Origin of the sequence: Akkermansia sp., assembly GCF_020860705.1 — a bacterium.
Lineage (GTDB): Bacteria > Verrucomicrobiota > Verrucomicrobiia > Verrucomicrobiales > Akkermansiaceae > Akkermansia.
On record NZ_JAJBTT010000054.1, the window covers coordinates 56,571 to 168,579 of the forward strand.

General features: G+C 57.0%; 94 protein-coding genes and 2 tRNA genes (1 of these 96 running past the window's edge). 32 read left to right on the top strand and 64 right to left on the bottom strand.

Annotated features, from left to right (window positions below; all coding sequences use genetic code 11):
* Window positions 1–503: the 3' portion of an ATP-binding cassette domain-containing protein gene (locus LIO64_RS12540; RefSeq protein WP_290549790.1), read on the top strand. 1,492 nt of this gene lie to the left of the window's left edge; only the last 503 of its 1,995 coding nucleotides appear in the window; the start codon falls outside the window, past its left edge; its stop codon occupies window positions 501–503.
* 82 nt (window positions 504–585) lie between these two features.
* On the opposite strand, the gene LIO64_RS12545 is transcribed toward LIO64_RS12540, so the two are convergent.
* From LIO64_RS12545 to lepA, 9 genes are all read right to left on the bottom strand, one after another.
* Window positions 586–1,239, bottom strand: coding sequence for a PEP-CTERM sorting domain-containing protein (locus LIO64_RS12545; protein ID WP_290549791.1), 654 nt, complete (start codon window positions 1,237–1,239; stop codon window positions 586–588).
* Window positions 1,240–1,244: 5 nt separating this feature from the next.
* On the bottom strand, window positions 1,245–1,613 hold the full coding sequence (locus LIO64_RS12550; protein ID WP_290549792.1) for a hypothetical protein: 369 nt from the start codon (window positions 1,611–1,613) through the stop codon (window positions 1,245–1,247).
* 45 nt (window positions 1,614–1,658) lie between these two features.
* Window positions 1,659–2,564: a DMT family transporter gene (locus tag LIO64_RS12555; RefSeq protein ID WP_290549793.1), complete on the bottom strand. Its 906-nt coding sequence runs from the start codon at window positions 2,562–2,564 to the stop codon at window positions 1,659–1,661.
* On the bottom strand, window positions 2,561–2,905 hold the full coding sequence (locus LIO64_RS12560; protein WP_290549794.1) for a cupin domain-containing protein: 345 nt from the start codon (window positions 2,903–2,905) through the stop codon (window positions 2,561–2,563). The genes LIO64_RS12555 and LIO64_RS12560 overlap by 4 nt, the downstream gene beginning before the upstream one ends.
* Before the next feature lie 5 nt (window positions 2,906–2,910).
* Window positions 2,911–4,326, bottom strand: a complete 1,416-nt coding sequence (gene cysS, locus LIO64_RS12565; protein WP_290549795.1) for a cysteine--tRNA ligase — start codon at window positions 4,324–4,326, stop codon at window positions 2,911–2,913.
* A gap of 121 nt (window positions 4,327–4,447) precedes the next feature.
* Window positions 4,448–6,004, bottom strand: coding sequence for a beta-N-acetylhexosaminidase (locus LIO64_RS12570; RefSeq protein WP_290549796.1), 1,557 nt, complete (start codon window positions 6,002–6,004; stop codon window positions 4,448–4,450).
* Between the two features lie 114 nt (window positions 6,005–6,118).
* Window positions 6,119–7,825 (bottom strand): sulfatase, encoded by a 1,707-nt coding sequence (locus LIO64_RS12575; protein WP_290549797.1) that lies wholly within the window; start codon window positions 7,823–7,825, stop codon window positions 6,119–6,121.
* Window positions 7,826–8,202: 377 nt separating this feature from the next.
* Window positions 8,203–9,186: a thioredoxin family protein gene (locus tag LIO64_RS12580; RefSeq protein WP_290549798.1), complete on the bottom strand. Its 984-nt coding sequence runs from the start codon at window positions 9,184–9,186 to the stop codon at window positions 8,203–8,205.
* 162 nt (window positions 9,187–9,348) lie between these two features.
* Window positions 9,349–11,148 carry a translation elongation factor 4 gene (lepA, locus tag LIO64_RS12585; protein ID WP_290549799.1) on the bottom strand — a complete coding sequence of 600 codons (1,800 nt, stop codon included), beginning with the start codon at window positions 11,146–11,148 and terminating at the stop codon, window positions 9,349–9,351.
* A gap of 258 nt (window positions 11,149–11,406) precedes the next feature.
* Between lepA and LIO64_RS12590 the strand changes: the two genes are divergently transcribed.
* Complete coding sequence (locus LIO64_RS12590) at window positions 11,407–11,610, top strand: hypothetical protein (RefSeq protein WP_290549800.1); 204 nt, start codon at window positions 11,407–11,409, stop codon at window positions 11,608–11,610.
* 24 nt (window positions 11,611–11,634) lie between these two features.
* Here the strand turns inward: LIO64_RS12590 and LIO64_RS12595 are convergent, their stop codons facing one another.
* The 17 genes from LIO64_RS12595 to tig all read right to left on the bottom strand — a co-directional run bounded on the left by LIO64_RS12595 (window position 11,635) and on the right by tig (window position 31,899).
* A complete protein-coding gene (locus LIO64_RS12595) occupies window positions 11,635–12,270 on the bottom strand; it encodes a GyrI-like domain-containing protein (RefSeq protein WP_290549801.1) in 636 nt (211 codons plus the stop codon).
* 94 nt (window positions 12,271–12,364) lie between these two features.
* A complete protein-coding gene (locus LIO64_RS12600) occupies window positions 12,365–13,072 on the bottom strand; it encodes a PEP-CTERM sorting domain-containing protein (RefSeq protein ID WP_290549802.1) in 708 nt (235 codons plus the stop codon).
* 979 nt (window positions 13,073–14,051) lie between these two features.
* Window positions 14,052–18,248: a DNA-directed RNA polymerase subunit beta' gene (rpoC, locus tag LIO64_RS12605; RefSeq protein ID WP_290528944.1), complete on the bottom strand. Its 4,197-nt coding sequence runs from the start codon at window positions 18,246–18,248 to the stop codon at window positions 14,052–14,054.
* Window positions 18,249–18,321: 73 nt separating this feature from the next.
* Window positions 18,322–22,260 (bottom strand): DNA-directed RNA polymerase subunit beta, encoded by a 3,939-nt coding sequence (gene rpoB, locus LIO64_RS12610; protein WP_290549803.1) that lies wholly within the window; start codon window positions 22,258–22,260, stop codon window positions 18,322–18,324.
* 202 nt (window positions 22,261–22,462) lie between these two features.
* Window positions 22,463–22,837 carry a 50S ribosomal protein L7/L12 gene (gene rplL, locus LIO64_RS12615; RefSeq protein WP_290549804.1) on the bottom strand — a complete coding sequence of 125 codons (375 nt, stop codon included), beginning with the start codon at window positions 22,835–22,837 and terminating at the stop codon, window positions 22,463–22,465.
* 158 nt (window positions 22,838–22,995) lie between these two features.
* Complete coding sequence (gene rplJ, locus LIO64_RS12620) at window positions 22,996–23,499, bottom strand: 50S ribosomal protein L10 (protein ID WP_290549805.1); 504 nt, start codon at window positions 23,497–23,499, stop codon at window positions 22,996–22,998.
* 21 nt (window positions 23,500–23,520) lie between these two features.
* Entirely contained in the window at window positions 23,521–24,222 is a 702-nt protein-coding gene (gene rplA / locus LIO64_RS12625; RefSeq protein WP_290549806.1) for a 50S ribosomal protein L1, read from the bottom strand.
* A gap of 50 nt (window positions 24,223–24,272) precedes the next feature.
* Window positions 24,273–24,701, bottom strand: coding sequence for a 50S ribosomal protein L11 (gene rplK, locus LIO64_RS12630; protein ID WP_290549807.1), 429 nt, complete (start codon window positions 24,699–24,701; stop codon window positions 24,273–24,275).
* Between the two features lie 63 nt (window positions 24,702–24,764).
* Window positions 24,765–25,334 carry a transcription termination/antitermination protein NusG gene (gene nusG, locus LIO64_RS12635; protein WP_290549808.1) on the bottom strand — a complete coding sequence of 190 codons (570 nt, stop codon included), beginning with the start codon at window positions 25,332–25,334 and terminating at the stop codon, window positions 24,765–24,767.
* A gap of 27 nt (window positions 25,335–25,361) precedes the next feature.
* On the bottom strand, window positions 25,362–25,589 hold the full coding sequence (locus tag LIO64_RS12640) for a preprotein translocase subunit SecE (RefSeq protein WP_290549809.1): 228 nt from the start codon (window positions 25,587–25,589) through the stop codon (window positions 25,362–25,364).
* A gap of 33 nt (window positions 25,590–25,622) precedes the next feature.
* Window positions 25,623–25,698: transfer RNA gene (locus tag LIO64_RS12645), tRNA-Trp, on the bottom strand.
* Window positions 25,699–25,792: 94 nt separating this feature from the next.
* Complete coding sequence (gene tuf, locus LIO64_RS12650; RefSeq protein ID WP_290549810.1) at window positions 25,793–26,977, bottom strand: elongation factor Tu; 1,185 nt, start codon at window positions 26,975–26,977, stop codon at window positions 25,793–25,795.
* A 44-nt stretch (window positions 26,978–27,021) separates the two neighbouring features.
* Window positions 27,022–27,096, bottom strand: a tRNA-Thr gene (locus tag LIO64_RS12655).
* A gap of 202 nt (window positions 27,097–27,298) precedes the next feature.
* Entirely contained in the window at window positions 27,299–28,384 is a 1,086-nt protein-coding gene (tsaD, locus tag LIO64_RS12660; RefSeq protein ID WP_290549811.1) for a tRNA (adenosine(37)-N6)-threonylcarbamoyltransferase complex transferase subunit TsaD, read from the bottom strand.
* Between the two features lie 23 nt (window positions 28,385–28,407).
* Entirely contained in the window at window positions 28,408–29,778 is a 1,371-nt protein-coding gene (gene clpX / locus LIO64_RS12665; protein WP_290549812.1) for an ATP-dependent Clp protease ATP-binding subunit ClpX, read from the bottom strand.
* A 32-nt stretch (window positions 29,779–29,810) separates the two neighbouring features.
* On the bottom strand, window positions 29,811–30,467 hold the full coding sequence (locus tag LIO64_RS12670; protein ID WP_290549813.1) for an ATP-dependent Clp protease proteolytic subunit: 657 nt from the start codon (window positions 30,465–30,467) through the stop codon (window positions 29,811–29,813).
* 121 nt (window positions 30,468–30,588) lie between these two features.
* Window positions 30,589–31,899 carry a trigger factor gene (gene tig / locus LIO64_RS12675; protein ID WP_290549814.1) on the bottom strand — a complete coding sequence of 437 codons (1,311 nt, stop codon included), beginning with the start codon at window positions 31,897–31,899 and terminating at the stop codon, window positions 30,589–30,591.
* A gap of 367 nt (window positions 31,900–32,266) precedes the next feature.
* On the opposite strand from tig, the gene bamA reads away from it, so the two are divergent.
* From bamA to LIO64_RS12700, 5 genes are all read left to right on the top strand, one after another.
* On the top strand, window positions 32,267–34,585 hold the full coding sequence (gene bamA, locus LIO64_RS12680) for an outer membrane protein assembly factor BamA (RefSeq protein ID WP_290549815.1): 2,319 nt from the start codon (window positions 32,267–32,269) through the stop codon (window positions 34,583–34,585).
* A gap of 20 nt (window positions 34,586–34,605) precedes the next feature.
* Window positions 34,606–35,361 carry a hypothetical protein gene (locus tag LIO64_RS12685; RefSeq protein WP_290549816.1) on the top strand — a complete coding sequence of 252 codons (756 nt, stop codon included), beginning with the start codon at window positions 34,606–34,608 and terminating at the stop codon, window positions 35,359–35,361.
* 36 nt (window positions 35,362–35,397) lie between these two features.
* Entirely contained in the window at window positions 35,398–36,333 is a 936-nt protein-coding gene (gene metF, locus LIO64_RS12690; protein ID WP_290549817.1) for a methylenetetrahydrofolate reductase [NAD(P)H], read from the top strand.
* Between the two features lie 52 nt (window positions 36,334–36,385).
* On the top strand, window positions 36,386–37,123 hold the full coding sequence (locus tag LIO64_RS12695; RefSeq protein ID WP_290549818.1) for a tetratricopeptide repeat protein: 738 nt from the start codon (window positions 36,386–36,388) through the stop codon (window positions 37,121–37,123).
* A gap of 261 nt (window positions 37,124–37,384) precedes the next feature.
* A complete protein-coding gene (locus LIO64_RS12700; RefSeq protein ID WP_290549819.1) occupies window positions 37,385–37,657 on the top strand; it encodes a hypothetical protein in 273 nt (90 codons plus the stop codon).
* 83 nt (window positions 37,658–37,740) lie between these two features.
* Here the strand turns inward: LIO64_RS12700 and LIO64_RS12705 are convergent, their stop codons facing one another.
* From LIO64_RS12705 to LIO64_RS12725, 5 genes are all read right to left on the bottom strand, one after another.
* Window positions 37,741–38,367, bottom strand: coding sequence for a TetR/AcrR family transcriptional regulator (locus LIO64_RS12705; protein ID WP_290549820.1), 627 nt, complete (start codon window positions 38,365–38,367; stop codon window positions 37,741–37,743).
* A 132-nt stretch (window positions 38,368–38,499) separates the two neighbouring features.
* The gene (locus LIO64_RS12710; protein WP_290549821.1) at window positions 38,500–41,658 is read right to left on the bottom strand and encodes an efflux RND transporter permease subunit; all 3,159 of its coding nucleotides are present in this window, start codon (window positions 41,656–41,658) and stop codon (window positions 38,500–38,502) included.
* A gap of 103 nt (window positions 41,659–41,761) precedes the next feature.
* Entirely contained in the window at window positions 41,762–43,186 is a 1,425-nt protein-coding gene (locus LIO64_RS12715) for a hypothetical protein (RefSeq protein ID WP_290549822.1), read from the bottom strand.
* A gap of 22 nt (window positions 43,187–43,208) precedes the next feature.
* On the bottom strand, window positions 43,209–44,498 hold the full coding sequence (locus tag LIO64_RS12720) for a TolC family protein (RefSeq protein WP_290549823.1): 1,290 nt from the start codon (window positions 44,496–44,498) through the stop codon (window positions 43,209–43,211).
* A 146-nt stretch (window positions 44,499–44,644) separates the two neighbouring features.
* Window positions 44,645–45,073, bottom strand: a complete 429-nt coding sequence (locus tag LIO64_RS12725; RefSeq protein WP_290549824.1) for a hypothetical protein — start codon at window positions 45,071–45,073, stop codon at window positions 44,645–44,647.
* Window positions 45,074–45,571: 498 nt separating this feature from the next.
* Between LIO64_RS12725 and LIO64_RS12730 the strand changes: the two genes are divergently transcribed.
* Window positions 45,572–45,751, top strand: a complete 180-nt coding sequence (locus LIO64_RS12730; RefSeq protein ID WP_290549825.1) for a hypothetical protein — start codon at window positions 45,572–45,574, stop codon at window positions 45,749–45,751.
* 42 nt (window positions 45,752–45,793) lie between these two features.
* Here the strand turns inward: LIO64_RS12730 and LIO64_RS12735 are convergent, their stop codons facing one another.
* From LIO64_RS12735 to LIO64_RS12745, 3 genes are all read right to left on the bottom strand, one after another.
* Window positions 45,794–46,819: an ankyrin repeat domain-containing protein gene (locus LIO64_RS12735; RefSeq protein WP_290549826.1), complete on the bottom strand. Its 1,026-nt coding sequence runs from the start codon at window positions 46,817–46,819 to the stop codon at window positions 45,794–45,796.
* Window positions 46,820–46,831: 12 nt separating this feature from the next.
* The gene (locus LIO64_RS12740) at window positions 46,832–48,313 is read right to left on the bottom strand and encodes an MFS transporter (RefSeq protein WP_290549827.1); all 1,482 of its coding nucleotides are present in this window, start codon (window positions 48,311–48,313) and stop codon (window positions 46,832–46,834) included.
* A 132-nt stretch (window positions 48,314–48,445) separates the two neighbouring features.
* Window positions 48,446–49,090 carry a hypothetical protein gene (locus tag LIO64_RS12745; RefSeq protein ID WP_290549828.1) on the bottom strand — a complete coding sequence of 215 codons (645 nt, stop codon included), beginning with the start codon at window positions 49,088–49,090 and terminating at the stop codon, window positions 48,446–48,448.
* A 108-nt stretch (window positions 49,091–49,198) separates the two neighbouring features.
* On the opposite strand from LIO64_RS12745, the gene LIO64_RS12750 reads away from it, so the two are divergent.
* Together LIO64_RS12750 and LIO64_RS12755 are read left to right on the top strand one after the other, a co-directional pair.
* Window positions 49,199–51,370: a sulfatase-like hydrolase/transferase gene (locus LIO64_RS12750; protein WP_290549829.1), complete on the top strand. Its 2,172-nt coding sequence runs from the start codon at window positions 49,199–49,201 to the stop codon at window positions 51,368–51,370.
* Window positions 51,371–51,530: 160 nt separating this feature from the next.
* A complete protein-coding gene (locus tag LIO64_RS12755) occupies window positions 51,531–52,142 on the top strand; it encodes a hypothetical protein (RefSeq protein ID WP_290549830.1) in 612 nt (203 codons plus the stop codon).
* 14 nt (window positions 52,143–52,156) lie between these two features.
* On the opposite strand, the gene LIO64_RS12760 is transcribed toward LIO64_RS12755, so the two are convergent.
* The 3 genes from LIO64_RS12760 to LIO64_RS12770 all read right to left on the bottom strand — a co-directional run bounded on the left by LIO64_RS12760 (window position 52,157) and on the right by LIO64_RS12770 (window position 54,798).
* Complete coding sequence (locus LIO64_RS12760; RefSeq protein WP_290549831.1) at window positions 52,157–52,831, bottom strand: hypothetical protein; 675 nt, start codon at window positions 52,829–52,831, stop codon at window positions 52,157–52,159.
* 161 nt (window positions 52,832–52,992) lie between these two features.
* The gene (locus LIO64_RS12765; protein WP_290549832.1) at window positions 52,993–53,817 is read right to left on the bottom strand and encodes a hypothetical protein; all 825 of its coding nucleotides are present in this window, start codon (window positions 53,815–53,817) and stop codon (window positions 52,993–52,995) included.
* Window positions 53,818–53,880: 63 nt separating this feature from the next.
* On the bottom strand, window positions 53,881–54,798 hold the full coding sequence (locus tag LIO64_RS12770; protein ID WP_290549833.1) for a metalloregulator ArsR/SmtB family transcription factor: 918 nt from the start codon (window positions 54,796–54,798) through the stop codon (window positions 53,881–53,883).
* A 37-nt stretch (window positions 54,799–54,835) separates the two neighbouring features.
* Here LIO64_RS12770 and metK point away from each other — a divergent pair, with 37 nt between their 5' ends.
* Together metK and ahcY are read left to right on the top strand one after the other, a co-directional pair.
* On the top strand, window positions 54,836–56,020 hold the full coding sequence (metK, locus tag LIO64_RS12775) for a methionine adenosyltransferase (RefSeq protein WP_290549834.1): 1,185 nt from the start codon (window positions 54,836–54,838) through the stop codon (window positions 56,018–56,020).
* A 22-nt stretch (window positions 56,021–56,042) separates the two neighbouring features.
* Window positions 56,043–57,458 carry an adenosylhomocysteinase gene (gene ahcY, locus LIO64_RS12780; RefSeq protein ID WP_290549835.1) on the top strand — a complete coding sequence of 472 codons (1,416 nt, stop codon included), beginning with the start codon at window positions 56,043–56,045 and terminating at the stop codon, window positions 57,456–57,458.
* A 338-nt stretch (window positions 57,459–57,796) separates the two neighbouring features.
* Here the strand turns inward: ahcY and LIO64_RS12785 are convergent, their stop codons facing one another.
* Complete coding sequence (locus LIO64_RS12785; protein WP_290549836.1) at window positions 57,797–59,455, bottom strand: sulfatase; 1,659 nt, start codon at window positions 59,453–59,455, stop codon at window positions 57,797–57,799.
* 87 nt (window positions 59,456–59,542) lie between these two features.
* Here LIO64_RS12785 and LIO64_RS12790 point away from each other — a divergent pair, with 87 nt between their 5' ends.
* Window positions 59,543–61,441 (top strand): RecQ family ATP-dependent DNA helicase, encoded by a 1,899-nt coding sequence (locus tag LIO64_RS12790; protein WP_290549837.1) that lies wholly within the window; start codon window positions 59,543–59,545, stop codon window positions 61,439–61,441.
* On the opposite strand, the gene LIO64_RS12795 is transcribed toward LIO64_RS12790, so the two are convergent.
* The gene (locus tag LIO64_RS12795; protein WP_290549838.1) at window positions 61,436–62,629 is read right to left on the bottom strand and encodes a glycosyltransferase family 4 protein; all 1,194 of its coding nucleotides are present in this window, start codon (window positions 62,627–62,629) and stop codon (window positions 61,436–61,438) included. The two genes, LIO64_RS12790 and LIO64_RS12795, sit on opposite strands and share 6 nt — an antisense overlap.
* 374 nt (window positions 62,630–63,003) lie before the next feature.
* A complete protein-coding gene (locus LIO64_RS12800; protein ID WP_290549839.1) occupies window positions 63,004–63,255 on the bottom strand; it encodes a hypothetical protein in 252 nt (83 codons plus the stop codon).
* A 190-nt stretch (window positions 63,256–63,445) separates the two neighbouring features.
* On the opposite strand from LIO64_RS12800, the gene LIO64_RS12805 reads away from it, so the two are divergent.
* Complete coding sequence (locus tag LIO64_RS12805) at window positions 63,446–64,027, top strand: glycosyltransferase family 4 protein (protein ID WP_290549840.1); 582 nt, start codon at window positions 63,446–63,448, stop codon at window positions 64,025–64,027.
* A gap of 13 nt (window positions 64,028–64,040) precedes the next feature.
* Here LIO64_RS12805 and LIO64_RS12810 read toward each other — a convergent pair whose 3' ends face one another.
* On the bottom strand, window positions 64,041–65,075 hold the full coding sequence (locus tag LIO64_RS12810; RefSeq protein WP_290549841.1) for a hypothetical protein: 1,035 nt from the start codon (window positions 65,073–65,075) through the stop codon (window positions 64,041–64,043).
* Complete coding sequence (gene nadB / locus LIO64_RS12815; protein WP_290549842.1) at window positions 65,069–66,673, bottom strand: L-aspartate oxidase; 1,605 nt, start codon at window positions 66,671–66,673, stop codon at window positions 65,069–65,071. Before nadB ends, LIO64_RS12810 begins: the two co-directional genes overlap by 7 nt.
* 102 nt (window positions 66,674–66,775) lie before the next feature.
* Here nadB and rlmB point away from each other — a divergent pair, with 102 nt between their 5' ends.
* The 5 genes from rlmB to LIO64_RS12840 all read left to right on the top strand — a co-directional run bounded on the left by rlmB (window position 66,776) and on the right by LIO64_RS12840 (window position 71,161).
* Window positions 66,776–67,357, top strand: coding sequence for a 23S rRNA (guanosine(2251)-2'-O)-methyltransferase RlmB (rlmB, locus tag LIO64_RS12820; RefSeq protein WP_345779592.1), 582 nt, complete (start codon window positions 66,776–66,778; stop codon window positions 67,355–67,357).
* A gap of 30 nt (window positions 67,358–67,387) precedes the next feature.
* Window positions 67,388–68,209, top strand: coding sequence for a metallophosphoesterase (locus LIO64_RS12825; protein WP_290549844.1), 822 nt, complete (start codon window positions 67,388–67,390; stop codon window positions 68,207–68,209).
* Between the two features lie 433 nt (window positions 68,210–68,642).
* Window positions 68,643–69,050: a metal-dependent transcriptional regulator gene (locus tag LIO64_RS12830; RefSeq protein ID WP_290549845.1), complete on the top strand. Its 408-nt coding sequence runs from the start codon at window positions 68,643–68,645 to the stop codon at window positions 69,048–69,050.
* 542 nt (window positions 69,051–69,592) lie between these two features.
* Window positions 69,593–69,799 (top strand): hypothetical protein, encoded by a 207-nt coding sequence (locus tag LIO64_RS12835; RefSeq protein WP_290549846.1) that lies wholly within the window; start codon window positions 69,593–69,595, stop codon window positions 69,797–69,799.
* 42 nt (window positions 69,800–69,841) lie between these two features.
* Window positions 69,842–71,161, top strand: coding sequence for a carbohydrate porin (locus tag LIO64_RS12840; protein ID WP_290549847.1), 1,320 nt, complete (start codon window positions 69,842–69,844; stop codon window positions 71,159–71,161).
* Between the two features lie 170 nt (window positions 71,162–71,331).
* On the opposite strand, the gene LIO64_RS12845 is transcribed toward LIO64_RS12840, so the two are convergent.
* Window positions 71,332–71,532, bottom strand: a complete 201-nt coding sequence (locus LIO64_RS12845) for a hypothetical protein (RefSeq protein ID WP_290549848.1) — start codon at window positions 71,530–71,532, stop codon at window positions 71,332–71,334.
* Between the two features lie 231 nt (window positions 71,533–71,763).
* Between LIO64_RS12845 and LIO64_RS12850 the strand changes: the two genes are divergently transcribed.
* Window positions 71,764–72,171, top strand: a complete 408-nt coding sequence (locus tag LIO64_RS12850) for a hypothetical protein (protein WP_290549849.1) — start codon at window positions 71,764–71,766, stop codon at window positions 72,169–72,171.
* Window positions 72,172–72,261: 90 nt separating this feature from the next.
* Here the strand turns inward: LIO64_RS12850 and LIO64_RS12855 are convergent, their stop codons facing one another.
* The 7 genes from LIO64_RS12855 to tadA all read right to left on the bottom strand — a co-directional run bounded on the left by LIO64_RS12855 (window position 72,262) and on the right by tadA (window position 78,517).
* On the bottom strand, window positions 72,262–72,420 hold the full coding sequence (locus tag LIO64_RS12855) for a FeoB-associated Cys-rich membrane protein (protein WP_290549850.1): 159 nt from the start codon (window positions 72,418–72,420) through the stop codon (window positions 72,262–72,264).
* 31 nt (window positions 72,421–72,451) lie between these two features.
* Window positions 72,452–74,707, bottom strand: coding sequence for a ferrous iron transport protein B (gene feoB, locus LIO64_RS12860; RefSeq protein WP_290549851.1), 2,256 nt, complete (start codon window positions 74,705–74,707; stop codon window positions 72,452–72,454).
* 77 nt (window positions 74,708–74,784) lie between these two features.
* Window positions 74,785–75,015, bottom strand: coding sequence for a ferrous iron transport protein A (locus LIO64_RS12865; protein WP_290549852.1), 231 nt, complete (start codon window positions 75,013–75,015; stop codon window positions 74,785–74,787).
* 31 nt (window positions 75,016–75,046) lie between these two features.
* Window positions 75,047–75,259, bottom strand: a complete 213-nt coding sequence (locus LIO64_RS12870) for a FeoA family protein (protein WP_290549853.1) — start codon at window positions 75,257–75,259, stop codon at window positions 75,047–75,049.
* Between the two features lie 265 nt (window positions 75,260–75,524).
* The gene (locus tag LIO64_RS12875) at window positions 75,525–76,904 is read right to left on the bottom strand and encodes a cytochrome c peroxidase (protein WP_290549854.1); all 1,380 of its coding nucleotides are present in this window, start codon (window positions 76,902–76,904) and stop codon (window positions 75,525–75,527) included.
* Window positions 76,905–76,970: 66 nt separating this feature from the next.
* A complete protein-coding gene (lipA, locus tag LIO64_RS12880; RefSeq protein WP_290549855.1) occupies window positions 76,971–77,909 on the bottom strand; it encodes a lipoyl synthase in 939 nt (312 codons plus the stop codon).
* A gap of 50 nt (window positions 77,910–77,959) precedes the next feature.
* Window positions 77,960–78,517 (bottom strand): tRNA adenosine(34) deaminase TadA, encoded by a 558-nt coding sequence (gene tadA / locus LIO64_RS12885; protein WP_290549856.1) that lies wholly within the window; start codon window positions 78,515–78,517, stop codon window positions 77,960–77,962.
* A gap of 144 nt (window positions 78,518–78,661) precedes the next feature.
* On the opposite strand from tadA, the gene LIO64_RS12890 reads away from it, so the two are divergent.
* Window positions 78,662–79,660, top strand: a complete 999-nt coding sequence (locus LIO64_RS12890; RefSeq protein ID WP_290549857.1) for an ROK family protein — start codon at window positions 78,662–78,664, stop codon at window positions 79,658–79,660.
* 58 nt (window positions 79,661–79,718) lie between these two features.
* On the top strand, window positions 79,719–81,644 hold the full coding sequence (locus tag LIO64_RS12895; protein WP_290549858.1) for a heavy metal translocating P-type ATPase: 1,926 nt from the start codon (window positions 79,719–79,721) through the stop codon (window positions 81,642–81,644).
* Window positions 81,645–81,831: 187 nt separating this feature from the next.
* Here LIO64_RS12895 and rho read toward each other — a convergent pair whose 3' ends face one another.
* The 7 genes from rho to LIO64_RS12930 all read right to left on the bottom strand — a co-directional run bounded on the left by rho (window position 81,832) and on the right by LIO64_RS12930 (window position 91,409).
* A complete protein-coding gene (gene rho, locus LIO64_RS12900; protein ID WP_290549859.1) occupies window positions 81,832–83,277 on the bottom strand; it encodes a transcription termination factor Rho in 1,446 nt (481 codons plus the stop codon).
* A complete protein-coding gene (gene coaE, locus LIO64_RS12905) occupies window positions 83,270–83,875 on the bottom strand; it encodes a dephospho-CoA kinase (RefSeq protein ID WP_290549860.1) in 606 nt (201 codons plus the stop codon). The genes rho and coaE overlap by 8 nt, the downstream gene beginning before the upstream one ends.
* Before the next feature lie 94 nt (window positions 83,876–83,969).
* Complete coding sequence (locus LIO64_RS12910) at window positions 83,970–86,699, bottom strand: Amuc_1098 family type IV pilus outer membrane protein (protein ID WP_290549861.1); 2,730 nt, start codon at window positions 86,697–86,699, stop codon at window positions 83,970–83,972.
* A gap of 71 nt (window positions 86,700–86,770) precedes the next feature.
* Window positions 86,771–87,784 carry an Amuc_1099 family pilus-like system protein gene (locus LIO64_RS12915; protein WP_290549862.1) on the bottom strand — a complete coding sequence of 338 codons (1,014 nt, stop codon included), beginning with the start codon at window positions 87,782–87,784 and terminating at the stop codon, window positions 86,771–86,773.
* A gap of 33 nt (window positions 87,785–87,817) precedes the next feature.
* Window positions 87,818–88,774, bottom strand: a complete 957-nt coding sequence (locus LIO64_RS12920; RefSeq protein ID WP_290549863.1) for an Amuc_1100 family pilus-like protein — start codon at window positions 88,772–88,774, stop codon at window positions 87,818–87,820.
* Window positions 88,775–88,803: 29 nt separating this feature from the next.
* Window positions 88,804–90,642, bottom strand: a complete 1,839-nt coding sequence (locus tag LIO64_RS12925) for an Amuc_1101 family PilM-like pilus complex protein (RefSeq protein WP_290549864.1) — start codon at window positions 90,640–90,642, stop codon at window positions 88,804–88,806.
* A 47-nt stretch (window positions 90,643–90,689) separates the two neighbouring features.
* Window positions 90,690–91,409, bottom strand: a complete 720-nt coding sequence (locus LIO64_RS12930) for an Amuc_1102 family pilus-like protein (protein WP_290549865.1) — start codon at window positions 91,407–91,409, stop codon at window positions 90,690–90,692.
* Window positions 91,410–91,603: 194 nt separating this feature from the next.
* Here LIO64_RS12930 and LIO64_RS12935 point away from each other — a divergent pair, with 194 nt between their 5' ends.
* Both LIO64_RS12935 and lgt read left to right on the top strand, forming a co-directional pair.
* On the top strand, window positions 91,604–92,683 hold the full coding sequence (locus tag LIO64_RS12935) for a M42 family metallopeptidase (RefSeq protein WP_290549866.1): 1,080 nt from the start codon (window positions 91,604–91,606) through the stop codon (window positions 92,681–92,683).
* Between the two features lie 11 nt (window positions 92,684–92,694).
* The gene (lgt, locus tag LIO64_RS12940; RefSeq protein WP_290549867.1) at window positions 92,695–93,759 is read left to right on the top strand and encodes a prolipoprotein diacylglyceryl transferase; all 1,065 of its coding nucleotides are present in this window, start codon (window positions 92,695–92,697) and stop codon (window positions 93,757–93,759) included.
* On the opposite strand, the gene LIO64_RS12945 is transcribed toward lgt, so the two are convergent.
* Both LIO64_RS12945 and LIO64_RS12950 read right to left on the bottom strand, forming a co-directional pair.
* The gene (locus LIO64_RS12945; RefSeq protein WP_290549868.1) at window positions 93,756–94,490 is read right to left on the bottom strand and encodes a hypothetical protein; all 735 of its coding nucleotides are present in this window, start codon (window positions 94,488–94,490) and stop codon (window positions 93,756–93,758) included. The genes lgt and LIO64_RS12945 overlap by 4 nt on opposite strands.
* Before the next feature lie 36 nt (window positions 94,491–94,526).
* Window positions 94,527–94,814, bottom strand: coding sequence for a hypothetical protein (locus tag LIO64_RS12950; protein ID WP_290549869.1), 288 nt, complete (start codon window positions 94,812–94,814; stop codon window positions 94,527–94,529).
* A 214-nt stretch (window positions 94,815–95,028) separates the two neighbouring features.
* Here LIO64_RS12950 and LIO64_RS12955 point away from each other — a divergent pair, with 214 nt between their 5' ends.
* The 6 genes from LIO64_RS12955 (at window position 95,029) to LIO64_RS12975 (ending at window position 100,750) form a co-directional block, all read left to right on the top strand.
* The gene (locus tag LIO64_RS12955; RefSeq protein ID WP_290549870.1) at window positions 95,029–96,312 is read left to right on the top strand and encodes an aminopeptidase P N-terminal domain-containing protein; all 1,284 of its coding nucleotides are present in this window, start codon (window positions 95,029–95,031) and stop codon (window positions 96,310–96,312) included.
* A gap of 65 nt (window positions 96,313–96,377) precedes the next feature.
* Window positions 96,378–97,253: an ATP phosphoribosyltransferase gene (gene hisG / locus LIO64_RS12960; protein WP_290549871.1), complete on the top strand. Its 876-nt coding sequence runs from the start codon at window positions 96,378–96,380 to the stop codon at window positions 97,251–97,253.
* Between the two features lie 39 nt (window positions 97,254–97,292).
* A complete protein-coding gene (locus tag LIO64_RS13050; RefSeq protein WP_012420149.1) occupies window positions 97,293–97,397 on the top strand; it encodes a hypothetical protein in 105 nt (34 codons plus the stop codon).
* Between the two features lie 239 nt (window positions 97,398–97,636).
* Window positions 97,637–98,062 (top strand): hypothetical protein, encoded by a 426-nt coding sequence (locus LIO64_RS12965; protein ID WP_290549872.1) that lies wholly within the window; start codon window positions 97,637–97,639, stop codon window positions 98,060–98,062.
* 9 nt (window positions 98,063–98,071) lie between these two features.
* The gene (locus LIO64_RS12970) at window positions 98,072–98,779 is read left to right on the top strand and encodes a hypothetical protein (protein WP_290549873.1); all 708 of its coding nucleotides are present in this window, start codon (window positions 98,072–98,074) and stop codon (window positions 98,777–98,779) included.
* A 222-nt stretch (window positions 98,780–99,001) separates the two neighbouring features.
* On the top strand, window positions 99,002–100,750 hold the full coding sequence (locus tag LIO64_RS12975; RefSeq protein ID WP_290549874.1) for a hypothetical protein: 1,749 nt from the start codon (window positions 99,002–99,004) through the stop codon (window positions 100,748–100,750).
* Window positions 100,751–101,101: 351 nt separating this feature from the next.
* Here the strand turns inward: LIO64_RS12975 and LIO64_RS12980 are convergent, their stop codons facing one another.
* Window positions 101,102–102,331, bottom strand: coding sequence for an ATP-binding protein (locus LIO64_RS12980; protein WP_290549875.1), 1,230 nt, complete (start codon window positions 102,329–102,331; stop codon window positions 101,102–101,104).
* 12 nt (window positions 102,332–102,343) lie between these two features.
* Window positions 102,344–103,048, bottom strand: coding sequence for a response regulator transcription factor (locus LIO64_RS12985; RefSeq protein WP_290549876.1), 705 nt, complete (start codon window positions 103,046–103,048; stop codon window positions 102,344–102,346).
* A gap of 216 nt (window positions 103,049–103,264) precedes the next feature.
* Here LIO64_RS12985 and ilvD point away from each other — a divergent pair, with 216 nt between their 5' ends.
* A complete protein-coding gene (gene ilvD / locus LIO64_RS12990) occupies window positions 103,265–104,941 on the top strand; it encodes a dihydroxy-acid dehydratase (protein WP_290549877.1) in 1,677 nt (558 codons plus the stop codon).
* 159 nt (window positions 104,942–105,100) lie between these two features.
* Here the strand turns inward: ilvD and LIO64_RS12995 are convergent, their stop codons facing one another.
* Both LIO64_RS12995 and LIO64_RS13000 read right to left on the bottom strand, forming a co-directional pair.
* Window positions 105,101–105,523 (bottom strand): hypothetical protein, encoded by a 423-nt coding sequence (locus tag LIO64_RS12995; protein ID WP_290549878.1) that lies wholly within the window; start codon window positions 105,521–105,523, stop codon window positions 105,101–105,103.
* Window positions 105,524–105,597: 74 nt separating this feature from the next.
* Window positions 105,598–109,677 carry an autotransporter outer membrane beta-barrel domain-containing protein gene (locus tag LIO64_RS13000; protein ID WP_290549879.1) on the bottom strand — a complete coding sequence of 1,360 codons (4,080 nt, stop codon included), beginning with the start codon at window positions 109,675–109,677 and terminating at the stop codon, window positions 105,598–105,600.
* Between the two features lie 315 nt (window positions 109,678–109,992).
* On the opposite strand from LIO64_RS13000, the gene LIO64_RS13005 reads away from it, so the two are divergent.
* The gene (locus LIO64_RS13005) at window positions 109,993–111,054 is read left to right on the top strand and encodes a site-specific integrase (protein ID WP_290549880.1); all 1,062 of its coding nucleotides are present in this window, start codon (window positions 109,993–109,995) and stop codon (window positions 111,052–111,054) included.
* 213 nt (window positions 111,055–111,267) lie between these two features.
* Here the strand turns inward: LIO64_RS13005 and LIO64_RS13010 are convergent.
* Window positions 111,268–112,009: uracil-DNA glycosylase (locus LIO64_RS13010; protein ID WP_290549881.1), on the bottom strand; the 742-nt coding region annotated here is incomplete at its 5' end.

Below are 112,009 nucleotides of genomic sequence, written 5' to 3' on the forward strand. Positions count from 1 at the left end.
CCCACAACCGGAGCTTTCTGGACCCCATTGTGACGAAGGTGCTGGAATTCGTGCCGGGGGGCAAGCCCCGCCTTTATATAGGCAACGTTTCCGATTATCTGGAAAAGGTGGAGCGTGACCAGGCCCTGGCTTCTTCTTCCACTTCTTCCGCCTCCGGGGCGGTTGATTCGGGAAGCAATGCGGACCGCAAGGCGCGCAGGCGCATGGAGGCGGAAATCCGCCAGAAAAAGACCCGCGTGCTGCGTCCCCTCCAGGAGCAGCTGGAACGGCTGGAAGCGGAGATAGCGCAGCTGGAGATGGAAAAGACGGAGATTACCTCCCGGCTGGAATGTCCGGAGGTGGCGGCGGACACGGATGCCGTTATGGAACTTACCACCCGCTTCCAGCAGGCGGACCGCCAGCTGGAAACCTGTTTTACGCAGTGGGCGGATCTTTCCGAAAAGATTGAGGAGACGGAAGCCCGTATTGAAGCGGAAGCCGCAAAAAGCCTTTCCGGCAGCTGACCGGATTGTTCAACAAAGAAACAGGGCTCTCTTCCGGAATCGGAAGAGAGCCCTGTTTTCGTAAAGAAGGAAAGAGTTCCTGTTATGCCCTGCGGCGGCGCATCAGGAGTGCCGCCAGGCCGAGGAGTCCCAGGGATGCGGTTGCCGGTTCCGGCACGGCGTCTCCGCGAAGCTCCAGTTGGGAAATCCCCAGGAAGGTGCCTCCGGTGCCGGGGGCTTTGGCATTAACCGTCAGGGTGAACGTTTCTCCGGCTTTGACCGTGAGGGGAGTATTGAAGGAGGCTTCCTGCACGTCCGGTGTTGGCGTGCCGTCCTTGTCAGCCTGGACGCGCTCGAAACTCAGATTAGCTGTGGAGGATGAGTCACCGGAGGCCAGGGTAACGGTGGCGGTTCCCGCCTTGGCGTCCGAATTGTCATGGCGTGTACCGGTACCGGTGACGAACTGGAAGCCCAGGTCAAGGGAGGAAATGGTGATATCCTGAACAGCCGTGAAGGAAAAAGTAACGGTCCAGCCGGTATTGTTGTCCTTCATTTGGAGGCTGGGAACCAGAAGGTCCGCAGCCAGGTTGGTGGCAAGGGACGTGGAGGGATTGGTGAGCGTGACGGAAGCGTTTTCCAGAAAATCGCTGCCCGTATTAATGGCCGTCTGGTGAAACTGGGTTTCATACAGGGTGGTTGCCGCCTGTACCCCGGAAATGCACAGTAAAAAAGCTGAAATGGAGAGAAGTGCCCTCATGTGCGTCATACTAGCGGAGTGTTAATCCGCAGGGTGGTTTTTATCTTTCTTAAAGAGAGAATCAACGGTAAATAAAGGGATAAGAAAGGAAAATGAATCAAGGCCCTTTCTTTTTTTTGCAATGAATTTTTAATCAACATGTTTTTAACGTATTTTTTACGTTGACTGCGGATTAACACTCCGCTACGCCTTAAAAAAGAAATGGTTCCGGAGGCCCTTGCAGGGGCGGTTAATCCTGGGAAATTCCTGTTTTCAGGAAGTACTCCTTCCGCGATGAAAGACCCTGTTTCCTGCAAGTTTTTTCCTTTGAAGCAGGACTTCTTAAACCAATGCGAGGGTGCGTTGGCGATCCCTTTTTCATTTCCGGGGAGCATAGGATGGCCCAGAGTTTGACTGGATCACATATTGCTCAACCCGGTTTACCTTGTTCCGTTTTTCCGCGTTTTGTTCCTGTATTCGGAAATCATGACGCCGCAGAGGGTCAGCAGAATCCCCGTCAGGGATATCCAGGTCAGGCGTTCCCCCAGGATGATGGCGGAGGCTACCACGGCCACGACCGGAACCATGTAAATGTAAACGCTGGATTTGACGGCGCCCAGGATTTCCACCACACGGTTCCAGGACAGGAAGCACAGGGCGGAGGCGAACAGGCCCAGATACAGCAGGTTGAGGGCATTGACGGGCTTGACCATCAGGTGCCAGTCCAGATTGACCGGAAGCACGAAAAGGGCCGGAATCATCAGTACAATGCCGTAAAAGAAGATGCGGCGCGTGCAGATGACCATGTTGGAGGTGTTGACGCCGATTTTTTTCATCAGGATGGAATACACCGCCCAGACGAAGGCCGCCCCCAGGGCCAGCACGTCCCCGACCGGGTTTAATTCCAGCACGAAGGCTCCGTTCGCCATGATCAGGAAGATGCCCGTGAAGGCGGCGGCGAAGCCCAGGAAGAAGCGGCGGGAAAAGCCTTCCCCTTTCAGCAGGAAGTGGGCCAGCAGGGCCGTGAAAAAGGGAACCACGGCTACGATGATGCCCACATTGGAAGCGAATGTGTACGTCAGGGCGATGTTTTCCAGCAGGAAGTACAGGGTGACTCCGGTGAGGCCCGCTCCGGCGAACAGGAGTTCTTTTTTCCATCCCGCGGGGGGAAGCAGGCGCGGCCTCAGGCACCAGAGGAAGGCGTACCCGATCACGAACCGGGTGAAGAGCACCGTGACGGGGGTGAAGTCCCGGAGAAGCACCTTGGTGGAGACGAAGGTGGTGCCCCAGATCAGGATGGTCATCAGGGCGGCGGCGTGCCCCAGCGTGCGTTGGCGTGAACTCATGGGTTGAACGGTGTTTGAGGCGCGCAGGAGGCTTCCACCGTCAGGCCTATGATTTCCGCCGGTTCCGCGCTTCTGTTCCAGACGGCGTGGAGGACGCCTCCGGGGACGAGCAGGGATTCATGTTCATGGACCGTCCTTTCCTCTTCATCAAGAAGGACGGTGGCTGTTCCGCGGGTGACGATGAACAAATGGGCGTGCGCGTGGCGATGGGGGGTAAGAGGGCCGCCTCCGCCGGGTTCCATTTTGGCGAAGGCTCCATCCTTCAGGATTCCCTGCACGCCTGAGAACAGATTCCTGGCGGTAAAGCCCGTATGACCGGGGATAGCGGAAAAAGCGTTCATGCCGGTCAGTTGCGCGCCAGGTCGTATCCGTCCTTGCGGTCCTTGATGGTCCAGCCCAGGGCTGCCGCTTCCGCACGCAAGCGGTCGGCTTCCGCCCAGTCCCGGTTCTGTTTGGCCTGCCAGCGCTGTTCCGCCAGGGCGCGCACTTCCTCCGGAGCTTCCTCCCGTTCCTCTTCCGGCAGAAGGATGCCGAAGGCAGCAAGGATGAAGTGGAAGGCATTACGCATGCGGCGCGCTTCTTCCGGAGACAGGGAGGGAACATCCGCCTTTTTGATGGCGCTGAAGACGTGGCCCAGGGCCTCCGGGGTATTCAGGTCATCATTCAGGCTGTCCCACGCCGGCTGGAAGATTCCCGGTTCCGGGGGAGCCGCGCAGAATTCCTCATAGGACGGGACGGCGTCCGTTCCGGCGGCGTTCCGGAGCTGCGCGTCAAATTTGGACAGGCGGGCCAGGGCTCCCTTGGCGTCATCCAGGGAGGAAAGGGTGAAGTTCAGCGGACGGCGGTAATAGCCCCCCGCCAGCACGTACCTGACGGCTGAAGCCTTGTGCCCCAGCTTGTCCAGGTCCGCCAGCGTGTACATGTTGCCCAGGGATTTGGACATCTTGCCGCCGTTTACCAGCAGGTGCGTGATGTGGAACCACAGGCGGGCAAAGCCGCCGCCGCAGGCACAGCGGGACTGGGCTATCTCATTTTCATGGTGCGGGAACACCAGGTCCACGCCGCCGGAATGGAGGTCAAAGTCATTGCCGAAGTATTTGTGGATCATGGCGGAGCATTCCAGGTGCCAGCCGGGGCGGCCTTCTCCCCACGGGGAAGGCCAGAAGTTCTCCCCGTCTTCCGGACGGCGGCTTTTCCACAGGACAAAGTCCGCGACGGAGTCCTTTTCATACTCGTCCGCGTTGGACCGGGTATTGGCGGTTTTGCCGAGGTCCAGTTCCCGTTCATCCAGATGGGAGAGTTTCCCGTATTCCGGGAAGGAGGAAATCTTGAAGTACACGGAGCCGTCTTCCGAAACATAGGCGTGGCCTTTTTCCACCAGCGCCTGCACCATCCGGATCTGTTCCGGAATGTGGCCTACGGCGGAGGGTTCCACGTGGGGGGGAAGGCAGTTGAGGGCGGTGCAGTCCCGGTGGAACAGGTCCGCCCAGCCGGCGGTGAATTCCACGAGGGTAACTCCGGCTTTTTGGGAGTCCCGGATGGTCTTGTCATCCACGTCCGTCAGGTTGCGGACATGCATGGTGGGCGTGCCGCCCAGTTCCACGACGCGGCGGAAAATGTCCTGCATCACGAAGGTGCGGAAGTTGCCGATGTGGGCCGGCCCGTACACCGTGGGGCCGCAGCAGTAGAAACGCAGCGTTTTTCCATCCATGGGGGAAATGTCCTGTGCCGTTCTGGTGCGGGTATCGTAAAGGTGTAACATGGCGGAACGATTAGAAGGGAAGAGGGCCGTCCGGTCAAGCGGGAAAAGAAGGCCGGGGACTGGCGGCTGTCCGCGTCCCCGGCCTTGAACAGGTCAGATAGTGACGAGAAGGTGGAAAGGATTATTTGTCAGCGTTCTGCTGGCCTTTCTTGTAGTTCGCGTTGATGCGGTCGATTTCTTCCTTGGTGATGGAGGCTTCCCGGTAGGGCTTGTTTTCCACCGTGCGTTCCAGCGTGTAGCCGAAGCGTTTCTGGAAGTGCTTCTTATGGGTCTCCATCTTCTTTTCAAAGTCTTCCAGGCTGGGGCGGTTCTTGTGGTCGCCCCAGGCGGTTTCAGAAACCGCCATGGCCCGGGGATAGGTCATGTACATGAGCAGTTCTCCAGAGGGGATCCATTCCGCCCACATGCAGAGGTTGATTCCCTTGATGTGTTTGACGTCTTTCTTGTCACGCCCGTTGCGGGGGTCGAAGTTGTAGCAGTCCTTCAGCAGGATGGGGCCGCCGCCCGGCCTGGCGCGTACGTCGTCCTGCGGGAACTTCATCTGGGTACGGGCCAGATAATACTTGTACTGGGGGGTGACGATCAGGTCAATGCCCTGTTCCTTCGTCTTGTCAATGCAGCGGGGGAATTCGCCAGGCAGCCAGGACATGACGGTTTCTCCCTTGTGGTAGTAGCCCTTGTTGATGTCGTACCACAGGATGGGCTTTTTCTTGTTCTTGGCGAGCATGGCGCCCAGGCTCTTCGTGAAATCGCTCATTTGCGCTTCCACGTCGTCCCCCTGGCCCTTCTTGGCGCGGGCGGCCTGGCAGTCAGGGCATTTTTTCCAGTCTCCCATGGGGCATTCGTCGCCGCCGATGTGCACGTAGCCGAAGGGGAAAATCTGCTGGACCGTATCAAAAGTATCCTTGATGAACTTCTTGGTGCCGGGCTTTTGCGGGCAGATGAGCTTGGAGGAAACGCCGCCGTGCGTCCATACCTGGGCGCGCTTGGTGTTGCAGCAGAATTCAGGATAGGAAGCGGCCAGGGCCATGTTGTGGCCCGGCATTTCCACTTCCGGAAGCACCTGGATGCCGCGGACGTTGCAGTAGGCCACCAGGTCCTGGAGTTCCTTCTTGGTGTACATGCCTTCGTTGGCCAGCAGGGCGTTGTTCTGGCCTTCCGGGGCAGAGGGGCGTACGGCGCCGATGGTGCGGAGCTTGTCGTAGCCCGGCACGGGGAGGCGCCAGCCCTGGTCTTCCGTCAGGTGGAGGTGCAGGACATTGTACTTGTAGTAGTGCATGGCGTCCACGAAGTTGTAAAGTTCCTTCATGGGATAGTGATAGCGGCCCACGTCCACCATCATGCCGCGCCAGCCGAAGTCCGGAGCGTCCTGGATGCTGCCGCAGGGAAGGCCTTCCGGCGTGTCCGAGAGCTGGTCCTGAAGCTGGAACAGGGTAGCCATGGCCATGGCTTTTCCGTTGGGCGTGGTATAGCGAAGCTCCACGCCGCCGGGCGTGAGCTTCATGGTGTATCCTTCATTGCCCAGTCCGGCAACTTTCTGCTCGTTCAGGATCTTGAGATTCTTGGTGGTGCCGGATGCCGTCGTTACCTTGACGGGTTCCGGAATGATGTTGTAGGGATTGGTCCCGGCCCAGCAAAGGGAGCCGAGGAACGCAGCCGCTAGCAGGAGTGCTTTCATGGGATGATGTTTGGCGATGGTTGATGTTTGGGGGATGTTCCTGCGTTGTTCCGCCGCCGTCCGGATGATGTGCCGGAACGTGTTTCCCGGAAGCAGAACAGGTACGGAGAATATTCAGTTTTTGGAAGGGGCGCAATCCCACCGGGGTTTGACGGAGAGCTTGCCCGTGGCTCCCGGGAAGCCTTCCGGCACCTGGTAGTCCTTGCGGAGCTGCTGGTACAGTTTTTTGAGTTCCTTGACGGTTTCCGCATATTCCGGTTTGTTCACCACGTTATGCATCTGGGCGGGATCCTTGTGGTTGTCGAAAAGCATCCATTCGTCACTGGTCCAGAGATAGGAGAGGGTATATCTCTCCGTGCGGAGGCCGTCATGCCGGGGAGCGTTATGTTCGCCCGGATTTTCATAAAAAGCGTAGTAGAGGGGGCGGTTCTTGAAGTCCTGGTGCTCTCCTGTATTGAACAGCGGGACAAGGCTGCGGCCCTGGAAGGTGTTCATGTTTTCCGGCGTGGCCGCTCCGGCCACTTCACAGAAGGTGGGGGCGTAGTCCAGTTCCTGCACCATCGCGTTGGAACGCACGCCGGGCTTGATATGGCCGGGCCATTTCATGATGAGGGGCATGCGGAAGGATTCCTCAAAAATCCAGCGCTTGTCGTACAGCCCGTGTTCACCCATGTAGAAGCCCTGGTCGCCGCAATAGAGGACCAGCGTATTCTTGTCCAGGCCGTTCTGCTTCAGGTAATCCATGATCTGGCCGATGCTTTCATCCACGGAGAGCACGGTGCCCAGGTAGTCTTCCATGTAATGGCGCCAGCGGCGCAGCAGGATGTCGCGCTGGGTCTTGATCTTTCCGCTTTGAATATCTTTCACGAGCTGGACGGTGCGGGCCTTGTGGTAGTTGTACCAGGCTTCCTTCTGCTGCGGGTCCATGCGCACCCATTCCGGCATGTCCCAGTCGTACTTGGTATGCAGGGTCTTGGATTCCGGGCAGGAAATCATTTTCTGGATGTCTTCCGGCACCACGTCCTTGATCAGGTGTTCGTCAGACCAGACGTTGAAGTGGTTGAGCAGCGTCTGTTCCGTCATTTTCAGGAATTCCGGGCGGTCTGCAAAATCGTCTTCCAGATTGGCGGGCGGGTCAATGGCGTCTGCATATTGCTTGGCGCGCCCCAGATTCTGAATAGAGGGGCACCAGCAGCGGTGCGGCGCCTTGTGGCCCACGACGAGCATGAAGGGTTTGTTCTTGTCGCGCTGTTCCAGCCATTTGAGACTCTTTTGCGTGACCAGCTCCGTGGCATAGCCGGGTTCCCTCTTCACCACGCGCTTGCCGTCCTTGCCGGGAGTAATGAAATCCGGGTTAAAGTAATTCCCCTGGCCGGGGAAAATTTCCCATGCATCAAATCCGGTAGGGTCTGATTCCAAGTGCCATTTGCCCACCATGGCGGTCTGATAGCCGGCCTTCTGAAGCATTTTCGGGAAAGTGGGCTGGGAGCCGTCAAAGGGGGCTGCATGTTCATTGAAGAGATAGCCGTTCATGTGGGAATGGCGTCCCGTATAAATGCAGGCGCGCGACGGACCGCACAGGGAATTGGCGCAGTAACTGCGGTCAAAGACCATGCCTTCCTCAGCCAGTTTGCGGAAGTTCGGATAGGGCATGGGAGAATCCTTCTCACAGGTGCCAAGGGTCTGGAAGGAATGGTCGTCAGTAACAATAACCACGATGTTGGGACGCTGGTCCGGCGCCTGTGTCTGCGGCTTGTCCGCAGATGCTGACAGGGAACAGGCTGCAAGCGCTAGTGCTGTAACGGTATGGCGGTTCATCATAGGAATCATGAATTAAACAGGTGAATGATTGAACAGGGGCGACAGGATGTGTCCGGAAGGACATTGTTTCCCGTGTAAAAAGACCACATCCCCGAAATGAAAAACTTACGGGAGAGAGTTTTAGGAAAAATAAAACATCAGTTTCATATTTCAACATAAAAATAAAATGAACACGTAAGTTCATGAACATGCCGCCTTCCGGTCGAACCGGCAGGGGAAGCCGTTTTCCCATCCGGATGAAAGACATAACGGCGAATTCCGGCAGGATGGGGCACCCAGGCGGGAAGCCTGTTATTTTACGAAGGAAACGACGGAATTTCTTCCATTACAGTAGCTCCCTGCCGGGTGCGGCAGGGAGTAAATCAAAGAGCGCCGGATCAGGAGCCCCGGGGGGAGGGCCGCTCATTCCGGCTATTGTTTTCATGAGCCTTTTTCTGTTCCAAAAGCCACTTCCTGTCCTGAAGGCTGAGTTTTTCCAGGGACGTTTTGCTCTGGTGCCCGTCCAGTTCCTGGAGCCAGAGGGTCCTGTTTTTCTCCGAGTAACGGGAAAGCTTGGCGAAAACGGTGTTTCCATTAACACCTGTCCAGACACGGTATCCTTTGGGTATCAGCGTTTTCTTAAATTCTTCATATTGTTTTCCGGCCAGTTTGACGCTGTTTTTAATCTGGTCAAAGTAAAGGGCCTTTTGCCCGGTATAATAGCCGCGCAGCGTGTCCACCTTCGTGCCGTCCGGAGACATGACCAGAAGCACGGGAGTGCCCCTGACGCCAAACAGGGAAGGCGCCTTCTGCACGTAATCCAGCATTTTCTTGCGCTTCTTGAAAACAGGTTCGCTTTCAAATTTTTCCGCCTGGTCGTAACAGACACGGACGACGTTGTTTTTTGCCCAGTCTTCAAACTCCTTGGTCTGGAGAAGCTCCGCCGCCAGTTTTCTGCTGGGAGGGCTGCCCGCAGAATGGTGGAACCAGATCAGGATGGGTTTTCCGGTGCTCTGGGCCTCCCGGAGGGCGGAGGAATAACTTTGGATCCAGCGCTCATTTTCCTTGCGCTGGGCAAAGGCTTCTTCCAGGCCGGGAATGGGGGCGTCCGGATCATGCGCGTCCGTGTAGTAGACGGCTCCGCTGTCGGCCTTGGTCATTTCCTCCTGCGTGGTGGCGGTGATCTGGTGGGCCTGTTGCTGGCCCGGCGTTGTGCCCATCAGCCCGGTCGGAACATTGGCAATGGAATTGGACATATTGTCCTGCATGTATTCCGAAAGGCTCTTTTTCACTTTCGGTTTTCCCGATTCCGGAGAGGTTCCCACACAGGAGCACAGGGCGGCGGAGGCAAACAGAAGCATGGATAGCCTGAGCAGACTCATGCCCGATCTGATAGCATAACCGGCGATGGTTCGCAACCGGGAATTTGCAGTCATCGGCGGCAGGTTTTCAGGAGCTTTTTCCCGGTTTGCCATTCCCGTGTGCTGCATCCGGCTTTCCAGCGGCTCTTTCCTGGACGGGGGCCACACGGGGCGGAGCGGGGATCAGTCCCCCGTTTTCAGCACCTTGATGAAAGCTTCCTGAGGAATGTTGATTTTCCCGATGGCCTTCATGCGCTTTTTGCCTTCCTTCTGCTTTTCCAGCAGTTTGCGCTTGCGGGTGACGTCGCCGCCGTAGCATTTGGCCGTCACGTCCTTGCGCATGGGGGAGATGCTTTCCCTGGCGATGATCTTGCCGCCGATGCAGGCCTGGATGGCCACGGTAAAGAGCTGGCGGGGGATGACGTTTTTCAGCCGTTCCGCCAGTTCGCGGCCGCGGGAGGCGGCTTTATCCTGGTGGACGATCATGGAGAAGGCGTCCACCGGTTCCCCGGCGATGAGCATATCCATCTTGATAAGCTTGGCGGCCTGGTATCCGGCGTATTCATAGTCCATGGAGCCGTAGCCGCGAGTCATGGATTTGAGCTTGTCGTTGAAGTCCACCAGAATTTCCGCCAGCGGAACGGTGCAGGTGAGCATCACGCGTGTGTCGTCAATCGTTTCCGTGTTGGTCACGCTGCCGCGTTTTTCCAGAACGAGCTGCATGATGTCTCCGATGTATTCCCCCGGCAGCATGATGAACACCTTGACGATGGGTTCCCGGATCTCCTGAATTTCCTGCGGTTCCGGGAGCAGGCTGGGATTGTCCACGTTTGTTTCCTCCCCGTTAGTCTTGGTGACTTCATAAATCACGGAGGGATAGGTGGAAATGATGTCCATGTTGAATTCACGGCGCAGGCGCTCCTGGATGATTTCCATATGGAGCAGGCCCAGGAAGCCGCAGCGGAACCCGAAGCCCAGGGCCACGGATGATTCCGCCTGGAAGGAGAAGGCGGCATCATTGATCTGAAGCTTGGCCATGGCGGCCTTCAGGGCTTCAAAATCGGAGGAGTCCACCGGATAAATGCCGGAAAAGACCATCGGGCGGATTTCCTTGAAGCCCGGCAGGGGGGACGGGCACGGGCGCATGTAGTCCGTGTAGGTATCGCCGATCTTGACGTCCGCCGCGGATTTCATGTTGGCGATAATGTAGCCCACATCGCCCGCTTCCAGAGAGTCCGTCCGGGTCATCTTGGGAGTGAAAATGCCTACTTCCTTCACCTCATACACTTCATCCGTAGCGAAAAGCTTGACCTTCATGCCGCGCTGCACGCTGCCGGAGATGACGCGCACATAAGAGACCACGCCGCGGTAGGCGTCATAAACGGAATCAAACACCAGGGCTCGCAGGAGCCCGTCTTTTTCCGTTACAGGAGGGGGAATGCGCTGAACGACGGCTTCCAGGATATCGTCAATACCGATGCCCATTTTGGCGGAGGCGTGGATGGCTTCCTCATGGGGAATGCAGACGATGTCTTCCAGCTGGCGGTACACGTTGGGAAGGTTGGCGCTGGGAAGGTCGATCTTGTTGATGACAGGGATGATCGCCAGATTCAAGTCCATCGCCAGGTGCATGTTCGCGAGCGTCTGGGCTTCCACGCCCTGGGCCGCGTCTACGATGAGGAGGGCGCCTTCACAGGCAGCCAGGGAGCGGGACACTTCATAGGAAAAGTCCACGTGTCCGGGCGTATCCAGCAGGTTGAGCTTGTAGGTTTTGCCATCCTTGGCCTTGTAAAAGATGGTGACGGGGTGGGACTTGATGGTGATGCCCTTTTCCCGTTCCAGGTCCATGGCATCCAGAAGCTGATCCTGCTTTTCCCGTTCGGAAATGGTATTCGTCTTTTCCAGCAACCGGTCGGAAAGAGTGGTTTTTCCGTGGTCGATGTGAGCGATGATGGAGAAATTGCGAGTCAGTTCAATGGACATGGTGGTCTCTACCCTTCTAACGTGAGTGCCCTGTGCGCGGGGAGGGTAACACAGCGCCTGCGGCGGTCAAGACCGGAGCATGACTGCCGCCTGTTCCGGCCAGCGGCCGGCACCGCGGCAGCTTCATATGTTCCGGAAAATCCGTCATTCATGACAGGACCGGAACCGGGAAATTGAACGTGGAGGGAAGGGGGAGGCTCTCAACTGGTGCAGGCACGGGAAACCTTCTCCGTGCGGCCATTTTTACTTCTTCAGCATATGAAATCCTTTTTAGCCGCTATTCTGAGTTTATTCATCCCCGGCCTGGGGCAGTTGTACAAGGGACATTTCGTCCAAGCCATCATCTGGTTCCTGGTGATTGGAGCGGCCTATGGCCTGTTATACTGGTTCGTCTTCGCCCTCGTTCCCATTGTCCTGCATATCATCTGCATTCTGCAGGCGTATTTCATGGATAACGAATGAGGCCATTCGGAAGGTAGGGAGGTTTTAACGCCGCCTTGCCGGAAGGCGGAGGACGGTTTTCAACCTTTCCGGAGACGTTTTCCGGGGGTCGGACAGGTAAATCTCGTGGTGGGCGCGTGAACCATCCATGTCGGGAAGGAGACCCTCCCTCTCCATGAAGGAGTGCATTTGCGCCAGGGTGGCCGGTTCCTCATCATAGGGGCCTGTGTGGAGGCATTGCACGCAGAGTCCCTCCCGGAAGGAGGCCAGGCGCGCGGCGGCCACATTCAGGTGAGGTTTTTTCTTCCCGACCTGCTCCTGTGCATAAGACAGGGTTTCCGGCGTGACGAATCCGGGCTGGCGGATCATGGAGATCCAGCGGAAATCCTTTTTTTGAGAGGGAGAAGGGTTGTTGCAGTTCCACCAAAGGCCTTCCAGAGGCGGAACGACGTACTCCCGGTAATCCGGAACGGGAAAAGCTCCCTTTTTACCCCCCATGCGGACGGCATAGGACAGGGCGTACAGCAGTTCTATAGCGTGCTGGTACGCTCCTGCCGGATCATTAGGGTTTCCCTCTCCGTCCACCATGAAAAAAATCATTTCCGGAACGTCCACCAGCACGGGATGTGCCGGGGGCTGGTAAAGGTGTTTGTCTTCTTTTTTGAAATCCAGAGGCGGCATTGGGACAGAATAGCAGGAGAAAGGGAAACGTGCACGAATAAAAGGCTGTTCCTCCCGTGGGAGAAACAGCCTTTTGAGAAGAAAAAAGAATGCGTCAGGCTACTCTGCGACGGCGCAGCATCAGCGCAGCCAATCCTAGCAGGCCCAGGGATGCGGTAGCCGGTTCCGGAACGGCCAGCGTACCTTCCAGAGAAATGTCCGTGATCACGGCGTTATTTCCGTTGTTGCCCCCGGCACTTCCCAGAACAGCATAGACCTTGCCGTTTCCATTCGCTTTCATGTCGGCCATCTGTTCACCAGTCAGGTCATACGAAACGTTCCAGACGGAACCGTTGTTGCCTCTGGAACCCTTGCAAAGTTCCACAATATCGCCGTCCGTGGTTTCATACCAGAGGGAATAGGTGAACGTGGGGCCGGTACCGGGAGGCGTGAGCGTAAAGCTGAAGGCCAGTCCTTCATAAGTCTGGATGTTCTCAATGGTCATTTTCAGCCCGGCGCAGACGCCTGCCGTCCCGTTCATGTTGGGCAGCGTGATGGACTGGTTTCCCGTATTGACGGAAGCTTGTCCCCAGTTCATGTCACCATTGCCGGTGGTAGTGTACCACCCGTCAGCCCGGGAAGAACTACCCAGCCAACTCTTGACGTCGGTGGCAGTAATGCCGTTTCCTGCAAGGCGGCCGGAGGAGTTGTATCCCTGACGCGCAATGCTTTCGATGTCCGGCATCAATTCAACGGTTGCCGCTGAGGCGGCAGCCGCCAACCCCGCTAGCCCGATGCAAATGCTCCATAATGTTTTCTTCATATTTTTAGGTATGTTATGCGGCACTTACAATTGCGGATTAGCAATCCGCGGAGTTCCAGAGACGTTTCAATCGGGAGTTTTAGAAAGAACAAATTATTGTTTAACAAATACTTGCACGGTTTTTGCGACCGCCTGTCGCCTGGGGATTAATGGGAGTTAGGGCCTCCCGGCCCTAATAGATACTCTGGCGGGGCGGAGTGAAGACTATTAACCGAGAGCTTCCGCTGCGCTCAAGAAAAGCTTTCAACTACGAAAGGCAGGAGCCTTCCGTTCCCAGTCGCCGGAGGCGCAAATCTGCTGTGAGCAAACATTTCCGCCGTTTTTTTGCAAGTTTCTCTCCTGGGAATTAGGGCCTCCCGGCCCTAATGGATACTCTGGCGGAGCGGAGTGAAGGCTATTAACCGAGAGCTTCCACTACGTTCCAGAAAAGCTTTTAACCACGAAAAGCGGGAGCCTTCCGCTCCCAGGCGCCGGAGGCGCACATCTGCTGCCGGAGCAGAAGTGGACGGATCATGGAGGATGGCAAGGGAAATTTTTCGGAAACGTTTTTCTTACAAATATTCTGGCTTGACTCCGGATTGCTAATCCGTTGAAGCTCTATTTTTTATTTGAATAGAAATGTAAATCTTTCTCTATAAAAATATTGTATGTTTGCCTGTTTGGCGGAATCCGATTTTTCAGAGTTGGCGGCTGCCCATGTCCGGGATATTCCCGCCTCTCAACCCTGGGAAGGGAATTTTGAATTTCCTGTTTTTTCAAGGGAAGGAGAGGGACGGTGAAGCAGTGATTTCCCATGCCCTGCCGGGGCTGGAGACAGCGTGAAACAGGACGTTTCATTTGATGGGGAATAAAGCCTTCCCTGGAAAAGCCGGAAGGAGAGGTCCGGTGAACACCAGGTCCGGATTGTTTTCATCCGGGCATAAAAAATGCGGGACCTTCACTTGGAAGGCCCCGCATGCTGAGGTGTTTTCGGAACGGTTTAGCGTTCGTTGTCGAAGTTGATGGTATCGTTCAATACGTCTTCGGCAAGTTCAGCCGCTTCCTCTTCTTCGCTGGCCAGCGCGATTTCTTCAGCGCCCTCGGCGGGTTCCACTTCAATCTTGCTGTACCGGGAGAACCCGGTGCCGGCGGGAATGAGGTGGCCCATGATGACGTTTTCCTTGAAGCCTTCCAGCGTATCGGTCTTGCCGAGGGTGGAGGCTTCCGTCAGAACGCGCGTGGTATCCTGGAAGGAGGCCGCGGAGATGAAGGATTCCGTTTCCAGGGAGGCCTTCGTGATGCCGAGCAGAACGGGCTTGGCTGCGGCCGGCTGGCCGCCCTGGGCTACGGTCTGTTCGTTGATGCGGTCGAAGGTGGTCTTGTCCACCTGGTCGCCCCACAGGAATTCGGTGTTGCCGGGTTCCGTGATGACTACCTTGCGGAGCATCTGGCGCACGATGATTTCCACGTGCTTGTCGTTGATTTCCACCCCTTGGAGGCGATACACTTCCTGTACTTCGTTGACAAGGTGTTCCTGGAGGCTTTCCTTGCCGCAGACGTCCAGGATTTCTTCCGGAGAGACGGGGCCTTCCGTAAGCTGGTCGCCCAGATGCACATGGTCGTCTTCATGCACGATGACGTGCTTGTTCATCGGCACCAGGTGGTCCACCAGTTCGCCCGTGGGCGTTTCAATGGTGATGACCTTCTTGCCGCGAGAGGTGTTCTTGCTGCTGAGGCGCACAATGCCTTCCACGCGTGCAATGGTGCAGGCGTCCTTGGGCTTGCGGGCTTCAAACAGTTCCGCCACGCGAGGCAGACCGCCGGTGATGTCCTTCGTCTTGGCCACCTTGCGGGGCGTCTTGGCCACCATCGTGCCGGCGGAGATGGTTTCTCCATCCTTCACGGTGAGGTTGGCGCCCGCGGGAATGGCGTGGTGGGCCAGGACTTCGCGGGTCTTGGCGTCACGGATGACCACCTGCGGGTGAAGTTCCTGCTTGTGTTCCATCACGACGAGGGAGGAGGTGCCGGTTTCACGGTCCGTTTCCTTGGAAACGGTGATGCCGACGATCATGTCCTTGAATTCGACCACGCCGCCCTTTTCAGCAATGACGGGCACGTTGTACGGGTCCCAGGTGGCGAGGGTTTCATCCTTCTTGATGGAACCGCCGTTGGGAACGTACAGGATGGTGCCGATGACGGGCTGGTAGGATTCCAGTTCGCGGCCCTGTTCGTTTTCAATGCGGACGGAGCAGTTCTTGTTCAGCACCACGAAGTTGCCGTCTGCGTTTTCCACTGTGCGGAGGTCTTCCGTGTAGATGACGCGGCCGTCGTTCTTCGCTTTTACGATGGGCTGCTTGAACGCCGTGGTGGCCGTGCCGCCCACGTGGAACGTACGCATGGTGAGCTGCGTGCCGGGTTCGCCGATGGACTGGGCGGCAATGATGCCGACCGCTTCCCCGATCTTCACTTCCTGGCCGGTGGCCAGGTTCAGACCGTAGCACTTGGCGCAGCAGCCCTTTTTGAGTTCGCAGGTGAGCACGGAACGGATCTTCAGTTGTTCGATGCCGATCTTTTCCAGTTGTTCCGCCTGCTTTTCATTGATGAGATCGTTGATGTCCACGATGACTTCACCACTGACGGGGTCCACGATGCGTTCGCAGGAGGTGCGGCCATAGATGCGGGAGGAGAGGGACGCCACTTCTTCATCGCCGTCATAGATGGCATGAACGGTGATGCCGTTGCTGGTGCCGCAGTCTTCCGCATGGACGATGACGTCCTGGGCCACGTCCACCAGCTTGCGGGTCATGTAGCCGGAGTCAGCCGTCTTCAAGGCGGTGTCAGCCAGACCCTTGCGGGCGCCGTGGGTGGAGATGAAGTATTCCAGCACGGAGAGGCCTTCACGGAAGTTGGCAGTGATGGGGCGTTCGATAATTTCACCGCTGGGCTTGGCCATCAAACCGCGCATGCCGGAGAGCTGCTTGATCTGGGCCTTGTTGCCTCGGGCGCCGGAGTCCACCATCATGAAGAGCGGGCTGGCCATCTTGGAGCCTTCGTTATGTTCCAGCTTGCGGTACAGGGCCGCCTGGATCACGTCCGTGGTCTGGGTCCAGATGTCCACCACCTTCTGGTAGCGTTCACCGTCCGTGATGATGCCGTTCTTGTACTGGCGGGTCACCTTGTCCAGTTCCGCGTAGGCCTTGTCGATTTCCGTCTTCTTCTGGGAGGGCACGACCATGTCCACGATGCCGATGGAGCAGCCCGAACGGGTAGCTTCCTTGAAGCCCAGGTTTTTCAGGGAGTCCAGGGTCTGCACGGTGCGTTCCTTGCCCACGGTCTGGTAGCAGCGCCAGATGATGTCACCCATCTGCTTCTTGCCCACGTTGCGGTTGATGTAACCGAGTTCCCGGGGCCAGATTTCATTGAAACGCACGCGGCCGGCGGTGGTGACGATGACTTTCTTGGTCACATCCCCGTACACTACTTCGGAAGGCTTCTTGCCGTAGTCCGGGTTGTGCAGGCGGATCCAGTCATGGTAGCCGATCTTGCGGGCGGCAATGGCGTATTCCACTTCGTCAATGGATTCGAAGAGGGGCAGGTGCTGGTGGTTGTCCTGGTAGTTCTGCACTTCCGCGGCACGGGTGTGCGTGAGGAAGTACGCGCCCAAAATAATATCCTGCGTAGGCGTGGCAATGGGCTTGCCGGATGCCGGGGAGAAGATGTTGTTGGGCGCCAGCATGAGCTGACGGGCTTCCATCTGGGCTTCCACAGACAGCGGCACGTGCACGGCCATCTGGTCGCCGTCGAAGTCCGCGTTGTACGCGTTACAGACGAGCGGGTGCAGGCGGATGGCGGAGCCTTCAATCAAGACCGGTTCAAAGGCCTGGATGGAAAGGCGGTGCAGGGTGGGAGCGCGGTTGAGCATCACCGGGTGGCCCTTGGTCACTTCTTCCAGGATGTCCCACACTTCCGGCGTCTTGCGGTCAATGAGCTTCTTGGCGGAGCGCACGGTATGCACGTAGCCCAGCTCTTTCAGGCGATGGATGATGAAGGGTTCAAACAGGATGAGGGCCATCTTCTTGGGAAGGCCGCACTGGTTGAGCTTCAGTTCCGGACCGATCACGATGACGGAACGGCCGGAGTAGTCCACGCGCTTGCCGAGCAGGTTCTGGCGGAAGCGGCCTCCCTTGCCCTTAAGCATGTCGGAGAGGGACTTGAGGGGGCGGTTGCCCGCGCCCGTGACGGCGCGGCCATGGCGGCCGTTGTCAAACAGGGCGTCCACGGCTTCCTGGAGCATGCGCTTTTCATTGCGGATGATGACTTCCGGAGTTTTCAGGCTCAGGAGGGTCTTCAAGCGGTTGTTGCGGTTGATGACGCGGCGGTACAGGTCATTCAGGTCAGACGTGGCAAAGCGGCCGCCTTCCAGGGGAACCAGCGGGCGCAGGTCCGGAGGAATCACGGGCAGCACGTTCAGGATCATCCATTCCGGGCGCGTGTTGGACTGAAGGAAGCCCTGGGCCAGCTTCAGGCGCTTGGCGATCTTGCGCTTGTTCTGCTTGGAGTTGGTGTTGTCCAGCTGTTCCTGAAGGTCTGTGACGAGGGAGGCCAGGTCAATGGAAGCCAGCATTTTCTGGATGGCTTCCGCGCCCATGCCCGCTTCAAAGCTGTCATAGCCGTATTCGTCTTCCGCATTGCGGAATTCTTCTTCCGTCAGGATGGCTCCCTTTTCCAGGGGAGTATTGCCGGGGTCTACGACGATGTAGTCTTCATAGTAGATCACGCGTTCCAGGTGGCGGGCCGTCATGTCAAGCATGAGGCCGATGCGGCTGGGCATGCACTTGTAAAACCAGATATGGGAGACCGGAACGGCCAGTTCAATGTGGCCCATGCGTTCGCGGCGCACGCGTGCGTTGGTTACTTCCACGCCGCAGCGGTCGCAGGTGATGCCCTTGTGCTTGATGCGCTTGTACTTGCCGCAGGCGCATTCCATGTCACGGGTGGGCCCGAAGATGCGTTCGCAGAACAGGCCGCCTTTTTCCGGCTTGAACGTGCGGTAGTTGATGGTTTCCGGGTTGACGACTTCACCGAAGGACCAGCTGCGGATGGTATCCGGGTCCGCCACGGTGATGGCAACCTGGTCAAAGGTCCGGGGTTTGTCGCTCAGACCGTGCATTTCCCTGATGGTGGGGGTATCAGACATATATTAAAAGTTTTGAAGAATGTTTGATGCCCACTCCCGCGTCTTGCGGCACGGGAGTGGAATACGGTGGATGTTAGAATTTAAGGTCGGAGAAATCGACGTCCGCCAGGCCGGCCATGTCATCGCTGTCAAAGCCTTCCGTCATGCCGTCCACAGGAGTGAGGTCCGTATCGCCAAGCTGCAGGGAGGGTTGTTCATCCTTGCTGCCGGGGCGCACGTTCAGGCCCAGGGACTGCATTTCCTTCATCAGAACGTTGAAGGATTCCGGAGTTCCGGCTTCCAGGGTATTGTCACCCTTCACGATGGATTCGTAAATGCGGGTGCGGCCCTGCACGTCGTCAGACTTGACGGTGAGCAGTTCCTGGAGGGTGTAGGCGGCGCCATAAGCTTCCAGTGCCCACACTTCCATTTCCCCGAAGCGCTGGCCGCCGTACTGGGCCTTGCCGCCCAGGGGCTGCTGCGTGACCAGGCTGTACGGACCCACGGCGCGGGCGTGAATCTTGTCCGCCACCAGGTGGTTCAGCTTGAGCATGTAGGTCTGGCCTACCACCACCGGGTTGTGGAAGGGTTCGCCGGTCAGGCCGTCATAGAGGGTGCTCTTGCCGCCCACGGTGCCGTCCTTGCCGTCGCCGATCCAGGTGAATCCGTCCACCTTCTTGGCTTCCGTCATGTAGTTCCAGATGGTTTCTTCACTGATGCCGTCGAACACCGGGGTGGCTACCTTGAAACCGAGGGCCCTGGCGGCGATGCCAAGGTGGGCTTCAAGCACCTGTCCCACGTTCATTCGGGAAGGCACGCCCAGGGGGTTCAGCACGATGTCCACCGGAGTGCCGTCCGAGAGGAAGGGCATGTCCTGTTCGGGAACGATCTTGGCTACCACGCCCTTGTTGCCGTGGCGGCCGGCCATCTTGTCACCCACGCCGAGCTTGCGCTTGGCGGCAATGTACACCTTGACTTCCTTCAGTCCGCCGGGTTCGGATTCGTCCCCGGATTCCATCTGGTCCAGCCTGTGTTCCCGTTCGTCGTCCAGTTCCGTGAAGCGGCCTTCAAAGGAGGTGATGATTTCCAGGATCTTGTTGCGGATCGGGCTGGGTTCGATTTCGATGTGGTCGTGGACCAGGGCCAGCTTGCGCAGCAGGGTCTTGGTGATCTTGCGGTTGGCCGGGATGATGATTTCACCGGTCTGTTCGTTGACCACGTCCAGCGGGATCTTTTCACCCAGAAGAATGTCAGAGAGCTTCTTGGTCAGCTGGTCAATGAGCTGTTCCTTCTTCTTCTTGTGCTCGTCATTGATCTTCTTGAACTGCTTCTTCTTTTCCGCGCTGTCCACCACGAGGTCGCCGCGGTGATGGCCGGAGCCCGTGGAAGAGATGCGCACGTCCATCACGATGCCGGTGCAGCCGGAGGGAACACGCAGGGAGGTGTCCTTCACTTCCGCAGCCTTTTCACCAAAGATGGCGCGCAGGAGGCGTTCTTCCGGAGCCAGTTCCGTTTCCGACTTGGGCGTAATCTTGCCGACGAGGATGTCGCCGGGCTTCACTTCCGCGCCGATGCGGATGACGCCGTCATGGTCCAGGTTCTTCAGGGCTTCGTCACCGGCGTTCGGAATGTCGCGGGTGATTTCTTCCGGCCCCAGCTTGGTGTCGCGGGCCTGCACTTCAAACTCGGAGATGTGGATGGAGGTGAAGGTGTCTTCCTTCACCGTCTTTTCGGAGATGACGATGGCGTCTTCGAAGTTGTAACCGTTCCACGGCATATATGCCACCAGCACGTTGCGGCCGAGGGCCAGCTCGCCCTGGTCCGTGTTCGGGCCGTCGGCCAGCACGTCACCGGTCTTGATCTTGTCGCCGCGGCGCACAATCGGACGCTGGTTGATGCAGGTTCCGGCGTTGGAACGCATGAATTTGCGCAGGGGGTAGACGTAGATGCCGTTGTCGCGGTCCGTGCGCACGCTGTCCGGATCGGACAGGAACACTTCCGGACGCACGGGCAGTTCCCCGTCCTTCGTCGTGATGATGACTTCAGCCGTGGCGGAGGCCACGATGCCGTCCGCTTCCGCCAGAACGACGGAACGGGAGTCCCTGGCGCACTTGCCTTCAATGCCGGTTCCCACGTACGGAGATTCCGCCACCATGAGAGGCACGCCCTGGCGCTGCATGTTGGAGCCCATGAGGGCGCGGTTGGCGTCATCGTGTTCCAGGAAGGGAATGAGGCCTGCGGCAATGGAGACGAGCTGCTTGGGAGACACGTCCATGTAATGCACGTCCGCCGGGTCCACTTCAATGAACTCGCCCTTTTCACGGGCGGTCACGCGGGAGGTGGTGAAGTTGCCCTGTTCGTCCAGAGGGTTATTCGCCTGGGCGATGAGGTAGCCTTCCTCCTGGTCGGCGGTGACGTATTCAATGGTGTTGGTGACGCGGCCGTTTTCCACCTTGCGGTAGGGCGTTTCAATGAATCCGAATTCATTGATGCGGGCGTAGGTGCACATGGAGTTGATCAGACCGATGTTGGGACCTTCAGGGGTTTCAATCGGGCAGATGCGGCCGTAGTGGGAGGGATGCACGTCTCGCACTTCAAAGCCGGCGCGGTCACGGTTCAGGCCGCCGGGCCCCAGGGCGGAGAGGCGGCGCTTGTGCGTCAGTTCCGCAAGGGGGTTGATCTGGTCCATGAACTGGGAGAGCTGGGAGCGGCCGAAGAAGTCGCGCACGACGGCGCTGAGCGCCTTCGGGTTGATGAGCTTGCTGGGCGTGACGCCTTCAATGTTCTGGTCAATGAGGGTCATGCGTTCCTTCACCAGGCGTTCCGTGCGGGCCAGGCCCACGCGGCACTGGTTGGCCATGAGTTCACCCACGGCGCGCACGCGGCGGCTGCCCAGGTGGTCGATGTCGTCCACCATGCCTTCGCCCTTCTTGAGGCGCAGGAGGTACTTGAGGGCGGCCAGGAAGTCTTCCGCCGTCATCAGGCGCTGGTCCAGGCTGGTGTCCAGCCCGAGCTTCTGGTTGATCTTGTAGCGGCCCACGCGGGTGAGGTCGTACTTCTTGGGATCGTCAAAGAGCCTCTTGAGCAGGGTGCGGGCCTGGGCGGCCGTGGCGGGATCGCCGGGGCGCAGGCGCTTGTAGATTTCCTTGAGGGCGGATTCCTCATCATGGGCGGGATCCTTCTTCAGGGTCTTGATCAGCACGTCGTCTTCGCTCTGGTCAATGACGTCGATTTCCTTGATGCCGAACTGGAGGAGCTGGCGCACCACGCCCATGTTGAGCTGTTCGAACGCCTTGGCAAGAACCAGGTCCTTGTCCTTGATCGTGTCCACGGCGACGAGGTTGTGCAGGTCTTCCTCCGTCATGTCTTCGCTCAGGGGAAGCGTGCGGATGTCATAGAACTGGCTGACGATGTCGCGGTCCGTCTTGAAGCCCAGGTAGCGCATGAACGTCGTCGCAAGGAACTTGCGGCGGCGGCGGCGGCGGTCGAGGTAGACGTAGAGAAGGTCGTTGGTGTCAAACTGGACTTCCAGCCAGGAACCGCGGTCCGGAATGATGCGGAAGGAGTGGAGAAGCTTGCCGTTCAGGTGCTGGGCGCTTTCAAAGCAGATGCCCGGGGAACGGTGCAGCTGGGATACGATGACGCGTTCGGCGCCATTGATCACAAAGGTGCCGCGGTTGGTCATCATGGGGAGTTCTCCCATGTAGACCGTTTCTTCCTTGGATTCGTTGTCGGACTTGAGCTTGAAGGTGACCTGGAGGGCGGCGCTGTAGGTTTCCCCGGCGCGGATAGCCTCGTAATCGCTCATCTTCGGCGGTTCGATGTCGTAGGAGACGAAGTCGAGCTCGATGTTTTCGTCATAGCTCTTGATAGGAAAGATTTCCTTCAGAACGCCGTGTAACCCGATGTTTTTCCTGGCCGCGGCCGGTGTGTCCTGTTGTAGAAAATCGAAGTATGATTGAAGTTGAATCTCAATAAGGTTCGGAGGTTCGATGACTTCCTTGATATTCCCGAAGTAGAGTCGCTTTGACATGGGCTGCTGTGGCGGAGATGTTATGGGTTTGCATCCTGAAAAACCCGGATGCTGGGCTGGTTGGTTCCTTCCTTGGGAGACGGAACCGACTGGAAGCGATTTGAAGGGTAAAAAGCCTCTAGTCGGTCACGCGGGATGTGAAGACGAGGAAGCGCAACAGGAGAAAAACGGGTCTTCTCCTGTTGCGCGGGAAGTAAAAAGCTTACTTGACTTCCACCTTGGCGCCGGCTTCTTCCAGCTTGGCCTTGGCGGCGTTAGCTTCGTCCTTGGAGACGGCTTCCAGGATGACGGCGGGGGTGCCTTCAACCAGTTTCTTGGCGTCCACCAGGCCGAGGCCGGCCTTCACTTCGCGGACGGCCTTAATCACGGCGATCTTGTTGGCGCCGGCTTCCGTCAGGACGACGTTGAATTCGGTCTTTTCTTCTTCAGCTTCGGCAGGAGCGGCGGCAGCGCCGGCGGCGGCTACGGGAGCGGCGGCGGAAACGCCCCACTTTTCTTCCAGGAGCTTGACGAGGTCAGCGGCTTCCAGAATGGTGAGGGTACCGAGTTCTTCAGCGATTTTGTTAATATCAGCCATTGTATTGTTTTCTAGTTTGGTTTCGAGTCGCGCCAAGAGCCAACTTGGCATTTCAGTTCTCCGGCTGGAGTTCCGACAAGGAACCTGTAGGAGAGTCGGGCCCGGTTTTCACACATTTGGCTAGAGTGCAACCGGGCCGTCCGGTCAAGGGGTTAGTATTAGGCGGCGGGTTCTTCGCTTCCACCGTTTTCTTTGTCCACATATGCCTGAATAACTCGGGCAAGAGCGGAACCGGCTGCATTGATGGTGCCAAGGAGCTTGGCCAGCAGCTGATCGCGGGGAGGCAGTTCACCGATGGCGCGGATTTCGTCCGCGGAGAGGATGGCTCCGTCCAGGATCGCCACCTTGTACTCAGCCTTCTTGGAGGCCTTGGCGAAGGTGTTGATGGCCTTGGCGGCAGCGGCTACGTCGGAGGCGCCGGTCACGAAGGCGGTCTGGCCGACGAGGTGCTCCCCGATGTCGGGAAGGCCTGCGTCCGTCAGGGCCGTACGCATGAAGTTGTTCTTGGCTACGTGGCACTGGGCGCCGCAGGCGGCCAGGGCGGAACGCAGGTTGGTGAACTCAGGCACGGTGACCGAGGTGTAGTCCACGACGATCAGGAACGGGGAGGCGTTGACGCGGGCGGTCAGCTCGTCGATGATGATACGCTTGTCAGGATTCATGGTGTGCTAAATCGGTTCGGGTTACAGTTTGGCGATGGAAGCGGTGTCAACCGGAAGACCGGGGCACATGGCGCATGAAACGGTGATGGATTCAATGTAGGCGCCCTTGGCGGAAGCCGGGCGGGCCTTGACGACGGAATCAATCAGAGCAGCGATGTTTTCAGTGATGCTTTCATTGGAGAAGGACAGCTTGCCTACAGCGGCGGAGATGTTGGCGTTCTTGTCAACCTTGTAGTCAACGCGGCCGGCCTTCACTTCCTTCACGGCCTTGGCCGTGTCATCCGTAACGGTGCCGGTTTTCGGGTTGGGCATCAGGCCGCGCGGACCCAGCACACGGGCAACCTTGCGGACCTCCGTCATGGCGTCGGGGGTGGCAATGGCCGTGTCAAAGTCAACGAACCCTTCCTGGACCTTCTTGATGAGGTCTTCAAAGCCCACGAATTCGGCTCCGGCTTCCTGGGCGGCCTTGGCGGCATCACCCTGGGCGAAGACGAGGACGCGGACGTTTTTACCCGTGCCGTTGGGCAGGGAGACGCTGCCGCGGACCATCTGGTCGGATTTGCGGGGGTCCACGGTCAGGTGGAAGGAAACGGTGACGGTCGGGTCAAATTTCGGGGCCGGGAAAGACTTCATGGTTTCCACGGCTTCCGTAATGCTGTAGTTCTTGTTAGGGGTAACAAGCTTGGCTGCTTCTTGATATCGCTTGCTGCGTTTGGTAGACATGTGTGTATTTGGCAGTGCGTTCGGATTGGTTAATCCTCCTGCGGTGAGTGTTACATACCTTCAACTTCAATGCCCATCTGGCGGGCCTGGCCGGCAAGAATGCGGGCGGCGCGTTCGGGATCTTTCGTGTTGAGGTCCGGGAGTTTGGTGTTGACGACTTCCATCAGCTTGGCCTTGGAAAGAGTGGCGACCTTCTTTTTGTTCGGTTCGCCGGAGCCGGCGGGGATGCCGGCGGCCTTCTTGAGAAGAACGCTGCCCGGGGGCTGCTTGGTGATGAAAGAGAATGACTTGTCCTTGTAAACCGTGATGACGGTCGGCAGGAGGTCACCAGCCTGCTTTTGCGTGGCGGCGTTGAACTCCTTGCAGAATGCCATGATGTTTACACCGGCCTGACCAAGTGCCGGACCCACGGGCGGGGAGGGGTTAGCGGCTCCGGCATTGATCTGGAGCTTGATGATTTTGGTTATTTCTTTTGCCATGGTTTTGCTTTGTTAGCGGAGAAAATGAACGGGAGAAGCTTGTTGCTCTCTGGAGGACGGGGCTCAGGCTTTTTCCACCTGCCAGTATTCCAGGTCCACCGGAGTGGCGCGGCCAAAGATGGAGACGCTGACGCGCAGCTTGCCTTTTTCGGGGTCGATTTCTTCGATGGTGCCTTCCTGGCTCTGGAACGGGCCTTCGCAGACGCGCACGGGATCGCCGACGGCGAATTCCACCTTGGGGCGTGCGGCCACGGCTTCCGCGTCCAGCAGGGGAAGAAGGTCTTCCACCTCACGCTTGCGCATGGGCAGGGGGGCGTTGCGGGAGCCGGCGATGCTGATGACGCCGTCAATCTGCTGGATGAAGTACCAGAGGTCCTTGTTCAGGGTGCCGTCCGCTTCCAGCAGGTACATGTTGGCGTAAACATATCCGGGGAAGAGCTTGCTGTGGCGTTCCGTCTTTTTGCCGTTACGCACTTCGGAAATGAGTTCCGTGGGGACTTCCACCCGGTAGATGGAGTCGGAAAGTTCGGCGTCCTTCGCCTTGCGGATGATGCGGTCACGAACGCTGTTTTCCTGTCCGGAGAGGACGTGGAGAACATACCATTGTTCATGAGGCTCTGGGGTACTGGGCATGATCGGAGAAAGAAGGTGGGGGTAAAACTAGACGGCCAGCTTGATGAGGTAGCTGACCACACTGTGAAGAAAGATGTCGAACGATGCGACAAACGCGCCAAGGAAGACCATGGCAATCAGTACGACGAGAGTGGAACCCCAGAGTTCGCGGAATTTTTTAAAACCTTTCACCTTGGGATCGCTTTCCCAGGGCCAGGTGGTTTTTTTAAGTTCGCCCTTAACTTCGGCGATGAATTGAGAAATCTTGCGAAACATGCTTCAAGGTGGGGTGATGTATTTGGAAAGAAGTGGCAGGTCAGGAGGGACTCGAACCCCCAACTTTTGGTTTTGGAGACCAACGCTCTACCAATTGAACTACTGACCTGTTGGTATCTCTTCTTTCGTGGGAAATGAGGGGGCCTGCGGGGAGGCCCCCTCATTAAACCTGATGTAGATTCCTCTACAAGTTCCTAAGGAACTTAGTCAAGGATTTCGCTGATACGACCGGCACCCACGGTGCGGCCGCCTTCGCGGATAGCGAATCGCATGGATTTTTCCATGGCGATCGGAGTGATGAGCTGAACTTCCAGGTTGACGTTGTCGCCGGGCATCACCATTTCCACGCCTTCGGGAAGGGTGCAGCAACCGGTCACGTCCGTCGTGCGGAAGTAGAACTGCGGGCGATAGTTGTTGAAGAACGGGGTGTGACGTCCGCCTTCTTCCTTGGTCAGCACGTAAACTTCAGCCTTGAAGTTCTTGTGGGGTTTCACGGTGCCGGGCTTGATGATCACCTGGCCGCGTTCGATGTCTTCCTTCTTCAGACCGCGGAGAAGCAGACCAACGTTGTCACCGGCCTGACCTTCGTCAAGCAGTTTGCGGAACATTTCGATGTCCGTAACGGCGGTCTTCTGGGTGTCCTTGATGCCGATGATTTCGACTTCTTCCATCTTCTTGACGATACCGCGTTCGATACGGCCGGTAGCCACGGTGCCGCGGCCGGAGATGGAGAATACGTCTTCCACAGGCATGAGGAAGGGCTGATCCACGGGGCGTTCGGGCTGCGGGATGTAGGAGTCAACGGCGGCCATGAGTTCCATGATGGAGTCTTCGGCAGCGGCGTCGCCTTCCAGAGCCTTGACGGCGGAACCCTTGATGATGGGGGTGTCGTCGCCCGGGAATTCGTATTCGTTGAGGAGTTCGCGGATTTCCATTTCCACGAGTTCGATCAGGTCGGGATCGTCAACCAGGTCGCACTTGTTCATGTAAACGACGATGGCGGGGACGCCCACCTGACGGGCAAGAAGGATGTGTTCACGGGTCTGCGGCATCGGGCCGTCGGAAGCGGCAACCACGAGGATGGCGCCGTCCATCTGGGCAGCACCGGTGATCATGTTCTTCACATAGTCGGCGTGGCCGGGGCAGTCAACGTGGGCATAGTGACGGTTTTCCGTTTCATATTCAACGTGAGCCGTGGAGATGGTGATGCCGCGTTCGCGTTCTTCGGGGGCGGCGTCGATCTGGTCATAGCCGCGTGCTTCGGCGAAACCCTTCTTAGCGAGCACTGAAGTAATGGCGGCGGTAAGGGAGGTTTTGCCGTGGTCAACGTGACCGATGGTGCCCACGTTCACGTGGGGCTTGTTGCGCTGGAATTGCTCTTTAGCCATAATGTTATGTTTAGGTTTGGGCTGCTATGGGTCTAGCTTGAAGATGGAGCTTCTGGCGGGAATTGAACCCGCGACCTCATCCTTACCAAGGATGCGCTCTACCCCTGAGCTACAGAAGCATAGACTTCTTCCGCCTTTCGTTGCTCTAAGAGAGTTGTAAATCCGCCCAAACCTGCGGTTCTAGCGGATAAATAGCATCCTCCCGTGTTGCCTGACGAAAAGCGGACGCTATGTTACGTTTTTGAACACAGGATGTCAATGAAAACATGAACATTTTTTTATCTTTATGCCGCAAACACGGGGAGTTCATGTATAATATCTTTATCGGGAATGCGTTGAATATTTAGATCTGTTCAGATCCTTCGTCAATTTAAGATTGGGGTCAACGTCTTCATCCAGAGAGTGAAACAGTCCCCTGCGGGCCTTGAGGCAGGTGACATAGGCGATCATGGCAGCATTGTCCGTCGTGAGATCGAAATCCGGCAGAACCAGCTCCACTTTTTCCCGGGCGCAGGCGTCTTTCAGGCGGGAACGCAGTTCCGCATTGCAGGAAACGCCGCCGGATACGGAAAGGGTATGGTGGCCGGAAACGCGCAGGGCATGCAGCGCCTTGTGAATCAGGACGTCCGTGACGGCGCGCTGGAAAGAGGCGCAGAGGTCCCGCAGGGTCTGTTCCGGCAGGTCGTGCGGATCACCGCTTGCCGTCAGTTTGGGCAGTGTGTAGAGAACAGCCGTTTTCAGGCCGGAGAAGGAAACGTTGGAGGTATGTTCCTTCATCAGGGCGCGGGGGAAGGAGAATGCCTCCGGATTCCCTTCCGCCGCCATGCGGTCGATTTCCGGACCGCCGGGATAGGGGAGGCCGAGCATTTTCCCCACCTTGTCGAAGGCTTCTCCCGCGGCATCGTCCAGGGAACGGCCCAGAAGACGGTAGTTCCCCACGCCGCGCACGTCCACAAAGAGGGTGTGGCCGCCGGAGACGACCATGCCCAGATGGGGTATGGGGCCGCCGGGACGCTTGACGAAGGGGGAGAGCAGGTGGCCTTCCAGATGGTTGACGGAGACGAAGGGCTTGCCCGTCGCCAGCGCCAGCGCCTTGGCCGTGCTGTTGCCCACCAGCAGGGCGGCTACCAGGCCGGGGCCGCCCGTGGCTCCAAAGACGTCAATGTCCGCAGGGGTCACGCCGGCTTCACGGCATGCGGCCCGGATGACTCCGGGAAGATCCGCCGAATGGTTGCGGGAAGCCAGCTCCGGCACCACGCCGCCGTGCTGGCGGTGGATGGCGATCTGGGATGAAATGATGGAGGAGAGTATTTCCGGCGCTTCCTCCTTCCCGGCGGAACGCAGGATGGCGACCGCCGTTTCATCACAGGAGGATTCTATTCCCAGGACGGTGAGGGATTCCGGCATGGCGGAGAAGAGAGGGAGGGGAGTTAGGATGCCTGGCGGATTTGCGCCGGTTTTTTGTCGGTAACCGTTTCTTTGGTGATGGTGACGGAGTCCGCATTGCCCATGCTGGGCACCTTGTACATGACGTCCAGCATGAGGTTTTCAAAGATGGCGCGCAGGGCGCGGGCTCCGGTGCCCCGTTCCATGGCTTCCGCGGCCATGGCTTTCAAGGCGTCCGGCTGAACGTCCAGTTTGGCGCCGTACATGGCGAGCAGCTTGGAGTACTGCTTGACCAGGGCGTTCCTGGGTTCCGTAAGCAGGCGCACGAGCTGGCTTTCATCCAGCTTGGAAAGCGGGCAGAAGATGGGCAGGCGACCCACGAGTTCCGGGATCATGCCGAAGGAGAAGAGGTCTTCCGGCATCGTCTGGGCCAGGATTTCCTCTTCCGAGTATTCCTTCCGGTCGCGCTGTTCCGTGATGGCCCCGAAACCCATCTGGGTGGCGCCGAGGCGTTTGCGGATGATATCTTCCAGACCGACGAAGGCGCCACCTACGATGAAGAGGATTTTTTCCGTGTTGACGCGGATGTATTCCTGCTGCGGGTGTTTGCGGCCTCCGGTGGGCGGAACGTTGCAGATGGTGCCTTCAATGATTTTCAGCAGGGCCTGCTGCACGCCTTCCCCGGAGACGTCACGCGTGACGGAGACGTTCTGGGTCTTGCGGCCGATTTTGTCGATTTCATCCACGTAGATAATGCCCTGTTCCGCCTTGGCCACGTCAAAATTGGCGGCCTGGAGAAGACGCAGGATGATGTTTTCCACGTCTTCCCCCACGTAACCGGCTTCCGTCAGCGTGGTAGCGTCCACAATGCAGAAGGGGACGTTGAGCATTTTCGCCAGGGTTTTTGCCAGCAGGGTTTTCCCGGAACCGGTGGGGCCGGCCAGCAGGATGTTGGATTTTTCAATCTCCACGTCATCCAGGGATTTGTCTTCCAGCGTCACGGTGCTCTGGCGCAGGCGCATGTAATGGTTGTACACGGCTACGGAGAGCACTTTTTTGGCATAATCCTGGCCGATGACGTACTGGTTGAGCGTGGCGCACATTTCCTCAGGCGTGGGCAGCGGCCCTTCGTAAGAGGCCGGGCCGGCCGCCGTTTCCTTGAGCATGTCTGCGGCAGCGGCCTTGCGGGCCTCCGCCTGGCACATGGCATAGGCGGAGGGCTCCATGCTCAGGATGCCGCGGATGAAGCGGGTCGCCAGCGGAAGGCCGGTATCCTTCACAATCATGTTGACGCAAATTTCAACGCAATTGTTGCAGATATAGAAGTCTTCCGCGATCTGGATGAGCTTGTCCACCTTGTTCCCGGGCTTGCCGCAGCAGGAACAGGCAGGAAGATGAGGGTTGGAACCGGACATGGTCTTGAAGGTAGAGAGAAACGCCGGGGGGATCAGGCCTTGGCCTTCTTCTTGTCGTCCTGGCCGTCGGAGTGGTGCGTCAGCACCTTGTCCACGAGGCCGTACGCTACGGCTTCCTCGGCAGTCATGTAGTTGTCGCGGTCGGCATCCTTTTCAATCTGCTTTTCCGTCTTGCCGGTGTGCCTGGCCAGGATGCCGTTGAGGCGCTTCTTGAGGTTGAACATGAATCCGATGGTGCGTTCCACGTCGGAAGCGGTGCCCTGGGCGCCGCCGGAAACCTGGTGGATCATCACATGGGAGTTCGGCAGGCAGAACCGCTTGCCCGGCGTGCCCGCGGCCAGCAGGACAGAGCCCATGGAGGCGGCAATGCCCAGGCAGTAGGTGTTCACGTCGCAGGAGACGAACTGCATCGTGTCGTAAATGGCCAGACCTGCGGTGACGGAGCCGCCGGGGGAGTTGATATACACGTGGATATCCTTTTTCGGGTCAGCCATCTGGAGGAACAGGAGCTGGGCGATGACGGAGTTCGCCACGTCGTCGTCAATGGCGGAGCCGATGAAGATGACGCGGTCCTTCAGGAGGCGGGAGTAGATGTCAAAGGCGCGTTCGCCGCGGCCGTCCTGCTCCACTACCATGGGAACGTAATAGGAGTTCACGGGAGTTGATTTGGAAGATTGGTCTTGAAACATAAGAATGGAAGAATTGATGTTGTGTTGTTCAATATTTTTCCCCGTCTGCCGGATACAAAACGGGGGAGTCGGGCATGTGCGCGCCAACTCCCCCTGGTAAGGTGTCTTGTGCAGAGGAGGGTTATTGCTCGTCTACCGTTACTTTGGCTTCTTTTGTCAGGAAGTCCAGAACCTTGGCTGTCAGCAGGCTCATTCTGATGCCATGCACGCGGCCTTCACGCTGAAGTTCGCGGATGTAGGCTTTGAGGTTCTTTTTCTGCTGGCGCGCCTGGCGTGCCACTTCATTGTAAAGCTCCATTTCCGTGACGGAGATTTTTTCCGCCTGGGCCACTTCCTGAAGCATGAAGAAGACCTTGAGGTTGCGCCTGGCTTCCTTTCTGGCTTCTTCGCGCGCTTCTTCCACAAACTTGTCCATGTCCGCCGGGGCGTTTCCGCTGTACATGGCCTGCTGCATTTTCTGCTGAAGGATGCCGTACACTTCACGTTCCACGACGGCTTCCGGCAGGTTGAAATCAAGCATGTCCGCCAGTTTTTCCGTGATCTGGTCAGCCTTGGCTTCGTCAATCTGCATGGTCTTGCGCTGGGCCAGGTTTTCCTTCAGGGCGGTCTTCAGTTCTTCCAGGTTTTTGCCGGGGAGCACTTTTTCCGCGAAGGCGTCGTCCATGGCCGGGAGTTCCTTTTCACGCACTTCCTTGACGGTGGTGTGGAATACAAGTTCCTTGCCGCGCAGTTCCGCAATCGGGAAGGTATCCGGAATGGTGACGGTGATGTCCTTGCTGTCGCCGGCCTTCAGGCCTTCCAGGGCGGAGGCGAAACCGGGCAGGAACTGGTCTTCCTCCACTTTCATCCACTGGCCGTCGCGGCCTTCCAGGAAGCCCACGGGCTTGCCGACGGCTTCCGCTACGGGCTTGCCTTCCAGCGTGGTGTTAAAATCAATGATCGCCACGTCATCCTTCTTGGCGGCGCGGTCCACGGGGGTGAATTCCGCGATTTGTTCAGCCAGGGATTTCAGGGCTTCCTCCACGTCCGCTTCCGTCACTTCGGAGGAGGGTACCTTGACTTCAATGCCCTTGTATTCCGGCAGTTCGAACTCGGGAACCACGGTCATCGTGCTGGTGGCGGTGTAGTTGCCCTGGTCGTCAAGGGACTGTTCCGGCTTGCCGAAGTTGAGCACTTTCAATTTGGGGTTTTCTTCCAGGGCTGCGGAGCAGGCCGTTTCAAAAAGATTGTCCAGCAGTTCCTCTTCAATTTCCTTCTTGAAACGTTTTTCAATGATGGACTTGGGCGTTTTGCCGGGACGGAAGCCGGGCAGCTTGGCTTTGCCGGCGTAGGAGTCCACAATGGAGGCGCGGCGTGCGGCCGTGGTTTCTGCGGGGATGGAAGCTTTCAGCGTGGCTGTGCAGTCCGGTTGAATATCAACGTTGATTTCCATAAATAATACGGTCAGTGTTAATTGAAAGTGGTTCTGTCTCGGCTCCGGGATGACGGCGGCGGTCAAAACACGAGCGGCGACAAATGTAATGAGAGGGTATCTGGAGTGCAAGCTATTGCACAGGAATGACACAATTGCCCTTCTTGGGCGCACGTGCGCGCGCAACGTAAAAAATGCAGGGCAACTGCGTTCTACGCAGAATCACGTCTTGACTATGCAGGCGGAAAAGTCCTTTATATGCCAAGCATTAAGTTCAGCGCTCATGATTCGTCCCGTTTTTTTGTGTATTTCCTTCCCCCTGATGGCGTGTTCGGCTGCTTTGGCCCAGGATAAAACTTCTCTTAACAGAGGCGGTTATGGTTCTGTAATGACGCCGGAGCAAGTGGTTCGGGAGCTGGGGCCGGAAACGGGGCTTCTGCCCGGTGACCAGGCATATGAAGGCCGTCCCGTGAAAAGCGTTTCCGTGCGTTACAGAAGCACCGGCAAGACCGTGTCAGAGGACCGCCTGAAAAACCTGCTGGCTACGCAGCCGGGCACCAAATATTCCCCGGAAGTGGTGAACAAGGATTTGGAACGGCTGCTGGAAAGCGGCCTGGTGGGCGGCAATACGACGGTAGCCGTGGAACCTTCCGGCGACGGCGTTACTGTGGTGTTTGAAATGGCGGCCCAGAATCTGCTGGGCGGCGTGGGCTTCCGCGGAAACACCGCCTTCGACAACCGGGATCTTTCCGAGGAATGCGGCCTGAAGGGGGGCGAAGCCCTCAGTGACAAGGCCCTTAGCAGCGCCATTACCAAACTGCGCACCTACTATCAGGAAGCCCGCTACCCGGATGTGCGCGTTTCCTATTTTTACCAGAAGACGGAGCGCCCCGGTTTTGTGGACGTGGTCTTTGACATTAATGAAGGCAAGAAGGCCAACATCATCAACATTGACTTTGTCGGCAACGAGCACGTCAGCGCGAAGGACCTCCGCCAGGTGATGAAGACCAAGGAGAAGGGATGGCTTACCTGGATTACCAAGTCCGGCCGCATTGACCGCGAACAGCTGGAGGACGATCTGGCGGAACTGGTGACTTATTACCGCAACAAGGGCTATCTGCGTGTCAAGTTGGACAAGGTGGAATACTTTGACGCCGGCAAGGGCAACGAGCAGAAGCTGACGATGAGGATCACGATTACCGAAGGGCGGCGCTACAAAGTCAACCAGGTCGCGTTCGGCCCCACCAAAGTGTTTACGGCGAAGGAACTGATTCCCGGCCTGAGCATGTACAACGGGGATACCTATTCCGCCCAAAAGGTGGCTGACGACGTGACGATGATCCGTCGCTATTACGGTTCCCGCGGTTATGCGGACGCCTCCGTACGCCCGGACATCCAGGAAGTGGGCATTGACCCCAAGACCGGCTACGGGCAGATCAACATCGTGTACCATGTGACGGAAGGCAGTCCCTACCGCGTGGGCAACATCCGCCTGATCGGGAACAACCGCACGAAGGATTACGTCATTCGCCAGGAACTTCCTCTCCAGTCCAACGATCCCATGAATTCCGTGGACCTGGACACTGCCCAGAAGCGACTCCAGAACCTGAATTATTTTGACATGGTGGACGTAGCCCAGGTGGGCTCCACGCGGCCAGGCTACCGGGACATCAACATTGAAGTGGCGGAAAAACGCACCGGTTCCCTGAACATCGGCGTGGCGTTCTCCTCCATTGAAAGCGTGTACCTGTTCGCGGGCATCACCCAGTCCAACTTTGACATGTATGACTGGTCCTCCTTCGTAGGGGGCGGCCAGCGCTTCGCCATCAACACCCGCGTGGGTTTTGAAACGCAGGATGCCAGCATTTCCTGGGTGGACCCGTGGTTCCTGCACCGCAAGCTGGCCTTCGGCACGGAAATTTTCTACAGCAATTCCACCTATTTCTCCGACTATTACGACCAGCAGAATTACGGCTTTGCCGTTTCCCTGCGCAAGCCGATCGGTGAACTGGATTACGTGAAGCTGGAATACCGCCTGGAACAGTACCGGATTGACGCCAAGGGGAACGCTCCCATTTTCTTCCGGCTTCAGGACGGGGATTACCTGCGCAGCCACGTGGAGCTTTCCTACACCATTGATACCCGTGACGCTCAAATCTTCCCCCGCAAGGGCGGCAAGTTTGAAGTGCTGGCCGGGTATTCCGGCCTGGGCGGCGACGTTCACACCTACAACTTCGGCGTCAACGGCTCCTATTACTGGAACCTCCGCGGAGACACCATTTTCAGCATCAATGCCGGCGCGGCCACCGTGGATTCCTACGGCAACCATGACGTGCCCATTTTTGAACGCCTCTACCTGGGCGGCCCGTACAACATGCGCGGCTTCCGCTTCCGGGACGTGGCTCCGTACAATTCCCTCCTAAGCGGTGACGAAACGATGGGCGGCCGTTCCTCCTTCTTCTGCCAGTTTGAATATTCCATTCCGGTGATTGAAGAAGTGCGCATCGCCGTGTTCTACGACATCGGCTTTGTCAACGGGGACGCCTTTGACTTCAGCACGTCCAAAATCGTTTCCGACTACGGGATCGGCCTGCGCCTGAACCTTCCCATCGGCCCCCTGGCGGTGGACTATGCCATTCCGGTCCAGAAGAACAATGCCATTGACCGCGGAGGACAATTCCAGTTCTATCTTAACTATTCCTATTAAATTCTCCACCATTTGACGACATGAGCAACTTCCGCATCCTTATTCTGGTATTCCTGGTAGTGGTGCTGGCCGTTCTGGGAATGATTTATGTGAACATTTCCTCCCGGATGGACGTAATCCAGCAACAGCAGCAGATAGCCCCCGCGCCTGTTCCCGCAGCCGTCACTCCTTCCTCTTATATACCGGTGCCCACCCAGGCTCCCGGCAACGCCGTTCAGCCTGTGGTGGTGGCGGACCCCGTGGTGAGCGAGGAACTGGCCCACGCCACGGCTGAGCTGGAACGGATGAAGAAGGAAAATGAAGAATTGAAGAAGCGCCGCGCCATGGCGGAGGAGGAACGCGCCCTGCTGGAACGCAAGAGCCTTGAAAAAGGCGATCCGCGCCTGCAATGGCTTAATGAAATCAAGGATGCGGAGCAAGTGGGCCGTGTGACGGAATACTACCGTGACGCCAATCTGGTCTTGTTCCAGTCCATCGGCCAGCCGAATTTGAAAGTAGGGCAGGAACTGGGCATCCGGAGGCGCGGGAGCATTTTTGTCTCCCTCATCATTGACGGAGTTGATCCGGACGGGAAAGTGTTCCAGTCCTATGTGAAGCGCAATACGCTTTTTGACAATAATGACAAGGAGACCATCAAGCCGGGGGATGAAGTGATTATCCCGCCCGCCAGCTGGCAGGAAAACATGCCTGTAGGAGGCGAGTCCGGCGCAGACCCGGCCGCCGTCCCTTCTCCCGCGGCTCCTCCCCAGCCGGTGATGATCCCCATGGAGCCGTAATGCGGAGCCGGATAGAGCCAAGCCCAGTAAAAAGAAGTGCACCTGAGAGAAAGATTGCAGTCGGGCGCAGGTCCCAGTCTGTCCTTTGAATTTTTCCCGCCCAAGAATGAGCAGGCGGCGGCGGCCCTGTACCGGACCATCCGTGAACTGGAACCCTACCATCCCAGTTTTGTCAGTGTGACGTATGGAGCGGGCGGCTCCACCCGGGAACTTACCCGTGAGGTGGTTCTGCGCATCCAGCAGGAATCACGCATTCCCACGGTGCCGCACCTTACTTGCGTGGGGCACACCCGGGAGGAAGTTTGGAATATCCTGGACCAATATGCCCAGGCAGGGGTCCGGGCCGTGCTGGCCCTGCGGGGGGATCCTCCGCGCGGCGTGGAAAATTATGACCGTGATGCGGACGCCTTCCGTCATGCGGCGGATCTGGTGGCCTTCATCCGTGAGTATAATGAATCCGGCCGCCATCCGGACCCGGATGGTTTTGCCATAGGAGTGGCGGGTTTCCCGGAAGGGCATCCAGCTACCCCGAACCGCCTGCGCGAGATGGATTTCCTGAAAGCGAAGGTGGAGGCCGGCGCGGATTACATCTGCACCCAGCTGTTTTTTGACAACCACTCTTTTCTGGACTACCGGGAGCGCTGCCTGCTGGCGGGCATCAGGGTGCCCATCCTGGCCGGCATCATGCCCGTAACCAGCCTGTCCGGCATGAACCGCATGGCGGAACTTTCCGGGGGCACCTGCTTTCCGGCCCGGCTGCTCAAGGCGCTGAAGCGCGCCGGCTCCAATCCGGACGCCATTCAGGAAGTAGGCATCCAGTACGCCTCCAGCCAATGCGCCGAACTGCTGGATTCCGGCGTGGACGGCATTCATTTTTATACGCTCAACCAGAGCCGCGCTACCCGGGAAATCTACAGGAACCTGGGCCTGAAGGATTCCCTCCAGCTTCTGGAACATGGCGAAGATAAGTAAAAAGCTGATTGATTTGACCAGGACAACACGGTAGAAACCTCTTCAACATATTATGGATATCAAGGATATTAAACGGGCCATGGACAACATGCCTATGGGCGATGGAAGCGCGTTTGCGGAAATTTCCGTCGGGCCGGCCAAGCATGAACAGTTTCTGGATGAACACTACGGCAAGGTTGCCCTCGTCGTGCTGCTTTGCGTCCTTGGAGCCGCCGGCTGGATCATTTACAATGGCATGCAGGACTCCATGGAAAAGAAGGCGGGAGCCGCCCTGGTAGCTGCCATGCCGGTATCTCCCGCGACCGGAGAGCTTTCCCTGAATGAACCGGGGCTCCAGCAGGTGGTGTCCGACTTTGGCGATTCCCGCGCCGCCGTCACCGCCACCTACCTGCAGGCGGTTGCCCTGTGGAACGCCGGCAAGGAAGATGAAGGCGTAGCCAGAATGAAAGCCTTTATCGATTCCGCTCCCACGGAGGAATGGAAAGCCCAGGCTTCCGTTACTCTGGCATGCCGCCTGATGAACCGCGGGAAGGCGGATGAGGCGGAAGGCCTGTTCCGTTCCGTGGTGGAGGCGGGGGACCCCACTTTTTCCGGTTTTGCCGCCATGTGCCTCGGGGACATCGCCCGGGCCAAGAAAGACAATGCTGCCGCGGGCGCTTTTTACCGTGAACTTGAAGAGAAATTCTCGTCCAGCGCGTTTGTCCTCCGGCGCGAAGGCTATTTGCTGCGCAAGAGCCTGTTTGATATTCAAAGCCCCGTTCGCATTGAACCCGTTACGGAAAAGAAATAATCCGTGAGAGCGTTCCCGGTGTTTTCCGGAAGATGAACGTTTTTCCTATCCGCATGTCTGTTTTCTTACAGAGCATGCGGATTTTTATATTCAGGCATGCCGGAGCAGGAGGCCCCGGCATTTCTGCCGTGAATGGCGGGGAATGTCATGATACCAGGAATTTCCTTCCGGGTTCTGACATGCTTAAACAAAAAATGCGAGAATCATGCGCTTAATGAATGTAAGCCGGGCAGCCGGCATCCAGAAATATTTTTTCAGACCATGAATAAACAGATTAAATCCCTCTGGCTTCTTCCCCTGGCCGGGCTGGCCTTTTCCCTGATGCCGTCCTGCACGACGGATAGTTACGGAAACAACGCCGTAACGCCGGGAGGCGCCGCCGCCATAGGAGTGGGAGCGCTGGCCGCCGGAGCCGCCATCGGCGCGGCCGTTCAGCATGACCGTGACAAGGACAGGTACCGTAATGACTGGCATCATCACGGTCCTCCTCCCCCGCCGCCCCGTCCTCGTCACCGTCCCTACCGTGGAAGGTAGGACGGGCGGCTCCATGGCCGTGAACTTTGCGGCGCTTCCGCTCTGAAAAGAGTGGTGCGGTCTTCCCGGAGAACGGCAGCCGTTCAAGGCTGCCGGATGCCGCGGAGCGCCCAGGTCATGCGCTGCCTGGCGCTTTCCGGGTCGTTGAGAATGGAGCCCAGCAGGTCCAGTACGGGTCGTGCGGCTTTCGGGTCGTGCACCTGGAGCTGGCCGGAAAGGATGAAGGGAGCTCCTCCGCAGCAAACGAGGTAAATGAGAATGTTCATGGGGTCTCCCTTGAGCACGGAACCTTCCTCCTGGGCCTTGCGTATGGTTTCCAGCAGTACCAGGGGATGGCGCGTATGGATGCCGGAAATGAAGCGGATGGCCGCCCGTTCCCCTGCCAGGGCGTCCAGCACCAGCTGGGCGATGAACTGTCCATGGCGGAGCAGGAACTCCATGACGTCCCCCAGGATGGCTTCCAGTTTTTCAAAGGCCGGAAGATGAATGTTGGCGTGGGTTCTGACGCCGGTGAACAGCGGTTCATACCAGCGTTCCAGCAATTCGTTCAGAAAAGCCTCACGGTTGCCGAAGTGGTAGACGAAGCTTCCGGTATTGGTCCCGGCGCGCAGGGAAAGGCCCCGGATGGTGAGTGCGCGGAGCCCTGATTCTCCCACGATCATGGCTCCCGTGTTGAGCAGATGCTCTCTGGTGGATTTCCGTTTGGGCATGAGGGTGAAGCTTAAGATCCATGTGTGCTCCTTATCAGGCCGGAAGGCAAGGACTTGTTACGTCTGTTATTGTAAAAGGCGGAACCAGGGCCTCGTCTTTTTCCCGGTTCCGCCGCTGGAATCCTGAATGAATCAGGATGTTGCTTCCAGTTCTTTCCGCCGGGAAGAAATCCAGCGAGAGAAGAGTTTGGCCGTGGCCGGAATGATGAGCAGATTCAGGATGGTGGCTGAAACCAGACCGCCGAATTGGACGATAGCCAGCGGGCCGAGCAGCTCGCCGCCGGGCTTGTCAATGGCCCAGATCAGCGGGAGCAGCCCCAGCACCGTGGTCAGGGAGGTCATGATGATGGGGACCACGCGTTCCAGGGAACCTTCCCGGATGGCGTCCGCCGGGTCCAGGCCCTTGTGTTCCAGGGCCCGGTACCTGTTGAGCAGGATCAGCCCGCTGCGGATGGCAAAGCCAATGACCGTGACGAACCCCACGATGGAAGCCACGGAAAGGATGGGCGGAATATAGGTGGAGTGGAACAGGGAAGAGAGGGTGCCGGGAGAGGCCAGGAAGACGGCCACGATGCCGCCCACCAGGCACAGCGGAATGTTTACCAGCGTCAGCATGGCGCGGCGGACGCTCCCCAGCGCGGAGGAGAGCAGCAGTACGATAAGCACCATCATGATGGCGCCCAGCACGTAGAGCCGTTCGGAGGCGGATTCACGCGCCTTGATGGTGCCGTCATAGTCCACCGTGCAGCCCATGGCGTTCATCACGGGGTCCAGCTGTTCGCGGCAGGCCTTCGCCAGGTCCCCCAGATTGGAGTTGGGGGAGGGGTTGCAGGAGATCATGGCCTTTCGCATGGTGTTGTCCCTCAGGATGAGGTTGGAAACCTCCTCCCGGTACACGTGTGCTACGTCGTCCAGGCGCACGGTCTTTTTATTGGGGGAAAGCAGTTCCAGGTTCTTGATGTCTTCAATGGACGTCTTCAGTTTGGGATCAATGCGCAGGACAATGTTCCAGTGGTCCTGGTTCTTGATCACTTCCCCCAGTTTCTGGCCGTTCATGGCCGTGGAGACCTGCTCCGCGGCATTCGCCATGGTCAGGCCGCGGGAAGCCAGTGCTTCCTGGTTGTACTGCACGCGGATGGTATCCACCATGATCTCCCGGTTGGCGCGCGCGTCCGCCACTTCCGGCATTTTCGCCAGAATCTCCTTGGCCTTTTGGGCGGCCAGGCGGAGCTGAGGCAGTTCCGTTCCGTAAATGTTGATGGCGATTTCCGAGTTGGAGCCGGACAGGGCGGAACTGATGCGGTGCGCCAGAGGATAGCCGATCATGGAGCTGGTGCCGGGGATGTCGTCAATGCACTTTTTGATGGCGGCGCGCAGTTCCTTCTGGTCCTTCTTCAAATCCACGCGCACAAGCAGCTCGGAGGCGCTGACGGGTTCCGCGTGTTCATCATTTTCCGCACGTCCCGTGCGCTGGGTGACGCTGAGGACGCCCGGAATGCGTTCAATGTCCTTCATGACCGTCCGGGAAATGCGTTCCGTTTCGTCCAGGGAGGTTCCCGGCACGGTGCTGACGAAGACCGTGTAGCAGTCCTCGTTGAACGGCGGCAGGAAGCTGGTTCCGAAGGTGGAGCCCAGCCACAGGGCCAGTAGCGTGACGGCCGCCATGATGGCGCAGACCGTCTTGGAAAAGCGGAGGCAGAATTCAAGGATAGGCGCATAAATGCGCTTGATAAGGCGGGAGCTGAATGAGTCCCCGCTTTCCAGCGTGGCGGCGTTTTTGCTCTTCTTGAACCACATGTAGCAAAGCACCGGAGTGATGGTGACGGCTACGATCAGGGAGGAGAGCAGGGCCAGCATGTAGGAAATGCCCAGAGGACGGAAGAATTGCCCTTCCAGGCCGGATAGGAAGAGCACCGGCGTGAATACCAGCAGGATGATGATGGAGGAGAAGGAGATGGATCCTACGATTTCCCCCTTGGCCTTCATCAGCACTTCATACTTGCTCTTGCGCTTGTCTTCCGGCAGGGCGGCGTTCCGGTTCAGGTGCCGCCATGCTATTTCCACGAAAATAATGGCATTGTCCACCACATCCCCCACGGCCACGGCCAGGCCGCCCAGGGTCATGATGTTGATCGCCAGCCCGAAAACGGGGAACATCATCATCCCGAACAGGACGGACAGAGGCATGGAAATCAGCGTGATGATGGCCGTACGCAGGTTCAACAGGGTCAGAAAGATGACGATCATGACCACCGCACCTGCAATGAGCAGGGTCTCCGTGCCGTTGTCCAGCGACATTTCAATAAAGTCCGCCTGGCGGTAGGCGCTGGTATGCAGTTTCATGCCCTTGGGAAGCTGGCTCTGGGTGAATTCCCGGATGGCGGCGTCCACGGCCTGCGTCAGGGCCAGCGTATTGGCCCCCGGGACCTTCTGCACGGAGAGCACTACGGCGTCTTCCCCCATGAACCCGGCGTCTCCGCGGCGCGGCGCGCCGTCTATCTTGACTTCCGCCACGTCCTGCAGCCGCAGGATGCCGGAGGGATGGTCCGGAACCAGGGCGCGGTTGAGCTGTTCGATGTTGGCGGTGCGGGTATCCTGCTGGATGGGCAATTCCTGCCCGGCCACATCTTCCAGATACCCTGCAGGAACGGAAGACTGGGATTCCTCAACGGCCGTTTTCAGGTTGGAAAGGTCCACCCCTGCCAGCTTGAGCTTGTTGGGGTCGTAAATCACCTGGTATTCCGGCAGGCGGCCGCCCAGCACCGTGACTTGTCCCACGCCGGGAATGGCCAGCAGGCGCGTGCGCAGCTTGTATTCCGCCAACTGCCGCATGTCCAGCGTGCTGGTGTCCTTGTCCCCCGTCAGGGCGATCAGCATGATTTCTCCCGTTACGGAGACGATGGGGGCCAGCTCCGGGGATGTGCCCTCCGGCAGGGAGTCCCGCACGGCTCCCAGGCGTTCCGCTACAATCTGGCGGGCCTGGTAGATGTCCTTGTCCCAGTCAAAATCCACCCACACGAAGGAAAGGCCGCTGCCGGAGGAAGAGCGCACGCCCTTGACTCCTGCGGTTCCGTTCATGGCAGACTCAATGGGAATGGTGATATACTGCTCCACTTCCTCTGCGGTGAGGCCGGGGGCTTCCGTCTGGATGGTGACGCGCGGCACCTTCAGTTCCGGGAATACGTCCACGGGAATATTTTTCACCACGAAAATGCTGATGACCGCCAGGGCGAGCGTCAGCAGAATCACGGTGATCCTGTTATTCAGGCAGAATGAAATTAGAAAGTTCATAAACTTTTAGTTATTAAATACTAATGATGAAAGATTAAAGGGATTGTTTCAAGAGCTCTGTTCCTGGTTGTTTGTTCTTTAATCTTTTGTCTTTGCTCATGGGTTAGTGTTCCCCTTCATGGAACTGGCCGTCCGCATGAAAGTGGCCGGCCGCTTTCTTGCTTCCGGCATTTCCCGTGGGCAGGATGTATTTCAATTCATAGCCGCCCTTGGTCACGATGGTCTGTCCCGGCGTCAACCCCTTGACGGGCGTTTTTCCCTGCCGGGCGGGCAGCGTTTCCACCTTCTTCATGACGAAGGTATCGTCTCCCGCCTTGATGAAAACTACGTCGTTCACCCCCACTTTGACGACGGCGCTGTTGGGAACGGGAATAAAACCGTCCTTGGCGGCGTCATGGGAATAAAGGTCCAGCCGGGCAATCTGCCCCGCATGCGTTCCTTCCGGCATGTTCTCCGGCACAAAATACAGGGCGCGGGACTGTGTGGCGGGGTCCACCTGTTCGGCTACTCTCAGGCTGCCGTTCAGGACTTCCGTATGTTTACCGCTGGTCAGGGCCAGCTGGGCTTTCGCATAATGGACGGGGTCCGCTCCGTAAATGGTGGTGGAGAATTCCAGTTCCCCCTTGTTGGTCATGACGAGGGCGGGCGCACCCTGTTCCCCCCAGGAACCCTGCGTCATGTTCACGGATTGAACGGAACCGTCCGCCGCGGCGTATACGTAGAGGAGGTTGTTTTTCAATGCCCCGGAATCCGTGACCAGCTTTAATTTATTACTGCTGGCGGCCAGGGCGGCCCGGAGGCTGTGGATTTCCGCCTCCTTGAATTGAATGGAGGTGTTCAGTTCACTGTTCCTGGTGCCGATCTTTTCCAGCTGGGCCTGGCGCTGCCTGAGGGTATTGAGTTCCGCCACGGCGCGGTCCAGGGCTGCCTGTGCCTGGGAGGCGTTCCCTTCCATCTCCACGATGTCCGGGGAGGCCAGCGTGTACAGCAGTTCCCCCTTGCGCACCTGCTGGGCGGATTTCACATTGAAGGTCACGCGCCCTGCGGCGGGAAGGGCGTATGTGGTCACTGCATGCGGAGGAATGACCATCTGGCCGTGAAGGGTCTTCTCCGCGCCATGGGGAACTTCCGTCACCTTTTCAAAACGCATGTCCAGGGAATGGCGCGCCTTTTCATCCACATGCACGGGAATCATGTCCGCCAGCTGGCCGGCGCCTTTTTCCGCGGCTTCGTCATGGTCATGGTCGTGGTCGCCTGTGCAGGCTTCCCCTTCCGCATGCTGGTGGCCTTCATGCTCATGGTCGCCCGTGCAGACGGAACCGTCCGCATGTTGGTGTTCCTCATGGGCGTGGCCTTCAGTGCAGGTTTCCCCTTCCTGGTGCTGGTGTTCCTCATGGCCGTGGTCCGCCGTGCAGGCGGTGCCGTCCTCATGTTGATGTTCCGCGGGGGCCTGCTGGTCTCCGCGTGCGGGATTGAGGCCGAAAACGGGAGCGAGGCCCAGGATGATGGAAAAATAGAGACGTTTCATGTTCGTTAAGATGGTGAGGAATTTATTTGGATTGAAGATTGGCGTGGGTGAGGTAGCGCAGCTGGGCCTGAATGGCGAGCAGCTTGTCCAGATTGTCCAGGAAAGCCAGGCGGCTTTCATAAAGCTGATGGCGGTTTTCCGCCAGTTCCAGCAGGGAAGCCTCCCCGATTCCGTGTAATTTTTCCATGGTCCGGACGGAGGCGGCGAAGGACTCCACGCGCTGAAGCTCCGTCCGGCAGTGGCGGAGCACCATCTGCTGGCTGGCGTCAAGCTGGCGGGCGTTGAATAATTCCGTTTTCCAAAGCTGGATGGTTTCCTGCCTGGACAGGTCCCGTGTGCCGCGGGCTTCTGCAATGGCCTTGCGGTTGCGGTTCCAGAGGGGAAGATTGAAGCCTATTTCTCCTCCCACTTCCTTTTCGCCGTCGTCCCGGGTGAAAGAAGGCCCAAGTTCCAGTTCCGGATACTGCCGGCGGATTTCCGTCTTGAACAGCGTTTCCGTGGTGGCGTAAGCAGCCAGCTGGGCCTTGATTTTAGGAGCTGCCGTCAGGGCGGCGGGGCCGGGGGCCGGAACGGCGGCAGGCAGCTGGAAGCCCTGTCCCGTCAGGAAGCCGAGCTTTTGGGCCGCGGAGGGATGCAGGCCCATCAGCTTCACCAGCTCCATTTTCTGTTCCAGTTCCGCTTCCGTAACGGCCTGGAGTTCCCGGATGGCGTCATTCATGCGCTGGGAAGCCACCTGGCGGGAGGAAAATTCCACTTCCCCCGCGCCAATGAGTTTTTCAATCATGCCGTTTTCATGCCGCACCACCTCCAGGCGTTCCCGGATGACCGCCTTGCGGCGCCGGGTAACGGCCAGCTTGCTCCAGGCCTGGTCCAGGGAACTGAGGAAATCCAGCTCCGCCTGGCGGAGGGTCCAGAAGTCCGCCTCCTTATACTGTTCCGCCACTTTTTTTTCCAGCGCGGGGAGGCCGGTCACGGGAATGGTGAAGCCCAGGCTGCCGGACATGTTAAGCGTATTCTCCTGGAGGACTTGTTCAATGTCCCAGGAAAAGGATGGATCATTCCACCAGCCCGACTGTTTGGCGACTTCATTGCTGGAAGCCAGCTTCAGGCGGGCCTTGTTCAGATCCGGATTCATGACCAGGCCGATCTGGCGTGCCTGGTTCTGGGTGACGGAGGCATGGGCATCCATGCGGGACGCCTCTTTCCAGGAGGCTTCCTCCGCATTCAGGTCGATGGGTGCGCTGTGATAAACGCTGCAGGAACTGAGAAAGGCGGTCATGCCGAGCCCTGCGAAAAATGGTATGGATTTCATGGTGGGAAAAGGAATGGAAACAATTCGGCCCAATCAGGTTTGGACAGTGCGGAAAACGATTCCGCGTAAAAAACGGGGAAGGCCGCCATCAAAAAAATACGGGAGCGGCCGGAAACGCCTTCAAGGGCGTTTCTGAAAGAATGCCGTTAAATCAGCAAGGGAAGTTGGAATCCTTCATGTGCCGGGCCGTCGTCCCTGAAGGGGTCAGGGGGGGGCGGTGTTGCGGAATCCGGTGTCCGGCTTGTTAAAAGAAAGAGCTGGGCCAGATGGTGGAAGTCAGGCAGTGTTTGCCAGATGACGCATGGCTGGGGAAGTGGCGCCTGGATGACGGGCATCGTCAGATCGTCAATCTCCAGCCGCTGGTGTTCGCAGAGGTGCCCGGCCAGGGGATTGGAAGTGCCGTTGCCGGGATCCTGGTTCCCGCTGCATCCGCAAGGGGAGGCCTCTTCATGGCAGGAGCAGGAAAAGAGGAAAACTTCCTCATGGCAGGGGCATACGGAAACCATGCCCGTTCCGCCTACGATGACCAGCAGAAGGGTAAGCAGCATGATGCCGTTGCGCAATGCTCTAACCATGGTATGGGCCGGATCGTAGAAAGGAGCCGGAAAAGCGTCAAGAGCAAAGTGACGGATGTCGGAACCTTGGACGGGAAGAAATAGTGAGGATTCTACGGAAGAAAGGCAATCTTTCTCTGACTGTCCTTTTAATAGAGATTTATAATGAGCGTTGATCCTCTAGGTTATTTTCTAAGTAGAGCAACAATAAGGACCAAAAACAGGTCTGAAAACATCACTTACTCTACAAGCATGAAAGGCAAAGTATTTTCTTGTACCCAATATGCTGATTCTTGACGTTTTGTACCGTCTACTGCGGTTTGCTGTGAAAACAGACGGAATCTTTAGGGATAAAGATCAGGGCGGCGGATAGGTGTGGGGCAGTAAATCCTGCACGGGGCCTGAAAAGGTGGTGGCGTTAAAGGCGTTCCCCGACGGAATGGATGATTTCCTGGAATGGATGAAAAAATGGATTGACGAAGCAATGCAATGAATAAAGGGGAGAGGTTCCGTTGCTTCATGGAACATCCCGCCGGGAATTTAATGCAAATTATTGATGAACAAAAGGACAGTTCGTACAACCATTATTTATATCGCATCTTTAAGCGTGTTTATCTGTGCGTTTGCGCAGGCAAACACCCTTTTGGAAAACTGGAGAGCGGCCCTGCTTTTTCAGCTTCTTATGTTTTTCATCATTAATGAAGTTTGGTATGGGCTGTGCGCATGGCCGGGCATTTTCCATTATTTCGCCGCCGCGTTGCGGAGCAGGTCCACGGTGCGTTCAAAAGCCACGCCGCGGACGTCGATATCCTGGGAATGCTCCGTTACGGCTCCCATGATTTCTTCCTTGAACTTTCCGGCGCTCTTCTCTGTGAGCAATTCTTTGGAAATCAGGCTGCGCGTGATGACTTGCAGGACATAGTCGGTTTCTACATAAGCCTGACGGCCGACTGCGGTTTTCATGGCTTCCATGAAATCGGAAGCGTGTTCAGGGGATGTGGTGGAGACGACCTTTTCATAGGCTTCCGTGAAGGTATCAAGCGGAGCTTTGGAGACTTTCGTTTTGGTCAGGTCAAAGCTGGCCTGGTAGGCTGCTGCCCCCTCTTCTGCAAGTTGAAGCGCGGTTTTTCCGAATTTGTTGACGGCGTTCATGTCCGCTCCTTTTTCCAGCAGGAGGGCCGCTACCTGGATATTGCCGCGCATGGCCGCCAGCATCAGGGGTGTAAAGCCGTTGCCCTCCTTGTTGTTGATGTCCGCCGCCTTCTCAATCAGCATCTCGGACAGTCGGTCCAGGCCGCTCCATGAGGCCCAGTGCAAGGCGGTCCATCCATCCTTGTCCTTCTGGTCGATTTTCAAACGGGGGTCCTGCAAAAGCCTTCCCAGGTAGGGAGCCCGCTTGGCTTCCAGCTTGAGCGTCGTTTCAATATTATTGTAATTGGCGTAGCACACCCACATGACAGGCGTTCTGCCGTGCGGGTCCGTCATGTTGACAAAGGCTTTTCCTTGTTTTCCAGCCAGTTCTTCCCCCTTTTCCAGGTTCTGTTCAAATTCCTGCATGCCCTTTTCCCGGGCTTCCCTCTCCTCCTTTTCCGTAGAGGCGTTTACTTCCTTGGCCTCCGCCTTTTTCATGACGGTGATGAGGTCCAGGGCCGGATTGTCTTCCCCGGAGAAGGATTTGGAAACCACCAGGCTGAGTCCGCCGAGAATGGAACTGAAAGCTACCAGGATGAGGGAATCTACAAGGATGTTGCGCGTGTGCTGGTTCATCGTTTCGTTCTGTCAGGAGTTGGCTTCCGTAAGTTCTTCCGTCGTCACGGCCGGATCCGTTTCCGTTGCAATGGCTTCAATGGGCGGTGAGTCCGCATCCTCTTCCGGGTGGTCGGAAGTGATGGTCTTGCGGGTCATGATGATGGCAATGGGACTGATGACGGCCAGGGCAAGGTAAATGGTCCACATGAATTCCGGGGAGGACCAGAAGCCGATGTGCCCGGTGTCCATCTTGGCGCAGATGCCGTCATAGCAGAGGTAGGCGACAAGCAGGCCGCCGATGATCCCGTTGATGGGCTTGGCGATGAACATGGGCAGGGCGGCCAGGGACATGTAGGAGGCCACCTTGTCTTTGGGAGCTACGCGTGCCACATATTCGGAAAAACGGGGGGAGAAGAGTAGTTCTCCGAATGCAAAGACCAGGATCTGGGCCACGATGGCTACCAGGTACGCCTGGGAGCGTGTTTCAATTCCGGGAACCACATAGTACCATTCGATGGGAATGGCCATGAAAACAAGGGAAAACGCGGAGATGGACATGCCCACGATCATCAGGCTGACGGTGGAGAAGCGCCCCAGGAGGGGAATGAGAAGGATGAGGCCGGAGACGATGATGGCCGGGTTGATGGCGTTGATGGTGCCGATGGCGAAGTCATCGTAAAGCGTGCGCACGTAATACTTGGGCATGACCAGGAATTGCAGCGTGAAGACGATGCGTACACCCATGGTGAGGACGAGGAACAGGATCAGCTTGCGGAAGGCGGATTCCTTCCAGACCTCCCTGAAAAGCTGGAGGGGGCGGCGTTGCGGGGCTTTGAGGTTCGCTTCCTTTTCGCTTGGTTCCGCGAAGTTGTTTTCATCAATGAACCGGGTGGTGATGCAGCCCAGCAGCACCATCAGCGTACCGAAGTTGATGATCCAGAAACCGCTGTCCACGGCTCCGAAATGTTCCCGGAAAAATTCGATCAGGAATACGTTCGCGACGACGGCGGAAATGTTCATCAGCAGGTAATAGATATTGAACCCCGTGGAACGCGCATTCAATGGAGAAAAGCGCCGGATGGAAGTCTGAATGACGGGAGACATGAACGCCGTGCCGAACGACATGATCAGGATGCCTGTCATGACGGTCAGGCGTCCGCTTTCCACCGTGGGACAGATGTCCGGGCCCAGCCCCATGATGAGGCGCCCGGTGATGAGGATGATGAAGCCGATCAGGTAGGCGCGCCGGATGCCTATGATGTCGCAAATGGAGCCTACCGCAAAGACGAAGGCGGAGATGAAAAGGGTGTACAGGCCCACCCACAGGGCCGCGTCCGCATCATTGAAGCTGCAATAGTCCGTCAGGTAGAGGACGAACACCGTAATCATGGAGAAATAGGCCATGCCGTCGAAGAATTGGACGACGTTGGTAAGCCAGAAATCCTTGGATACGGTTTTTAGGATTTTGAACTCGGAAAAGTACTTGATGATGGGGTTGGCAGACTCGTTCATGCAGAAATGGAGGCGGTAGAGGAAATTTTGACGACGGTGAAAGAGTGGGTTACACACACGCCCGTTTCAAGGTTTTTTTCTCCCAAAATCCGCATTAACCGGAAAAATGCGCCTCCCTGCCAGGGAGCCTCCCTATCTGGGCAGAATGCGCCGGAATCCTGCCACACTGCACCATGACAGCGCCTTCAGGCATTGTTCCACGGCCATGGCGTCCGAAGGTAGCAGAGGCCATAATCCGGCTTCTTTCAGACCTGATTTGGCTATTTCCGCCGCTTTCCATTCACGGAACTGGGTGGGAAGGGCGGAAAAGGTGAAGAAGGCCCAGCAGGCCAGGCCAATAGCCAGCGCAATCTGGAATTTCATCAATCCGGCTGCCAGCATCCCAAGCAGGACCAGCGCCGTGAAGAAGGGGATCATGGTGGCGCGGGCGGAAGCGGTTTTACGGGTTTTGGCTGCCGCAGGGTCTTCCCTGACCAGGCGGCTCATGGCCCAGGTGTGGGCTACGCAGGCAAGGCGTCCCGCAGTCACCTTGTTCTCCCAGGCGGGGGGAAGGCTGATCAGTCCGTCTTCATCCACAGCGGGAAAGCGGCCTTCCGCCAGTTTCCGCTGGCGTTTTTCCGCTCCGTCCAGGCGGTGAATCAGTCCTGCCGGACCTGGAAATCCCGGCAATTCCAGCGATTCGTACGTACGCAGCGGAATGACTCCCTTGGTGAAGCGCAGCGCGGCAATGACGCCGAGTACGACTACGGAAAGGAAAATCACTACTGCGAATAGCATAGACGGCTTTTTCGCATACGGCCGTGTATCCGTCAATCTCCCCGGATGGCATGAAGACGGCCTTTTGTGCTTGCTGTGCCTGGAAGGGATGGCGTACAACGAACCGTCATGCTTTCTCCCCTGTTCCGCTTTTTGGGCTGCCTTATATTGTTTTCCTTTTGTTCCGGCTGGGCCGTTGCCGCTCCGGCTCCCCCGCGGCCCAATATCCTGTTCATTCTGGTGGATGATTTGGGCTGGGGGGACCTGGGCGTTTTCCACCAGAATCGCCGCGCCCGTGAAGGAAAGCCCGCCATTCAGACTCCTGCCCTTGACCGGATGGCGGCGGAGGGGATTCAGCTGTGCAGGCATTATGCGGGGTCTCCGGTTTGCGCCCCTTCCCGCGCCTCCCTGTTTTCAGGCGTTCACCAGGGACATGCCCGCGTGGTGAGGGATAATACGTTTGACATGCCTCTGGAGGATTGCCTGACGCTCCCGGCCATGTTGAAAGAGTCCGGGTACGCGACGGCGCTGATCGGCAAATGGGGGATTGGCGGCGGAACGGAAAGCGGAGGCAATCCGGGGGAATCTACGGCTTTTCCGGATAAGCGGGGTTTTGATTACTTCTTCGGACATCTGGACCACATAGGAGCGCACCGGCATTATGCGGCGGATGACCCCGCAGACCGCCGCTCCCAGACAGGCACCAATGTGATTTGGGACCTGCATGATAATATCACCAAGTCCTGCACAAACTCCTATTCCACGGATTTGTTTACGGCCCGGGCCAAGAAGTGGATTGTGGACCACAGAAAGACCTCAAAAAATAAGCCGTTTTTCCTGGCTCTGACATTTACAGCTCCCCATTCCGCGCTGGAAGTCCCTACACAGGCCTACCCGGCCGGGGGCGGCTTGAAGGGCGGCCTGCAGTGGCTGGGTAAGAAAGGAGAATTGATCAATACGGCCAATGGCGTGCGCAATTCATACGTTTATCCCCAGTACGCTTCCAGAAACTGGCCGAATGGGGCAAAGAAGCACGCTTCCATGATTGCCCGGATTGACGAGGCCGTGGGGGATTTGCTCAAATTGCTTTCGGACCTGAACATAGATAAAAATACGATTGTGGTTTTTACCTCGGATAACGGACCCCATAATGAGGGCAGTTTCATTGGGCCTACGCAGGACCCCAATTTTTTTGAGTCTTATGGGCCGTTTGACGGAATCAAGAGGGACACCTGGGAAGCCGGCATCAGAGTCCCGGCGATTGTGCGCTGGCCCGCTGCCATTCCCGCAGGGCGCGTTTCCCATGTTCCCAGCCAGTTTCATGACTGGATGGCGACTTTTGCCGAAGCCGGGAGAATGCCGGTTCCCGCGAAAACGGATGGAGTTTCCATGCTGCCCTCCCTTACGGGAAAGGGAAAGCAGAAGCCTGGCGTGCTGTATGTGGAATATAACGTGAAAGGGCAAACGCCCAATTACAAGAACTTCCTTCCGGAGCATCGGAACGCTCCCCGCTTTCAGCAGCAGATCATTTATTCGGGCAAGTATAAAGGAGTCAGGCAGAATATCCGGTCCCATGATGATCCTTTCCAGATTTATGATATTGAGAAGGATCACAAAGAGTCCCGCAATCTTGCGGATACGGCGGAAGGGCGGAGATACGGGGAGTACTTCAAGAACAGGGTCTTGCAGCTCAGGAGAATTTATGATTACCACAATTCCGTCCGCGGTTGTCTGGCGGGCAGACCTTATGATTCCGTACCCGTTCCTCCTTCGGTAGTGAATGAAGGGGCCTCCGGAAAGTTGGAATTCAGGCTTCTTTCAGAAAAGGCATGCCCCTGGGTTCCCAAACCGGAAGCGGTCAGAGGTTATGAATCCTTTGCCGTGGAAGAGACGTCCGGATGTCTTGTCCCCGGCACGGTTTCCAAACCGTCTTTCTGCGGGGAATGGAAAGGATTTTTACGTATCCCGGAAACGGGAGTGTATACATTTTTCCTTGAAACGGATGCCAATGCGGGTTCAAAGGCCTTTGTACGACTGCACGACATGCAGCTGGTGGATGCGGATTTCCATTACAAGCCGGGAAGCAGGGCCTCTTCTTCTTCTGCCGCGGGTACGACGGAATGTACTCCGGAAACGGGGAAAAAAGGAGTGCCTCTGGCAGCCGGCCTGCATCCCGTCAGCATTGGATATGTGCACGGAGCGGGCGCTTCAAAGGCGGGAGTCAAACTGCTGTGGTCCCGGAATGGCGGCACTCCGGAAGAAATTCCTGCGTCCTCATTCTCGGTGTCCGGAAAAAAGTAACGTCTAATGGTTCCGGGACTGCCCGCCATTGCATACTGCCGGGGCCGGGAGGGCAGGAGAACGATTCTCATGGGGCCGCCTGTCACGCTTCTGGTTTTGGATTGCTTTTCAGCCGTTTTTCATGTAATTGCTGACCGCAATGGTCCAGATCCGGGAATGCATGAGGAAGTGGCTGCCGTTTGTCATGATGGCGGCTGCTCTTGGAGTGTCTCCGGCCCAGGATGTGGCGAGCCCCGATGCCGCAGAGCTGGACTTGGACCTGGTCAAATTGAAAAAAGGACCCAAGGGTAAACAGAGGGAAGCCATGCGGAAGGTTCTCCTGCTGGTGTATCTGAAGCAGAAGGAGACGTGGCTGGCGGAATCCACAGGGGAAAAAGCCGTTCATCTGGAGGCGGAAATTTCCTTGCGCCGGTATCTGGCTACGGTAGAGATTGCCGGCTGCCCGGAGGAATTCAAACGCGCTTTCTCCCGTTATGCAAAGCTTCTGAATTCCTTTGAAGAGGAAAAATTGAAAAGCGTGAAGGATTTTCCACCGGTACCCTTGCAGGACGCGGGCCGGGAGCTGTTCCGGGTATTGCTCACTTACCGCCTGGAGCCGGAGCATCTGCTGGAAGAGATGAAAGCCCTGGTGGATGAGGAGATTGAGGGGAAGGAGGATCTGTCAACGGAACAGATGATAGGCATTGTCCGTGATTTGAGACAGGCATTGGAGACTGGCCGGCGACCATTCCCGAAGGAACGCGCTGCGGAGGATATGGAGTCCGCAGGCTGAAATTTGGCGTCATCTTACGAATTTTGATGCCCGTCGTGCCTTGTCCGGGACATTTCTTCATGAAGTTTTTGGATGATGGATTCAATCTTCTCCTCGCCTTTCATATATTCCTGAAGAAAATTGGAGATGCGCCTGCATTGATCCGGGGTCAGTTCCTGTATGTCGTTGAAAGATGGATATGGGGTCCCGCCCTCTTTCTTGGCTGCTTCAAGATAACGCTGATAAATGTCTTCTGTTTTTCCCGGCTCCGCTAAAGGAAAGATATTTAACCGGTCCAGGAGGTACAGGAGATAAAGAGCTTCCGGCATATTGGCGTCTGCTGCCTGTCGGAAGAGTTTCAGCGCTTTTTGTTCATCCCGTACAATATGGTAATCCTCGTCTCCGGATGCATAAATGCGGCCTAGTACCCAAAGAGCGGGACCATAGGATTGCCCGGCGGCCTTCAGCAGATAGTTGAAGTTCTCTTCAATTGGCAAATCCAGAGCGTTAAAGGCTTCAAGCTGTCCTTGCGGGTCTCCCAGGTCTGCCGCTTTTTTGATCCAGAAGTCATATTCACGGGACTGGAGGTCCTTTTTGTTAATGAAATTATCATTTGCCATTTGGAGGATGGCAGGGGTGTATCCCTTCTCAGCTGCTTTTTTCAGAAGGATATCACGGTTGTTGAACTGTTCAAAAGGGGAAAGCTCCATGTACTGGCGGTATAATTCCTCCGCGGAAGGTTCACGGGAGGGAAGCGCCCAGTAAAGGCCCAGAGCCGCAACAAGAACGATGCCTGAAATAATCAATCCGGATTTAACTTTCATACTTGATCAGCGTTTGCCTGGTAGTTTTTTGCCTTACAACAGATGCATTAATTGTCATTTTCTCCAAATGGGTCGGCCATGTGTGAAGTCGGTTCCGGGAGGGCTTTGACTTTTTCATTAGCCGGCAGATAGGTTGTTAGGAGCTCATAGGCATGAGCGCTTTTTTCCAGGTCTTCCGGATAGTCGAAAGAGGGGGAAATTCTTTCTTCCGCTTGTTTTGCCTCTTCCCTGTAGCGTTGATTCAGCTGAGCCGTTTCCGCTTCCGGAAGAATCTGGAGCCGGGCCAGAAGATACATCAGGCAACGGGCTTCCGGGTTGTTGGCTTTGGCGGCGCGCCGGTAACATTCAATCGCTTTTCTTTCATTTCTGGCGATGTAATATGTTTCGTGTCCCACAGCGTAGAGGCAACCGAGGGAAAGGAGGGCCGGGGCATAGTTTTGTTCAGCCGCCTTGGACAGGTAGGCAAGGCTTTCTGCGTCGCTCATCTCGCATTCGAGGAAGGCTTCATGTTGTGCTTCCGGGTCTCCCATATCTGCCGCTTTCCTGATCCAGAAATAATATTCATTTCCTGTCACATCTTCCGGAATGTCGTTTTCCCTTGCTTCTTTCGCCATTTGACGGACTGCCGGAAGATAGCCTCCATGGGCCGCCTTGGACAACAGCGTATTTTTCTCCCTGATTCTTTCTACCGGGGAAAGTTCCATATATTGGTTGTACAGTTCTTCAGGAGAAAGCGCCATGCACCGGTCATCCGTTTTGTCGTGGAAGATCCGGCAGGGTGAGGGCAAGAACCAGATGATGGCCACGGCCGCTAGAATGAAGGCGAGGATAAAGGCCAGGGTGAAGGAAATGAAGGATTTAATAAAGCTCATGACGGTATAGTTGGGGTTGTATTTGTTGATATTGCGGGTAAACGCAAGAGGGGAAGTTTTTAGTTACGGTTTCCAGGCGGCGGCCATCAGGGTCTGGAAATGGGGCGGTTCCGGTTCCCTGTCCACAATGTCCGTATGGATGTTCCGGAATCCCGCTTCCTTGAGCATGCTTTCCAGGGCGGCGGGAGTGAAGCCCAGCCAGCGGTCCGCGTAAAGTTCCCGGGCTTCCTCCTGTCCGTGCTGGAGCAGGTCCAGTACCACCAGGCAGCCGCCGGGCTTGAGAATGTCCCATGCGGCTTCCAGGGCCTTGACCGGCTTCTGTGCATGGTGCAGGGCCTGGCTGAGCAGGGCCAGGTCCACGGTGCCGGACTCAATGGGCGGCGCTTCAATGTCTCCCAGGCGGTATTCCAGATTGTCCAGTCCGTGTTTGCGCGCCAGCTCCTGTCCCAGTTCCACCATGCTGGGGGAGTTGTCCACGGCGATCACCTGCTTGGCGCTGGGGGAAATGAGCTGGGAGACGAAGCCTTCCCCGGCTCCCAGGTCCGCCACCACGTCATAGTTCAGGATGCGGAGAAGAGCCCCGGCCAGCGCCTTCCAGGAACGTCCCGGCGCGTAATTCTTGCCCAGTCGGCACACGACTTCGTCAAAGTAGGCCTGCGTGCGGTTTTTACGTTTGTCCAGAATGACCTGCAGGGCTTTTTTGTCCGTTTCCGCTTCCGGCAGTTCCTCACAGGCTTTCAGGGCCACGTTGTGAAGATCGTTCGCCAGGGAGAGGGTGTAAAAGACGTTTTTCCCGGAGCGCGTGTCCTCCACCACTCCTTCCTGGCGGAGCTGGGCCAGCTGAGTGGAGATGCGGCTCTGTCCCATGCCGAGGATTTCCTGAAGTTCCGCAACGCTCAGAGATTCTTCATTCAGAACGTTGATGATGCGCAGGCGGGTGGGGTCTGTCAGGAGTTTAAGCGTTTTTAGGATTGACTTCATGGCGGAATAATATATCAACGCATCGAGATTTATCGATATGAGTAAGAACAACCCTCACATCTTCACGTCGGAATCCGTTGGAGAAGGCCATCCGGACAAGGTGGCCGACTACATTTCCGACTCTATTTTAGACGCCTGCCTGGCTCAAGACAAAACTAGCCGCGTCGCGTGCGAAACTTTGGTAAAGAGCAATATGGTCATCATTGCCGGAGAGCTGACGACCAAGGCGGTGATCAATCCGGAAAAGATCGCCCGCCAGGCCATCCGGGAGATCGGGTACTGCAACCGGCAGGATGACGACGTGTTTCATGCGGATACCGTCTTTTTCACAAATCTGCTCACAGAACAGTCTCCGGACATTGCCCAGGGGGTGGATGCCCGGGAAGCGGAGGGCAAGGGCCACGCGGAACAGGGCGCCGGGGACCAGGGGATCATGTTCGGCTTCGCGACAAATGAGACTCCGGAATTGCTGCCGGCCCCTATCGTGTTCGCCCACAAGCTGCTCATGGAGCTGGCCAAGCGCCGCAGGCGCGGGCATGTGGACTGGCTGCGTCCGGACTGCAAGTCCCAGGTGGCGGTGGCTTATGACGAGGCGGGACGCCCCGTCCACATTGAAAACGTGGTCATTTCCACCCAGCACACGGAGGAAGTGGACCATGATACGATTTACGCCTATTGCGTCAAACTCATTAAAACCGTTCTTCCTGCGGAACTGCTGGACGACAAGACGGAATACTTCATCAATCCCACGGGGAAATTCGTCGTAGGCGGCCCTCACGGGGATTCCGGCCTGACGGGCCGCAAGATCATTGTGGATACGTACGGCGGCATGGGGCGCCACGGCGGCGGCGCCTTTTCCGGGAAGGATCCGTCCAAGGTGGACCGGTCCGCCGCGTACATGTGCCGCTGGGTTGCCAAGCACATCGTGGCCGCGGGGCTGGCGGACAAGTGTGAATTGCAGGTGGCCTATGCCATCGGCTACCCCACCCCCGTTTCCATCCGGGTGGATACCTTCGGCACCGGCAAGGTGGAGGGAAAAGCCATTGAAAATGCACTGGAAGGAATTTTCTCCTTCAAGCCCGCGGACATGGTGGAACAGCTGGACCTACTGCGGCCCATCTACCGCCAGACGACGCATTACGGGCATTTCACCAATCAGGCGCTTCCCTGGGAACAGCTGGATGAAAAGCGGCTCGCCTCCCTCAAACAACTTCTTCATTAATTCAACGACTACGTTTACAGACATGTTTTCAGAAACGGAACACTACAAGGTCCGCGATATCAGCCTGGCGGATTTCGGCCGCAAGGAACTGGACATCGCCGAGCATGAAATGCCCGGCCTGATGGCCGTGCGTGAAAAGTACGCCGCCGCCAGGCCGCTGGAGGGCGTGCGCATCATGGGCTCCCTGCACATGACGGTGCAGACGGCCGTGCTGATTGAAACGCTGACGGCTTTGGGCGCCTCCGTCCGCTGGGCCAGCTGCAACATTTTCTCCACCCAGGACCACGCCGCCGCCGCGATTGCCCAATCCGGCACGCCCGTATTCGCCTGGAAGGGGGAAACGCTCCGGGAGTACTGGGATTGCACTTGGAAGGCCATGAGCTTTCCGGACGGTCTCGGCCCGCAGCTGATTGTGGATGACGGCGGAGATGCCACCCTGCTCATTCACCGCGGGTATGAGATGGAAGAAGGCTCCGACTGGGTAAATACTCCGTCCGAATCAGAAGAGGAGGAAGTGATCAAGGACCTGCTGAAGAAGATTGCCGCGGAAACGCCGGGCGTTTTTCACCGCTGGCTGCCTGAGCTGAAGGGCGTTTCCGAGGAAACAACCACGGGCGTGCACCGCCTGTACCAGATGCAGGCTGCGGGCCGACTGTTGATTCCGGCTATCAATGTGAACGATTCCGTGACCAAGTCTAAATTTGACAACCTTTACGGCTGCCGCGAATCCCTGGTGGACGGCATCAAGCGCGCCACGGACGTCATGATTGCCGGGAAGGTGGCCGTTGTCTGCGGCTACGGGGATGTAGGCAAGGGCTGTGCACAGTCCCTCCGCGGCATGGGAGCCCAGGTGGTCGTGACGGAAATAGACCCCATCTGCGCACTCCAGGCCGCCATGGAAGGCTACCGCGTGCTGACGGTGGAGGATACCCTGGGCTGGGCGGACATTTACGTGACCACCACGGGGAATTGCAACATCATCCGCATTGAACACATGGAAAAGATGAAGGACCAGGCTATTGTGTGCAACATCGGCCACTTCGACAATGAAATCCAGGTGCACAAGCTCCAGACCTATCCCGGCATCAAACACCTCAATATCAAGCCTCAGGTGGACCGTTACACCTTCCCGTCCGGCAACAGCCTGTACCTGCTGGCGGAAGGGCGCCTGGTCAATCTGGGCTGCGCCACCGGGCACCCCAGCTTCGTGATGTCCAACAGCTTCGCGAACCAGGTGCTGGCCCAGCTGGAACTGTGGAATACCCGTGAAAACCGTCCCGTGGGCGTGGAAGTACTGCCCAAGGTGCTGGATGAAGAAGTGGCTCGCCTGCACCTCGGCAAGATCGGTTGCAAGCTCACTGTCCTCCGTCCGGAACAGGCGGACTACATCGGCGTTCCGGTGGAAGGGCCGTACAAGCCTGATTTTTACAGGTATTGAGCTGGAGGTTTCTTTCCTTTTCAGGCCGTTTCATCGGGAGGTGTTCCCGGTGGAACGGTTTTTCATTGGCCCGGTGATGGATGGGAATAACATTGTCTGCAAGCTTGAATCCGGCTGCTTCCCATGTGCTGGTTTGTTCTTTTGTGAAGTTGCCTTTCTGGAATCCTGGGCGCTGTTGCATGGAGACATGAGGGATGCCGTGCCGCAGGAAGAGATTCGGAAAACGGAGGGGGAAGCATGTTGGGCCACGGGAAACCGTTCCAGCATGCCGCATGGGAAAAATGAAAAAGCGCCGGAAAGATTCCGGCGCTTGAAGAAAGTTTTTTTGAAACGGCTCCTTACCAGGAAGCGTCAAATCTGGGGATGGTCGTTCCCTTTCCTCCGGGGCAGTTTTCCGGAACTTTGTACGCCTTGCGAAGTTCGTTGTAGCGTTTCTTGAGCTGTTCCACGGTGGACTTGTAGGCGGGATCGTCAATGACGTTCTTCATCTGCATGGGGTCCTTCTTCATGTCAAAGAGCATCCATTCCCCGCTGGTCCAGATGTAGGACAGCGTGTAACGGTCCGTCCGGATGCCGTCATGGCGCGGGGCGTTGTGTTCGCCGGGATTCTCGTAGAAACAGTAGTAGACGGCGTCCCGCCAGTTATTGGGCGTTTTGCCCGTGAAGGCGGTGGGAAGCAGGGAAACGCCCTGGAAGGTGCCCATGTTTTCCGGAGTGTCCGCTCCGGCAGCCGCTACGATGGTAGGGGCGTAGTCGATGTTCTGCACCATCGTCTTGTTGCGCACGCCTGCGGGGATTTTGCCAGGCCATTTCATGATAAGGGGCATGCGGAGGGATTCTTCAAAAATCCAGCGTTTGTCGTACATGCCGTGTTCGCCCATGTAGAAACCCTGGTCGCCGCAATAGATGACCAGCGTGTCTTTGGAAAGGCCTTCCTTATCCAGGTAATTCATGAGGCGGCCAATGCTGTCGTCCACGGAAAGCAGGCAGCCCAGGTAGTCTTCCATGTAAGCGTGCCATTTCCATTCCGCAAAGGCCTTCGGGTCCTTCAATTTTCCTGATTTCATGCCGTCTACCAGGGATTTGGTGCGCTTGGCGTAGTAATCCGTCCAGGTCTTCTTTTCTTCCGGCGTCATGCGGTTAAGTTCGCCGAGGTCCCAGCCATAGCCGGGGGAGACGATGTCCTTGCGCATGTCTTCCGGCACCTGGTCCTTGAGCACCTTGAGGTCGGAATAGATCGCCATGTGCCTGGCGACGGTCTGCTGGTTTTTCTTCAGGAATTCCGGCCGGTTGGCATAGTCGTCATGAAAATTGGCGGGCGGAGTCAGCCTGGACGTGTTAACCTTGCCCAGATGACGGAGGGCGGGGCACCAGGCGCGGTGGGGGGCCTTGTGGCCCACCACGAGCAGGAAGGGCTTATCCTTGTCCCGGTTTTCCAGCCACTGGATGGATTTGTCCGTGACGACATCCGTAGCGTAGCCGGGAAAACGCTTCGTCTGGCGTTTGCCGTTCGGCTTGAGGCTGATGAAATCCGGATTGTAATAACTGCCCTGTCCGGGGAAGATTTCCCATGTGTCAAATCCCGTGGGGTCTGATTCCAGGTGCCATTTTCCGAAAAGTCCTGTCTGGTAGCCGGCTTTTTGCAGCATTTTCGGGTAGGTTGGCTGGGAGCCGTCAAGCGGGTGCTGGCCGTTGAAGACAAAACCGTTCATATGGGAATGCCTGCCGGTCAGGATGCAGGCGCGCGACGGTCCGCAAAGGGAGTTGGCGCAGTAGCTGCGGTCAAAAACCATGCCCTGCCGTCCCAGTTTGTTGAAGTTGGGCAGGGCGACGGGGGAGTCATTTTTACTGGTGCCCAGCGTCTGGTAGGCGTGGTCGTCCGTAATGATAAAGAGAATGTTCGGTTTTTTATTCTCTGGGGCCCTTGTCTGGGCCGCCAGCGGAGATGCCGCCAGCAGGGCCAGAGTTCCGGTAATGATGGTTTTTAAGGGTCTCATATTGCGGGAGAATATAGAAAGGGGCACGGGTGTCAATGTCATAGGATTCCTTTTGCCGCGATTCTGCGTTATGGTATTCTTTCCGTCATGCATTCCTCCCGGTTGGAAGATACGCTGCATTTGTTCGGCAAGGAACGGTTCCGCCCCATGCAGAGGGAGCTGATGGAGTGTGCGCTGGCGGGCAGATCCTGCATCGGCATTTTGCCTACGGGCTCAGGCAAGAGTCTTTGCTACCAGATTCCGGCGGTTTTAAGTGACGGGGTGACAGTGGTGGTTTCCCCGTTGATCGCCCTCATGCGCGACCAAGTCGCCGGGTTGGAAAAGTTGGGCGTAGCAGCGGCCAGATATGATTCTTCCCTGGCGGAAGAGGAGAAGGCCGCTTTGCTGGAGACCCTGGAATCCGGAGCGGTCCGGCTGCTGTTTGCTGCTCCGGAGTCTTTGGAATCCCCATGGATGGAGCATGCCATGGAGGTTGTTTCTCCCGGCCTGTTTGTGGTGGATGAAGCTCATTGCCTTTCAGAGTGGGGGCACAGCTTCCGGCCCGATTATCTGGGGCTGCCCGGCTTTTTCAGAAAGTACAGGTTCCGCAGCATCATGGCGCTGACTGCCACGGCTACGGAGAAGGTGTGCCGCGATTTGGCTTCTCTATTTGACGTTCCGGATGAATGCATTTTCCGGGCTTCGCCGTACCGGGCGAATATTTTCCGCCACGTGGAAACATTGAGGGAGCAGGACAAAACCGCCCGGCTGGTGGAGTTTTTGAAGGAGGAAGGCCACCGTCCCGCCGTGGTATACGCGCGCACCCGCAAGGATGCGGAGAATGTGTCTTATGAACTGGGAAAGGCCGGTCTTTCTGTCAAATCCTACCATGCAGGCATGCCTCCGGAAATCCGGGGGCTGGTGCAGGACGAATTCCTGACGGGGGCCGTGGAGGTGCTGGTGGCGACGATCGCCTTCGGCATGGGGATTGACAAACCGGACGTTCGCTCCGTGGTGCATTACCATCCTCCCTCAAGCCTTGAGGCTTATGTGCAGGAATCCGGCCGTGCGGGCCGCGACGGGCTGCCCTCCTTCAGCTTGGTGATGTTGTCCGCACGTGACGGTGTGGCCGTCGTCAACCGGCTTCATGCAGCGGAACCGGATCTCCATGGCTTGAAAGGGCTGGTGTCACTCCTGGGTGGACACGGGGAGCACATTGTTTCCCTCTATGAAGCCTCCACCCATTATGATTTGCCGGATGTGGTGGTGGACAGGATTCTGTTTGATCTGAAACGCCGGGGTCTTCTGACGGAGCGGGGAGCCGGGTATAAATACTACAAGGTTCGGCCCTTGTTCCCCATGGAGGAAATATTGTGCGGACGCGACGAAGAAGAAAGGGCCTTTCTGCAATGGCTGGATGGGCATCGCGAGGGAGAAGTGCTGGATTTAGCCCTTGAATGCGGGATTTCATGGAAAGAAGCGGCAGCCCGGCTTGAGGATATGGCCCTTTCCGGCGAATGGAAGGTGGACCTGCGCCAGGTAGCCCTTCATTTGCATTCCGAAGGGTTTGACGCGGAAGAGGCCGCCGGGGAATTCAACCGGTATTTTTCACGCGCGCGGCAGAACGGCCTGGAACGGTGGGAAACGTGTGTTTCTGCCCTCGCGGCGGCTTCCTGCCTCAACAGGGAGCTGGACGCCTACTTTGGGTTTGGGGATTCGTCCACACCATGCGGTCATTGCCCGGCGTGCCGCGGGGCGGTTCCGGAGAAGCCGGAGGTGCTGGAAAGTGCTCCCCTGACCGGGGAATTGCGCGCCGCCATCATGGATTTGGCTGCCTTGAGGAAGCCCGCACTGTCCCGTTCCTCCCAGTTGACACGTTTTCTGCTGGGACTGGCTTCCCCTGCGGCGATGCGCGCCCGGTTGTGGGGGCACCCTCTTTACGGAGCGCTTTCAGACAGGAAGTGGGAGGACGTGCTGGCTGAGGCGCGTGCCCTCACCAACTCATGAGTCCTGCCTGTTTTGACGGACGGCCTCTTCCGCCATCTCCATGAACAGCTTGAGCCACGCTTCGGGGGAACGCTGTTCCCTGACGAATTCGCGGGACTGCATGCCCATCCGGCAGAGGGTTTCCCCGGGCGTGTCCAGAACGGCTTGAATCGTTTTGAGGATGGCATCCGGACGGTCAGGGTCCATCAGCCATCCATGGGCCGGGTCCGCAAGGTGGTCGCATGCGGCCCCTTTAGCGAAGGCGATTACGGGACGTCCCCTGCCCATGGCTTCCAGGATGGTCGTGGCGCCCGGCTCGTGCCAGATGGACGGGGCAATGAAGGCAGCGGCCGACTCCCATAAGGGAGCCTGTTCTTCAAGAGGGACGAACCCTTTGAAAATGACATTGTCCAGGCGGTGTTCCCGCACCCATGTTTCCAGCTCTTTTCTTTGCGGACCGTCCCCGGCGATGACAAGGCGGCGTTGCGTCGTGATTCCGGACCATGCCCGGAGAACGGTCATAAGCCCTTTTTCCGGAGTCAGGCGTCCTACGAAGAGAATGTCCCCGTTTTCCGGAGGGGGCGTGAAGGGCTGGAGGTAGGTTTCCACAAACAGGGGGAGAATGGCGGTTTTTGATTCCGGAATACCTATGGATTTGAGAAGTTCCGCCTGCTTGCCGGAAAGGGCGATGAACCGGGCTGCATGTTCCAGGATACCGGATTTCCTGGCGGCTGTCTGGAAAAAGGCGGAAAACAGGCTGGACGCCAGACCTTGGTTCCAGCACCGGTTTTTCATGCCTGGCAGGAAATTGCCGCTGATGCATTCCCGGCATTCCCTGCCGTCACGGAACAACAGCCCGTTCAGACAGCCGAACCGGTAGTTGTGAAGCATGTGGATGACGGGGACGTTCAACCGGCGCGCTTCCCGGTAGACGGCAGGGGACATGGCGGGAAAGACGTTGTGGATCAGCCAAAGGTCAAATTGATGTTCCTGCTGCAACAGGCGCAGGCGGCGGAGAACGCTCCTGTTATGCAGTCCCCGGAACGGCGCTGTTAGTTTGCCTTCCTCCAGCCATTCGGCCGTTGAATAATGGTATTCCTCCACCATGGCCTGTCGTGAAAGAGTCCCGGAAATTTTGACAGCCATGGTTTCTTCACCCCCATATTGCAGGTAGCGGTTGAAGATGGAAAGGATGCGGAGCGGAGGCATAATTTTTGTGTAACGGATTTATAATCCGTGGTCAATGTTAATTTTTGCAAGGTAGTCCATTAAATTTTTTTGAACAAAATAAAACACGGAAACAAAGAATGGAACGCAGAGGCCCCGAGTGGCGTGGGAAGGATTCCGCTTCAACGACTTTCCGGGAGCGGCACACGGGGATTTTGGTATCCGGATATAAATCCGTTAGATTCTCTTCACGAATTCCCATGCATCGGTTATTGCATATCTTTAGCCAATATTATTTTTTTGGCGGGGAAGAAGTCTTTTTCCATATGATGACGCGGGCGTTGTCATCCTTTGCAGAGGTGGACGAATTCGTCTATTCTTCCCGCGAATTTCTGGAAGAACATTCCGGAGCGGTCTCACGGGTGAAGAATATGCTGTTTCACCGGGCCATGAATGAACATTTGTTGAAGCAGGCGGCCCAGGGGTATGACGCGTGGATTATCCATAATGTCTTCCCCGCCATGTCGCCCTGCATTTATGAACAGGCTGTCCGGCAAAGCGTCCCGGTCATCCATTATATGCATAATTACCGGCAGGGCTGCCTGAACGGACTGGGTTTCAGGAATGGAAGGGAATGCGCTGCATGTTCCTCCGGCAATTATCTGCATGGAATCCTCCGCCGGTGCTGGCACGGCCGTTTTTTGGATTCCATGGCGGCGGCATGTATTCTTGAAAAAACTCGTCGTCTGGGTACATGGAGGAATTTGAGCGCCTATATAGCTATTAGCCACAGGCAAAGAGAATTGTTGGAATCAAACGGCGTAAATTCTGCCAGGATCCAGGTGATTCCCCATTTTTATGAATCAGGGCGGCGGGTTGCGGACCCGGGAGACAGGCCGCGCAGGGATGTTTTTATTTGCAGGCAGACTTACTGAAGAAAAAGGCGTTTTCCGGTTGCTTCAAGCATGGGAAAGGCTGAAGCCTGAAAGGCGTTCTCTGATCATCATGGGGGAAGGGCCGTTATATGGGAAGCTAAAAGGCTACACAGATTCCCGTGGACTTGATTCGGTAAAAATGACGGGGTTTGTTAACAGGGAAGACCAGGAGGCTTTTAGAAGCCGTTGCGGCATAACGATTGTTCCCTCCCTTTGGGAGGAGCCTTTCGGCCTGGCAGTGTTGGAATCCTGGGAATATGGCGCTCCGGTGTTGGTTACCCCTGCGGGAGGATTGCCGGAATTGGTAAGCCATGGGCGTGATGGCTGGGTGGCGGAAAGCTCTTCCTTGGAGGGTTTGGCTCAAATGCTTTGTGAAGCATTGCACATTGAGGATCAATGGACGGCCATGGGAAAGAAAGGGAAGGAAAAATTGAATGAACGCTTTACCGTGGATGTCTGGAAAAAACGGATGCGCCGCCTTTTCGTGGAAATGGGTATTGAATGAAAGGGATGCCTTCCTATCCCTGGAACAGTTCCCTCCTGAGTTTTGCGGGGTCTTTCAGCAACTCCCTCTGGATGGCTTCCTGCTGCTGGCGCAGGCGGTCTTCCTGGGACTTGAGCGCTTTTCTCTGAGGGCCCAAATCAGAATTGACGAAGGGGTTGTTCTCCCCCCATTTGGACCAGGGCCCGCGGGGAATGCGGTAGAATTCCACAAAACGCCAGTGGACGATGGCCGTCCCTCCGGTAATGCCCAGGTAATCGCGCACGGCGGGGGAAATATCTATGCCCGCGCCCTTGTTCTGGGTATTGACGGGCGGCTTGTCTCCAAAAACGTAGGGCCAGTCTTCCGTGGTAAAGGGGCCGCAGTCCTCCCACTGGGCAAAGCAGCTGCGCTTGTTGTACACGATCTGCACCCATCTGCCTTTGCAGACGGACTGGCCTTTTCCCGTGTATTCCCGGCGGAACCAGGGAATGACCCGGGATGCCTCCGCCTTGTGTTCCCCTTTGGAGACGTCATTGTAAGGCAGCGCCACATAGAAGGGATTTTGCCGGGGGACGAACATCTTAGGGCGGAAATCCATGGTGCGGCGCAGGGGGTCGGGGTCGTCAAAGCCGCCGAAATTTTCCCTCCAGGCGGAGTCCCATGAGCTTTTGTGGTTGGCTACCGGATTGCGTGCCGTGGAATCCTCCCCCACCCAGAATACCGTGGCGGTGATATTGAGCCGCCAAGGGTAGGTGCCGGGGCTTTGCGGTCCCGTCCGGGGAAGAATACGGGGCTGCGGAGCGGGGCGTTTGCCGCCCGTTGCCGTGGTAGGTGATTTGACGATAACCCTGGGGAGGGGATCCCTCTGCGTGGGAGTGATGATAACGGGGCCTTTGGGCCGACCGGAACTGTCCGTCAGAGCGCGGGAGGCGCTCCGGCTTGTCTGGATGTCCGCCCGGGTAATTCCGGCGGGAAGCAGAACCAGCAGCGCAAGCAGGCATGCGGAAAGGAAGGAGTTCCCAGAGGAACCCTTCCGGAATGCCTGTTGACGTTGCCAGTGGTTTACCATCGGTGCAGTTGAGTGACAAAGCGGTGATCCAGCTTGCCGGGATAATCCGTGTTGAAGTGGAGCCCGCGGCTTTCATTGCGGCGCATGGCGCAGTCCACAATCAGGGAGGCCACCGCCACCAGGTTGCGCAGTTCCAGAATGTCCGGCGTGATGCGGTAGCCCCAGTAGAAGTCCTTTACCTCGCGGTGCAGCATCCGGAGGCGCGTGGCCGCGCGGTCCAGCCTCTTGTTGGTCCGCACGATGGAGACATAATCCCACATCAGCCGGCGGATTTCATCCCAATTGTGATAGATGACGGAAAGTTCATCCGGTAGCGCGGTATCTCCATGGTGCCAGGCGGGGATGTCGTAATGGGTGGGGGAATCCTTTCTCAGGGGCTGTTGGGCCAGCATGGAGTCCAGCGCCCTCTTGGCTACCACCACGCATTCCAGCAGGGAGTTGGAAGCCAGCCGGTTGGCGCCGTGGAGGCCGGTGCAGCCCGTTTCCCCGGCGGCGTAAAGGCCGTCCAGGCTGGTCTGGCCGTTGACGTCCGTCAGCACGCCTCCGCACTGGAAATGCGCCGCGGGGACGACCGGAATGGGTTCAGCGGCGGGATTGATGCCGTAGCGGTTGCAGGTTTCGTAAATCAGGGGGAAACGTTCCTGGACAAAGCCTTCCGGCTTGTGGGAAATGTCCAGATAGACGCACATGCTGCCCGTCCTCTTCATTTCCGAGTCCACCGCGCGGGCGGTAATGTCGCGCGGAGCCAGGGATTTGCGGGGGTCATACTTGTGCATGAATTCCTTTCCGTCCGCTCCGATCAATACGCCGCCTTCGCCGCGCACAGCTTCGGAAATGAGGAAGGAACGTGCTTCCGCACCCTCCGCACGGGTGTTAAAGAAACAGGTGGGATGGAACTGTACGAATTCCATGTTGGCGATGGTGGCACCTGCGCGCCAGGCCATGGCTACGCCGTCCCCCGTGGCGGAATCATTGTTGGTGGTATACAGGTACACGCGGCCGCAGCCTCCGGTGGCGAGCAACACACGGTCGGAACGGAAAATTTCCACTTCTCCGGAGGCGCGGTCCAGAACATAGGCTCCCAGCACGCGGTCTTCCGTGACCAGCCCCAGCTTGGTCGTCGTAATCAGGTCGATGGCGAAGTGGTCTTCCAGCAGTTCAATGTTGGGATGGAGCTTCGCCGCTTCCAGCAGCTTGGAGGTGATTTCCAGGCCAGTGGCATCCTTGGCGTGGAGGATGCGCCGCTTGGTATGGCCGCCCTCCCGGGCCAGTTCGTAATCCTCCCCCTGGTTGCCTGGGTCAAAATTGACTCCCCATTCCAGCAGTTCCCGGATAGCGCCGGGCCCTTCCTCCACAATCGTGCGCACGGCCTGTTCATTGCAGAGGCCCGCGCCGGCGTCCAGCGTGTCCGCCACGTGATCTTCAAAGGAATCATTGCGGTCCCATACGGCGGCTATGCCGCCCTGTGCCTTGGCGGAACTGCAATCCAGAAATTTGCCTTTTGTAATGACTGCAACCTTGCCGTGTTCCGCCGCTCTCAAGGCGAAACTTAACCCGGCAACACCTGCCCCAATGACTAAAAAGTCGCTCGTCTTCATCTTGAATGGTACGAAACTGTAACACGGCAGGGGGCCTCAAGTCACGCCCAATGATGGGGAGGGCATATTTGTCTGGAAAAGAAGCGTGAAACACGCTAATTCATGGGCATGAGACCCCTAGGGAACGAACAGGAGGCCCGGCGGAACAAGCATGTGCGCAGCACCCCGGCCAAAATTGCCGTCAAGGCGCTGGGAGAGGATGTGCTGGAGGAGATTCTGGACAAGACACCTAATCCCCTGCTGCTGATTCTTGACTGCGTGCAGGACCCCCACAATCTGGGGGCCATTTTGCGGACGGCGGACGGTGCGGGCGTGGATGCCGTGATTGCTCCCAGGGACAAGTCCGTGGGCATTACGGAGACCGTGTTGCGCGTCTCCGTGGGAGCGGCGGAAAAAGTGCCTTTCATCCAGGTGACCAATCTGGCGCGCACCATGAAGCAGCTCCAGAGCCGCGGTATCTGGATGTTCGGCACCTCGGACAAGGGGGACCGTGACCTGTATGAGACGGATTTCACGGGGCCTGCCGCCCTGGTAATGGGAGCGGAAGGGGAAGGCATGCGTCGGTTGACGGAAGAGAATTGCGACTTCCTGCTGCGGATTCCCATGAGGGGCAGCGTTCCTTGCCTGAACGTGTCCGTAGCTACGGGCGTGTGCTTGTATGAAATGGTGCGGCAGCGTTCATGAGGCCGTGATTGTTTTTCTGCCTGCTCCCTTATGATTCAGGAACTTGCCCTTGCTCCGGGAGAACGCGCCCGGTTCATTTCAGACATTCACTTCGGTCATGCCAAGGCCCTTGTCCGGGAGCCGGAGGAACTGGCCTTCCTGCTGGAAGGGTGTACCCACCTGGTGGTGTGCGGGGATCTCAGCGAGACCCGTGAAAGCCCCTATCAGTCGGAAGGGCTGGAGAAACGCGGCCGTTTTTTACAAATGTGCCGGGATGCCGGAGTGCAGCCCGTTCTGCTGGCGGGCAATCATGATCCGGATGAAAAAGCCGCGCTGCTGAAGTTGCAGGGCGGCCGCATCTGCGCCCTGCACGGCCATGCCCTGTTCAGGGAGGTGGCTCCGTGGGGATGGGAATATTTGAAGAACAAGCAGGCTTCCCGTGAGCTGATTGCCGCTTTTCCGGAGGCGGATACGGATTTGCTGAGGCGTTTGGAACTGGCGCGCGCCATGAGCCTGCTGGTGCCTCCCATTTACATGCGTTCCAGAGTGTACAGGAACAAGCTGGTGCGTTTTCTGACCCATTCCGCCTGGCCGCCGGAGCGGCCCGCCCAAATTCTTCTGGCGTGGCTGACGATGATGCGGCGCATGCGGAAATTTGCGGACTGCTTTTTCCCGGAATCGGAAGTCGTCATCTTCGGCCATTTGCACCGCCGTGCGGTTACCGGGAGAGGGAAAGGGCGCCTGTACGTCAACCTGGGAGCCTGTTTCCACCATGCCAAGTGTTACGTGGCGGATGTGACGGCGGAAGGAGGCGTATCCATCCGCAGCTATACGCCGGACGGATATGACGGCCCGGCGCGGGTTCTCCGCTGACGGTACGCCGCGGGCAACGGGAAAAGGGGAGGGGGAACGCGCCCATGTTTAGGCGATAATGTGTTAGAGCACCGGATGACTAGTCCATACAGTTTGTGGACGCGTTCCCCAGGGAGTCTGGCCATGCCTGTTTTCCCTTATTGCCGGAGGGACAGTTTTTCCCGGAACATTTCCGAGGGCATCCCCGGCAGGAGCAGGGGCGTGCAGTAGGAAAAAACCTGGAGAAGAAGGATTTCCTTCTGGCGGGAACTCCGCCGGAGCATGTTCTTCCGTGGTTTCTTTCCTGGTTTGGGCTGGCCATGGAATAGAGTTAGCTATATCTAACTTGATTTGCAAGAAAAAAGTTTGATGAGCCTAATATTTTTCAAGAAGAGGTTGACTTGATTGATTTCTGGACTATTGTTTTGTTAGTTATAACTAATAAGCATCGGTCATGATACGCAAAAACTTTCCTGATCTGGAGCTGAGCAACAGCCTGGAGGATTACATTGAGGCAGTCCGCAACATTGAACTGGAAAAAGGGCGCGCCGCCGTAGGAGAGATCGCCGAGGCCCTGAACGTGAAAAAACCTTCCGTCTCCCTGGCCATGAGGCAGCTGAAGGAACGCGGACTGGTGGAATATACGCAGTATTCTCCCATTGTACTGACCAGGGAGGGCCGTTATTATGCGGACCGCGTCATTTCCTGCCACACCATGGTGAAGGAGTTCCTTATCACGGTATTGAAAATGGAGGAAAAGCGTGCGGACGAGGTGGCTTGCGGGATTGAACACATCATGACGCTGGAGGAAATTTCCAGATTTCAGTTCCTGACGGACTATTGCCGGAAGAGTGGAAAGTAGGGGAACCCGGACGTTTTAAAGGGATGGTTCATGCAGGAATGAATCATCCCATTGCCTTGATGATGGACGGCCTTTTTTGGTGGCAGGCAGAGACGTGTAGTGCGCGCTGACGGTTCACCGTGGAAGCATGATGGAGGAATGTGGGGCTGGCCGGACAATCAGCCCGCCTATGGACATCAGAATCAGGGAGGAGTTCCACCGGGGATGAATCCCCAAGGGTCCTTGTTGTTGATGCACCCCCAAGGTCATTTTTGATGGGATGGTTGGTGGCTTTGGCGGCATGCAGACGCTTCTTTCCCGGACAGGGTAGGTGCATGTTCAAACGGCGCGCTTTTTACAGTGTTCCTAAGATTTTAAATCATGATTAATTAGTTTGAACTAATTTTTTCTTTGCGTGAGAAAAATATTCTACGGATTTTTTAATAAACTGGTAATAAAATATTTATGCATGTCGTTTCATCGCTGTGACTAGGAAATGAGAAGGGGGGAGGAAGGAAAAGTATTGACTCAATAGTTAGTTCTATCTAACTTTGGCGCGTTGCATGAACTTGACCCATACAGGACTTCACCGCTTCTTCCACCGGGTTTGCCGGTACCGGAAACTGGCCGGGCTTCTGGTCCGCCGTCCCAGATACCGTCTGCTCTGCGGAGAGTGTGAGTTCTGTGTGGGCGCATGCGGCAAAGCCGTGAATGTGCAGCCCGCCGCGGACCGGGAGCAGGAATGCTCCTCCGCCGCCATGAAGGGCTGAATATCCGCGATTGACGAGGAAGATTCAAGATACAGCATTACTATGAAGAAACGTTACATGATACCCGCCCTGCTGGCCTGCTCCGGCTTCTGCATGGCCGGTACGGCATCCGTAGCCACTCCCGCCGCCGTTCCGGCTGCGGAGAAGGCTGAAGGCAAAGGTTCCATTCTGGACGACATCGACTTGTTCGGGGACGAGTACGGCGACGAAAGCACGCCCATTCCGAACGACCTGCTGACCAGGGCTCTGGCGGATCTGCATCAGGCCGCTTATGAGAAGGCCGGGTTCCAGTTCCTGGTGGAGCAGGCGTTCCTTTATACCAAGGGCCACCATGCGGCCGCGAACGATGAGACCGCCGGTTCCAGCCAGAGCTGGTACAAGCTCCATGCGCAGGCCGGGTTGCAGCTGTTCAAATCCAGCCGCAACCAGGGTACCTGGATCAAGAGTGAACTCTCCGGCTCCGTGGCCCTGAACAGGCACTCCCACCGCACCACGCTGGATGATTCCTGGGGCGCGAGCGGTCCCGCCAACTGCGATGTTTTTGAAGACGGTTATTTCTACCTGCCGGAACTGCTCCTTTCCCAGGGATTCATGGACGGCCAACTGGTCATCATGGGCGGTATGATCAACCAGACGAATTATTTTGACGCCAATACGTACGCCAACACCACCTTCGGGCAATTCGGCGGCGCGCCCTTCGTCAACAACCAGGTACTTCCCCTCGGGGATTCCAACTTCGGTTTTGTAGGGCAGTACCAGTTCAATGAAAACTGGTTCATCCAGCTGGGGGGTAACATGATGGACAATGAACCCCGCCGCAACCCGTTCCACAACACAACCGGGAAATCCTTCAACCTGCTCGGTGAAATCGGCTGGACGCATGAAAAGGCCTTCGGCATCGGTACGGGTACATATCGCCTGCAACCGTTCATGTTCCATGCGGATGGCAAAAACCACGGCGGCGTGGCGTTCAACCTGGAACAGGACCTGGGCAGCAGTCCGTTCGCCCTGTTCGCCCGCGCCGGCTGGAGCAGCGCCGAATCAGGCAACATCTGCGGAGCGGAAGCCCAGGCGTCCGCCGGGGTGATTTTCAAGAAGCCCATGGAAGTCATGACCGGCTTGAAAGAGGCGGATGGCAACTTCTTCGGTGTGGGCTTCTCCGTGAGCAAGCCGGATGCCGATACGCTGGCGGAAACGCGGCCGGGGCATGACCGGGAAATGATTCTGGAATGCACGTACAGCTTTTCCATCACGCCGTACTGCCTGATCCAGCCTTCCTACCAGTATGTGAAGAATCCTTCCGGGCGGGATGACGTCAACTCCGCCAATATCTTCTCCGTACAGTGCGTTGTCACGTTCTAGGCAGGAAAAATCCTGCGCCTGTGAAAAAACGCAATCATCATCAAGTCTTCCTTGTCCGTCTGCCTGCAGAGAGCGGAATCCTGCATGCGAGGGCATTGAAGGGGTCTGTATGACCTGGCGGCAACGTCGCATTCTCAATCAGGTAGGGGGTGCGGCGTTGCTTATTTTTGTTATTTCAAAGGAAGAGAGAGGCGCTTGAAACGCCTGTGTTCCTGAACCCCGTCATTCCGGTGTCCGGACTGGGGCGCTGCGGAAGGGGCCTGTACGGAGGAAGCCGGGGCCATATTCCGCATGCGGGCCGTATCCGCCTGACAGGAGGCTGCCACCAGGCAGGCGGCCCCTATCATGATACATGTGTACTTGTTCATCATCTTATCGTACGCGGCTGGTTGCGGCCGCTGATGATTAGATTAGCACCGCTGCCCGGATGTTGAAAGTTCTTTGGTTTGACTAACAATAAGTTAGGTGAATTAAACACGGGGAAGGACGTTAAGGTCAGCGTTTTGCACACTGCCGGATTTATGACAATTGATGGCATCTCCGGCATTCGGAAGCGTTTAAAACCATGTTGACTTGAATGGGAACTGGCTTAAACTGACAGAATGAGTAAGGTGCAATGGGAAATTTCAAATGATGAAGTGACTGATCGTGATACTGCACTGCGCCGCTTGCAGGAGGGAACGACTGGCCATGTAGTGTGCGCCCGCGACGGAGCATGCCTTCAATCCTATAAGGAGGCGGACGGCGTTTACCACTGTGAAATCGTGTTCAAGACGGGCGCATGCTGTCCGCCGGTGTACGCCGCCCCGGAAGGGGTGACGGGGAAGGAGCTGGAAACGCTGTACGACCGTTTTGCCAGTGGAGACGACTTCTCGTTTGTGGAAAAGGAATGGGAACCCCTGGTGGCTGTGGAGTACCGCCACCACCACAACGTAATGTGGTTCGTCTTCCTGTTCATTGCGCTGGTAATTGCAGCCATGGTAGCGTACCAGCACGGCTGGATCGGGTAACGGCGGCATGCCTGCCGCACGGACAGAAGGAAAAAACCTGCAAACCGCGGACGGTCTGCAGGTTCTGGAAGGAGTGGCCGGGGAGCGGGGTCAGTCCTGTTTTTCATGTTCGCCGTCGTGATGGCCGCCGCAGCAGCCACCGCCGCACCCGTCACATTTGCCGCAGCACTTGCCATGATGGCTGAAGGTTTTATACAGCGCATAGGCCAGGGCCAGGAAAAGGAGGGCGGCAATGATGTATGTTCCCATATTGATGAAGGGGGGTAGGAGTGAATGTAAATTATTTGGAGGATGAGGCGGGTTTTTTCGCCACCAGGTAAATGATGCCCAGCAGGAGCAGCACGGCGAGCCCCTGTCCGATGCCGAAGGAAGCTTCCGCATAAAGCCAAGCTCCCAGCTGGTAGATCAGGAAGGACAGGCAGTACGCCAGGGCGCACATGTAACCGATGGCGAAGAAAGTCCATCCGGCGCTGTTCATTTCCCTTCTAATGGCGCCCATGGCGGCAAAACAGGGGGCGCAGAGAAGATTAAAGATCATGAAGGAGAAGGCGCTCAGGAAGGTGAAGGCCCCCGCCTGGACCAGACGGTCCCCGGTTTCCCGGATTTCAGCATCTTCATCTTCTTCCGCTTCAGCGGCGGACTCGTCGGAAGCTTCCCCCAGCGATGCCTGGAGTTCCTGCCCGGCGGGGGACATTTCCTGCGTTCCGGCGGCTTTTGCCGTTTCCTCTGCCGCTTCTTCCCCGGAACTGCCGTCCGCATACAGGACGCCGAAGGTGCCGACCACGTTTTCCTTGGCAATCAGCCCGGTGATGGTGGCCATGGTGGGTTTCCATTCACCCCAGCCCAGCGGTTGGAAGACGGGTGCTGCCACGTTTCCGATGGAGGCCAGCATGCTGTCATTCTGTTCTACGGAGTCCGCCTTCCAGTTGTAGCTGGAGAGGAACCAGATCAGCGCGCTGGATACGAAGATGACGGTCCCGGCTTTCTGCACGAAAGCCTTGCAGCGTTCCCACGCATGGATGATGACGTTCTTCCAGGCGGGGATGTGGTAAATGGGGAGTTCCATGACGAAGGGGGTGGGGTCCCCGGAGAACATGGCGGTCTTTTTCAGAATGAGGCCGGAAAGGATGATGGCGCCCACCCCGATGAAGTAGGCTCCCGGAGCCACCCAGGAGTTTTCCGGGAAGAAGGCGCCGGCAATCAGGGCGATGATGGGCGTCTTTGCCCCGCAGGGAATAAACGTGGTGGTCATGATAGTCATGCGCCGGTCCTTTTCATTCTCAATGGTGCGGGTGGCCATGATGCCGGGGACGCCGCAGCCCATGGAAACGAGCATGGGGATGAAGGATTTTCCGGAGAGGCCGAATTTGCGGAAAATGCGGTCCATGATGAAGGCCACGCGGGCCATGTAGCCGCAGTCTTCCAGAATCCCCAGGCACAGGAACAGCACGGCCATCTGGGGAAGGAAACCCAGCACGGCTCCCACGCCGGCGATCACGCCGTCCTGGATCAGGCTTTCCAGCCAGGGAGCGCAGTTGGCGCTTTCCAGCAAGCCGCCCACCCATTCCGGAATCCATTCCCCGAAGAACGTGTCATTGGCCCAGTCCGTTCCCCAAGCGCCCACTGTCTGGATGGAAATGTAATACACCGCCCACATGACGACGGCGAAGATGGGGAGGCCCAGCCAGCGGTTGGTGATGATGCGGTCAATCCTGTCACTGCCTGTCAGGCTGCCGGAGCGGGCCTTGACGGCGGCATCCCGGGTGATGCGGGAAATGGAGTTGTAGCGTTCGTTGGTGATGATGGATTCGCTGTCGTCATCCATCTCCTGTTCCATGGATTCAATGATCCCGTTGATGCGGGATTGTTCCTCCGGGGTAAGGGCCAGCTGGTCAGCTACCTTCTGGTCTCTCTCGAACACCTTGACGGCAAACCATTTTTTCTGCTGGTCCAGGCATTTGCCGGTGATGATTTCTCCAATTTCCCCGATGGCTTTTTCCAGGCGGTCCGGAAAGTGGACGACGCGCGGAGCGCGGGCGTCTTCCGAGGCGGCGGTTTTTACAACGGCATCCACCAGTTCGCGGATGCCGGTTCCTTTGAGGGCGCTGATTTCCAGAACCTGGCAGCCGAGATCCCGGGAAAGTTTTTCCGTGTCAATGCGGTCGCCGCGCTTCCGGACAATGTCCATCATGTTCAGGGCGAGGATGACGGGAACGCCCAGCTCGCAAAGCTGGGTGGTAAGGTAAAGGTTGCGTTCCAGATTGCTGCCGTCAACCAGGTTCAGGATGAGGGAGGGATGGTCCGTGACCAGGTAGTTCCGGCTGACGACTTCCTCCAGTGTATAGGGGGAAAGGGAGTAAATACCCGGAAGGTCTTCAATAATAATGTTCTTGTGGCCTTTCAGGCGGCCTTCCTTTTTTTCCACGGTGACGCCCGGCCAGTTCCCGACGTACTGGCTGGCGCCTGTCAGGGCGTTGAAAAGAGTGGTTTTTCCGCAATTGGGATTGCCCGCCAGGGCGATAGTGATATTACTCATGGATTGTTTCCTTGTCTTGATGTGTAGGTGCGCCGTCTTGCTGTCAGGTCAGGAAACGTGCGGTAATAAAGGCGGAATCAATGGATATGGATGTTCTCGGCTTCCGATTTGCGGATGGAAAGTTCGTAGCCGCGGACAGTAACTTCAATGGGATCTCCCAGGGGGGCAACTTTACGGATGAAGATCTGCGTTCCCTTGGTAACCCCCATGTCCATGATACGTCTTCTGATCGGCCCTTCTCCCGCCAGCTTGCCGACGGTGACGGTCTCCCCGATCAGGGCATCTCTTAATGTGCGGTGCTTGGTCATAGATTGATGACTGATTAGTGAATGAAAAGGTTCAGGCCACGAATATCTTGCAGGCAAGTGCCTTGCCGAGCGCTATCCTGGATCCTTTGACATTGATGATGAAGTTTCCGCCGTTTTCAGAAACGATGGAAACCGTGCTTCCGGCAACGAATCCCAGGCTTTCCAGAAAGCGCCGGGTTTCGTCCTTGCCATGAATATTGTTAACCTGGCGAATGTCGCCTATGTTGAGCATGGAGAGTGGCATGATGTGTAGATGAATCAAATCCGGGGGAAAGTTAGTTTAGTCAAACTAATAAGTCAATGATATTATGCCTCTGTGTTTTTCGCTTCCATGATGTTTATTCATTATGAGTAATTTATGTATTAGATTGAACTAAGTATGACACAAGGGCTCCGAATTAAAAGAGAGGGATGATAATTTTTCCCGTGGAACGGGAAGGAGAGAATGCAAAAAAGCCGCGCCATGAATGCTCATGGCGCGGCTGTAAGAAAAGAGAGTTTGCTCAGACTCAGGAGGCCGGGCAGACCTGGCCTTGTACGGGCTTGCCGTTGTATTCCCCGGTCAGGGTTTTCAGGAAGGCTACCAGGAGGCTCACGTCCTTCTTGTCCAGTTTGTCGTATCCCAGCTGGTAGTGGTACATCTTGGTGATGGCTTCCTCCAGCGTCTGGGCGGAGGCGTCATGCATGTACGGCCAGGTGAGCTCCACGTTGCGGAGGGTGGGCACGCGGAACCTGTGCCTGTCTGATTCCTTCTTGGAGAAGTTCATCAGGCCGTTGTCGTCATTGGTCTTGGCGCGTCCCGCGAAGAAATCGCCCTTGAGGTCGGCGTATTCAAAGGATTGGCCGCCCATGGCGGGACCGGTGTGGCAGGTCTGGCAGCCCAGCTTCAGGAAGAGTTTGTAGCCCTTCTTGGCGTTTTCGCTGATGGCGCTTTCATCACCCTTCAGGTAGCGGTCAAACGGGCTGTTCGGCGTGATGAGGGTCTTTTCATATTCCGCAATGGCGTTGGTGATGGTTTCACCATTGAAGCCCTGGGGATAAACCTTCTTGAATTCCGCGGCAAACGCGGCGTCCTGATTCAGCTTGGCGGCAATCTTGTTCCAGTCGTCCGGGTGTTCGTAACCCATTTCCACCGGATTCAAGGGGGGGCCGCCCGCCTGTTCCTGAAGGTTGGCGGCGCGTCCGTCCCAGAACTGCTTGGTGTGGAAAGCTGCATTGAAGACCGTGGGGGCGTTGATGCCGCCCTTCTGGCCTCGCACGCCGGTGGAGGTGGGCAGGTTGTCCGTGCCGCCCTTTTCCAGGGAGTGGCAGGAGGCGCAGGAAACGGTATTGTCCGTGGAAAGGCGCACATCATGGAACAACTTGTCGCCCAGGGCCACTTTGGCCGGGTCCGTGGGGAGTCTGTCCGGAATGGGGGTGATGGAGGAAATGGCGTATTCCTTACCCACCATGTCGCCAAAGATTTTCAGGCGTTCATCCTTGATCCACTGCTGCATGGCGGCTTTCTCCGGAATGGTGAGCGTGCTGCCCCAGTGTACCATGGTGTAGGAGGTGGGGGGCATGGAGTTGATCTGGAGCACGTGTTCCAGTTTGGAAAGGGTCACGGCGGAGGGCGGTTCATCCATGTTGTAGCTGCGCTGGCCGTCCCGGATGTGGCGGGCCAGCAGACCGCCGGAAAGGGTGTTTACCAGTTCTGAAATGTGGGTGCCGGGCTTGTGGCAGTCCGCACATTTGGAGTTCATGGTCTGTGCGGTAATTTCCGCCGCCTGGGCGGGCGTCAGGGGCTTAATCTTCTGGTTCGGCAGGAACAGGGGGGCGACTGCCGCCGTCACGATGACCGTGCCGCCCAGAATGGCTCCGGCCTTGATGAAGGAACGTGTTTTGCTCATGAGATTCTCAATGACGTGGGATTGCTTGTATGGTAAAAGGTGGGAAGTAATAAATCAAGATTTATTCTAAAGTTCGCCGGCCTTTCTCAAATCTTCGTTGATGGCCTCCAGAACGTCCGCTTCCGGAGTGAAATTGGCGGCATGGTAGGAGCTGCGGACCAGCGGGCCGGACGCCACGTGCTTGAAGCCTTTGGCCCGTGCAATTTCCTCATACCGTGCGAAGTCGTCCGGATGGATGTACTTGACTACCGGCAGGTGGTTGCGGGTGGGGCGCAGATACTGTCCCAGCGTCAGCACCGTGACGCCGTGTTCCAGCAGGTCGTCCATGGACCGGAAAAGTTCGTCCTCCGTTTCCCCCAGGCCCAGCATGATGCCGCTCTTGGTGGAAACCTTTCCGTTCACGCAGTCCAGCGCCATCCTGAGGACGCGCAGGGAGCGCCGGTACTGGGCGCGGAAACGCACGATGGGCGTGAGGCGTTCCACCGTTTCCAGATTGTGGCCGAAAATGTGCGGGCGTGCCGCCATCAGCGTCTGGACGGAGGAGGGCTTCTCATTCAGGTCTGAGGCCAGCACTTCAATGATGGTGGAAGGGCTGGCCTTTCTGACGGCGCGCACTACCTGGGCGAAGTGGGCGGCGGCGCCGTCCGGCAGGTCGTCCCGGGTGACCATGGTAATGACGGCGTGGCGCAGCTTCATGTGCACGACGGCGTCCGCCACGTGCTGCGGCTCATCCGGATCCAGGGGAAAGGGCTTGGCAGTTTTTACGGCGCAGTAGGCGCAGGCGCGCGTGCACCGCTCCCCGGCGATCATGAAGGTAGCCGTGCCCTGGTTCCAGCATTCATAGCGGTTGGGGCAGTGGGCTTCTTCACAGACGGTGAACAGGTGCTTGCCTTCCACCAGCTGCTTGACGTCCCAGAATTCCCGGCCGTTGGGCAGGCGCACCTTGATCCAGGACGGCTTGCGTTCCGTCCCTTCCGCAGTTTCATTGTCGTTCCGGCGTTCCATAGCGCCGCTAGCTTGACGTGACTCCATTGCTTTGGCAAATGCAAAGTGTTTTATTTGGGACTGTCTTTCCCATTTTCATCCGGGTCCGGGGAGGTATCCGCAGACAGTTTTTTCCGTTCCCTGGCCGCCATCCGCGCCGCACGGAAGAATTCCTGGAGGTGGTGCAGGCACTCGTCTCCCAGAACGCCGGGGCGCACCTCGCACTTGTGGTTGAGGGGAGGATTGGAATCCAGCAGGTTGATCCAGCCTCCCGCGGCTCCCGTTTTGGCATCCGGACAGCCGAAGACCACGCGGTCCGGGCGGCAATGGATGATGGCCCCCGCGCACATGGGGCACGGTTCCTTGGTAACGTACAGGGTGCAGCCTTCCAGCCGCCAGTCCCCCAGCGCCTCCTGGGCCGCCGTCAGGGCGATCATTTCCGCATGGGCCGTGGCGTCCTTCAGGGTTTCCACCTGGTTCCAGCCCCGGCCGATGACGCGGCCGTCTTTCACCACGATGGCCCCGATGGGCACTTCCCCCTTCACCAGGGCTTTTCTGGATTCTTTCATGGCTTGGCGCATGAACCACTCGTCCGAACCGGGCATTTCCATCATCACGGCAGTTATCATGAACCGGACGGAGCATCTCTGGCAAGCCCTTTCTGGAAGATATTTATTGTATTTTATACAAGAAGGAGGGCATGCCGCGGAAAGGGATGGGGGTGAATGCGTTTTTGCGTTGATTCCGGGGAGAGCGTGGCATAAGTATGAACCATGAGCTTTTCAGAACCCTGTGCATTGGCCGTGGACTTCGGCGGTACGAGCATCAAAATGGGCGTGACGGCGGGGGACCGCATTCTGGCGACGGCGGACCGTATCCCCACTGCCATGTTCGAAAGCCCCCAGGCGATTATTGATACCATGATTGCCACAGCCCTCACGCTGCGCGGGCAGTTTCCCACCGCTTGTGTGATAGGGATGGGAATGCCGGGATGGTGTGATTACTACAAGGGAGTGCTTTACCAGCTGACCAACGTCCGCGTCTGGGATCATGAAGTTCCGGTGAAGGAGCTGATGGAGCAGGCGCTGGGCCTTCCCGTCGTGCTGGACAATGACGCCAACTGCATGGCGTATGCGGAATGGAAGCTGGGAGCCGGGCGCGGCATGTCCAGCCTGGTGTGCCTGACTATGGGAACGGGGATAGGCGGCGGCATTGTGGTGAACGACCGAATCTTGCGCGGCAGGCGGCTTTCCGCTGCGGAGCTGGGACAGACGAGCATTCACTATCAGGGCAAGCCCGGACCGTTCGGCAACCGCGGAGCCATTGAAGAGTACATTGGCAACAACGAACTGGCGGCGGAGGCCGTCAAGCGGTATGCCGGAGCGGGCATCACCCGGACCGTGAACGAATGCACGCCCAGGGACTTGGATGAAGCCGCCCGGGCGGGATGCCCCGTAGCCCTGCAGCTGTGGGAGGATACGGCGGAAATGCTTGCCTGCCTCATCATGAATCTGATGTATACGCTGGTTCCGGATGCCTTCATCATCGGCGGCGGCGTGGCCAAGGCCGGGGACTTGCTGATGAAACCCCTGCTGGAAAACCTCAAGGCGCAGTTGTTCCCCCTGCACATGGAGGAACTGAAAATCCTGCCCGCTAGGTTTGGAGCGGAGGCGGGGCTGCTGGGAGCCGGAGCCATGGCCATGGATGAATTCATGGGACTGGGCGTGCTGGAACGTTTTAAAGGAGAACGAGCATCGCAAGCCTTATGTTAGATTGAGCTAACATAAGGCTTGCCATTGCGGAGCCGCAGGCGTACAAGCGGAACAAGTCATGAGTACGGAACATTCCCACGAGCATTTGACAGAAGGAGCTTCCTGCTGTGCAGGAGGGTGCTGTTCCGGAAGCTGCTGCGGCTCCGGAGGCTCTATCAGGCCCGTTCCCGCCGTACTGGGACTAGTCCTGTTTGCCGCAGCCCTGGTCATGGGAAGCGATTCATGGAGCGGCGTGGCTGCCTATGCGGCCGCCTACCTGTTGATAGGCTGGGATGTATTGAAGACGGCTTTTCTGGGATTGAAGCGCGGTTTTGTGATGGATGAAAACTTCCTGATGAGTATTGCCTCCCTGGGGGCGATGTTCCTGGGAGATTACTCCGAGGCGGTGGGCGTGATGCTTTTCTACCGTGTGGGAGAGTATCTTCAGGAGCGTGCGGTGGGCAATTCCCGCCGATCCGTGAGCGAGCTGATGAATTTAAGGCCTGATGCCGTCCATGTAAAAGAGGACGGCTTTATCCGTGACGTTCCTCCCGCGGAGGTCCGGCCCGGTTCCCTGATTGAAGTGCGTCCCGGAGAACGCGTTCCGCTGGACGGCCTGGTGACGGGAGGGAACTCCGTGCTGGATACCTCCGCCATGACCGGAGAATCCCTGCCGGTGGAGGTTGGAGCCGGGGGGGCCGTGCTGGCGGGATATATCAACGGGCAGGGGGTGCTGGAAGTTCGTGCGGACCGTGACTGGCGGCATTCGGCCCTGGCCAGGGTCCAGGAGCTGGTGGAGGCCGCTTCCGGCCACAAATCCCCTTTGGAAGGGAGGCTGTCCCGGTTTTCACGCCTTTATACGCCGCTGGTGATCTCCATTGCCGTTCTGGTGTTCCTTCTTTATCCCTTCGTGACGGGTGGAAGCTGGTCGGACGGTTTGTTCCGCGCGCTGGTTCTGCTGGTGATCTCCTGCCCCTGTGCGCTGGTGCTGTCCATTCCGCTGGGCTTCTTTGCCGGGATAGGAAGGGCGGCGCGCCATGGGATTCTGCTGAAAGGGAGCAATTACCTGGATGCCCTGCGGAAGGTGAAGACGGTGGTGTTTGACAAGACGGGAACCTTAACGGAGGGCGTTTTTTTCGTGGATGAAGTGCTTCCCTGTGAGGGAGTCGCTCCGGAACAGCTGCTGTACTGGGCGGCCCACGCGGAAAGCTCCGCTTCCCATCCTCTGGGGCGTTCCATTGTGAAGGCGTATGACGGCCACCTGTTCCCGGACCGTGTGGCGGAACTGGTGGAAGTGACGGGAGGAGGCGTTTCCGCCCGTGTGGAAGGGAAGACCGTGCTGGTGGGAAAGAAGGCTTTTCTTCAGGAGGCCGGAGTAGGGACGGGGGATGAAGAGGACCGCGGCGTGACTATTTACGTAGCGCTGGACGGCGTCCTGCTGGGGAGGCTGCGCCTGTCTGACCGGATCAAGCCGGATGCGGAACAGGCGGTGAGGAAATTGCGGGAACTGGGAGTTTCCAGGCTGGTCATGCTGACGGGGGATTCCTCTTCCGCCGGTGCGGAGGTGGGGCGGAAACTGGGGCTGGACGAGGTGTTCAGCGGACTGATGCCGGCTGACAAGCTGGAGCATGTGCGCCGGTTGAAGCCTGAAACGGGGCTGCTCGCCTTTGTAGGGGACGGGATGAATGACGCTCCCTCCCTGGCGGCCTCCGACATTGGGATCGCCATGGGCGGTGTGGGTTCCGATACGGCTCTCCAGGCGGCTGACATGGTGATCATGAAGGGCGATCCCGTTTCCGTTCCCCAGGGGATGCTGCTGTCCCGGGCGACGGAGCGCATTGTCGTGCAGAATATCGTTCTGATTCTGGGCGTCAAGCTGCTGGTGATGGTGCTGGGTATTCTGGGCCTGGCCGGAATGTGGGGCGCCGTTATAGCGGATGTAGGCGTCTGCCTGCTTGCGGTGGGCAACTCCATGCGCATCTTCCGGGTAAGGCTGGGCGACTGACGGAGATGATTCTGTTCAGTCCTCCTTTTTCCGGATGAAGCCGCTCCCGGTAAACATGGTATCCATGATGTCCATGATGTCCAATGCTGCCGCGAACACCGGGAATAACAGAGAACATCCCCATAAAAAAGCCTCCGTCCCGGCAAGGGAACGGAGGCGGTAAAAACGGAAAAAGAAAGGATAAACCTTAACGCAGCCCTGTCAGCAGAAGTTCCGCATTGTTCTGCGTCTTGGAAATGTTTTGCAGGAGGGCCTGGAGGCCTTCCCATCCCGGTTTCATGGCGAGCTGGCGGCGCAGCTGCATGATTTTGACGAACTCCTGTTCATTGTACAGCCTGTCGTCATTGCGGGTGCCGCTCTGGGAGAGGGAGATGGCCGGATAAATGCGCCGTTCGGAAAGTTCCCGGTCCAGGCGTATTTCCAGGTTGCCCGTTCCCTTGAATTCTTCAAAGATCACTTCATCCATTCTGGATTCCGTATCCACCAGGCACGTGGCGATGATGGTCAGGCTGCCGCCTTCCTCCACGTTGCGTGCGGCGGAGAAGAATTTGCGCGGTTTTTCCAGGGCGTTGGAACCCAGGCCGCCGGACATGATGCGTCCGCCCGTCTGGTTGGCATTGTAGCCGCGGGACAGCCGGGTCAGGGAATCCAGCAGGATGACAACGTCCTTGCCCATTTCCACCAGGCGCTTGGCGCGCTCAATCACCAGGTCGGAGACCTGGGCGTGCCGGCGGGAAGGCTCGTCAAAGGTGGAGGCGAAAACCGGAGCGTTCACGGTTTCTTCAAAATCCGTTACTTCTTCCGGCCGTTCGTCCAGCAGAAGCACAATCAGTTCCACCTCCGGGTAATTGGCTTTAATGGAACGGGCGATTGTTTTCAGAAGAACGGTTTTGCCGCCGCGGGGCGGGGCCACGATCAGGCCGCGCTGGCCTTTGCCGAAGGGAGTCATGAGATCCAGCACGCGCATGGCGGCGGAATTGACTTCCTTGTTTTCCAAAAGAAGGCGTTCCTTGGGGAAGAGGGGGGTGAGGCGTTCAAAATCGCTGCGCGCACGGTAATCTTCCGCAGGGATGCCTTCCACACTGATGACGGAGGCGGCGGAAAGGTATTTGTCATGGGGGCGCAGTTTGCGGAGCCTGACTTTGATCTGCTGGCCTACGCGAAGGTGCAGAGGCTTGATGAGATTGCCGCCCAGATAAATGTCATCCGGAGAGGTGCGGAAACTTTTAACCGGGTCCCGCAGCATGGCATAGTTGTCCTTGGCCTGTTCCATGACGCCGGAAACGACTACTTCATGCCCTTTTGCCAGAAGCTGTTTTCCCAGTTCAAAAACCAGCTGGGACTTGGTGAGGGAAGATGCGTTACGAATGGGAAGGCCTTCTGCCATCTCCTGAAGATCGTTCAGGGGGCGTCCACGCAATTCATTGATATCCATTTGTTCCAGAACGGGAGCGGTATCTTCCTCTGCCTGCGCCGGCGGTGCCGGAGTACAGGCCGGAGCCCCGGCGTTTTGTCCGGAAGCGGTGGCCGGATGTTCCGCAGAAACCTCTTCTGGTGCGGAAAGGGCCTTGGGAGGAGTTGCCTGCGGGTCTTCTCCGGTGGGGAGGGACTTGTGGTCGAGTTCTTCAGTCATGGAAAAAATGTTGATGGAGTCTTTGGGTTTGCCGGCGGAGCAGGTCTGGCGGCCCTTCGTTCCAGAGGACGAAATCGGCTGCGGCCACTTTTTCCATGATAGGACGCTGAGCAGCCAAAATGGCTTCAATCATATCCTCACGGAATCCGTTCCTGAGAGCCAGGCGGGTTTTCTGCGTTTCCCTGGAAACGGCCACCACGCATACGGCATCCTGGTGGTAGTGCACCGATGTTTCAAAAAACAATGGCACGTCAATGACAAACCCGTCTACCGCCGTATTCTGACGCGCCGCTTTCATTTGCGCAAGACATTCTTGGTGCAGCAGGGGATGAATAATCCCTTCCAGCACCTTGCGGCTTTCCGGATTCCGGAAGACGAGCTCCCGCAGGAAATTCCTGTCCGCCCGGCCGGAGGCCTCTACGCTGGCGGGGCCGAAGGCGCTGGAGAGGCTTTCTTTCAGCCTGCCCCCGTCCAGCAGTTTGCCCGCCTCCGAATCACAGTCAAAAAGGTGCAGGCGCGGTCCTCCGGTTTCCATCAGCAGGCGGACGGCGGTGGATTTTCCGGTGGCAATTCCTCCGGTCACAATCAAGGTCTTCATCAGGGAGGGAAAACAGGGATATGTCTGGGACGCAAAGAAGCGGGTGAAAGGTTCACCCTTTCACCCGCTCCAATATGGACGTTATGCACGCCGCCTACATGGGAGGCAGCAGGCCTTCGGAAGCAGGAAGTGCGCTTTCCGGTGCAGCCGCCGTGGGAAGGGCATTGCCGCGTACGGGTTGGCCCGTGGCGTCAATGATCTGACCCGTCACGAAGATCATCAGGTTCTTCTTGATGTGGTTGTCAGAGTTGCTGCGGAAGAAGCGTCCGACGAGAGGCAGATCACCGAAGATCGGCACCTTGTCTTCCACCGTCTGCACGTTTTCCGTGATCAAACCACCGATTGCCACGGTGTGGCCGTCGTAGATGAACAGGGACGTTTCAACGGAACGCTTGGAGAAGATGGGCTGCTCAATGCGGTTTTCCGTCAGAGTCAGGGACATCGGCTTGCCGTCGGAACCAACGCCGGTGGACTGGATCGGGCTGCCGTAGTTCACGAAGCCTTCAAATTCCACGATGCTGGGCTTGAAGTTGAGGTCAATGATGTACTTGTTGTCACCAATGGTGGGCACAACTTCCAGGGTCACGCCAACGGGCTTCATTTCAAACACGCCGGGAGTGGCGGGAGTGACGGGGAAGCTGGTGACCTGGGCCGGGTTTTCGGTGCCTACAAGATCATCCAGAACGTTGTTCCGGTTGTTGTAGTTGCCGCCCCAGCTGCTCACGTTGTTGGGAAGTTCCGGCGGTTCGTATTCGGTGGGGTACCAGAATTCGCGGATGATTTCAATCTTGGCGGTTTCACCGGACTTGGCTGTTACGCTGGGAGCGGTGAGAACGTCGGAACCCTTCTTCTGGGACAGGCCGCGCATCAGCATCTGGAAGGCGCCTTCGTCATAGATGCCCGTCAGGGACATGATGCCAGGGGCCGGGTTCTTCTTGGTTGCTTCAGAACGATTGGTGCTGTTCAGCAGGTTGTCCACGGAGTTTTCGGAGATGGCATAGTCGCCCGTGCGGTTGCCGCCGGTGGCGAGACCGTTGATCAGGCCGTTGCCGTCCGTGTTGGTGTTCTTGTTGTTCACGGGCCAGCCGCTCACGCCGCCGGGAGACTGGGTGAAATCGTCGGGAATAAGGCCGGTGCCGTAGTTCGTGCCGCCGCCCAGGAAGGTGCTGCGGTCGTTGCTGACGGAGAACGGAGTGACGATCCAGTCAAAGCCGAGTTCTTCCGTGTTTTCCTGGGTCACTTCCACGAACTTGGTCATGATGCGCACCTGCTGGGATTCACCGCGGGTGTTTTCAATGAGCTGTTCGATCAGGTCCAGGTTGCCGGAGGTGTTGCGGACGACCAGGGAGGAGTTTCCGTTGACAAGGAATGCCGTGGCCCCTTCCGGGAAGCTGATGCCGCTCTTTTGAAGCAGGCTGCGGATGGAGGGCATGGGCTTGAGGCCGGAGGAGCTTTCACCGCCGCCGCCAAAGGGGTCGTCGCTGACGCCGCCGTCGCCGCCGTCACCAACAGTAGTGCGCAGGGCGGACTGGAAGCCCGGAGGTACGGAGAAGGTGCGCTGATAGAGGTCCACGTCATTGCCGCCGGCGGGAAGAATGGTGACTGCATAGTCTTCCACCTTCTGGCGAAGGCCCGCATTGCTGCAGATGAAGCGCAACACTTCCAGCATGGGAACGTTGGTCAGCTTCAGCTGGCCGATCTTGCGGGTGCGGATGCTTTCCTGGGGAGCGGCCGGAGCTACTTCCGTGACCTCTGTGGTGTCCTCGCCAAAGCCGCCGTTGTCATCGGCTGTCGGGGCTGTCGGAGTAACGGCTGCGGGCTGGGAATCGTTAATGACGAAGTTGATGCCGCGTTCGCCGTTCGGGCCTACGGTGCGGTCCAGTTCAACGGACTTCTTGCGCAGGTAGTCGATGGCGTCTTCCACGGTGGTATCTTCAAAGGAGACGGAGGGAATGATGATGCTCTTGAGCTTCATCAGGTTGGCCGTGGCTCCGTTGACGTCGGTCATCGGGGGGTTGTCTCCGTTGTCGGGACCGGTCGGAACTTCCATCGGAATGGGGCGTTCCCACATTTTGTCCACTTCCGCAAGCATGGTGCTGCGGTTTTCGTCATAGGCGGCCGCGTAATAGGCCATTCTGCGGCGGTTGACCGTTTCCATGCCGCGGCGGGCCGCCACGTTGTACGGGTCAACGGTAAGAACCTTGTTGAATTCGGCGATGGCTTTGTCATAGTCGCCGAGGTCATAGTAACCATAGGCCATGTGGAGAAGGGTGTTCACCTTTTCCACGTTCTTGACGTGCTCGGGATTGTTCGCGGGGTTCGTGCGAATCGGATCCTTCATGTATTCGAGCGTCTGCTTGGCAAGCTTGGCGCTCCGGGGATTGAGCTTGATGGCGTCCTGCAGAAGCTTGTCAGCTTCGTCATAGCGGCCCACTTTGATGTATTCCTGTGCCACGGCGATGCTGGCGTCGCCAATGTGGTTGGCGATGGCTTCCTTGCGCTGGTCATTGATCGGCGCGGCAGGCAGCAGGTTGTAAGCGGCGTTGTATTTGTCCAAGGCTTCCTTGTACTTGCCTTCGCGGTACAGGTTGCGGCCTTCGGCAAGGAGCTGCATGGCTTCCTGGGTTTGCGCTTCGCGACGGGCCATGGCAATGCGCGCTGCATCGGATTGGTAGTAACTGCCCGGTCCGGCGTAGGACGGTCCCAAGGCACTGGAGGTTCCGACGGCGCCGCCATCGCCAGCCTGCGCAAACGGGCAGGAGGCAGCAATGGCCATCAGCGCGATCAGAGAACGCTTCGGTTGATAAAGTGGTGCGTGGTCCATAGTTAGGTTCTTCTTTTTACATGTTTTTCGGATTTGTGAAGCTTTTTTTTCAGAAAAGTTTAAATCCGGGTCTATTTTTTCTTGCTCAGTGTTGTTTGTTCTCCAGTGGTTTTGTTGGCAATGGTTACGGTCTGTGTAGCATTATCAACGGTTTTCAGCGTGTAGGTCTGTTTGGTGTCTCCCGGAATCTGGAAGTCTGCACCCTCTTCCACTTCGAAGCTGGTGTCCCGCTCCGGTCCGGCGGCGATAGTAAGGTTTACTTTCTTATCAACGATGGGAATGAGGTATTTGGTGCCGCGCCTGATGGTGTAGGTTTGGCCGTTCTTGGTCGGTTTCAGGTCTTTGACGACGGCCTCCTCATCCGTTTCCACCATGTCCAGGCTGGGGTTCTTGAACTCCTTGCTGGCGACGCTGACCAGCTCGAATCTGGGCTTGTCTTTCGTGTTTTTCCGGGTTCCGAACTGGCCGTTGGGCTGGACGATGTTTCTCCACAGTTCCTGCTTGGCGCGGTTCATTCCCTTGAAGGTGAAGTCATTGCCGTCCGCTTGCGTGAATGCCAGGTAGAAGCCGAATTGCTTGATCTCGTCGACAAAAAGCTTGTTGATGAGGGGCGGATGGCTGTTCGGATCATTGGGATGCGTTTTAGCCTCGTATTCCTCCTGCACCGTGAATCCGTCGTTGTCCGGATCGCGGGTGAGGACGTCCGAGTAAACGAACTCGTTTTCCAGGCCGTTGTCCAGGAACCATTTGTTCGGAATGTTGCCGTGGATGGGAGGGCCGGAGATGATGTCAAAGGGTTCCGTTGCCCCTTCCTTGATCCAGAGATTGGGCGCTACGAAACCTACGTATTGCTGCGTTTCCTGTGCAATGGGCTTGAGTTCGTGGGAGGCGGAAAGTTCCTGATTGATTTCCGCGGCTTTTTTAATGCCGGCAGGGGGTTCAATCGTCTTTTCTGAAACCTGCGTGGTGAACTTGTACTTGTCATTCAGTCCCAGAAGGGTCAGCGTACCGTAGGCGGCTACCCCCAGGCCCAGGACGATGCCGGAAGCCAGCAGGATTTTGTCGTAGTTTTGTTTTTCAGACATGTTGAAAGTATTTGCTGCGGTTGGTTGCCGTAATTAGTCTTCAGACGTTTCCTGTGCCTTGGGCTGGTTGAAGTGGACCAGGTTCAGGGAGACCTGGACAAAGATTTGTTCCTTGCCCATGTAAGGCTTGATGACTTGCTGGATGACCGGAGCTGCGGGTTGGGCCGCTTCATCCGCCGGCCTCAGGTCCGCCGCTCCCGTGGCAGGCTGGGCGGCGGCAGGCTTGGCCGCTGCCGGGCTGGCGATGGGGGTGGGCATCATCCGTTCATTGCGGATTCTGATGGAATTGACCGTGAACAGGTACTCCTGGGAGTCCGTAATGGCGTTCATGGCCTTCAGCACGCTCTCCCGGTCGCCCTGGAAGGCGACTTCCAACGGCATGGGCGTCCATGGCGCCTGGTTGGGCTCGTCCGCTTCCTCTTCCGGGTTGCGGGCCGGGTTTTCAATAGGAAGCTGGGGACGGTACACCTTGATGAATTTGGTCAGTCCGCAATCCGTCAGCTTGTTGACGAGGGCGTTGACGGCTTTCAGTTCAAAGCCCAGTGTGGGCGCCGCCTGTACGGAGGGCGCCTGGGTGCTGTAAACCTGGAAGCCGAGCCAGGAGGAAGTGTCCGTAATCAGGATGTTCTTTTTCTTGCAGGAAGCGATCAGGGTATCCCGGAATGTTTTCAGCTCATTCTGGAACGCGGTAGGCGTGGTGGGAACCAGTGCGGAGGAGGCCAGGAAAGGCTTGTACGCCGTTTCCAGGTTGGTAACCGCCTTGGCATAGCGGTTCAGTTCCTTTTCCAGCTCTTCGTTCGATGCACGGCTTGGCGTGATTTCCGCAGCGTTGGCGGATTTAATCTCCTTGGAAGCGACGCTGATTTTCTTGTCCAGCTCACTGCGTTTGGAATTGACGATGTACCCAGTCACGGATAACCCCAGGAATAAGAGAAGCCCCACGCCTGCTACCATGGCGGCGGGCTTGTTGTCTGTAATCCAATTGCTCATAAAATGTGTCTTGTTCGGGTTGGGTAATCTTATTTGTTAAAATGCACGGGGATGGGAGTTTTTAACGGAAGCACCAGCTTGAAGGGAACAAAGGGCCCGGCTGCTGCATCTATCTTGGCGTCCTTGGCACCCAGTTCCATGATCTGGCGCGCTTCCAGCTTGGCGTCCCCATGTTTGAAAGTGAACAAGGAGTCCTTGTTTCCGTCTATTTTCGCCTGAAGTTCCTGGATGATTCTCTGTCCGCCCAGGGAGCGCCGGACAAAGCCCGTCAGACGCACGGCATTGACGCTGTAAACGGATTGATCATCGTCACTGGAGGCGTTTGCGGAGGATTCCGTCCTGATGTCATCCACCAGGGACGTGTTTTTATCCGATGTAAAGGAATCCTTGATGACGGAATAGCCCGTGATTTGGGTGGTATCCTCCGGATTGAAGTGCGCCAGCGGTTCAAAGTCCGTGAACCAGTAGGGATAGTCCTTGTGTTCCGACTGTTCCAGCAGGTGCTTGATGATGTCCGCATAACCGTAGCGCTGGAGTGTCAGCTGCTGGTAGGAGGCCAGGGTGGCGTCCAGCTTTTTCAGTTCCTGTTCCTTCTGACGCAGGGCGGATTGTTCCGACTTGATGGACGTGACGGTGGGATTGACGCCCGCGAGGGTTTCCTCCGCCTTTTTCACGCCCATGTATCCCGTCGCGGCATAGGCTGCGGCGCCGATAACGGCGATGGCGACTCCGGCGATAATGGCGGGCATCTTCTTCTGGTTGGCCCGCTTTTTGGCAATTGCCGTGGGTTCCAGGTCAATGTTGAGGGAAGCCCTGCCAACGGCGTTGACGGCGGTGCCGATCAGGCCGCCCAGGATGAAGGCTTCACGGGAGATGGTATTGACGTCCACTCCGGAACCCACTCCCACGTTGTGCATGGGGTTGAAGAAGGAAATCGGAATGCCCAGCTTGTCTTCAAGGAATTCCTTGGTGTAGGGCAGGGACGCGCCCCCTCCGCACAGGTATGCCTTGACGGGCGCGCTTCCGTTCATCTGGGCGCGGTAATGGTTGGTGGTGCGCTGGATTTCGGAAGCCAGCCGGGTCATGGCCGTGCGGATGACGGTAGCCAGGTTGGCCGTGGCGGGGTCCAGCCCTTCCGTTTGCCCGTTGCTCATGGAAACGAGTCCGCTGGTGGTCTTCAGGCGTTCGGCTTCCATGAAGGGAACGTTGAATTCACGGGCGATGGCGGAGGTGACAAAAATGCCGCCCGCGGAAATGCTGCGGGTGAAAAAGCGTCCCTGCTCGCTGTAGATCAGGTCCGTGGATTTGGCGCCGATGTCAATGAGCATCACAGGCTCCTTTTCATCCGGGTAGCTGTCCACATAAGCGTTGTACAGGGAGGTCAGCGCACAGTCCACCTTGCCGGTGGAAAGGCCGTGGGAAGTGATTTCATCATTAAGGGTGTCCAGGTCTTCCGCCTTGATGGCTACCAGGATCGCTTCACGTTCCAGTCCTTTGGCCGGGAGCAGGTGGTAGTCCCACACCACTTCATCCAGGGGGAAGGGGACATGCTGCTGGGCTTCAAAGCGGATGAGCTGTTCCACATCGGTGTCGTCCAGGGCCGGAAGCTTGACGAAGCGGATGAAAACGGATTGTCCGGAAACGGAATAGTTGACAACGCTGCCTTTGACATTGAGTTCCTGGACGAGGTCGGCGATAGCTTCCCCTATTTTCGTCAGGCGCAGGCCTTCCGCTGACGGGTCCAGCACTACGAGGCGCGTAGCATAGCGGTCCAGAATGAGAGCGTCTTTGGAGGTCTTGGAAAAGACGCCCATTGATACTCTCTGGGAACCTACGTTTAATGCGACGATTTGTCGTGAATTAGCCATGGGTGATTTCTGTTAAATAAAAGTGAGGTGAAAATGCTGATGGGACGTTATTCGCCGTCTGCCGCCGGGGTTTCCGCAGGAGTTCCGAACGGGGCGGGCGCCGGGCTGGGTGCTGTCTGTTGGCTATTGGGTCTCATGATTTCCGGATAGCGGTCATACCAGTACACGGAGAAGGGGGTTTCATCCTTGTTCAACAGGGGATAGTAGGAAGTTTCCACGATGCTGGGGGACTGAATGGCCCACCATTTTTCCATCTTGCCGCGTTCGGAGGAATAAGTGGCGACTACTTTGCCGCCGTATTCCACTACCACGCCCTGATACTTTACCCACTTGCCCCTGCCGCCTTCGGACCCGGTGATGCGTTTGACGGAGGAGGGGGAAAGATAGACAGAGGCGTACGTGGCTTCCCCTACCGGAACGTTGACGTATTTAACTTCCTTGTACAGTTTCAGGTACTGGCGGGCGCGGTCCGGGTTGACGACGGCAATATAGAATTTGAACGTCAGGGAATCAATGTAGCCGGATTTGGGCATGGGGGCGGCCTCCACCTTGAAGGGAATTTCAAAATCCGCCCACCTCTTCGGCTTCGGCAGCGGCCTGGGATCGTCCTGGGTCATGACGTTGGGAGACTGGCGCATGTACAGGGAAAGCTTTTCCAGCGTGACCTTCACCTGCATTCTGGGATTGCTGGTGGTTTGCGCCGATGCCACAGGAATGAAAAGCACCGCAGCCAGCATGGCCGTGATAGTGTTAAGGATGGATTTCATAGCACAATTCGATTCCCTGATTAGTTACACCAAAAACCGAACTGTGGCTAGCAAAAATCTCTTGTTTCTTTCCATGGAACGGGTGCGGTACATGATGCGGCGCAATCCGGAGGTTCTACCCGTGCAGTCAAGAAAAAATCATGCGGCATGGCTGCGGGCTTGACCTGGAAGGGGTGTTTTCACATGCTCGGCCCATGGCGATTGATTCGGATCTGCTGAAAAAGTTTTCAGAGGCCCATGGCATTTCAGGCCATGAGGATGAAATACGGAGCCTTGTGGTACAAGAACTTGAAGGCTGCGGGGAGTTTTCCTCCGACGGTTCCGGATGTTTGTTTTGCACCAACGGCGATTCTGGTCCCCGCGTGATGCTGGCCGCCCACATGGACGAGATCGGGTTCCTGGTGCAGAACATCACGGGAAGCGGTTTTCTGCAATTGGTGGGCATAGGCGGTTGGTGGCCGCATACGCTGTTAAGTCAGCGTGTTCTGGTGAAAACGCGTTCAGGCCGCAGCATCCAGGGCGTCATCGGTTCCAAGCCGCCCCATTTTCTGCCGGAGGGCCAGCGCAACAGCGTCATGGGCATGGAGGCCCTCTTTGTGGACGTGGGAGCTGAAAGCGCAGAACAGGTGCGGAATGAATTCGGCATTCATCTGGGGGATCCGGTAGTGCCTGACGTGAAATTCTCACCTTTGGAAAATCCCTTCCGGGTCATGGGCAAGGCCTTTGACAACCGCGCCGGCCTTTCCGTGATGATTGAAGCATTCAAGGCATTGTGCCGGGAAGGGCACCCCAATACCCTGATTGCCGCCGGCACGGTGCAGGAAGAGGTAGGCACGCGGGGCGCCAGGACGGCCGGAGTCGCCATGCGTCCGGATTGCGTGATTGTGCTGGAAGGTCCGCCCGCGGACGATACCCCTGGTTTTACGGTGGCGGATTCCCAGGGAGTTCTGGGCGGCGGCGTGCAGGTCAGGTTGTTTGATCCCACGGCCATCACTAATCCGCGACTGGCCGCCCTGGCGGAGAAAATAGCTGTGGATCAGGGCATACCCTTTCAGCTGACGGTGCGCCGTTCGGGCGGGACGGATGCCGCCGCCCTTCATCTTTCCGGCAAGGGCGTTCCCTGCATTGTCCTTGGAGTCCCGACCCGGTACATCCATGCCCATAACGGCGTGCTGGACTTGCGGGATTACCGCGCGGCAGTGGAATTAACGGTGGCGTTGGCGCGTTCCCTGGACCAGGAAACCGTGAACGCCCTTACCCATTACCTTCCCTGAAAGGAACGCTCATGAATCCGACCACTTACGTACACGATCTGGATCCCGTCATCTTGCAGATTACGGATTCCATTGCCCTGCGCTGGTATGGCGTGGCTTACCTGATGGGCTTCATCGGAGGATATTTCCTGCTTTCCTGGCTGTCCCGCCGGAAGCTGTACCCCATTCCGCAGGACAAGCTGGCGGATTTCGTCACCTATGTGGCGATCTTTGGCGTCCTGCTCGGCGGACGGCTGGGATACGTGCTCTTTTACCAGATACCCAATCATGGCTTGTCCCGCTTCCTGGAAGACCCCCTCATGGCTCTGCGGGTGTGGGAGGGGGGGATGGCCAGCCACGGAGGGATGATCGGCGTGGGCCTGTACACGTTTTATTATGCGTGGAAGCACCGCGTCAAGTGGGTGGCCCTGCTGGACGGGCTCGCCATTGTGGCTCCCGTTGGGCTGTTTTTTGGCCGCATGGCTAATTTTATCAATGGAGAACTGTATGGGCGCATTGTATCGCCCGGCTCTTCTCAGGGAATGATTTTTCCGGCAGAACTTCTTCAGGACAATACGTTATTCGCCAAGGTGGCCACACGCATTTATGAAACGCCCGGACTGGTGGATGAACTGTTTTCCTCCGGGAAAACCTTTCGGGACAACATGTCCATGACTCCCGACTGGGTGGTCGACCGGGTGAGGGATACGCCCGCCGTCAAGGAAATCGTGGGGCAGATGATGCAGGATCATGCGCGCTACCCCTCCCAGCTGTATGAGGCATTTGCGGAAGGAATAGTTCTGTTTGCCGTTCTGTGGTTCATTCGGGTGAAATTCCCGCGTGCGTGGAACGGGGTGTTCTGCGGGATTTTTGCCATCCTTTATGCTGCCGGCAGAATCATTTGCGAGGAATACCGGGAACCGGATTCCCCCTTCTCCATGGGGCTGACCCGCGGGCAATTCCTTTCCGTCTTCCTCGTGCTGGTGGGCGTCGCCTTCTTTGCGTATGCCTTTAAAACCAGGCAGACGGTCCAGCAATGCGCCTTTTATGAGCCTGGGAAAAAGAACAGGGAAGAGTCTGCCGGGAAAGCCCTTTAAAACGGATCCAGGTCAATTTCCCCTGTGCTGGGAATATAACTGGACGGTCCCGCCTTGAAAATGTCGGAGATGCCGCTGGCGAAAAGCTGCAGATTTTGCCGGTCAAAGGCGAAGCGTTCAAACTCCTTCACGGAAAACAGGGTGATGGGGTCTGCGTTGTAAGCCTTGAACTCCATAATGCTGGTGCCCGTGCGCATGTCTGACAGGCGCCCTTCAATGCCTACGTCCCCGCTCATGAAACTGCCCAGGATCAGAGAGGTTCCCGGCAGGGGGGAGGCCAGGGAAACCAGGTCCGACATGATGTTGCCGCCCACGTCCGTAGCCTTCAGCTTGACCATGGCGATGTAAAGGGTGACTCCTTCCGGCGAGGGGCGGTCAACCAATTGCCACCTGATCCTTCCTCCGGTCTGTTTGGCTTTGTTTTCCAGCACCCTGCGAATGTCTTTCTGCAGCTCGGTTCTGAACTGTGCCGCCAGGGCAGGGGCTTCCTTTGGGAACTTGGCCTTGATGTAATCAATATTGACGGGAGCTACGTATACCTTCAGCCGGGGGGAATTCCAGATGGCCCGTTCTCTGGGGTTGTACCAGACGCCTTCAAAGCAACTCTGTCTGGAATCCGCATGCAGAGGATGGGTAATCAAGGGGGAAGCGGGCATGATCTGGGAACTGGAACAGGAAAAAACCAATCCTGTTCCCAGCGCCAGCAGGAGCTTTGGAAGAGCGCCGTACATGCGGGTAAGACGGATTCCCCATAGCCTGTGTTCGAGTCATGACTCGATTGCCGTCAAGAGTTTTCCCTGCCGGGGAAAGATCAGGGACGGGAAAGTTTTTCCCGGCGTTGCCGCGAGCTGCCGGGCAAATCTGTCTGGTTTGTACTTGCCGCAGGCGAACTCCTCAACATGATTGCGGAAGAAAATATTGATAGGGGCGTTGTTGCATCTGTAAAATTCCTTTGAGATTGTTTCTCCATTCAGAGAAACGCTGTTGCCTTTAATTCCTGTGGAGCCGGGAGTAAAAGGTTGAAGTTGCCGGGCGCTCCTTGAAATCCGCTGCATGGGTGATGGAGCAGGGAAGTAGGGCCGTTAAGGCCCGGACGTGCAGGAAACGCCCGGAAAAAGAATGTCCATAGCGGAAAAACAGCACGGAAAAACATAAAACACGGAAGGTACAAAGAATGCCGTGATGGAAGAATTTAAAAGAGCCGCTGGAACGCTGTTCCGTGTCCGGATGCATGGTTGACAAGCCGGAAAAGCGGGGCATGCTGTCGGTATGAGATACGAGCCGCTTCCTTCCTCCTTTTTTGCCGGCAATCGTGCGGAACTGGCTTCCCGCCTGCCCGCCGGCAGTATGCTGATTCTGCATGCCAATGATGTATTCCCTACGAATGCGGACGGCACCTTCGCCCTGCACCAGAATGCCAATCTTTTCTACCTCACCGGAATCGACCAGGAGGAAACCGTCCTCATCATGACCATCCGGGAGGACGGCTGGGATGAAATCCTGCTGCTGCGTGAGACGAATGAAAGGATCGCCATTTGGGAAGGGGCCCGCCTGACGCAGGATCAGGCGAGGGAGTTGAGCGGCATCCGGGATGTGCGCTGGACCAATGAATATGATGCGCTGCTGGACAGCCTGGTGCCGGCTGCCGCCATGGTCTTTGTGGAAGCCAACCAGCATCCGCGCTGCACCTGCCCGGTGGAAACGCGCAATGCGCGCATGACCAAGGACCTGAAGGAAAAATTCCCGGATGCAATCCTGAAAAACGTTTACGAAACTGTGGCGGAGATGCGGCAGATCAAAAAGCCGGAGGAAATCAAGGCACTCAAAAAGGCCTGTGATATCACCAATGAAGGCTTCCGCGCCCTGCTCAGGTTTATCAAACCGGGAGTGGGGGAATGGCAGATAGAGGGTTTCCTGGCTAATGAATTCATCAGCCGGGGGCCGCGCAAATTCTCCTTCCTGCCCATCATTGCCTCCGGAAAGGACACCTGCGTGCTGCACTACATCCAGAACGACAAGCGGTGCGAGGACGGAGCACTGGTGCTGATGGACATAGGCACGGAGTATGGCAATTACAACTCCGACATGACCCGCACCGTTCCCGTGAACGGAAAATTCACCCCCCGCCAGCGCGCCGTGTATGAAAGCGTGCTGAACATGATGGTGTATGCCAAAAGCATCCTGCGGCCCGGCATCCTGAAATCGGAATACGAACGCCTGGTGCGCGTGTTCGCCGCCGGGGAACTCGTCAAACTGGGCCTTATCACGCCTGCCCAGGTGGCGGAAAAACCGTCTGATCCCCCCATCGTCCGCAAATACTATATGCACGGCTGCTCCCATTTCCTGGGACTGGACGTGCACGACGTAGGGGAAACCAACCCCGTCGTGCTTCCGGGCATGGTCTTCACCATTGAACCGGGCATCTACATTGCGGAGGAAGGCCTGGGCATCCGTCTGGAAAACGATATTCTGATCGGAGAAAAGGAAAACATTGACCTGCTGGCGGACGTGCCCCTGCTACCGGATGACATTGAACGGCTCATGGCCCGGTAAAATGGGCCGGATTCGGTTCTGAACTTGACAATGAGGCCCGCGTGGGTTTTCATTTCCGTCCCATCATGTCGAAGAAACTCAAAATAGCACTTCCCAAAGGCAGTTTGCAGGACTCCACCGTGGAATTGTTCCGCAAGGCCGGCTACAATGTTTATGTGTCCAGCCGCGGGTATCGCCCGACTTGCGACGACGACGATCTGGAACTCTTTCTGATCCGCGCCCAGGAAATCGGCCGTTACGTCAATGACGGTTTCATCGACTGCGGCATCACCGGACGCGACTGGATCTATGAAAACCGCGCGGACGTGGAAGTGCTGACGGACCTTCAATACTCCAAGGCCACCTCCAAGCCCACCCGGTGGGTGCTGGTGGTTCCGGAAGACTCCCCCATCACCTGTGCGGAAGACCTGCAGGGCAAGCGCATCGCCACGGAAGGCGTGGGCATTACGGAACGCTGGCTCCAGGAAAAGGGAATCGAAGCCCATGTGGAATTCTCCTGGGGCGCAACGGAAGTGAAAGTGCCGGAACTGGTGGACGCCATTGTGGACATCACGGAAACGGGCAGCTCCATCAAGGCCAACAAGCTTCGCATCGTGGACACTCTGATGACCTCCTACCCCCAATTCATCGCCAACCGGGAAACGATGGCGGATGAATGGAAGAAGGAAAAGCTGGAAAGCCTGGTCATGATGCTCAAGGGCGCTCTGGAAGCGCGCCGGAAAGTGGGCTTGAAAATGAACCTGCCCTCCGCTTCCCTGGATGGCCTGGTGGCCGCTCTGCCGTCCCTGCGCCGTCCTACTATCTCCCATCTGGCGGAAGAAGGCTGGCTGGCCGTGGAAACGGTCATTGACGAATCCGTCGTGCGGGATATTATTCCGCAGCTCAAGGCCCTTGGCGCGGAAGGCATCATTGAATACCCGCTCAACAAGCTGGTCTACTAATTTTTCTCACCACAGTAAAACAACAAACGAACCACAATCATGGGATCGCTCAAAAAACGCCGTAAAGCAAAAATCAACAAGCATAAGCGCAGCAAGCGCATGCGTCAGAACCGTCACAAGAAGCGTTTGCGTTACAAGTCCTAAGGTTTGTGCGCTTCGCTGCTCAAACTGGCAGTCAATCCGATTTCCGGAAAATCCCGGCGTCCTCCGCATCACGGAAGGCGCCGTTTTTTATGTATTTGAATGAGTTAAAGAGTATTAATTTGATTTCATATTGGAATAGATATTGACATTTTCTTTTTCATCAATAATCCTAAAAAGGAGCGATGAGACGCGCGGGTATTTTGATAATCTCTATATTACTGTTTTTTCAGGGAAATGTCTTGGCTGATCAGCCAAGATGTCGTGTAGAAAGAAGATATCTTGCATTCTTTACTCCTTGGGGTAAAGAGCCTCCTACCCCACCTGACATTGTTGCGGGGGTATTAGGGGATATGGTGGAATCTATTCTTACTGAGGCTCTAGGTGCAGAAACTGGGATAGTGGATATGGATCATCTAGTAGGGGCTTCCATGAAACATACTTATCATGTTCATCTGTGGTATGCCTATAGATTTGTTCATAATCATAAATTTAAAACTCCATGGAAAACGGGGATTAAAGCACATTTAGCTGATGGGACGAAGGATTTTTTTGATCCAAATATTGAAGGGAAAAAAAGTGCTCAAAGTGCCGTGTCTACAGCAAAAAGAGATCTTCTTAAGAAATTTGAAAAGGAACTTAAAGAAGAATGTGAAAAACATCAGTGATAAAATATTATGAAAAAAATTATATTAATAAACCTCATTTTACTTTCTACAGGGTTTCTTCATGCACATGAAAAGGATATGATGCATAAAGTTCCTATGAATAGCGAAGTCAATTTGGAAAAGAATGACTCTTCTTCCCCCGTCGTTGTAGAAGGTGTAAAAAACCGCGAAGAACTTGACAGCTGGATTGAAAATTATGTGGAAACAAATTATCCTGGTTATAATATAGGTGACAGAGAAGTGGACCTTTCCAGTAAGAAATCAATCATTGAAACTGTGTATTTAAAAAACGAACAGGGAAATGTAATAGAAGTGTGTTTTGATATTACGGACTATCGAAAGAAATTTAACGAGCTTCATAAAAAAGAAATCATTAAAATTTCTAGAGATCTCCGGAAACAAGAAGAACGTATAAAAAAAGATAAGGAACCAGGAAGCTCTTATGATTTTCCCATTGAATTGAGAGACGCTAAAACTGAGAAGGAAGTTTTGGAAGCACAGAAGAATTATCTGGAGAAAAATTTTCCTGGTTATCAAGTAGTTTCAAGAGCAACATGGATATTTGGGAAAAAGTTTATTGATCGAGTCCGGTTGGAAAAAGAGGATGATACTAAAGTTTTGATGTTTGATGTATCGGTTCATATTAATGAATACAGAAAGACTCATGAGATTAACTTGAAAGAAATTGCTCCTGGTATGATTAGTGTGCAAAAATGAATTTTTAATAATAAGAGACTATTTTAGAGAAGTATTTGTTGCACCAATGCTTGAGTTTTATTCTTGTGTATATGAGATAGGGCTGGTGGGCAACTTCCAGAAGTTCTTTCCCATAGAGGATTTGTCAAAATAGAAATTAACTGATTAATTGTAAATAGAATATAATAAATTAGTGTTCCGTGTTTTAAATTGAAATGTACAATTCTTGTTTTTAACACTTTTATGCTTAAATTTCTGCTCTTCTTCCTGTCTTTTTTATCAGTGGTTTCTGCTGAAGATCTTTCCCGTCAGCGTCTGGCATGGCAGATGGAAGGAGGGGGTGTGCGGAATATTGCCGGGCTGTGCCGGCAATATGTGCACAAGAAATTGGAGGCGGAAAAAACGTTTTCCGTGGAATCCCTGTTGAAGGACCGGGAGGTGGCGCAGGCTTGCTACATGGCCCATTTCTTTGCGTTGGTGGGGAAGGAGAGGACTTACATCCTTCATGAATTGAAGGACAAGGAATTTGTAAAATGGCTGCTGGATCATCCGGAGGTGTTTGAAAAACTGGCATTTGCCAAGGCCTCGGGAAAGAATACGCTGGCTGTATTGCGGAATATCTGGGTGAAGGAAGGGAAAGAACTTTCCGGGGTTGGCCTCAACATGGCATTGGGCGCGGCGTTGACTTCCTCGTCCAGGGAGCCGGAGGAGTGCGAAGCGCGGTATGATTTTTACAAGAAGTCTTTTGCGGAAAAGAAATTGTTTCCGCAGTTCATTACGCTGGAACCGTGGGAATTTGGCATTCTCTTCCGTGGGAGGGAAAGTCTGGAGGAACTTGCCTGGGCCCAGGATTATCTGGCTGGTAAAAAGAAGATCAAGGCGGGGAACGCCGGATATGCCTGTTGCGGCCTGATTCCCTACCGCATGAAGAACAAGCAGGGAGTCAGTGTGCACGCCGGGGGTGCGTTTTACGACCATAAGCCGATTTCCTTACAAATTTATGTAGAATATGGCGGGGTATGCGGCGCTGTTTCCAAGGGAGCGGCCGGGTTTGTGAAAGCGAAGGGTATTCCTTCCTACACGATCGGGCAGCCGGGCCACTGCGCTTTTGTGTGGAAGGGAACGGATGGAGAGTGGAAGATAGGTAATAATATTTATGGCTGGATATGGTCGGAGGGCGGTTCCGGGGGGCCGTGGAAGGGTGCTGTTTCCACCATCACGGAGCTTCCACGTTTTTGGAAAGGAGAGGATGCCTCCGCTTCCAATTTATGTTATTATTTATCTCTTCTGGCAGCCGACCCCCAGAAGGCGGAAGTTTTGTTGGGAGAAGCGTTGAAGCGGAATGCTTCCAATTATCCGGCATGGCAGGCTTTGATGAGAAAGAAGGGGCGTCTGGCGGAGAAAGACAAGCTGGTTTTGCTGGAACGGTTCAAGGAGGTCTTTCCCGGTAATCCCACCCTGTGGGAATATTTCATGAAGAAGGAATTGGGGCTGGACTGGAAAAAGGCGAATGGCTATGCCGTCTATCCCCAATTACTGTCCCAAAATGAATCATGGGATTCCGTGGACGCTTATATGCGCAATTTCTGTGCGTTGGCGCGGAATGATATTCCGGCCATGGCCGGCAAGCTGCCTTATGAAGTGAAAACCAAGAGAGTCTTTTTCAAAAACTGGCTGAAATTTTACCAGGAGAACAAGATCGACCGGAAGGTGAGGGTACAAACCTGTGCTGTGCTGGAAAAGGCAATTCCTCCGCTCTTGAGTCATGAAAAAACGGCATTGCAGTTTCTAGGGTTTTATGGGCAGGTGCTTGATTTATGGAAAGACAAGCAATTGTCGGCCCGGGCCGATACCTTCCTGACGGCATGGTTGAAGGAAGTAGACAAAGCTTCCGTACGGAAGAAAATGGCGGAAATAGGACTGAAAGTAGCCGATCAGCTGGGAGATAAAAAAGCGTTGGTACGTTATGCAGAGGCCCAGGTTGGGCATTGAAGGGAGAATAACAATCCCAATCTGGATGAGATGAGTACTGGAATCATTGTTTATTTTCTCCTGGCCCAGAAAATTGATTAACCAGCTCGAAGCTATTCAACCTTGTGTTTTTTAAGAAGCTGGAAGATGACGATCCATTCCTCCTCCTTTTTGGTTCTTCCGACCAGACGACCATATGAATGAGTAAGGGAAGAATCATCAATACAGTACAAGTGAATGGCCTCCCGGTATCAAGTGGAAGGAATTACAGTATGTGTACGTTCTTTGAAACTTAAAATAATTCCGTGATTTTAAAGGATATTTTTTCACGAACTCACCAGCAATCATGTCAGGTTGCTCCACATCGGAATCTTATGCCCTCTTTTCTTCCCGGAACCGTTTCAGCGGAATGGTGATGGTGAAGACGGTTTCCCGGTGGGGGGTGCTGGAGACGGTGATGGAGCCGTCATGGGCTTCCACGGCCCGTTTGACGATGGAGAGGCCCAGGCCCGTTCCCTTGATTTCCGAGGAGTGGTGGGTTTCCACCCGGTAGAAGCGGTTGAAGAGGAAGGGGATGCTTTCCGCGGGAATGCCTACGCCCGTATCCGTGACGGTAATGACGCAGGCTTCCGGCGTTCCGGCAGCTGCCACGGTGACGGAGAGTCCCGGTTCCGTGTTTTGCTTGAGGGCGTTTTCCACCAGGTTGAACAAGACCTGCGTCCAATAGAAGGGGTCCCCGTAGAGTTCCCATTCCGCCGGAATGTCCATGTGCAGGGCGGCCTGTTTTTTCTCCCGGATGGAGTCCAGGCGGGAGAAGACGTCTTCCACGCAGGAGGTGATATGGAACCACTGTTCCTTCAGAATAGCCTTGTGGCCTGATTCCAGCTTGGAGATCATGAGCATGTCTTCAATGATGTTCATGAGCCGCTGGCTGTTCTGGTGCATGACGCCGATGAATTTGCGGGCCAGTCCGGGGCTTTCCTCCACCAGATCGTCTTCCATCAGGTTTTCCAGGTACCCCACGATGATGGTGAGCGGCGTGCGCAGTTCGTGGGAGGCGTTCGCCACGAAGTCCCGGCGCATCTGGTTGGTGAGGTAGTTTTGCGTGACGTTGCGCAGCAGGATGCGTTTTTCCTTGATCGGGGCGTCCGTGATGGCGCTGTCCAGATGCCACGCCGTGATGCCGTTTTGCACTCCGCCGGGAGAGTTGACGGCGCTCAAGGTGAATTCCTTGGTCACGGGACCATCCGTGTCAAAGGCTTCCTGAACGTGCCCCAGCAGTTCCTGGTTGCAGACCAGGGCTCCCACTTTGCGCCCTTCCAGCCTTTCCTCCTGAAAGAGTTCCCGGGCCAGCGTGTTGGCCAGCACAATATGGCCTGAGGGCCCGATGAGCAGGAAGGCTTCCCCCAGGGCTTCCAGAAAGCGCCGTTTGTCCGCAATGGCCTGTTCCTGGGCTTCCTCCCCGCGTTTCAGCAGGCGCTGCGCGTCCCGCAGAGCCTTTTTCCGGGCTTTCATGGCGGACCGGCACACCTGGACCAGATGCCAGTTCAGGTACAGGGAAGCCAGAACCAGAATGATGAGGATGTAGTCGACGGCCGACATGGAGCAAAAGCGTTAGGCTTCTTCCCTGGGCAGGCGTCGTCCCGGGAGGGTAAAGCGGTAGCCGATGCTGCGGACGGTTTCAATGCAGTCCGCATAGGGGGTCAGTTTCTGGCGCAGCCGTTTCATGTGCGTGTCCAGCGTGCGGCTCTGGGCCTGGTGGCTGTATCCCCACACGCAGCTGAGCAGGTCGTTGCGGTTCAGGGTTTGTCCTTCCCGTTCAATCATGTAGATCATGAGTTTGAATTCTGTGGCCGTCAGATCCACTTCCTCCTTGTCGATGTAGAATTTGAGGGCGTTTTTGTCAAAAGTGAAGGGGCCGTATTCCGCAATGACGCTGCCGGGCGTGTGCTCGCACCGCTTCAGGACGCTGGCTACGCGCAGGACAAGTTCCTTGGGACTGAACGGTTTGGTTACATAGTCGTCCGCTCCCAGTTCCAGCCCCTGAATGCGGTCTTCCGCCTGGGCCTTGGCGGTCAGGAAGATGACGGGAATGCCCTGGGTGCGGCTGTCCCTGCGCAGTTCCCGCAGCACGCCGTGGCCGTCCATGCCGGGCATCATCTGGTCCAGCAGGATCAGTTCCGGCTTGTCCCTGCGCGCCACTTCCAGTGCGGTGAGGCCGTCGTAGGCCGCGAGGGGCGTGTGGCCTGCACGTTCCAGGTTGTAGGCCACGAGGTCTGAGATGGCGTGATCGTCTTCAGCGATAAGAATAGTTGCCATGGCTGTTTTTTACGATGAAGGGAGGGGCGGTGTCCCGATATTAGATGTGACGATTCGTTCACATTTCCCCGTCCGGAAGGCATTTCCGGACAGATAAAGCCTTTCCTTATGCAAACAGACTGTAACGGAGGCATTTCCGTTTTGCAAGACTGGCCTAGATTCAACTTCTCTTCCGTGCGTCATGTGGTACACTTGCCCCGCAACAGTTATATTGTCATGCGAAGCGATAGAGTTAAAGCAGGGTTCGAGCGTGCGCCGCACCGCAGTCTGATGCGTGCCACGGGAATGACGGATGAGGATCTGAGCCGTCCCTTCATTGCCATTTGCAATTCCTTTAATGAGGTGATTCCGGGCCATGTCCATCTGAACAAGGTAGCCGCCCTCATCAAGGAAGAGGTGCGCAAAGCCGGAGGAACTCCCGTGGAGTTCAACCTTCCCGGCGTGTGTGACGGTATCGCCATGGGCCACGGAGGCATGAAGTTTTCCCTGGCCAGCCGTGAGTTGATCGCAGACAGCGTGGAGACGATGCTGAGCGCCCATGCGTTTGACGCCATGATCTGCATTCCCAATTGTGACAAGATTGTTCCCGGCATGATCATGGGCGCCCTGCGCTGCAATATCCCCACCATTTTCTGCAGTGGCGGCCCGATGGCCGCGGGCATGGCGGAAGACGGCACCGTGCTGGACCTGAACAGTGTGTTTGAAGCCGTGGCCCGGTTCAAGGCGGGCAAGATCAATGAGACGGAACTCCATTCCCTGGAGTGCCGCGCCTGTCCCGGCGCGGGTTCCTGTTCCGGCATGTTCACGGCCAATTCCATGAATTGCCTGAGCGAGGTGATCGGCTTGGCCCTTCCCGGGAACGGCTCCCTGCTGGCTACTTCCGAAGAACGCAAGGAGTTCTGGAAGCAAACCGCGCGCCGCGCCGTGGAGATGGCGAAAGCGGATGGCCCCCTGCCGCGCGACATCGTGAACCGGGACGCCATCGACAACGCCTTTACGATTGACATGGCCATGGGCGGCAGTTCCAATACTGTGCTTCATACGCTGGCCATTGCCCGGGAAGCGGGCGTGGAGTACGATCTCCAGCGCATCAATGATATTTCCCGGCGCACGCCGAATATTTGCAAGGTGGCTCCTTCCTCCCGCTTCCACATGCAGGACGTTCTGCGCGCCGGCGGCGTGAGCGCCATCATCCATGAGATCTCCAACATTCCCGGCGCCCTGCATCTGAATGCCATGACCGTCAGCGGGAAGACGCTGGGGGAAACCGTGGAAGGGTGTGAAATTACGGATGAAACCGTGATTCATCCGCTGGAAAACGCTTATTCCAAAGACGGCGGCCTGGCTATTCTGTTCGGCAATCTGGCGGAGGAAGGCGCGGTAGTGAAGAAGGCCGGGGTACACCCGGACATGATGAGCTTCCGCGGGCCCGCCGTGATTTTCGAGTCCCAGGAAGACGCCTGTGAAGGCATCCTTGCCGGGAAGGTAAAGTCCGGCGACGTGGTCGTCATTCGCAATGAAGGGCCCAAGGGCGGCCCCGGCATGCAGGAAATGCTGGCGCCTACCTCCTACATCATGGGGCAGGGCCTGGGCGCGGAAGTGGCGCTGATCACGGACGGCCGTTTTTCCGGAGCCACGCACGGCGCCTGCATCGGCCATATTTCCCCGGAAGCGGCGGAAGGCGGCCTGATCGGCCTGTTGAAGGATGGGGACATTATTGAGTATTCCATTCCGGACCGTACGCTGAATGCCTGCCTGACGGAGGATGAAATCGCACGCCGCCGTGCGGACTGGAAACCCACGTACAACAAGGTTTCCTCCTCCTGGCTCAGCCGCTACCGCAAGCTGGCCACCAACGCCAGCCGCGGCGCCGTTCTCCAGAGCGGTGAATAATTGGCACCCATTTTATTTTCAGCCGCTTTCCTCCTCCGGGGAAAGCGGCTTTTCATTTTTGCCCGGTTTTGTGTTACACAGTGTTCTCCCCAAAAAGAGAGCCGCCCCCGGAAGGGAGCGGCTCTGCTATCAACAATAATACCGAACAAAAAATATGCTCTACCTGGCGATTCTGAAGGGACCGCCCAGGCCTACCGGGGATACGGCGGAAGACTCATAGTCCTCTACCTTGTAGGTTCCTTCCGTGGCGGAGGTAAAGGTCATTTCTCCGGAGCTTTTAATGTTCCGGGGATGTTCGCCGTTTTTCTCGGCCAGTGCCATGGAAAACTTGGCGGAAGCGGCACCGGGCGAATAAGTATATGTTCCGGAGAAGATGCCGTCACCCGTTTCCAGGGTGCTGGATGAGGTGATTTTGTAGGATACGCCGTGGCCGTCCGTCATGAGGATGGTGCTGCCTGTTTCCAGTGTCTGCGGCGGAGCCACGGCGGTGGAGTCCGATTTGCCGGAACCGCCGCCACAGGAAGCCAGCAGGCATGCGCAGCCCAGAAGAACAGCGGTGCGGATTGAGTTTAATAAGTTCATGAAAAAGAATCTGCAGGGTTAAAAATGGCCTTCCCGGCCGGGTAGCGGGCCGGGAAGGCGGGAACGGGGTTCCGTTAGAACGAGTAGCTGACGGAGCCGTTGATGCCCTGGGCTGTCAGGCCGGCGCGGCTTTCCAGGGAGTACCCGAGGCGGGCGCCCCAGCGGCTGCCGAAGGTGGCGCTGACTCCTGCGTTGAGGCGCAGGGCCGTGCGGCCCTTATTGACGCCGCGGGCTGTCCAGGAGCCCAGATCGCTGCCGACCGTTCCCTTGGGATTGATGCGGCTGAGATCCTGCGCCACGGCTACCGTGATGCCGGGCGTCAGCGTGGTTTTGGAACCCACGGCAAAGGTGCGGGACACGCTAATGCCTGCAGGGAGAGTCCAGTTCTGGGCGCGGGCTCCGCTGAAGGTGCGTGCCAGGTCGCCGTGTTCGGTGAAGCTGTCCGTCTTCCCGGTCATGAATTCCAGCCCGGCAAAGGGCGCGATGACCAGTTTGTTCTCCAGTTCTTCCGTCCAGGTGGCGTAAACGGCCGCTCCGAAGGAGTCCGCGTCAAACTCTCCGTGGGCGGAGGTATCCGCTACGCGGGCGTTTCCGTCAAAGGAGGTGGTTCCGAAGGCGGCGTATCCGTCCAAGGTCAGTTTCTTGTTCCGGGAGGGAGTATAGCGGCCGTAGGCCATGGCCATGAAGGAATCCGCATCATAGCTGGAGAATCCCCCCTTGTCCTGGAAGGTGCCGAAGGATTGGCCGAGGGCCACCCCCGCCAGAGCGGAAGAGGAGAACTTGAAGTCCGCGCCGACGGCATAGCCGCCCGCATCGTACTTGTACCCGTCAATGCCGTGGCGCGCATTCTGGTCCGTCCAGGAGCCCAGTCCTCCAATCCATACGGAGCCGCGGCCGGAGGCCACGGGAGCCATGGCGATGGGGGAGCCCTTGGCATCCACGGACTGCACCGGCCTGGCGGCCGGGGCGTTCAGTCCCTGGGCTGCGGAAAGGGCTCCCTGCGTCCGGACAAGGGACGCGAAGCCCTTGAGGGCGTCATTGGAGGCCCAGGCCGCGTTGACCACAGTTTCCCCGCTGACGGACTGGATCATGGCTGCCGCCGCATCTGCGCTGGAGGTTCCCAGCAGGTTTTCAAAGAACCTGTTGGCCGCGGAGTCGTCCCGCACGTTCATGCGGGCCTGTTCCATGGCCGCCGCCACTCCGGAAACGTTGCCGGAATATCCCTGCATGGGGGAAGCCACGCCCTTCATGTTCTGGGACAGCCGGATGGTGCCGTCCTCATTGACGGCAGCCGTTGTGGAAACGAAGGCGGAGTTGAACAGGGGCAGCTCGTCCGTATCCACTCCGGTGATGGAAACATTGTCCACGGATGAAATGCCGGAGGCCGTGTGGGTAAGATCCCGGCCATTGCCCGCTTCATCAATGCTCCAGAGCTTGATGGAGGAATTGCCGTTGAACGTGATGTCGTTGAGCAGCAGGGAAGCTCCTTCCCCCACCTCAACTACGGAGTTGCCGTTGAGTTCCAGCGTATCGCCGGCCAGGATGGAGTCATCCGTCAGGATGATGCCCTTGCCGTTGATTTCATAGTCCGTCAGGTCTTCCACGCCCAGTTGGGCCCCTTCCAGGACAAGCTCGTTGTCAATTTCGGCCACATGGCCCACGATCAGGGAACCCGCTCCGGCCCCCTGGAGGAAGTCGCCGCCGAATCCGTTGTCTTCCTGGTCCCTTCCGCCATAGAGCAGGTCGCCGCCGCCCAGCTGCACCAGGCTGGCGGAGCCGCGGATCTGTTCCGAATTGCCATCCGGGGTGAATTTGTCGGCGTCGGAAATGCCGCTGTTGATGACGGTGATTGCATCCGCGTCAGTGTTGACGATGATGGCGGCTCCATCTTCGGCAAAAATGTCATTGGCTTCACCTCCGGCCGTGTTGTCGCTGAAGAAGGAACCGGAACCGATGACCAGGAGGCGGTCTTCCATCAGGTGAATGGCGCCGCCAAGGCCGCCCGCGGTATTATCCGTGAAGACCGTGTTTTTACCGATCCAGATGTTGGCCCCTTCGTTTTCAAAGAGGTTGTCCACGTTGCCGTCTTGCAGTAAGCTAAGGTTGGTCGTCAGCTCGGAGGCGATGGCGCCCCCGTTGGCTCCGGCCTGGTTGCCGGAGAAGACGGAACCGTTGCCTACGACGATGTCCAGAACTTCCGTGGTCAGTTTGGAGGTCCGTTCCCCGTCAACGTAGGTGATCGCCTTGGCGATGTTGTTCTGGGCGAAAACGGCGCCTCCGGAACCAGTGGCGGAGTTGTCGATGAAGCGGTTGTTTTCTCCGATCACGATGTCTCCGTGTGCGTAAAGGGCTCCCCCCCGGGAAATGTCCATGGCGGCGGAGACGCCCGGCGCCTTGCTGTTCATGAACGTATTGTTGCGGCCCGTGGTGATTTTATTCTCACGTTCCGTAATAGTGACGGTCCCGTTGAGGATGTTTCCGTTTTCATCCGTGTCCCTGACGCTGGCCTGGGTGAGGCTGTTTTTCGAGTCACTGAAGGCGCTCATGTGGTAGACGGAGGCGTTTTCCGTTCCCTGATAGGTGACGTTGTCTCCCAGCGTTATGGTATGTTCCGCCGCTACGGTGGTCATGGTCAGGGTAACGTTGTTTCCGATGACGATGTTGCCCCCGTAGGTGCCTTCGCTGTATTCTCCGGAGGCCAGAACGTAATCGCCGTCCGCATTCTGCTTGAGCGTTCCTTCAAAGGAAATGATCCCGCGGGTGGAAACGCCTTCATCGTCGATGTCCCCCACCGTATCCGCCGCCCAGATGTCTGCCATCTGGCTGCCGGAAAGGTCATTGTCCCCGGTGATGGTGGTATTGTCGCCAATGTAGATGTCCCCGCCTTCGGCGTAAATGTCCACGTCATTCAGCGTGGAATTGTCGCCGATGGAAACAGTGGCCTGGTCGCCCACGGCTGTGGTCATGTGCACGGTACGGGTACCGTCTTCCCGTTCAAAGATGGAGAGGGAATTCAGTTCCACGGAAATGGCATCCATCGTGACGGAGGTCAGTTCCGAACCATTTCCTATGAAGATGGAGCCTTCGGCATCCAGATCATAATTTTCAATGGAGCTGTTGCCGCCGATGAATATGTCCCCGTACAGGCCCATGGATTCCTGGATGCTGGTTCCGGGCAGGTAGCGGCCCTGGTCGTCCTGCATGGAAATGCCGGACGTGAGAACCAGGGCTCCTGTGGTGATTTCCGCACGGTTTGCGGCGGAAATGTCACTGTTGTCCCCCAGCAGGATGCTGCCCCCGGTATAGAGGTCTCCGTCTCCGGCCGTGCTCAGGTCGGTATCAGTCATTGTAACGGCGCCGGCGCTGAAATCGATTCCTCCCGTGGCTCCCACGGATTCCGACTTGCCGATCAGGGTAGTGGCATTTTCGCCTTCATAAACGGATGTCGTGTTGACGGCTCCTGTGGATATGAGAGTGGAATCGGACAGGGAAATATCTCCATGAGAGACAATTTTACCGCGGACGCCGTCGTTCATGGACAAATCCATTTCATTGATCTGGACATCCTTTCCCAGCTCCATGGCAATTTCTCCCGGAGTATTGGTGACGACCGTGGAGATGACGGCTCCCGTTTCGGGGTCGATTCTTGTTTCTATGGAGGTGGAATGTCCGGTGGTGACATTGTTTCCGTCAAGAAAGACGCCGTCTCCCGCTACCAGCTTGTTGTTTTCCAGTAACAACCATGTGCCGTCCAGGGTGGAACCGCTTTCTATGGAGAGGATATTTTCAGTCTCATCCGTTCCGCTGAGCATGCCGTCCGTCATGCTGCCGACCCGCACGGTTCCCTCCCCTCTTACATTCACATTCTGCATGGAGACTGCGGACATGTCCCCGTAGTTGAAATTGGAGACGGTGCCATTGCCGTCCGATTTAAGGGTAATGCGTGCATCTGCGGGCAGGGCTTCCAGGGTCGTTCCCCGGAAGTCAATAGTGCCGGTGATATTGAGCGTGTCTCCATCAGCCAGCTGGTTCCAGGCTTCCTGGAATTCTTCCGGATTGGAAGCGGTGTATTCGGCCGCAAAAGCCTGGCAGCCGAGGGCGCACATGGCTGTCAGGAGAGCCCGGCGCAGAGGTAGTGGTAAACGAGGATTCATGATTTGGTATGTTTATGTTTATCGGGAAGAAAAGGGATTGGAATGCCTTTTTCTTTCCTACTCCTACATACAGGATTGCCAATCCTGTGTTCATGAATGCATTTGGTTCGTTTACATATTGTTAGAAAATTCAAGCTCCTTCTTTCCGGGAGAGACTATTGATAGCTTAAAGTCTAACAAATAGATTGAAATTTGTACATGATGAATTAATTCTAAAACCGCTATAAAATATGAAATATTGTAGTTTTTTTACTTGCTATCAGGATTGGCAATCCTGTGACGCATAAAACATTATTTTACAATTATATTACTGGAATGAGAGAACATGTGGAAAAACGCGCCGAATATTTGGCGGCGGAAATGTTGTTGAAGGGCAGCGGACTGAACATGGTGGAGGCGGCTACCCTGGCTCTGGAACTGATGCAGCGTTGCGGCGGCTCCCGGTGCAGCATGCGCCGCGCCAGAAAAGCCATTGAGCTGGGAGCGGAGGAGTTGAAAAACGGAGAACAAACGGTATCTTTTAAGGCTGCCGTAGCCGAAACGCTGAGGATGAAATGCGGACGGCGGCCCACCACCCTGCGGGATATCAGGTACTTTACCGGCGCGCTGATGCGCAGATGTCCGGAATTGAAGCACTTTCCGGTCAGGAAACTGACTCCGGAGCATTGCTCGCGTTTTCTGGAATCCGCCTTTTCTACGGGCAGGCAGCGCTACAAGGCGCGGGCTGTGATGAGCGGGGTTATGAGCCTTTCCCTGCGTCGCGGGTGGTGCGGAGAAAATCCCCTGGTCCGGGTGGATGCCCCATCCTTCCGTGAGCAGGTCATTGCCGTGCTGGAGCCAGGGGAGATAAAATGCCTGAGGAGTGTGGCGGAATTTCCCGAATTCCGTGATTGCGCTCCTGCCATCTGGATCATGATGTATGCCGGGATCCGTCCGGGAGAAGTGGCACGCCTCCGGTGGAGCGATGTGGATTTGGAAGAAAGGGTGATTTCCGTAAGACCGTTGGCGAGCAAGACGGGCGGTGTGCGCCATGTTACTGTCCATCCCGTGCTTGAGCGGCTTTTGGCGGGGTACGGCGCCCGGGAGAGCCACAAGCCTTTATGCCCGCCGAACTGGCCGCTGCGATGGAGGCAGTTCAGAGAAAAAGCAGGATGGAGAAGGGGCGGCAAATTCGGTGCATGGAGGCCGGACGTTCTGCGGCATACCTACGCATCCTACCATGCCAAATGGTTCAGGGATTTTCCTCTTCTCCAGATGGAAATGGGGCACCGTTCCTCAGCCCTGCTGCGCGCACGGTATTTGAATATGGAGGGAGTAAGCCGTGACAGGGCAAGGCTGTTCTGGGAAGTGTCGGAGAAAAAGGAGCCCCATGGATAGGAGAATTTCCTGTCTGCCCCGGGCGTTTTTGCCGTTTCTCCATGGTGCCCGGCCTGGGAACGGCGCTGAATGGACAGGGCGGCAACAACGCACGGCCCTTGCGGTAGCCTTGCCGTGATCTCTGTAAATGAGGCCTTTCCTGCCAGGGCGGATCAAGAACAGGGCACTGGGTTTTTCCGGGTGGTGCCGAAAGTATGGAAGGGGGCCGTGCGCTTATTCCCTGGGCAGGAAATAGCCGCGCTGTTTTTCGGAGATAGGCATGCCCAGGCGTTCCATGACGGCCAGCATGTCTTCCCATACTTTGCGCTTTTCCCGCGGGTTGTCGGACCTCAGCAGATAGCTGGGGTGGTAGGTGACGCGCACGGGAATGCCGTTGAGGTCGTGAAACCTGCCGCGCATGGAGCTGACGGAACCTTGTTCCCCTAGAAGGCCCACGGCGGCGGTTCCGCCCAGCGCAACAATCATCCGGGGCTGGATGACCTGGATTTCATGCATGATGATGGGCAGGCAGGCTTCAATTTCTTCCGGCGTGGGGGCGCGGTTGTTGGTTCGCTGGTTGGGCAGTGCAGGGCGGAATTTGACGATGTTGGAGATGTAAACCATGTCCCTGGACAGACCCATGGCTTTCAATATCTGGTTGAGCTTTTCCCCGGCCCGGCCCACGAAGGGTTCCTGCTGAACTTCTTCATAGTATCCGGGGGCTTCCCCGATGAGCATGAGCTCCGTATGGGGATTTCCGGTAGCGAAGACCATGGTGTCGCGCAGGGAGTTGAGTTCCCGTGCAGGTTGCCAGTTTTGCGCCAGGTCCCGGAGGTAGTGCAGCTTGTCTTCCAGCGTTCCTTCCGGAAGTGTAATGGCAGAGGCTGGTTCCTGGCTTTCAGGCAGCAGTTCCGGAGCCATGTTTGGGGGCGGTGTTTTTGCCAGTTCCGGTTGCGGGGATGGGGAAGATGGGGAA

What these genes read in the sequence shown, in the direction of transcription:
- LIO64_RS12545 (WP_290549791.1), bottom strand. Translation starts at nt 1,239, where the DNA reads ATGAGGGCACTTCTCTCCATTTCAGCTTTTTTACTGTGCATTTCCGGG.
- LIO64_RS12550 (WP_290549792.1), bottom strand. Translation starts at nt 1,613, where the DNA reads ATGCTCCCCGGAAATGAAAAAGGGATCGCCAACGCACCCTCGCATTGG.
- LIO64_RS12555 (WP_290549793.1), bottom strand. Translation starts at nt 2,564, where the DNA reads ATGAGTTCACGCCAACGCACGCTGGGGCACGCCGCCGCCCTGATGACC.
- LIO64_RS12560 (WP_290549794.1), bottom strand. Translation starts at nt 2,905, where the DNA reads ATGAACGCTTTTTCCGCTATCCCCGGTCATACGGGCTTTACCGCCAGG.
- cysS (WP_290549795.1), bottom strand. Translation starts at nt 4,326, where the DNA reads ATGTTACACCTTTACGATACCCGCACCAGAACGGCACAGGACATTTCC.
- LIO64_RS12570 (WP_290549796.1), bottom strand. Translation starts at nt 6,004, where the DNA reads ATGAAAGCACTCCTGCTAGCGGCTGCGTTCCTCGGCTCCCTTTGCTGG.
- LIO64_RS12575 (WP_290549797.1), bottom strand. Translation starts at nt 7,825, where the DNA reads ATGATGAACCGCCATACCGTTACAGCACTAGCGCTTGCAGCCTGTTCC.
- LIO64_RS12580 (WP_290549798.1), bottom strand. Translation starts at nt 9,186, where the DNA reads ATGAGTCTGCTCAGGCTATCCATGCTTCTGTTTGCCTCCGCCGCCCTG.
- lepA (WP_290549799.1), bottom strand. Translation starts at nt 11,148, where the DNA reads ATGTCCATTGAACTGACTCGCAATTTCTCCATCATCGCTCACATCGAC.
- LIO64_RS12590 (WP_290549800.1), top strand. Translation starts at nt 11,407, where the DNA reads ATGAAATCCTTTTTAGCCGCTATTCTGAGTTTATTCATCCCCGGCCTG.
- LIO64_RS12595 (WP_290549801.1), bottom strand. Translation starts at nt 12,270, where the DNA reads ATGCCGCCTCTGGATTTCAAAAAAGAAGACAAACACCTTTACCAGCCC.
- LIO64_RS12600 (WP_290549802.1), bottom strand. Translation starts at nt 13,072, where the DNA reads ATGAAGAAAACATTATGGAGCATTTGCATCGGGCTAGCGGGGTTGGCG.
- rpoC (WP_290528944.1), bottom strand. Translation starts at nt 18,248, where the DNA reads ATGTCTGATACCCCCACCATCAGGGAAATGCACGGTCTGAGCGACAAA.
- rpoB (WP_290549803.1), bottom strand. Translation starts at nt 22,260, where the DNA reads ATGTCAAAGCGACTCTACTTCGGGAATATCAAGGAAGTCATCGAACCT.
- rplL (WP_290549804.1), bottom strand. Translation starts at nt 22,837, where the DNA reads ATGGCTGATATTAACAAAATCGCTGAAGAACTCGGTACCCTCACCATT.
- rplJ (WP_290549805.1), bottom strand. Translation starts at nt 23,499, where the DNA reads ATGAATCCTGACAAGCGTATCATCATCGACGAGCTGACCGCCCGCGTC.
- rplA (WP_290549806.1), bottom strand. Translation starts at nt 24,222, where the DNA reads ATGTCTACCAAACGCAGCAAGCGATATCAAGAAGCAGCCAAGCTTGTT.
- rplK (WP_290549807.1), bottom strand. Translation starts at nt 24,701, where the DNA reads ATGGCAAAAGAAATAACCAAAATCATCAAGCTCCAGATCAATGCCGGA.
- nusG (WP_290549808.1), bottom strand. Translation starts at nt 25,334, where the DNA reads ATGCCCAGTACCCCAGAGCCTCATGAACAATGGTATGTTCTCCACGTC.
- LIO64_RS12640 (WP_290549809.1), bottom strand. Translation starts at nt 25,589, where the DNA reads ATGTTTCGCAAGATTTCTCAATTCATCGCCGAAGTTAAGGGCGAACTT.
- tuf (WP_290549810.1), bottom strand. Translation starts at nt 26,977, where the DNA reads ATGGCTAAAGAGCAATTCCAGCGCAACAAGCCCCACGTGAACGTGGGC.
- tsaD (WP_290549811.1), bottom strand. Translation starts at nt 28,384, where the DNA reads ATGCCGGAATCCCTCACCGTCCTGGGAATAGAATCCTCCTGTGATGAA.
- clpX (WP_290549812.1), bottom strand. Translation starts at nt 29,778, where the DNA reads ATGTCCGGTTCCAACCCTCATCTTCCTGCCTGTTCCTGCTGCGGCAAG.
- LIO64_RS12670 (WP_290549813.1), bottom strand. Translation starts at nt 30,467, where the DNA reads ATGTTTCAAGACCAATCTTCCAAATCAACTCCCGTGAACTCCTATTAC.
- tig (WP_290549814.1), bottom strand. Translation starts at nt 31,899, where the DNA reads ATGGAAATCAACGTTGATATTCAACCGGACTGCACAGCCACGCTGAAA.
- bamA (WP_290549815.1), top strand. Translation starts at nt 32,267, where the DNA reads ATGACGCCGGAGCAAGTGGTTCGGGAGCTGGGGCCGGAAACGGGGCTT.
- LIO64_RS12685 (WP_290549816.1), top strand. Translation starts at nt 34,606, where the DNA reads ATGAGCAACTTCCGCATCCTTATTCTGGTATTCCTGGTAGTGGTGCTG.
- LIO64_RS12695 (WP_290549818.1), top strand. Translation starts at nt 36,386, where the DNA reads ATGGATATCAAGGATATTAAACGGGCCATGGACAACATGCCTATGGGC.
- LIO64_RS12700 (WP_290549819.1), top strand. Translation starts at nt 37,385, where the DNA reads ATGAATAAACAGATTAAATCCCTCTGGCTTCTTCCCCTGGCCGGGCTG.
- LIO64_RS12705 (WP_290549820.1), bottom strand. Translation starts at nt 38,367, where the DNA reads ATGCCCAAACGGAAATCCACCAGAGAGCATCTGCTCAACACGGGAGCC.
- LIO64_RS12710 (WP_290549821.1), bottom strand. Translation starts at nt 41,658, where the DNA reads ATGAACTTTCTAATTTCATTCTGCCTGAATAACAGGATCACCGTGATT.
- LIO64_RS12715 (WP_290549822.1), bottom strand. Translation starts at nt 43,186, where the DNA reads ATGAAACGTCTCTATTTTTCCATCATCCTGGGCCTCGCTCCCGTTTTC.
- LIO64_RS12720 (WP_290549823.1), bottom strand. Translation starts at nt 44,498, where the DNA reads ATGAAATCCATACCATTTTTCGCAGGGCTCGGCATGACCGCCTTTCTC.
- LIO64_RS12725 (WP_290549824.1), bottom strand. Translation starts at nt 45,073, where the DNA reads ATGGTTAGAGCATTGCGCAACGGCATCATGCTGCTTACCCTTCTGCTG.
- LIO64_RS12730 (WP_290549825.1), top strand. Translation starts at nt 45,572, where the DNA reads ATGGAACATCCCGCCGGGAATTTAATGCAAATTATTGATGAACAAAAG.
- LIO64_RS12735 (WP_290549826.1), bottom strand. Translation starts at nt 46,819, where the DNA reads ATGAACCAGCACACGCGCAACATCCTTGTAGATTCCCTCATCCTGGTA.
- LIO64_RS12740 (WP_290549827.1), bottom strand. Translation starts at nt 48,313, where the DNA reads ATGAACGAGTCTGCCAACCCCATCATCAAGTACTTTTCCGAGTTCAAA.
- LIO64_RS12745 (WP_290549828.1), bottom strand. Translation starts at nt 49,090, where the DNA reads ATGCTATTCGCAGTAGTGATTTTCCTTTCCGTAGTCGTACTCGGCGTC.
- LIO64_RS12750 (WP_290549829.1), top strand. Translation starts at nt 49,199, where the DNA reads ATGCTTTCTCCCCTGTTCCGCTTTTTGGGCTGCCTTATATTGTTTTCC.
- LIO64_RS12755 (WP_290549830.1), top strand. Translation starts at nt 51,531, where the DNA reads ATGAGGAAGTGGCTGCCGTTTGTCATGATGGCGGCTGCTCTTGGAGTG.
- LIO64_RS12760 (WP_290549831.1), bottom strand. Translation starts at nt 52,831, where the DNA reads ATGGAGCTTTCCCCTTTTGAACAGTTCAACAACCGTGATATCCTTCTG.
- LIO64_RS12765 (WP_290549832.1), bottom strand. Translation starts at nt 53,817, where the DNA reads ATGAGCTTTATTAAATCCTTCATTTCCTTCACCCTGGCCTTTATCCTC.
- LIO64_RS12770 (WP_290549833.1), bottom strand. Translation starts at nt 54,798, where the DNA reads ATGAAGTCAATCCTAAAAACGCTTAAACTCCTGACAGACCCCACCCGC.
- metK (WP_290549834.1), top strand. Translation starts at nt 54,836, where the DNA reads ATGAGTAAGAACAACCCTCACATCTTCACGTCGGAATCCGTTGGAGAA.
- ahcY (WP_290549835.1), top strand. Translation starts at nt 56,043, where the DNA reads ATGTTTTCAGAAACGGAACACTACAAGGTCCGCGATATCAGCCTGGCG.
- LIO64_RS12785 (WP_290549836.1), bottom strand. Translation starts at nt 59,455, where the DNA reads ATGAGACCCTTAAAAACCATCATTACCGGAACTCTGGCCCTGCTGGCG.
- LIO64_RS12790 (WP_290549837.1), top strand. Translation starts at nt 59,543, where the DNA reads ATGCATTCCTCCCGGTTGGAAGATACGCTGCATTTGTTCGGCAAGGAA.
- LIO64_RS12795 (WP_290549838.1), bottom strand. Translation starts at nt 62,629, where the DNA reads ATGCCTCCGCTCCGCATCCTTTCCATCTTCAACCGCTACCTGCAATAT.
- LIO64_RS12800 (WP_290549839.1), bottom strand. Translation starts at nt 63,255, where the DNA reads ATGCAGATAATTGCCGGAGGAACATGCAGCGCATTCCCTTCCATTCCT.
- LIO64_RS12805 (WP_290549840.1), top strand. Translation starts at nt 63,446, where the DNA reads ATGAATCAGGGCGGCGGGTTGCGGACCCGGGAGACAGGCCGCGCAGGG.
- LIO64_RS12810 (WP_290549841.1), bottom strand. Translation starts at nt 65,075, where the DNA reads ATGGTAAACCACTGGCAACGTCAACAGGCATTCCGGAAGGGTTCCTCT.
- nadB (WP_290549842.1), bottom strand. Translation starts at nt 66,673, where the DNA reads ATGAAGACGAGCGACTTTTTAGTCATTGGGGCAGGTGTTGCCGGGTTA.
- rlmB (WP_345779592.1), top strand. Translation starts at nt 66,776, where the DNA reads ATGGGCATGAGACCCCTAGGGAACGAACAGGAGGCCCGGCGGAACAAG.
- LIO64_RS12825 (WP_290549844.1), top strand. Translation starts at nt 67,388, where the DNA reads ATGATTCAGGAACTTGCCCTTGCTCCGGGAGAACGCGCCCGGTTCATT.
- LIO64_RS12830 (WP_290549845.1), top strand. Translation starts at nt 68,643, where the DNA reads ATGATACGCAAAAACTTTCCTGATCTGGAGCTGAGCAACAGCCTGGAG.
- LIO64_RS12835 (WP_290549846.1), top strand. Translation starts at nt 69,593, where the DNA reads ATGAACTTGACCCATACAGGACTTCACCGCTTCTTCCACCGGGTTTGC.
- LIO64_RS12840 (WP_290549847.1), top strand. Translation starts at nt 69,842, where the DNA reads ATGAAGAAACGTTACATGATACCCGCCCTGCTGGCCTGCTCCGGCTTC.
- LIO64_RS12845 (WP_290549848.1), bottom strand. Translation starts at nt 71,532, where the DNA reads ATGATGAACAAGTACACATGTATCATGATAGGGGCCGCCTGCCTGGTG.
- LIO64_RS12850 (WP_290549849.1), top strand. Translation starts at nt 71,764, where the DNA reads ATGAGTAAGGTGCAATGGGAAATTTCAAATGATGAAGTGACTGATCGT.
- LIO64_RS12855 (WP_290549850.1), bottom strand. Translation starts at nt 72,420, where the DNA reads ATGGGAACATACATCATTGCCGCCCTCCTTTTCCTGGCCCTGGCCTAT.
- feoB (WP_290549851.1), bottom strand. Translation starts at nt 74,707, where the DNA reads ATGAGTAATATCACTATCGCCCTGGCGGGCAATCCCAATTGCGGAAAA.
- LIO64_RS12865 (WP_290549852.1), bottom strand. Translation starts at nt 75,015, where the DNA reads ATGACCAAGCACCGCACATTAAGAGATGCCCTGATCGGGGAGACCGTC.
- LIO64_RS12870 (WP_290549853.1), bottom strand. Translation starts at nt 75,259, where the DNA reads ATGCCACTCTCCATGCTCAACATAGGCGACATTCGCCAGGTTAACAAT.
- LIO64_RS12875 (WP_290549854.1), bottom strand. Translation starts at nt 76,904, where the DNA reads ATGAGCAAAACACGTTCCTTCATCAAGGCCGGAGCCATTCTGGGCGGC.
- lipA (WP_290549855.1), bottom strand. Translation starts at nt 77,909, where the DNA reads ATGGAACGCCGGAACGACAATGAAACTGCGGAAGGGACGGAACGCAAG.
- tadA (WP_290549856.1), bottom strand. Translation starts at nt 78,517, where the DNA reads ATGATAACTGCCGTGATGATGGAAATGCCCGGTTCGGACGAGTGGTTC.
- LIO64_RS12890 (WP_290549857.1), top strand. Translation starts at nt 78,662, where the DNA reads ATGAGCTTTTCAGAACCCTGTGCATTGGCCGTGGACTTCGGCGGTACG.
- LIO64_RS12895 (WP_290549858.1), top strand. Translation starts at nt 79,719, where the DNA reads ATGAGTACGGAACATTCCCACGAGCATTTGACAGAAGGAGCTTCCTGC.
- rho (WP_290549859.1), bottom strand. Translation starts at nt 83,277, where the DNA reads ATGACTGAAGAACTCGACCACAAGTCCCTCCCCACCGGAGAAGACCCG.
- coaE (WP_290549860.1), bottom strand. Translation starts at nt 83,875, where the DNA reads ATGAAGACCTTGATTGTGACCGGAGGAATTGCCACCGGAAAATCCACC.
- LIO64_RS12910 (WP_290549861.1), bottom strand. Translation starts at nt 86,699, where the DNA reads ATGGACCACGCACCACTTTATCAACCGAAGCGTTCTCTGATCGCGCTG.
- LIO64_RS12915 (WP_290549862.1), bottom strand. Translation starts at nt 87,784, where the DNA reads ATGTCTGAAAAACAAAACTACGACAAAATCCTGCTGGCTTCCGGCATC.
- LIO64_RS12920 (WP_290549863.1), bottom strand. Translation starts at nt 88,774, where the DNA reads ATGAGCAATTGGATTACAGACAACAAGCCCGCCGCCATGGTAGCAGGC.
- LIO64_RS12925 (WP_290549864.1), bottom strand. Translation starts at nt 90,642, where the DNA reads ATGGCTAATTCACGACAAATCGTCGCATTAAACGTAGGTTCCCAGAGA.
- LIO64_RS12930 (WP_290549865.1), bottom strand. Translation starts at nt 91,409, where the DNA reads ATGAAATCCATCCTTAACACTATCACGGCCATGCTGGCTGCGGTGCTT.
- LIO64_RS12935 (WP_290549866.1), top strand. Translation starts at nt 91,604, where the DNA reads ATGGCGATTGATTCGGATCTGCTGAAAAAGTTTTCAGAGGCCCATGGC.
- lgt (WP_290549867.1), top strand. Translation starts at nt 92,695, where the DNA reads ATGAATCCGACCACTTACGTACACGATCTGGATCCCGTCATCTTGCAG.
- LIO64_RS12945 (WP_290549868.1), bottom strand. Translation starts at nt 94,490, where the DNA reads ATGTACGGCGCTCTTCCAAAGCTCCTGCTGGCGCTGGGAACAGGATTG.
- LIO64_RS12950 (WP_290549869.1), bottom strand. Translation starts at nt 94,814, where the DNA reads ATGCAGCGGATTTCAAGGAGCGCCCGGCAACTTCAACCTTTTACTCCC.
- LIO64_RS12955 (WP_290549870.1), top strand. Translation starts at nt 95,029, where the DNA reads ATGAGATACGAGCCGCTTCCTTCCTCCTTTTTTGCCGGCAATCGTGCG.
- hisG (WP_290549871.1), top strand. Translation starts at nt 96,378, where the DNA reads ATGTCGAAGAAACTCAAAATAGCACTTCCCAAAGGCAGTTTGCAGGAC.
- LIO64_RS13050 (WP_012420149.1), top strand. Translation starts at nt 97,293, where the DNA reads ATGGGATCGCTCAAAAAACGCCGTAAAGCAAAAATCAACAAGCATAAG.
- LIO64_RS12970 (WP_290549873.1), top strand. Translation starts at nt 98,072, where the DNA reads ATGAAAAAAATTATATTAATAAACCTCATTTTACTTTCTACAGGGTTT.
- LIO64_RS12975 (WP_290549874.1), top strand. Translation starts at nt 99,002, where the DNA reads ATGCTTAAATTTCTGCTCTTCTTCCTGTCTTTTTTATCAGTGGTTTCT.
- LIO64_RS12980 (WP_290549875.1), bottom strand. Translation starts at nt 102,331, where the DNA reads ATGTCGGCCGTCGACTACATCCTCATCATTCTGGTTCTGGCTTCCCTG.
- LIO64_RS12985 (WP_290549876.1), bottom strand. Translation starts at nt 103,048, where the DNA reads ATGGCAACTATTCTTATCGCTGAAGACGATCACGCCATCTCAGACCTC.
- ilvD (WP_290549877.1), top strand. Translation starts at nt 103,265, where the DNA reads ATGCGAAGCGATAGAGTTAAAGCAGGGTTCGAGCGTGCGCCGCACCGC.
- LIO64_RS12995 (WP_290549878.1), bottom strand. Translation starts at nt 105,523, where the DNA reads ATGAACTTATTAAACTCAATCCGCACCGCTGTTCTTCTGGGCTGCGCA.
- LIO64_RS13000 (WP_290549879.1), bottom strand. Translation starts at nt 109,677, where the DNA reads ATGAATCCTCGTTTACCACTACCTCTGCGCCGGGCTCTCCTGACAGCC.
- LIO64_RS13005 (WP_290549880.1), top strand. Translation starts at nt 109,993, where the DNA reads ATGAGAGAACATGTGGAAAAACGCGCCGAATATTTGGCGGCGGAAATG.